Annotated in this window: 90 protein-coding genes and 1 pseudogene (2 of these 91 only partly in view); 74 read left to right on the top strand and 17 right to left on the bottom strand. The window is 49.6% G+C overall.

Annotation, left to right across the window (positions count from 1 at the left end; genetic code table 11):
• From ACTJKB_RS02700 to ACTJKB_RS02540, 33 genes are all read left to right on the top strand, one after another.
• On the top strand, positions 1–417 hold the final stretch of the coding sequence (locus ACTJKB_RS02700) for a polysaccharide deacetylase family protein (protein WP_440831695.1). 570 nt of this gene lie to the left of the window's left edge; 417 of the gene's 987 nt are visible here — the last part of the coding sequence; the start codon falls outside the window, past its left edge; its stop codon occupies positions 415–417.
• Positions 418–495: 78 nt separating this feature from the next.
• A complete protein-coding gene (locus ACTJKB_RS02695) occupies positions 496–1761 on the top strand; it encodes a M16 family metallopeptidase (protein ID WP_440831694.1) in 1266 nt (421 codons plus the stop codon).
• A complete protein-coding gene (dut, locus tag ACTJKB_RS02690) occupies positions 1739–2185 on the top strand; it encodes a dUTP diphosphatase (RefSeq protein WP_379151468.1) in 447 nt (148 codons plus the stop codon). Before ACTJKB_RS02695 ends, dut begins: the two co-directional genes overlap by 23 nt.
• A 278-nt stretch (positions 2186–2463) precedes the next feature.
• On the top strand, positions 2464–3360 hold the full coding sequence (dpsA, locus tag ACTJKB_RS02685) for a dipicolinate synthase subunit DpsA (RefSeq protein WP_440831693.1): 897 nt from the start codon (positions 2464–2466) through the stop codon (positions 3358–3360).
• Entirely contained in the window at positions 3361–3957 is a 597-nt protein-coding gene (locus ACTJKB_RS02680) for a dipicolinate synthase subunit B (protein WP_440831692.1), read from the top strand.
• 188 nt (positions 3958–4145) lie between these two features.
• Entirely contained in the window at positions 4146–5366 is a 1221-nt protein-coding gene (gene dapG / locus ACTJKB_RS02675) for an aspartate kinase (RefSeq protein ID WP_440831691.1), read from the top strand.
• On the top strand, positions 5341–6258 hold the full coding sequence (gene dapA, locus ACTJKB_RS02670) for a 4-hydroxy-tetrahydrodipicolinate synthase (protein ID WP_440831690.1): 918 nt from the start codon (positions 5341–5343) through the stop codon (positions 6256–6258). Before dapG ends, dapA (ACTJKB_RS02670) begins: the two co-directional genes overlap by 26 nt.
• Before the next feature lie 344 nt (positions 6259–6602).
• Positions 6603–6788 (top strand): hypothetical protein, encoded by a 186-nt coding sequence (locus tag ACTJKB_RS02665; protein WP_440831689.1) that lies wholly within the window; start codon positions 6603–6605, stop codon positions 6786–6788.
• 61 nt (positions 6789–6849) lie between these two features.
• Positions 6850–8529, top strand: a complete 1680-nt coding sequence (locus ACTJKB_RS02660) for a ribonuclease J (protein WP_074110547.1) — start codon at positions 6850–6852, stop codon at positions 8527–8529.
• A gap of 333 nt (positions 8530–8862) precedes the next feature.
• Positions 8863–9639, top strand: a complete 777-nt coding sequence (locus tag ACTJKB_RS02655; RefSeq protein ID WP_440831688.1) for a ClpP family protease — start codon at positions 8863–8865, stop codon at positions 9637–9639.
• Positions 9636–9851, top strand: a complete 216-nt coding sequence (locus ACTJKB_RS02650) for a YlzJ-like family protein (protein ID WP_440831687.1) — start codon at positions 9636–9638, stop codon at positions 9849–9851. The genes ACTJKB_RS02655 and ACTJKB_RS02650 overlap by 4 nt, the downstream gene beginning before the upstream one ends.
• Before the next feature lie 127 nt (positions 9852–9978).
• A complete protein-coding gene (locus ACTJKB_RS02645; protein WP_440831686.1) occupies positions 9979–12636 on the top strand; it encodes a DNA translocase FtsK 4TM domain-containing protein in 2658 nt (885 codons plus the stop codon).
• 192 nt (positions 12637–12828) lie between these two features.
• Positions 12829–13692 (top strand): spore cortex-lytic enzyme, encoded by an 864-nt coding sequence (gene sleB / locus ACTJKB_RS02640; RefSeq protein WP_440831685.1) that lies wholly within the window; start codon positions 12829–12831, stop codon positions 13690–13692.
• A gap of 157 nt (positions 13693–13849) precedes the next feature.
• A complete protein-coding gene (gene yfmF / locus ACTJKB_RS02635) occupies positions 13850–15127 on the top strand; it encodes an EF-P 5-aminopentanol modification-associated protein YfmF (protein ID WP_440831684.1) in 1278 nt (425 codons plus the stop codon).
• A 2-nt stretch (positions 15128–15129) separates the two neighbouring features.
• Positions 15130–16410: an EF-P 5-aminopentanol modification-associated protein YfmH gene (yfmH, locus tag ACTJKB_RS02630; RefSeq protein WP_440831683.1), complete on the top strand. Its 1281-nt coding sequence runs from the start codon at positions 15130–15132 to the stop codon at positions 16408–16410.
• Positions 16410–17177, top strand: coding sequence for an elongation factor P 5-aminopentanone reductase (gene ymfI / locus ACTJKB_RS02625; protein WP_440831682.1), 768 nt, complete (start codon positions 16410–16412; stop codon positions 17175–17177). Before yfmH ends, ymfI begins: the two co-directional genes overlap by 1 nt.
• A 119-nt stretch (positions 17178–17296) precedes the next feature.
• Positions 17297–17557, top strand: a complete 261-nt coding sequence (locus tag ACTJKB_RS02620; RefSeq protein WP_440831681.1) for a DUF3243 domain-containing protein — start codon at positions 17297–17299, stop codon at positions 17555–17557.
• A gap of 179 nt (positions 17558–17736) precedes the next feature.
• Positions 17737–18504, top strand: a complete 768-nt coding sequence (locus ACTJKB_RS02615; RefSeq protein WP_074088204.1) for a DUF3388 domain-containing protein — start codon at positions 17737–17739, stop codon at positions 18502–18504.
• A gap of 26 nt (positions 18505–18530) precedes the next feature.
• Positions 18531–19541 carry a RodZ domain-containing protein gene (locus tag ACTJKB_RS02610; RefSeq protein ID WP_440831680.1) on the top strand — a complete coding sequence of 337 codons (1011 nt, stop codon included), beginning with the start codon at positions 18531–18533 and terminating at the stop codon, positions 19539–19541.
• Between the two features lie 83 nt (positions 19542–19624).
• A complete protein-coding gene (locus tag ACTJKB_RS02605; RefSeq protein WP_440831679.1) occupies positions 19625–19789 on the top strand; it encodes a hypothetical protein in 165 nt (54 codons plus the stop codon).
• A 182-nt stretch (positions 19790–19971) separates the two neighbouring features.
• The gene (locus tag ACTJKB_RS02600) at positions 19972–20463 is read left to right on the top strand and encodes a YajQ family cyclic di-GMP-binding protein (protein ID WP_379151524.1); all 492 of its coding nucleotides are present in this window, start codon (positions 19972–19974) and stop codon (positions 20461–20463) included.
• Between the two features lie 152 nt (positions 20464–20615).
• Positions 20616–21203: a CDP-diacylglycerol--glycerol-3-phosphate 3-phosphatidyltransferase gene (gene pgsA / locus ACTJKB_RS02595; RefSeq protein ID WP_379151528.1), complete on the top strand. Its 588-nt coding sequence runs from the start codon at positions 20616–20618 to the stop codon at positions 21201–21203.
• Positions 21204–21256: 53 nt separating this feature from the next.
• Complete coding sequence (locus ACTJKB_RS02590) at positions 21257–22546, top strand: competence/damage-inducible protein A (RefSeq protein ID WP_440831678.1); 1290 nt, start codon at positions 21257–21259, stop codon at positions 22544–22546.
• 298 nt (positions 22547–22844) lie between these two features.
• Entirely contained in the window at positions 22845–23909 is a 1065-nt protein-coding gene (gene recA / locus ACTJKB_RS02585) for a recombinase RecA (protein WP_440831677.1), read from the top strand.
• A 125-nt stretch (positions 23910–24034) separates the two neighbouring features.
• On the top strand, positions 24035–24769 hold the full coding sequence (locus tag ACTJKB_RS02580) for a regulatory protein RecX (RefSeq protein ID WP_440831676.1): 735 nt from the start codon (positions 24035–24037) through the stop codon (positions 24767–24769).
• 308 nt (positions 24770–25077) lie between these two features.
• Positions 25078–26619: a ribonuclease Y gene (gene rny, locus ACTJKB_RS02575; protein WP_074088215.1), complete on the top strand. Its 1542-nt coding sequence runs from the start codon at positions 25078–25080 to the stop codon at positions 26617–26619.
• A 53-nt stretch (positions 26620–26672) separates the two neighbouring features.
• The gene (locus ACTJKB_RS02570; RefSeq protein ID WP_074088234.1) at positions 26673–27467 is read left to right on the top strand and encodes a TIGR00282 family metallophosphoesterase; all 795 of its coding nucleotides are present in this window, start codon (positions 26673–26675) and stop codon (positions 27465–27467) included.
• A gap of 200 nt (positions 27468–27667) precedes the next feature.
• Positions 27668–27928, top strand: coding sequence for a stage V sporulation protein S (locus ACTJKB_RS02565; RefSeq protein WP_019910496.1), 261 nt, complete (start codon positions 27668–27670; stop codon positions 27926–27928).
• A 194-nt stretch (positions 27929–28122) separates the two neighbouring features.
• Positions 28123–29073, top strand: coding sequence for a dipeptidase (locus ACTJKB_RS02560; protein WP_440831675.1), 951 nt, complete (start codon positions 28123–28125; stop codon positions 29071–29073).
• Between the two features lie 174 nt (positions 29074–29247).
• Positions 29248–29820, top strand: coding sequence for a phosphate propanoyltransferase (gene pduL / locus ACTJKB_RS02555; RefSeq protein ID WP_440831674.1), 573 nt, complete (start codon positions 29248–29250; stop codon positions 29818–29820).
• Between the two features lie 537 nt (positions 29821–30357).
• Positions 30358–35895 (top strand): SGNH/GDSL hydrolase family protein, encoded by a 5538-nt coding sequence (locus ACTJKB_RS02550; RefSeq protein ID WP_440831673.1) that lies wholly within the window; start codon positions 30358–30360, stop codon positions 35893–35895.
• A gap of 313 nt (positions 35896–36208) precedes the next feature.
• Entirely contained in the window at positions 36209–36739 is a 531-nt protein-coding gene (locus ACTJKB_RS02545) for a lysostaphin resistance A-like protein (RefSeq protein ID WP_440831672.1), read from the top strand.
• A gap of 193 nt (positions 36740–36932) precedes the next feature.
• A complete protein-coding gene (locus ACTJKB_RS02540; RefSeq protein ID WP_440831671.1) occupies positions 36933–38444 on the top strand; it encodes a DEAD/DEAH box helicase in 1512 nt (503 codons plus the stop codon).
• 136 nt (positions 38445–38580) lie between these two features.
• On the opposite strand, the gene dapA (ACTJKB_RS02535) is transcribed toward ACTJKB_RS02540, so the two are convergent.
• Entirely contained in the window at positions 38581–39456 is an 876-nt protein-coding gene (dapA, locus tag ACTJKB_RS02535; protein WP_440831670.1) for a 4-hydroxy-tetrahydrodipicolinate synthase, read from the bottom strand.
• 119 nt (positions 39457–39575) lie between these two features.
• On the opposite strand from dapA (ACTJKB_RS02535), the gene ACTJKB_RS02530 reads away from it, so the two are divergent.
• Entirely contained in the window at positions 39576–40472 is an 897-nt protein-coding gene (locus ACTJKB_RS02530; protein WP_440831669.1) for a LysR family transcriptional regulator, read from the top strand.
• Between the two features lie 99 nt (positions 40473–40571).
• Here the strand turns inward: ACTJKB_RS02530 and ACTJKB_RS02525 are convergent, their stop codons facing one another.
• Positions 40572–41450 (bottom strand): glycosyltransferase family 2 protein, encoded by an 879-nt coding sequence (locus ACTJKB_RS02525; protein WP_440831668.1) that lies wholly within the window; start codon positions 41448–41450, stop codon positions 40572–40574.
• A 159-nt stretch (positions 41451–41609) separates the two neighbouring features.
• Between ACTJKB_RS02525 and ACTJKB_RS02520 the strand changes: the two genes are divergently transcribed.
• Positions 41610–42239 (top strand): DUF1796 family putative cysteine peptidase, encoded by a 630-nt coding sequence (locus tag ACTJKB_RS02520; protein WP_440831667.1) that lies wholly within the window; start codon positions 41610–41612, stop codon positions 42237–42239.
• 137 nt (positions 42240–42376) lie between these two features.
• Entirely contained in the window at positions 42377–44257 is a 1881-nt protein-coding gene (gene htpG / locus ACTJKB_RS02515; protein WP_440831666.1) for a molecular chaperone HtpG, read from the top strand.
• Positions 44258–44367: 110 nt separating this feature from the next.
• Here htpG and ACTJKB_RS02510 read toward each other — a convergent pair whose 3' ends face one another.
• The gene (locus ACTJKB_RS02510; protein WP_440831665.1) at positions 44368–45234 is read right to left on the bottom strand and encodes a LysR family transcriptional regulator; all 867 of its coding nucleotides are present in this window, start codon (positions 45232–45234) and stop codon (positions 44368–44370) included.
• Between the two features lie 158 nt (positions 45235–45392).
• On the opposite strand from ACTJKB_RS02510, the gene ACTJKB_RS02505 reads away from it, so the two are divergent.
• Both ACTJKB_RS02505 and ACTJKB_RS02500 read left to right on the top strand, forming a co-directional pair.
• Complete coding sequence (locus ACTJKB_RS02505) at positions 45393–47129, top strand: ABC transporter ATP-binding protein (RefSeq protein WP_440831664.1); 1737 nt, start codon at positions 45393–45395, stop codon at positions 47127–47129.
• Positions 47129–48868 carry an ABC transporter ATP-binding protein gene (locus ACTJKB_RS02500; protein ID WP_440831663.1) on the top strand — a complete coding sequence of 580 codons (1740 nt, stop codon included), beginning with the start codon at positions 47129–47131 and terminating at the stop codon, positions 48866–48868. The genes ACTJKB_RS02505 and ACTJKB_RS02500 overlap by 1 nt, the downstream gene beginning before the upstream one ends.
• 8 nt (positions 48869–48876) lie before the next feature.
• On the opposite strand, the gene ACTJKB_RS02495 is transcribed toward ACTJKB_RS02500, so the two are convergent.
• Complete coding sequence (locus ACTJKB_RS02495) at positions 48877–50838, bottom strand: Na+/H+ antiporter (RefSeq protein WP_440832694.1); 1962 nt, start codon at positions 50836–50838, stop codon at positions 48877–48879.
• A gap of 95 nt (positions 50839–50933) precedes the next feature.
• Positions 50934–51794, bottom strand: a complete 861-nt coding sequence (locus ACTJKB_RS02490; protein ID WP_440831662.1) for a helix-turn-helix domain-containing protein — start codon at positions 51792–51794, stop codon at positions 50934–50936.
• A gap of 187 nt (positions 51795–51981) precedes the next feature.
• On the opposite strand from ACTJKB_RS02490, the gene ACTJKB_RS02485 reads away from it, so the two are divergent.
• Positions 51982–54051 (top strand): beta-galactosidase, encoded by a 2070-nt coding sequence (locus tag ACTJKB_RS02485; protein ID WP_440831661.1) that lies wholly within the window; start codon positions 51982–51984, stop codon positions 54049–54051.
• Between the two features lie 93 nt (positions 54052–54144).
• Here the strand turns inward: ACTJKB_RS02485 and ACTJKB_RS02480 are convergent, their stop codons facing one another.
• Complete coding sequence (locus ACTJKB_RS02480) at positions 54145–54768, bottom strand: NUDIX hydrolase (protein ID WP_440831660.1); 624 nt, start codon at positions 54766–54768, stop codon at positions 54145–54147.
• 216 nt (positions 54769–54984) lie between these two features.
• Between ACTJKB_RS02480 and ACTJKB_RS02475 the strand changes: the two genes are divergently transcribed.
• Positions 54985–55287, top strand: a complete 303-nt coding sequence (locus ACTJKB_RS02475; protein WP_440832692.1) for an ArsR/SmtB family transcription factor — start codon at positions 54985–54987, stop codon at positions 55285–55287.
• Between the two features lie 141 nt (positions 55288–55428).
• On the top strand, positions 55429–55986 hold the full coding sequence (locus ACTJKB_RS02470; RefSeq protein WP_440831659.1) for an NAD(P)H-dependent oxidoreductase: 558 nt from the start codon (positions 55429–55431) through the stop codon (positions 55984–55986).
• Between the two features lie 222 nt (positions 55987–56208).
• On the opposite strand, the gene kduD is transcribed toward ACTJKB_RS02470, so the two are convergent.
• The 3 genes from kduD to kduI form a co-directional block, all read right to left on the bottom strand.
• Positions 56209–56964: a 2-dehydro-3-deoxy-D-gluconate 5-dehydrogenase KduD gene (gene kduD / locus ACTJKB_RS02465; RefSeq protein WP_440831658.1), complete on the bottom strand. Its 756-nt coding sequence runs from the start codon at positions 56962–56964 to the stop codon at positions 56209–56211.
• A 66-nt stretch (positions 56965–57030) separates the two neighbouring features.
• Positions 57031–57786, bottom strand: a complete 756-nt coding sequence (locus tag ACTJKB_RS02460; protein ID WP_074086156.1) for a DeoR/GlpR family DNA-binding transcription regulator — start codon at positions 57784–57786, stop codon at positions 57031–57033.
• Between the two features lie 34 nt (positions 57787–57820).
• Positions 57821–58654: a 5-dehydro-4-deoxy-D-glucuronate isomerase gene (gene kduI / locus ACTJKB_RS02455; RefSeq protein ID WP_440831657.1), complete on the bottom strand. Its 834-nt coding sequence runs from the start codon at positions 58652–58654 to the stop codon at positions 57821–57823.
• A 381-nt stretch (positions 58655–59035) separates the two neighbouring features.
• Here kduI and ACTJKB_RS02450 point away from each other — a divergent pair, with 381 nt between their 5' ends.
• Positions 59036–60712, top strand: a complete 1677-nt coding sequence (locus ACTJKB_RS02450) for a hypothetical protein (RefSeq protein ID WP_440831656.1) — start codon at positions 59036–59038, stop codon at positions 60710–60712.
• 92 nt (positions 60713–60804) lie between these two features.
• Here the strand turns inward: ACTJKB_RS02450 and ACTJKB_RS02445 are convergent, their stop codons facing one another.
• Complete coding sequence (locus ACTJKB_RS02445) at positions 60805–61245, bottom strand: DUF4362 domain-containing protein (RefSeq protein WP_440831655.1); 441 nt, start codon at positions 61243–61245, stop codon at positions 60805–60807.
• Between the two features lie 134 nt (positions 61246–61379).
• Between ACTJKB_RS02445 and ACTJKB_RS02440 the strand changes: the two genes are divergently transcribed.
• The 4 genes and pseudogenes from ACTJKB_RS02440 (at position 61380) to ACTJKB_RS02425 (ending at position 65343) form a co-directional block, all read left to right on the top strand.
• On the top strand, positions 61380–61928 hold the full coding sequence (locus tag ACTJKB_RS02440; RefSeq protein WP_440831654.1) for an SRPBCC family protein: 549 nt from the start codon (positions 61380–61382) through the stop codon (positions 61926–61928).
• Between the two features lie 357 nt (positions 61929–62285).
• Positions 62286–62497: pseudogene (locus ACTJKB_RS02435) on the top strand (YmaF family protein); the annotation flags it as partial.
• 921 nt (positions 62498–63418) lie between these two features.
• Complete coding sequence (locus ACTJKB_RS02430) at positions 63419–63787, top strand: hypothetical protein (RefSeq protein ID WP_440831653.1); 369 nt, start codon at positions 63419–63421, stop codon at positions 63785–63787.
• Entirely contained in the window at positions 63784–65343 is a 1560-nt protein-coding gene (locus ACTJKB_RS02425) for a metallophosphoesterase (RefSeq protein ID WP_440831652.1), read from the top strand. The genes ACTJKB_RS02430 and ACTJKB_RS02425 overlap by 4 nt, the downstream gene beginning before the upstream one ends.
• 104 nt (positions 65344–65447) lie before the next feature.
• Here ACTJKB_RS02425 and ACTJKB_RS02420 read toward each other — a convergent pair whose 3' ends face one another.
• Entirely contained in the window at positions 65448–68903 is a 3456-nt protein-coding gene (locus ACTJKB_RS02420) for a GMC family oxidoreductase N-terminal domain-containing protein (protein ID WP_440831651.1), read from the bottom strand.
• A 653-nt stretch (positions 68904–69556) separates the two neighbouring features.
• Here ACTJKB_RS02420 and ACTJKB_RS02415 point away from each other — a divergent pair.
• The gene (locus ACTJKB_RS02415) at positions 69557–69808 is read left to right on the top strand and encodes a YolD-like family protein (protein WP_074086161.1); all 252 of its coding nucleotides are present in this window, start codon (positions 69557–69559) and stop codon (positions 69806–69808) included.
• A 41-nt stretch (positions 69809–69849) separates the two neighbouring features.
• A complete protein-coding gene (gene ybaK / locus ACTJKB_RS02410; protein WP_440831650.1) occupies positions 69850–70323 on the top strand; it encodes a Cys-tRNA(Pro) deacylase in 474 nt (157 codons plus the stop codon).
• Positions 70324–70419: 96 nt separating this feature from the next.
• Here ybaK and ACTJKB_RS02405 read toward each other — a convergent pair whose 3' ends face one another.
• On the bottom strand, positions 70420–71166 hold the full coding sequence (locus tag ACTJKB_RS02405; RefSeq protein ID WP_440831649.1) for a YdcF family protein: 747 nt from the start codon (positions 71164–71166) through the stop codon (positions 70420–70422).
• A 317-nt stretch (positions 71167–71483) separates the two neighbouring features.
• Here ACTJKB_RS02405 and ACTJKB_RS02400 point away from each other — a divergent pair, with 317 nt between their 5' ends.
• The 6 genes from ACTJKB_RS02400 to ACTJKB_RS02375 all read left to right on the top strand — a co-directional run bounded on the left by ACTJKB_RS02400 (position 71484) and on the right by ACTJKB_RS02375 (position 79762).
• Positions 71484–73082 carry a response regulator gene (locus tag ACTJKB_RS02400; protein ID WP_440831648.1) on the top strand — a complete coding sequence of 533 codons (1599 nt, stop codon included), beginning with the start codon at positions 71484–71486 and terminating at the stop codon, positions 73080–73082.
• A gap of 30 nt (positions 73083–73112) precedes the next feature.
• Positions 73113–74867 (top strand): cache domain-containing sensor histidine kinase, encoded by a 1755-nt coding sequence (locus tag ACTJKB_RS02395; protein ID WP_440831647.1) that lies wholly within the window; start codon positions 73113–73115, stop codon positions 74865–74867.
• 76 nt (positions 74868–74943) lie between these two features.
• Positions 74944–76269, top strand: a complete 1326-nt coding sequence (locus ACTJKB_RS02390) for an ABC transporter substrate-binding protein (protein ID WP_440831646.1) — start codon at positions 74944–74946, stop codon at positions 76267–76269.
• Between the two features lie 294 nt (positions 76270–76563).
• A complete protein-coding gene (locus ACTJKB_RS02385) occupies positions 76564–77910 on the top strand; it encodes an ABC transporter substrate-binding protein (RefSeq protein WP_440831645.1) in 1347 nt (448 codons plus the stop codon).
• An 81-nt stretch (positions 77911–77991) separates the two neighbouring features.
• A complete protein-coding gene (locus ACTJKB_RS02380) occupies positions 77992–78924 on the top strand; it encodes a carbohydrate ABC transporter permease (RefSeq protein WP_440831644.1) in 933 nt (310 codons plus the stop codon).
• A gap of 1 nt (position 78925) precedes the next feature.
• Positions 78926–79762, top strand: a complete 837-nt coding sequence (locus ACTJKB_RS02375; RefSeq protein ID WP_440831643.1) for a carbohydrate ABC transporter permease — start codon at positions 78926–78928, stop codon at positions 79760–79762.
• Positions 79763–80056: 294 nt separating this feature from the next.
• Here ACTJKB_RS02375 and ACTJKB_RS02370 read toward each other — a convergent pair whose 3' ends face one another.
• Both ACTJKB_RS02370 and ACTJKB_RS02365 read right to left on the bottom strand, forming a co-directional pair.
• Complete coding sequence (locus ACTJKB_RS02370; protein ID WP_440831642.1) at positions 80057–80410, bottom strand: cupin domain-containing protein; 354 nt, start codon at positions 80408–80410, stop codon at positions 80057–80059.
• 32 nt (positions 80411–80442) lie between these two features.
• On the bottom strand, positions 80443–81360 hold the full coding sequence (locus ACTJKB_RS02365; RefSeq protein WP_440831641.1) for an AraC family transcriptional regulator: 918 nt from the start codon (positions 81358–81360) through the stop codon (positions 80443–80445).
• Positions 81361–81534: 174 nt separating this feature from the next.
• On the opposite strand from ACTJKB_RS02365, the gene ACTJKB_RS02360 reads away from it, so the two are divergent.
• On the top strand, positions 81535–83646 hold the full coding sequence (locus tag ACTJKB_RS02360; protein ID WP_440831640.1) for a glycoside hydrolase family 52 protein: 2112 nt from the start codon (positions 81535–81537) through the stop codon (positions 83644–83646).
• A gap of 206 nt (positions 83647–83852) precedes the next feature.
• Here the strand turns inward: ACTJKB_RS02360 and ACTJKB_RS02355 are convergent, their stop codons facing one another.
• Entirely contained in the window at positions 83853–84959 is a 1107-nt protein-coding gene (locus tag ACTJKB_RS02355; protein WP_440831639.1) for a glycoside hydrolase family 88 protein, read from the bottom strand.
• Positions 84960–85208: 249 nt separating this feature from the next.
• Here ACTJKB_RS02355 and ACTJKB_RS02350 point away from each other — a divergent pair, with 249 nt between their 5' ends.
• On the top strand, positions 85209–86660 hold the full coding sequence (locus ACTJKB_RS02350; RefSeq protein ID WP_440831638.1) for a glycosyl hydrolase family 28 protein: 1452 nt from the start codon (positions 85209–85211) through the stop codon (positions 86658–86660).
• Here ACTJKB_RS02350 and ACTJKB_RS02345 read toward each other — a convergent pair.
• A complete protein-coding gene (locus ACTJKB_RS02345; RefSeq protein WP_440831637.1) occupies positions 86657–87514 on the bottom strand; it encodes a helix-turn-helix domain-containing protein in 858 nt (285 codons plus the stop codon). The genes ACTJKB_RS02350 and ACTJKB_RS02345 overlap by 4 nt on opposite strands.
• A 138-nt stretch (positions 87515–87652) precedes the next feature.
• On the opposite strand from ACTJKB_RS02345, the gene ACTJKB_RS02340 reads away from it, so the two are divergent.
• The 3 genes from ACTJKB_RS02340 to ACTJKB_RS02330 all read left to right on the top strand — a co-directional run bounded on the left by ACTJKB_RS02340 (position 87653) and on the right by ACTJKB_RS02330 (position 96028).
• The gene (locus ACTJKB_RS02340) at positions 87653–89236 is read left to right on the top strand and encodes a glycoside hydrolase family 43 protein (RefSeq protein WP_440831636.1); all 1584 of its coding nucleotides are present in this window, start codon (positions 87653–87655) and stop codon (positions 89234–89236) included.
• 417 nt (positions 89237–89653) lie between these two features.
• Positions 89654–94441, top strand: a complete 4788-nt coding sequence (locus ACTJKB_RS02335) for a LamG-like jellyroll fold domain-containing protein (protein ID WP_440831635.1) — start codon at positions 89654–89656, stop codon at positions 94439–94441.
• Positions 94442–94738: 297 nt separating this feature from the next.
• Positions 94739–96028, top strand: coding sequence for an L-cysteine desulfidase family protein (locus ACTJKB_RS02330; RefSeq protein WP_440831634.1), 1290 nt, complete (start codon positions 94739–94741; stop codon positions 96026–96028).
• Positions 96029–96139: 111 nt separating this feature from the next.
• Here ACTJKB_RS02330 and ACTJKB_RS02325 read toward each other — a convergent pair whose 3' ends face one another.
• Positions 96140–96895 carry a DeoR/GlpR family DNA-binding transcription regulator gene (locus ACTJKB_RS02325; protein WP_074086178.1) on the bottom strand — a complete coding sequence of 252 codons (756 nt, stop codon included), beginning with the start codon at positions 96893–96895 and terminating at the stop codon, positions 96140–96142.
• Positions 96896–97258: 363 nt separating this feature from the next.
• On the opposite strand from ACTJKB_RS02325, the gene ACTJKB_RS02320 reads away from it, so the two are divergent.
• The 15 genes from ACTJKB_RS02320 to ACTJKB_RS02250 form a co-directional block, all read left to right on the top strand.
• Positions 97259–98410: an iron-containing alcohol dehydrogenase gene (locus ACTJKB_RS02320; RefSeq protein WP_440831633.1), complete on the top strand. Its 1152-nt coding sequence runs from the start codon at positions 97259–97261 to the stop codon at positions 98408–98410.
• A 26-nt stretch (positions 98411–98436) separates the two neighbouring features.
• Entirely contained in the window at positions 98437–99900 is a 1464-nt protein-coding gene (gene rhaB, locus ACTJKB_RS02315) for a rhamnulokinase (protein ID WP_440831632.1), read from the top strand.
• A gap of 96 nt (positions 99901–99996) precedes the next feature.
• On the top strand, positions 99997–101253 hold the full coding sequence (rhaA, locus tag ACTJKB_RS02310) for an L-rhamnose isomerase (protein ID WP_440831631.1): 1257 nt from the start codon (positions 99997–99999) through the stop codon (positions 101251–101253).
• Between the two features lie 57 nt (positions 101254–101310).
• Positions 101311–102156 carry a rhamnulose-1-phosphate aldolase gene (gene rhaD, locus ACTJKB_RS02305; protein ID WP_440831630.1) on the top strand — a complete coding sequence of 282 codons (846 nt, stop codon included), beginning with the start codon at positions 101311–101313 and terminating at the stop codon, positions 102154–102156.
• Positions 102157–102339: 183 nt separating this feature from the next.
• On the top strand, positions 102340–103434 hold the full coding sequence (locus ACTJKB_RS02300; RefSeq protein WP_440831629.1) for an NADH:flavin oxidoreductase: 1095 nt from the start codon (positions 102340–102342) through the stop codon (positions 103432–103434).
• Positions 103435–103697: 263 nt separating this feature from the next.
• Positions 103698–105305 (top strand): tRNA (N6-isopentenyl adenosine(37)-C2)-methylthiotransferase MiaB, encoded by a 1608-nt coding sequence (gene miaB, locus ACTJKB_RS02295; protein ID WP_440832691.1) that lies wholly within the window; start codon positions 103698–103700, stop codon positions 105303–105305.
• Between the two features lie 24 nt (positions 105306–105329).
• Positions 105330–105782: a RicAFT regulatory complex protein RicA family protein gene (locus tag ACTJKB_RS02290; protein ID WP_440831628.1), complete on the top strand. Its 453-nt coding sequence runs from the start codon at positions 105330–105332 to the stop codon at positions 105780–105782.
• 50 nt (positions 105783–105832) lie between these two features.
• Positions 105833–106603, top strand: a complete 771-nt coding sequence (locus ACTJKB_RS02285; RefSeq protein WP_440831627.1) for an NUDIX domain-containing protein — start codon at positions 105833–105835, stop codon at positions 106601–106603.
• Between the two features lie 12 nt (positions 106604–106615).
• Complete coding sequence (locus ACTJKB_RS02280; protein ID WP_440831626.1) at positions 106616–107158, top strand: cysteine hydrolase family protein; 543 nt, start codon at positions 106616–106618, stop codon at positions 107156–107158.
• A 45-nt stretch (positions 107159–107203) separates the two neighbouring features.
• The gene (locus tag ACTJKB_RS02275) at positions 107204–108676 is read left to right on the top strand and encodes a nicotinate phosphoribosyltransferase (RefSeq protein WP_440831625.1); all 1473 of its coding nucleotides are present in this window, start codon (positions 107204–107206) and stop codon (positions 108674–108676) included.
• 423 nt (positions 108677–109099) lie between these two features.
• Complete coding sequence (locus ACTJKB_RS02270) at positions 109100–110329, top strand: glycosyl hydrolase family 8 (RefSeq protein WP_440831624.1); 1230 nt, start codon at positions 109100–109102, stop codon at positions 110327–110329.
• A 425-nt stretch (positions 110330–110754) separates the two neighbouring features.
• Complete coding sequence (locus ACTJKB_RS02265; protein ID WP_440831623.1) at positions 110755–111765, top strand: 2-oxoacid:acceptor oxidoreductase family protein; 1011 nt, start codon at positions 110755–110757, stop codon at positions 111763–111765.
• 26 nt (positions 111766–111791) lie between these two features.
• Positions 111792–114098: a thiamine pyrophosphate-dependent enzyme gene (locus tag ACTJKB_RS02260; RefSeq protein ID WP_440831622.1), complete on the top strand. Its 2307-nt coding sequence runs from the start codon at positions 111792–111794 to the stop codon at positions 114096–114098.
• Positions 114099–114241: 143 nt separating this feature from the next.
• Positions 114242–115270: an ROK family protein gene (locus tag ACTJKB_RS02255; RefSeq protein WP_440831621.1), complete on the top strand. Its 1029-nt coding sequence runs from the start codon at positions 114242–114244 to the stop codon at positions 115268–115270.
• Positions 115271–115283: 13 nt separating this feature from the next.
• On the top strand, positions 115284–115343 hold the 5' end (the start) of the coding sequence (locus tag ACTJKB_RS02250; RefSeq protein ID WP_440831620.1) for an MFS transporter. The gene runs 1146 nt beyond the window's last position; only the first 60 of its 1206 coding nucleotides appear in the window; its start codon is at positions 115284–115286; its stop codon lies off the right edge, out of view.

The raw sequence follows: 115343 nt of genomic DNA, 5'->3' as shown, positions 1-115343 counted from the left end.
GAAAATCACGCATATACCCATCCCAATATGAGCACTTTGAGCAGGGCCAGGGCCACAGCTGAAATTCAGAAAACGCAGAATCTGTTAAAGGAAAGTCTCGGTGTGACGAATACTTGGTTTGCACCCCCATCCGGTGATTTTGACCAGGAAACCGTAGAGATTGCCGCCTCACTTGGCCTCAAAACAGTACTGTGGACGCTCGACACGGTGGATTGGCGCAATCCTTCACCGGATTCGATCATAACCAAAATCAGCAGCAAGGCGGAGCCGGGAACCCTGATTCTAATGCATCCAACAGCTTCCTCATCTCAGGCATTGAAAGGCATGATCCGTGGAATTAAGGCTAAAGGGCTGCAGCTGGGAACAGTAAGCCAAACGTTATCTTCAGAGCGTGTGCTGCCTGCCGATGTTGAGTGAGCCGTATAATTCTGGTAGGATAAAAGGCGCGTATACCAAATACAGATAGAACCAGGGCTATGCCAGGAGGATTTAGAAGTGGAAAAAATAGTGTTATCAAACGGCCTCAGGGTGGTAACGGAAAAAATCCCCACCGGCCGATCCGTTTCCTTTGGAATCTGGGTCAAAACAGGCTCCCGCAATGAGACTCCGCAGAACAACGGGATTTCTCATTTTATTGAGCATATGCTGTTCAAAGGCACCGAACGCTACAGTGCAAAGGATATTGCCGAACAGTTCGATGCGATTGGCGGTAACGTCAATGCATTTACCTCTAAGGAATATACATGCTACTATGCCAAAGTTTTGGATGAACATCTGCCCATTGCTGTAGATGTGCTGGCTGATATGTTCTTTCGTTCACGTATGGATGCCGAAGAGCTGGCCAAGGAAAAAAACGTCATTCTGGAGGAAATCGCCATGTGTGAGGACACCCCGGATGATCTGGTTCATGATCTGATGTGTGCCGCAGCCTACGGTGAACACCCACTGGCGTATTCGATTCTGGGCCTCAAAGAACGGCTTCAGGAAATGACTCCCGATGATCTCCGGGCTTATATGAAGGCTCAGTATACAATTGAGAATACGGTCATCAGCGTAGCTGGCAACATTAATGATGGATTGGCAGAGCTGCTGGAGAAACACTTTGGATCTTTTCAGAATCATGGCGAATCCCCAGCGTTGACTGTGCCTGATTTCCATGGCGAGCTGTTGTTCCACCGCAAAAAAACAGAGCAAAACCATATTTGCCTCTCTTTACCTGGTGTGCAAAGCGGCGGTCCCCTGCAATATCCGATGGTGCTGCTGAATAATGCGATCGGCGGCGGTATGAGTTCACGTATGTTTCAGGAGATCCGCGAGAAGCGCGGCTTGGCCTATTCAGTATACTCCTATCACAGCTCTCAGGCGGATAGCGGGATGTTCACTGTATACGCAGGAACTGCGCCGAAGCAGACCAAAGAGGTCACAGAACTGATCAAAGAAATGATGGTTGAGCTTGCCAGCCATGGACTTAGCGAAGATGAATTGAGGAAGGGCAAGGAGCAGCTTAAAGGGAGCCTGATTCTTAGCCTTGAAAGCACGAGCAGCCGGATGAACCGTATCGGTAAAAACGAGCTGATGCTTGGAAGACACGATACACTGGATGATATGATCGCCAAAATCCAGCAGGTGACGATGGATGATGTTAATCACTTGCTGGATCATATGTTCGCGGAGCCGCTCGCGCTAGCGATGGTGGGCTCAACAGACAAAGCTATTGCCAATGTTAGGAGAGATGATCTTGTCGTATTACGTTCAAATTAATAAGCTTCCCGGGAATGAGGATGTAGAGCTTCCCCGTAAAATGTCCGAACAGGCCTCGGGTTATGACCTGTATGCCGCCGTGGGAGAGGCTGTTGTGCTTGCTCCGGGCGGGCGGGCACTTATCCCCACTGGAATATCACTAGCCATGCCAGACGGCCTGGAGGCACAGATCCGGCCGCGTAGCGGGCTGGCGCTGAAACATGGTATTACCTGCCTGAATACACCGGGAACCATTGATGCCGATTACCGCGGTGAAATCAAAGTGCTGCTCATCAACCTGGGACAGGAACCTTTTGCCATCGCCCGTAATGAGCGGATTGCCCAAATGGTCTTTCAGGCTGTGCCGTCTGTGACACTGGTCGAAGTGGAAGAACTGTCAGAGACAGAGCGCGGAGCCGGAGGCTTTGGACATACTGGTAAATAAGATGTTCTATTATTTACAATAATCACTAGCTCAAGCTAAGCAGTGCCAATGCACACCGGATTGAAGTCGGTAAGTATTGGATGCTTAGCTTTTTTATGTTTATCAACTGATATTGAAACGCTGCTTACGGTACATACCTGAGGCGGCTTATTTGTATTTTAAAGTCGTTTTCGATGGTGCATGCGGTTCAATTCTTCTCCGCTATTCACCCATCCGCCCACCCCGGCATAAGATGCTCTATAGTCGATAGTGTGTAAGTGGAAAGGAGCGTCATCCCTATGCTTACTGGCATCAGGATCGTGTTCCTGGGCGGGGACGCGAGACAGATTGAAGTGATTCGGAAATGTGTGGAAATGGATGCGACGGTAAGCGCTGCCGGGTTCGACAAGTGGGATACCCCAGGCCCAGGGGTAAGCCTTGAACAAATGTCGGTAGAGCTGCTGAGCCGTGCGGATGTATTGGTGCTGCCTACGGTAGGCTGTGATGATGAAGGGAATATCAGTGCCCTTTTTTCCACAGAACGCCTGCAACTGCTGGAGGAACACGCTGCAGCGCTGCCATCCGGCTGTACGGTATATACCGGTATGGCCAAAAGCTATTTGCGTGGCCTGTGCGCCAGGCATTCACTGAAGCTGGTGGAGCTGCTGAGCCGGGACGATGTGGCGATTTACAACTCCATCCCTACAGCGGAGGGAGCGCTGGTTATGGCTATTCAGAATACGGATTTTACAATCCATGGCTCGACCTCAATGGTCCTGGGCATGGGCAGAACCGGGTTCACCATGGCCAGGGCGCTGCAGGGCTTGGGTTCAGTTGTAAAGGTGGGAGTAAGAAAACAAGAACATTACGCACGGGCCGAGGAGATGGGCTGGAAGCCCTTTATGACTGGAGAGCTGCTGGTACATGCGCCGGAAGTTGATCTTATTTTCAATACCATACCAAGTATGATTATTACCGCGCAGGTGCTGTCGCGTCTCCCCAAACACTGTGTAATTATCGATCTGGCTTCCGCCCCGGGCGGATGCGATTTCCGCTATGCGGAAAAACGCGGGATCAAGGCCATGCTGGCACCGGGACTACCCGGAATCGTTGCTCCCAAAAGCGCCGGAATTATTATGGCAGGTGCGCTGGTACAGTCGATATCGGACGAGACTTTTAACAGGGGGGACGAATAAATGGATTGGCATGGAAAAACAGTAGGTTATGCTATTACCGGTTCACACTGTACGTTTGCCGAGGTGATGCCGCAGATTCAACGGTTTATGGATAGCGGCGCCAAAGTGGTGCCAATTGTTTCAGCATCTGTGCTGAATACAGACACTCGCTTTGGCACATCGGAAAATTGGTTAAAACAGTTGAAAGATATAACAGGGAATGATATCATTTCTACAATTGTTGAAGCGGAACCGCTGGGTCCTTCCAAGCTGTTGGATGTACTGACCATCGCGCCCTGCACCGGGAATACGACGAGTAAGTTGGCTAATGCCATGACTGACAGCCCCGTGCTGATGGCCGCCAAATCGCAAATGCGCAATGGCCGGCCGCTGGTGCTGGCGATCTCCACTAATGATGGACTCGGGCTGAATGCATCGAATATCGCGAAGCTTTTGGTGACGAAGAATATTTATTTCGTTCCGTTCGGCCAGGATAACCCTCAGGGCAAGCCAAACTCGCTTGTGGCGCAGATGGATCTCATTCCAGAGGCCTGCTATGCGGCACTGCAGGGCAATCAGCTGCAGCCGATGATTATCGAACGGTTTCATTCAGCATAGATAACGTTTCATGCAGGCATTCTGACCATAAGGTATACATCTGCCGTCCTCATTTTGAGGGCGGTTCAACACTTTATTCAGCTATCTGAATAGTGACCCCGTAGTAGGCGGATTCTTTCCACCTATGGAATGGACGGTGTATATACGTATTAGTGTGCTTGCCTAGAGAAGCAATGGAGGAATTATACATGGGTATTTTGGTGCAAAAATTCGGCGGAACCTCACTCTCCACACCAGCGGCCAGAGAACACGTGATCCGTCATGTCAAACGGGAGCTGGCCGGCGGCTTCAGCCTGGTAGTCGTAGTGTCGGCTATGGGCCGCAAGGGTGAGCCTTATGCGACCGATACACTGCTGGACTGGGCGGTGCAGAACGGGGATGCCCTGCCGAGCCGGGAGAAAGATCTGCTGATGTGCTGCGGGGAGATCATTTCCGCTACCACCTTGTGCGGTCTGCTGGAGCATGAGGGTATCCCCTCAACCGTGCTGACAGGAGCGCAGGCTGGTTTTCTGACGGATAACAACTATGGAAACGCCAGAATTCTGGATGTGCGGACTGAACGTATTCTGCGCGAGTTACGCGAGCATAAAGTAGTTATTGTAACCGGGTTTCAGGGTCAGACCGAAGCCGGTGATTTCACAACCCTTGGACGCGGAGGCAGTGATACCTCGGCTACTGCTCTTGGTGCTGCTCTACGTGCGGATATGGTTGATATTTATACAGATGTGGATGGTATTCTGACGGCGGACCCGCGGATTGTCGAAGATGCGAAACAACTGACCTATGTCAGCTATACGGAAATCTGCAACATGGCATATCAGGGGGCCAAGGTGATACATCCCCGCGCTGTGGAAATTGCAATGCAGGCCCAGATTCCGGTCCGTGTTCGCTCTACCTTCTCCGAGGCTGAAGGTACACTTGTAACACATCCTGAAGGGTTCAGTGATGTTTCGCACGGAGTGGTAGACCGCTATGTTACAGGGATCGCTTATGTCAGCAACATTACCCAGATTTCAGTGGAATGCCCCAATGGCAACGGAACCGGTGTGCAATTGCAGATATTCAAAAGCATGGCCGACAACGGCATCAGTGTTGATTTTATCAATGTAACACCAAGTGAAGCACTATATACGGTGAACGATGACAAGTCTGAACAGGCGATTGCTGCCCTTCAGGAGCTGGGACTGCGTCCTTCAAGCCTGTCCGGCTGCGCCAAGGTTTCAGTCATCGGGGGCGGGATCAACGGGGTTCCAGGCATCATGGCCCGCATCGTTGAAGCGCTCAGCTCTCAGAATATTCAGATTCTGCAATCAGCGGATTCCAATACAACCATTTGGGTTCTGGTAAAAAAGGAAGATATGGTGCAGTCACTGCGCGCTTTGCATGCCAAGTTTGAATTACACCGCTGACAAGGAGGAATTCAAAGTGGACTTCGGAAGATTAATAACCGCTATGGTAACCCCCTTTGACGGGGCCGGAGAGATCAATTGGGAAGCCACCTCACGGCTGGTCGACTATCTCATTGAGGAGAAGAAATCCGAAGCGCTTGTGGTCTGCGGAACAACTGGAGAATCGCCAACCCTTAGTGATGAAGAGAAGCTGGAATTATTCGCCTATGTACTGAAAAAAGCTGCAGGCCGTTGTAAAATCATCGCCGGTACAGGCAGTAACAGCACTAGGCATTCCATACATCTGACAAAGGAAGCGGAGAAAATCGGTGTGGATGGCGTGCTGCTGGTTGTTCCTTATTACAACAAACCGAATCAAGAAGGACTATATCAGCATTTTGCTGCCATAGCAGGGGAGACGTCACTTCCTGTAATTCTCTATAATGTTCCTAGCCGTACCAGCGTCAGCATGAGTACAGCCACGACACTCAGGCTTGCCGCTATTCCGAACATCGTAGCAACGAAGGAATGTCTGTCGGTAGATCAAATTACACAGATAGCTTCTGCTTGTCCGGCTGATTTCCGTGTATATTCGGGAGATGATTCTGCAGGACTTGCTGCGCTTGCAGTGGGGGGGCATGGCATTATCAGTGTAGCCAGCCATGTCGTTGGTGAGCAGATGGCAGAGATGATCGAAGCGTACGTCTCGGGCGATGTACAGCGGGCAGGAGCGCTTCACCGCAAGCTGTTCCCTGTGTTTAAAGGTCTGTTCGAATGTCCGCAGCCGCTTCCAAACCCCTCAGCAGTGAAGTATGCACTTGGTCTGCGCGGTGTGGATGTTGGTACGGTACGGTTACCGCTAGTATCACCAAGTGAAGAAGAGGCTGCATTTATTGCAGCACTTCTGAAGTAGAGAGTGGATTTACAGTAGCTGGAATCTTAAGCTGGTATTCCTTCCAAGGAGTGCCGGCTTTTGTTTGTATTGTGTCAAAAATATAAACGCAGTATTAAGTTTAAATCTCCTGCAAAACCCGTAAGCCCAAGATGGTGAAACGTTTTCGTATGCTTTTTTCTCAAATAAACGAATGAAATCAAGGAAAGAATAGGGTAACGGAGCCGATGACTTGTCTTTTGCCAAAAAAATCATGTATAATGTTCTTAAGTGACTGGGTGCGGTAAAAATTAAATATGCGGTAATCTTCCGTCAATGTATTTTACATTGTGAGACAGGATAGGTCCTTGAATAAGTCTGCGCTAATGGAGCCGGATTTTCGCGCAAGGGGCGCGACAGTGAATTTTGACGGTGTTTTTCCGCTCAAGAATGATTTCACTTGCCCGATTCAGGAATTTTCGCAGTGCGAAATTATGCAGACTTATGGAATTTCCTTGTTAATCGTGGGAGCTATCAGCAATTTGAAGATGTGTTCAGCGCCGCTGAAATAATGAAGCTTAATGTTTACAAATAAAAGTATGACGTCCAACATCATAGGAGGGTTAGATTCATTTGTCCAAAAAAAACAACAACGATAAATTGACGATTTTCGCTTTGGGCGGAGTCGGAGAGATCGGAAAAAACATGTATGTGGTTCAATACGGGAACGACATTGTAGTCGTGGATGCGGGACTTAAATTCCCGGAAGAGGATATGCTCGGTATTGACATTGTTATTCCGGATATCTCGTACCTAACAGAGAACCGTGACAAAGTTAGAGGTATTGTTCTTACCCACGGACACGAGGATCACATCGGCGGATTGTCTTATGTACTCAAGAACTTGAATGTTCCGGTATACGGAACAAGACTTACTCTGGGGCTTGTAGAGAATAAGCTGAAGGAAGCGAACCTTCTTGGAGAAACCAAGCGCATTCTAATTAATGAGGACTCAGAGATCGAACTTGGAACCTCACTCAAAGTAACGTTCTTCAGAACGAACCACAGTATTCCCGACTCGGTCGGCGTATGCATCGAAACACCTGAAGGTAATGTTGTTCACACAGGTGACTTCAAATTTGACCATACTCCTGTCAATGGTCAGTTTGCTAATTTACACCGGATGGCTGAAATCGGTCAAAAAGGCGTACTAGCACTAATGTCAGACAGCACAAATGCCGAGAAGCCTGGCTTCACTCCATCTGAGAAGAATGTCGGAATTGTTCTTGAGGATATTTTCCGCAAAGCTGAACAGCGAGTGGTGGTAGCAACCTTCGCTTCCAACGTGCACCGCATTCAGCAGGTGGTGAACGCCGCGGAATCAACAGGACGCAAGATTACCGTCATTGGCCGCAGTATGGTTAATGTGGTATCCATCGCTTCCGAGCTTGGGTATCTGAATGTTCCGGATGGCATGCTGATTGAACCGGAAGAAATGAACAGAATGGCTGGGAACCGTGTAGTAGTACTGTGCACAGGTAGCCAAGGAGAACCTATGTCGGCGCTTACCCGCATGGCACGCTCCAGTCACCGTAAAGTGGACATCCTGCCGGGCGATACCGTAATTATTGCAGCAACACCGGTACCTGGCAATGAGAAGTATGTCGGACGCACCATCGATGAGCTATTCAGACTGGGAGCCAACGTCATTTACAGCGGTTCCAACTCCGGCGTTCACGTATCCGGTCACGGAAGCCAGGAAGAACTGAAGCTTATGCTTAATTTGATGAAACCAAAATATTTCATTCCTATTCACGGAGAATTCCGGATGCAGCGCAGACATGCATTGCTGGCGGAATCCGTAGGTGTAGAACCAAGCAACATTTTCATCACTGAACTGGGTGAAGTGATTGAAATTTCCGGAGGTGCCGCTCGCAGAGCCGGTAAGGTAACTGCAGGCAACGTGCTGATTGACGGTCTTGGCGTAGGTGATGTTGGTAACATTGTACTCCGTGACCGCAAACTGCTGTCTCAGGACGGTATTCTTGTAGTGGTTGTGACGCTTAGCAAGCAGAACGGTGCTATCGTATCTGGACCTGATATTATTTCCCGTGGCTTTGTCTATGTTCGGGAATCCGAAGGACTCCTGGATGAAGCGAACCGGATTGTATCCGGAACACTGCAGCGCTTGATGAGTGAGAAGGTCAATGAATGGGCATCACTCAAAACAAGCGTCAAAGATTCACTCGGCCGTTTCCTCTATGAGCAAACCCGCCGCAGACCGATGATCCTACCGATTATCATGGAAGTATAATTAAGAATTAACCAGGCAGAAATGGTTACGTCCTTTTATAAAGGACGGCATTCGTGACGTTTGGAAATATAAGGATTGATGTTATACACTTCAATCCTTATCTAAATAAATAAGCAGGGCTAAAAGCCCCTTCTCCCCGGAAATATTGGACGGTTTCCAGGGGAGGAGGGGTTTTTGCTGTAGCGAGATCTTCCTGGACTGGACCGGAAATGGAGCACGGGTTATTTTATGGAGTACTTGTGTATAACGAAGTCCCCTGTAACATCATACTAATCAAAGTTATTATGGCTGCAGTCTATGTGTGCTGCAAGCAAGAAGGGAGTGCTGCGAACAATGGACATAACCGATGGAAGTGTTGGCACTAATGAGGAGATCCTCCCGGATGTGGTGAAACCGCAGACCAGTGAGCCCATGCCTCCAGGGACAGCAGGAGTGGTGAAGGAACTGGGCCAGACTGTGGTTCCAACCGGCGAACCGGATATCTTTTGCTTGACAATTATCGGGCAGATTGAAGGACATTTTGTACTGCCTCCGCATAACAAGACCACTAAGTATGAACATATCATTCCGCAGCTGGTGGCCGCCGAACAGAGCAAAACAGTGAAGGGACTGCTGATTATTCTCAACACAGTCGGCGGCGATGTAGAGGCAGGACTTGCGATTGCAGAGATGATAGCTTCTTTGTCGAAACCTACGGTGACAGTGGTCATTGGCGGAGGTCACAGTATTGGGGTTCCAATTGCAGTAGCCTCCAGTTATTCTCTTATAGCTGAGAGCGCCACGATGACGATCCATCCTATCCGTATGAACGGGCTGGTGATCGGAGTGCCGCAGACCTTTGAGTATATGGAGCGGATGCAGGAGAGAATGGTGAGATTTGTAACCTCCCATTCAAGAATTTCCGAGCAGCAGTTCAAGGATCTGATGTTTAAAACCGGTGAACTGAACCGGGATATCGGTACTGCAGTCGGCGGATATGATGCGGTCAAGTATGGACTGATGGATGAGGTGGGGGGAATCGGTGCGGCGTTGTCCCGCTTGAACGGGATGATCGCCGGAGATATTGCACAGTCGCCTGTACAAATCATGCAAGGAGGGTTGACGCAATGACCCTGTATACGGTAATTCCGATAGAGCAGGTGTACGAAGGCGCAGTTAGCTTTGTACAGCCGCTGGAGGAAGTCAGCATAAAAGGCATGCTGATGCAGGTGGAGCCTATGGAACGCGGGCAGGCGCGTATCGTAAGACTGCTTGATTGCCCCCTTGATAAGTATCTGGACCCGGCATTTTCGCCGGGAGCTATTATCCGCTGGAATCCATAAGATTCTGTTTCCCTGACTCTATAGAAGGTAATGCGAACACTCTACCGAAAGATGCATTTTCTGACAAAAGAGAACATAGGTACGCCACGCCATTATATGGTATAATATTGTACCGGGGGTGGCTGGTGTGGCTAAACGAAGAAAGAAAAAGAAAAAAGCACTGCTCGGCAGTGTTTTAAAATATGAAATCTACGGGATCATGCTGATTACAATATCCGTCATTGCATTATCCGGTGAGGCGGCAGTGGGACGCTCACTCTCCAATATGGCAGGGTATTTATTCGGGAGGTTCTATTTTGTGTTGCCGCTTGTCGGTATTTTTTATGGATTGATGGTAATGATTCACAGAAAGTGGCCTTCTACGTGGAACAGCCGTCATTCCGGCGTACTTCTGCTGGTACTTTCCATGTGTCTGATGAGTACGATTTCGGCAATGGAACAGAAATTGGGTCCATTATCAATGCTGCATCCTGGAAATGTGCTGGCACAGATTCAGAACGATTTGTCGGGTTCGCTCTCATCTGGTGTAGGCGGTAGCGATGTGTACATGCTGGGCAAGGACATTAGCGGGGGATATCTTGGAGCACTGGAGTACGCAGCATTACTGTGGTTATTCGGCAATCTGGGAGCAAAGCTGCTGATGATTGTCATGATGGCAATCAGCTTCATGCTGATTACGAATCTCTCTTATGTTGAACTGTTCACGCTTCTGCGAGTACGTATAGTGAGGCTGGTGGAAGACATCCGGCAGAGAGCGGCTAACCGCCCGGCAGCGGTACCTGTGATTGCCAGACCGGACAGAACAAGGAGGAATGCTGCTCCTCAGCCTGTCGAGGATGAAGATGAGGAAGAGGACGAACCTCAGCTCCCTAACCGAAGCCAGCCGCAATTCCTCAGAAGAATCGGAGGCTGGTTCAGTGGTGGACCAAGAACTGGACCTTTACCCGACGAAGGGCAGTCTGAGAATTCTAACAACGGAGATGTGGTGCTGAATGGTGCATATACGGATCCCATTCTGTCGGGCTTGCCTGTAGGAGATGTATCCTATCTGGACGACGACGATGATTATTTGGGTGATGATATTGAGCCGGCAACGCCAATTATTCGTGATTTCTTTGAACATATCCGCGCTGAAGGATTGAATGCGGAGGATCGTGAAGAGTGGAGTGAGTTCTCGCCGGCAGCGCGCAGCGGAACGGTCAAGGAGGCCAATGCGTATTCACCTCCCCATGCCCAAAGTAGTGGTATACCTGCGGAGGGTGGCCTTCCCGCAGAAGAACTGGTACCGGTTGAGCTGAATGGTCTACTGGATTCTTCAGAGGGCGGGGAGCCCATTCCGGTGCCGCTCCCGCCGCCTCCGAAGCCTTACAAGTTGCCTCCATTCCGGCTTTTGGCCAAACCTAACAACGGAGCCAAGGCGGGTGACCAGAACGATTACATGCAGACGGCCCGCAAGCTGGAAGCTACATTGGAGAGCTTTGGCGTAAGAGCGAAGGTGCTTGAGGTCGTTAGAGGACCAGCAGTTACACGGTATGAGATTCAACCGGATATCGGGGTCAAGGTTAGCCGTATTGTTAATCTGACCGATGATATTGCTCTTGCGCTGGCTGCAAAAGATATCCGCATGGAAGCACCAATTCCCGGCAAGTCAGCCATTGGGATCGAGGTACCTAACCCGGAAGTATCGATAGTAACGATGCGTGAGGTCATGGAAACCCAGATTTTCCAGGATGCTGAATCCAGATTGTCGATCGCCTTCGGACGTGATATTTCGGGCCAGACGATTGTAGGCAATTTAGCTAAGATGCCCCATTTGCTGGTAGCGGGAGCAACAGGTTCAGGGAAATCGGTCTGTATTAATGGTATTATCACCAGTATTCTGTATAAGGCTAAACCGAATGAAGTTAAATTTCTGATGGTTGACCCTAAGATGGTTGAGCTAAATGTATATAATGGGATTCCTCATCTGCTCGCTCCTGTGGTCACAGATCCCAAACGTGCAAGTCTGGCCTTGAAAAAGATTGTAGTCGAAATGGAAAAAAGATATGAGTTGTTCTCCAAGTCGGGTACACGCAATGTGGAAGGCTACAATAATCTGATGAAGGATAACCCTGCAGCGATATTGCCATACATTGTAGTGATTGTGGACGAGCTTGCGGATCTCATGATGGTCGCGGCGAACGATGTGGAAGATGCAATCTGCCGACTGGCGCAAATGGCACGTGCAGCGGGGATTCACTTGATCATTGCCACTCAGCGTCCATCGGTAGATGTCATTACAGGGCTTATCAAAGCAAACATTCCTTCCCGTATTGCGTTTGGTGTCTCTTCCAACGTGGATTCTCGGACCATTCTAGACATGCCGGGAGCAGAGAAGCTGCTGGGCCGGGGAGATATGCTTTTCCTGCCAATGGGGGCATCCAAGCCGATCCGCGTTCAAGGTGCTTTTATGAGTGACCAGGAAGTGGAGACTATTGTCCAGTATGTCAGAAGTCAGGGAGAAGCCAATTACGATGAATCCATTGTCCCTGAGGTAGATGATACAGTGATGGGAGAGGATGAGCCGCAGGATGAATTGTACGAGCAGGCTGTTCAGATTGTGCTCGAGGCGAAGCAAGCCTCGGTATCACTGCTTCAGCGGCGCATGCGTGTCGGCTATACACGGGCAGCACGATTAATTGATGCCATGGAAGCCCGGAGTGTAATCGGGCCTTACGAGGGCAGCAAGCCCCGTGAGGTATTGATGTCACTGGAACAGTATCAGCACAACCGGATTAGTTCTTAGAGCTAGTAAATGGATTTCCGGGATGAAGCCTCTTCCTTAAATGGAAGGGGCTTGTTTTTATTTTCTTTTCTGTGAGAATCCAAAGGAGTCTTTATTGAAAGATCTTTCTTAATGCATAGGATGTCCTGCCAGTCGTCATAATAACTTTAGCCATCCATGCAGAACTTACAAGAGAAAGGTAGAGCGATCCCAATGAAAAAGCATAAGCAGTGGATATTTGCCGTACTAACCCTTGCATTGGCAGCTTCTCCGTTCACAGGTTTACTTTTAAAAACAAATGGAGCAGTCTACGCTAATCAGAATAATAACGCATCTGTTATGATGGAAAGCACTTTGCCAGAGGAAGAGGCATTACCGGCATTCGGAACAGTACCGCTCAAAGTGGGCTCTTCTGGCCAGGATGTCTATGAACTGCAGGGAAGGCTGAAGCATCTCGGATATTATGCGGGAGCCATAGATAGTGAGTTCGGGACAAAAACCAAGAACGCAGTAACCTGGTTCCAATGGAAATTTGGCATAAAGGCAGATGGCATAGTCGGTGCTAAAACAAAGCTGAAGCTGTATAACGCCACCAAAGCCTGGAAGCCAACAGAAGCGTCAACGAGTACTGCCAAAAAGACCGGAAGCAGTGGAAATACCGGAACTTCGAATTCGGCTAACTCCAATACAGTCGAGTTGACCTCAGGGGATGCAATGGGCCTCTCGGAGAATGATCTCAAAATTATGGCGAACGCTGTATATGGAGAATCGCGTGGCGAACCCTTTGAAGGCCAGGTGGCCGTTGCTGCAGTCATCCTGAACCGTGTGAAATCACCAAACTTTCCGAAGACGCCTTCTGGTGTGATTTTTCAGCCGGGAGCCTTCACGGCGGTTGCGGATGGACAGATTTATCTTGAGCCCAATGAACAGGCGCGCAAAGCCGTTCAGCAGGCACTCAACGGATGGGACCCCTCGGGTGGCTGTATTTATTACTTCAATCCGAAAACAGCTACTTCCAAATGGATTTGGTCCCGTCCACAGGTAAAGACGATCGGCCAGCATATTTTCTGCATGTAGCCGTTAGGCTGCATAATGTATAAAACGGACTCATGAGCAACCGGTAACCTGCTTCCGGTTGCTTCCTTACTTTGGAATGGTTTAGAATGGATAATACTTCATAAACTTGTTGTTCAGCTTATATAGCTGTTATTCCCGCCGCAAAGGAGTTTTGGACTTGACAAATACTGGATTTCAACATGGCAGCGCCGGAGGCATGCGTATTCACGTGCTTCCGACCAAGGCGTTCAAGACATTCGCCATCTCGCTTTATGCCGGCATTCCGCTTGACGAAAGTACAGTAACCCCGACGGCGCTGATACCTTTTGTGCTCCGAAGAGGTACTGCGAATTATCCTGAAACCACTCAGTTCCGTGAACGTCTGGAGGAGCTGTACGGTGCCGGATTTGGCTTCGATATTTATAAAAGAGGGGATTATCAGATCGTCCAGTTTCGTATGGATACAATCAATGATTCCTTCGTCCAAAGCAAGGAAAGCCTGCTGGGAGAATCGTTTGCGTTTCTCGGAGACGTGCTGACGAAGCCGCTGCTGGAGGATGGGAGCTTCCGTGCTTCTTATGTAGCCACTGAACGCGAAACTGTTCGCAAGAAACTGGAAGCCATCGTCAACGATAAAATCAGGTATGCAGCTGAGCGCTGTATTGAGGAAATGTGCCGCAAGGAGCCCTACCGGCTTCACCCGCTGGGTCAAAGAGCTGATCTGGACAGCATTAACCCTGAATCTTTATATCAGTCTTATAATTCCTGGCTGGAGGGAGCCATTCTTGATCTGTATGTGGTAGGCGACACTACTCCAGAAGAAGTGGAAAAGCTGGTCAATCGGTATTTCGGACGTGCTCATGGAGCTTCGGCAGCGTATTCCTCCAACTTTACACCGGTATCGGTGACAGAGGTCCGCACTGTGGAAGAGCAGCTCGATGTCAATCAGGGCAAACTGAATATGGGTCTTCGCACCTCGATTACTTACAAGGACGACCGTTATGCTTCTGCACTTATGTACAACGGAATCCTGGGAGGATACCCTCACTCCAAGCTGTTTGTGAATGTGCGTGAGAAAGAGAGCCTAGCTTATTATGCATCCTCACGCTATGACGGGCACAAGGGCATTGGCACCATTCAGTCGGGGATAGAGACACAAAACTACGGCAAAGCCGTGGAGATCATCCGTAAACAGCTGGATGAACTGAAGGCTGGAAATATCAGTGATCTGGAGCTGAGCCAGACCAAAGCTATGATCCGCAATTTGCTCTCTGAAATTCAAGATTCAGCATTTGAGATGATTTCTTTTGACTTCAACCGCCAATTATCCGGAAAAGACCGCTCAGCCCAGGAACTGATGGCGCAGGTGGACAATACAGGATTGGAAGATGTTAAGGCTGCGGCAGGTACCTTTGAGCTGGATACGATTTATTTCCTGACAGGGAAGGAGGTATAGTGGTGGAAAAGATCCATTATGAGAAACTTCAAGAAACGCTGTATCACGAGGTTATGGATAACGGACTGCAGGTGTATGTGCTGCCGAAGCCTGCTTTTCTCAAAACCTATGCCACCTTTGCAACTAAATATGGTTCCGTGGACAATCATTTTAAAGTAGCCGGAGGAGAAGAAACTACTGTTCCTGACGGCATAGCTCACTTTTTGGAGCACAAAATGTTTGAGGAGCCGGAAGGGGATATTTTCGCCACTTTTGCCTCCAATGGAGCTTCAGCGAATGCATTTACAAGCTTTGACCAGACAGTCTACTTGTTCTCTGCAACGGAAAATATTGAGACGAACCTCTGTACGCTTGTGGACTTCGTGCAGCACCCGTATTTCACTGATGAGAACGTGGAAAAGGAAAAAGGCATTATTGGGCAGGAAATCAACATGTATGCGGATAATCCGGACTGGCGTGTTTATTTCGGATTGATCGAAGCGATGTACGCTAAACATCCGGTCCATATTGATATCGCCGGCACCATCGAATCCATTGGCACCATTACCAAAGAAACACTATACACCTGCTACAATTCCTTTTACCACCCCAGTAATATGCTGTTATTTGTAGTGGGCGGTGTTGATCCGGAGAAGGTATTTGAGCTGATCCGTACCAACCAGAGTAGCAAAGATTACGGCAAGCAAGGAGAGATCGAACGCATCTTCGAGGAAGAGCCGGCTCAGGTAGCTACAAAAGTGAAGGAAAGCAAGCTCGCGGTGTCCATGCCGAAGGTGATGTTTGGCTTCAAGGAGAAGGTGGGAGGCTTGACAGGGGAAGAGGCGGTGCGCCGTGATCTGACGACCAAGCTGATGCTGGACCTGCTGCTGGGCAGCAGTACAGGGCTCTACCAGAAGTTGTATGACGAGGAGCTCATCTCTGACAGCTTCGGGCATGAATTCAACAGTTCCCCGCAATATGCATTTTCAGCCATCGGCGGAGATACCAAGGACCCCGATCTGCTGCTCCAGCGAATAAAGGATGAAATCAACCAGGTTCTGGAGTCTGGGTTTGCAGAGAAGGATTTCGAACGGGCCCGAAAAAAGAAAATCGGAGGCTATCTTCGTATGCTGAATTCGCCGGAAAGCATTGCTCACGAATTCACACGTTATCAATTCCGCGGAGGAGATTTGTTTGAAGTGCTCCCGCTTTATGAATCGATCTCGCTTGAAGAAGTCAACGCCCGTCTGCGCTCGCATGTAGATTGGGAACAGCTCGCTGTGTCGCTTGTGGTAAGCCCTTAATGGCACTTTCGGGAGAGAATAGCAAGCCAATAGGGGAAATGACGGTACTCATTACAGGAGGCAGCGGGGGAATCGGCGGTGCAATTGCCGAACGTTTTGCATCTGTGGGCATGAACATTGTCATCCATTACATGAATTCGCATGAAGCGGCAAATGATGTGGCCCGGCGCTGTATGGCGCATGGAGCCAAGGTATTGACAGTGGCTGCGGATATGAAAGACCGCAGCCAGTTGGTGCGCATGGCAGAAAGGCTGGAGAACAGTGGCCTGCAGCCGGATATCCTCGTGAATAATGCCGGTAAGGCGCATTACGGGATGCTGGCAGACGTCACAGAGGAAGAATGGGATGAAATTATGGCGGTCAATCTGAAGGGCACCTTTCTGTGCAGTCAGATTTTTATGCCGTACATGGTGTCCCAACGATATGGGCGGATTATTAATGTATCCTCTATCTGGGGGATTTCCGGTGCTTCCTGTGAAGTGGCTTACTCCGCCAGCAAAGGCGGGGTGAATGCTTTTACCAAAGCGCTTGCGAAGGAGCTGGCCCCTTCTGGAGTAACAGTCAACGCTGTAGCCCCAGGAGCTGTTCATACGGCAATGCTTTCCAATTTACAGGAGGAAGAGGTGCGTATGCTGGAAGAGGAAATTCCTGCGGGCCGGCTTGCTTCGCCGGAAGAAATCTCCTCTTTGGTTTATTTTCTGGCACTTCCTGAATCCGGGTATATCACGGGGCAGATCATCAGTCCGAACGGCGGCTGGATTACCTGAAGTCTGATCATGAGGCTGCTTGGAGAAATGCTCCAGCATAAGAACATCCCCGCGGAGACATATTATAGCTGTTGCTTTTAAATCTCACGTAACCCACAACATTTTGAGGAGGATTTAAGATGTCAACAGACTCCGTAGTGAAAAACTTTGATACCTGGAAAAGCTTTCTGGGAGATCGGGTCATTCAGGCTGAAAAAATGGGGATGAGTGACGAAACCATTTCCAAGCTGGCTTTTGAAATTGGGGAATTCCTCGATAAAAAAGTCGATCCCGGCAACTACTCCAACCGGGCGATCAAAGAGCTGTGGGATGTCGGCACCGAGGATGAGAAGCATACCATTGCTTCCCTTATGGTCAAGCTGGCGAAGAAAAACGCATAGCTCGCGGAACAAGCTCCCCTCGCGGGAGCTTTTCTGTAATTATTACAGCAGTGACCTTGCCTTTCAATTTTATTTTATATATCATTAACATGACCCGTGTTCAGAACACTTTGCCGAAGCCGGCTTTTTTTGACGTATAGCGCAAAGTTAAGGGAAAAGGAATCTATGAGGTGTAACAAGTGGAATATAAACAATGGTACATGGAGTATAAGATACATAAGAACAGACCTGGTCTGCTTGGTGATATCGCTTCAATGCTCGGAATGCTGGAGGTCAACATTCTGACCATAAACGGGGTCGAAGGCAAGACCCGTGGTATGCTGCTGGAAACAAGTGACGATGAAAAAATCATGCTGATGGGCGAAATGCTCAAAAAAGTGGATAATATAACGGTTACGGCTCTGCGTTCCCCGCGGCTTGTAGACAAGCTGGCGGTGCGGCACGGACGCTATATTGACCGCGATTCCGATGACCGCAAGACGTTCCGTTTCACAAGGGATGAGCTCGGGCTGCTAGTTGATTTTCTCGGGGAACTGTTTAAAAGGGAAGGGAATCAGGTTATAGGTCTTCGGGGCATGCCGCGTGTCGGCAAGACAGAATCGATCATCGCCGGCAGTGTTTGCGCCATGAAGCGCTGGACGTTTGTCTCTTCTACACTTTTACGGCAGACAGTACGGAGCCAGCTTGCTGAGGACGAAATGAATCCCCATAACGTCTTCATCATTGACGGCATCGTCAGCACGATCCGCTCCAACGAGAAGCACTATAGTTTGCTGCAGAATGTGATGAGCATGCCGAGCACGAAGGTAATCGAGCACCCGGATATTTTTGTACGGGAATCTGAATACAGCTATGATGATTTTGATATTATTATCGAGCTGCGCAATAATCCGAATGAAGAGATATTGTACGACTCGTTCACGACGAGCTACAGTGATGATCTATAAACACACATAATTTAGGAGGTGATGGTATGTCGGAACTGGGCCGGCATTTGAAGGAGGCGCGCCTGCAAAAAGGGATGAGCCTCGATGATGTCCAGGAAGTAACGAAAATTCGCAAAAAATATTTAGAAGCCATCGAAGCGGAGGATTACAAGGTGCTCCCGGGAAGCTTTTATGTCCGGGCATTCATCAAAACCTATGCGGAGGCCGTTGGCGTGAACCCTGACGAGCTTATGGAGGAACATGGGAATGTACCTGCCGCTCCGGTAGATACCACAATGGAGACGGTCATTCAGAAACGCAGCCGCAGACCTGAAACGGAACGGAATGCAAAGTGGCTGCCTACGGTCTTGATGTGGACCTTTCCCGTGATTATTATTGTGGTGATATATCTGTACGCATCTTCTAATATGAATAACAAATCAGATTCCGAGAAGACCGAGCCTGCCAATATAACCAATGCAACACAAGATCCTTCGAAGGTTGAGCCTTCACCGACAGCTGCTGGGGGAGGGGCGGTCATTCCTTCTGCATCGGCAGGAACTGATACCGGTACAGCGACTCCAGAGGCTACAATGGCTCCTTCGGCTACTCCGCTTCCATCGCCATCCTCTCAGGAGGTTACGGTCACACAGGACAGAAAATCCGGCAAAACAACGGTGTATAAGGTTTCTGCCCCTGCCGGAAGTGCGGTTCAGGTACAGATCGCAGCGACCGGGGTGAGCTGGCTTGAAGTATACAAGGGCGAGAATTCCAAAGGAGAAAAGCTGAGCTTCGGCAATACTGCTGCTGGCGACAATATGAGCTTCACCCTTGACAGTGAAGGGATATATATCAAATCCGGCTACTCTCCTGCAACAGAAATCACAGTTAACGGACAGGTAATTACGGATGGCAAAACTTCATCCCGGCTTCTTCTGGAGCTGGATGATGGTTCGGCTGCAGGCACTACCGAAGCACCGGATACGGGTACTACGAACACCGGTTCTACGGAAAGCCCGGCTACTACTGCTAATCAAGAGGGTACGACTACGGAATAAAACGGTCTGGGTATAGACTTTGGCTTTTTGGAGAACCTAAGACTGATTTACAGTTCTTACGCCAAAGTGAGGTGTATTCTCTCATGACCGTTAGCTGGATCGTAACAGGGCTGGGCGTTATCGTCAGTCTCCTCGGATACTATCTGACACCGAGTGCCTGGGGTTATGGAATTCTGGGCTTTGGGCTGGCACATGTTCTGCTGGGGATTCTGGATATGTTCCGGGCTCCCTCACGCAGCAGACAGTAGCCCGCAAGCATCGTCTCCCGAACCCTTAGATGCGGGGGAGTATTTTCTGTTTATACAAGAATGGCTCCACTACGTGGGGCTGTTTTGTATGTCGGGTCCTTTCAGGCTTCCCATAATTAGACTTAAGAGTTCCTTTCTCATATAATAGGAAAAGAATATTTGTAAACAAAGGAAGTGGATTTATGAGTTCGGAAAGTTCATTTGATATCGTATCCAAGATGGATATGCAGGAGTTGACCAATGCCGTTCATCAGACGGAGAAGGAGATTGATAACCGCTTTGACTTCAAAAACAGCAAAAGCAGTCTAAAGCTGGAAAAGGATGCGCTTATCATCGCTTCAGAGGATGAATACAAGCTGAATGCCGTCATTGATATTTTACAGTCGAAGATGGTCAAACGCGGAATTACACTCAAGAATCTGGATTTCGGCAAAATTGAGCCCGCCTCGCTGGGAACTGTACGGCAGCGTCTGGGACTCAAACAGGGAATTGATCAGGAGAACGCCAAAAAAATCAACATTCTGATCCGTGATTCCAAATTGAAGGTGAAAAGCCAGATTCAAGGGGACCAAATCCGCGTAACCGGCAAAAGCCGTGATGATCTGCAGCAGATTATCCAGCTTCTGCGCAAAGCAGATTTACCGCTGGATCTGCAGTTCAACAACTTAAAGTAAGATTTCGTACCCCGCACTGCTTGCGCTTATCTCGCCTGCGGGGTGCTTTGTGTTTTTTTTGACACCTACATAGGGCTATAATATACTTGCCTAAGCAGTTTTTAAGAAAATAGTGGATTATCGGATTCGTATGGATCAAGGGAGGAACTTCTGTGAATTTGCCTAACCGCATTACGCTTGCCCGTATTTGCCTCATCCCGATTATGATGTTTTTTTTGCTGGTGAATTTCAGCTTTTATCCGGAACCGATTCATTGGGGCTCGTTCCAGCTCTCCATTAATCATCTGATCGCGGCAGTGATTTTTCTGCTTGCAGCCAGTACGGATGGCATAGACGGCTACATTGCCCGGAAATACAACATGGTCACCAATCTGGGCAAGCTGCTCGATCCTCTTGCGGACAAGCTGCTGGTCTCGGCTGTACTGATTTCTCTGGTAGAACTGGGCAGATGTGACTCTTGGATTGCTATCGTCATTATCAGCCGTGAGTTCGCTGTAACGGGACTGCGTCAGGTAGCACTGCTCGAAGGTAAAGTGGTTGCTGCCAGCAAATGGGGCAAGATTAAAACTGTGATTCAGATTGTCGCCATTTCACTTCTGCTGCTTAACAATTTTCCGTTTCAATTTGTCAGCATTCCTGTAGATGATATTGCGATCTGGGCGGCTGCACTTGTTACCATCTATTCAGGTATTGACTATTTCGTGAAGAACAAAGATTTACTGCAGCTCCACAACGCTTAATTGAACAGCTCAGAGTCATTCAATATTTTACATCCAGGAGGAGAAAGCCAGCGATGAAAGCGGAAATTATTGCCGTCGGCACAGAACTTTTGCTCGGACAGATTGTAAACAGCAATGCGCAGTTTCTTTCAATAGAGCTGGCGGCACTCGGAATTGATGTTTATTTTCAGACCGTTGTTGGAGACAACAGCAGCCGTTTGCAGCAAGCCATCGAAATTGCCCGCAGTCGTGCGGATGTTATTCTGTTCACCGGCGGGATTGGTCCGACCGAAGATGATCTTACCAAAGACGCGTTAGCAGCATCCGTAGGCCGCAGTCTGCATATAGACCAGCTTGCCATGGACCATGTTCAGCGATTTTTCGATGAACGTAAAATCGTTATGACCGAAAACAACCAGAAACAGGCACTGATTATCGATGGAACAACGCCACTCCCGAATGAAACGGGGCTGGCTGTCGGGCTTGCTTTTTCTGATGGTGGAAAGTTTTACATTGTGCTTCCAGGACCTCCGCGCGAGATGAAGCCTATGTTCACAGACCAGGCCAAGCCTTGGCTGCAGCAGCATGTCCTGACGGATGAAATGCCGATATACTCCAAAATGCTGAAGTTTGCCGGTATCGGGGAATCGCTCCTTGAGGATAAACTGATTGATCTAATCCGGGGCCAGAGCGATCCGACCATTGCTCCATATGCCAAGGAGGGTGAAGTAACGGTGCGCATCTCCACCAAAGCCCCTTCGGAACGGGAAGCTATGAAGAAGCTGGAGGGACTTGAAAAGACCATTCAGGAGATTCTGCCGGAGCACATGTATGCCAATATTGATGTGCCGCTCGAGCAGCTGATTGTGGATTGGATGGCAGATGCCGGCCTGACTTTGAGTGCAGCGGAGAGCTGTACAGGCGGCCTTCTAATGGAGAGCATTACTAATATTCCGGGCAGCGCTTCTATGTTCCTCGGAGGGATCGTATGCTATTCCAATGATATGAAGAAGAAGCTGCTGAACGTGCCTGCAGCCCTGCTGGAAGGTCCTGAAGCCCCGGGAGCTGTCAGCCGGGAGGTGGCTGAGGTGCTTGCGGATCAGGTGAGAATGACCGCCGACAGTGACTTTGGATTGTCGGTTACCGGTGTAGCAGGTCCGGGATATTCCGAGCGCAAGCCGGTAGGGTTAGTATTTATCGGACTGGCTGAACGCGGCCGGCCTACGGAAGTCTATGAACTTAATCTTAAAGGCACTCGCGAAAATATCCGTCTGCGAACCGTCAAGGCGCTTTTATACCGTCTCTGGCGCAGGCTGGAGGAGCGTAAGGTAGCTACACCGCTTGAAGGGTCAGCCTTGCAATAACCTTCCTGTCCGGTATATAATTTGTTCATACGGAAGAACCGTGGCACTGAGATATCCTTGCTGCGGTTTTTTGTTTTATTCTTATGTAATGAACTGCAGCCTGTCCCTGTAAGAAGGTACTGTCCGACATCCGGTGAATGAATAATCTGGCCCAGCGCCAGATCCGGAAGGAGGCTTACAATAAAAGGGAGTAAACCTCCTTGGGACAAAAAAAACGAATGTATGTTCGAAAAAAAGCTTGGCAAGACCTCCAAAACACGTTATTATAATACTATAAACAGTGAAGGAAGTGGTCTGATTGTCAGATCGTCGTGCGGCGCTTGATATGGCGCTTCGTCAAATAGAAAAACAATTCGGTAAAGGTTCGATCATGAAATTGGGAGAATCCACTCACATGAAAGTGGAAGTCGTACCTAGCGGATCTTTGGCACTTGATATTGCATTAGGTATAGGCGGACTTCCTAAGGGACGTATTATTGAAGTATATGGACCGGAGTCTTCCGGTAAGACAACTGTTGCCCTGCACGCTATTGCAGAAGTGCAGAAGGCAGGCGGACAAGCTGCATTTATCGATGCCGAGCATGCGCTTGATCCTAAATACGCCAAAGCGCTTGGTGTAAATATCGATGAACTGCTGTTATCCCAGCCTGATACTGGTGAGCAAGCCCTTGAAATCGCTGAAGCACTTGTGCGCAGTGGCGCAGTTGATATCATCGTAGTAGACTCGGTGGCAGCACTGGTTCCAAAAGCGGAAATTGAAGGCGACATGGGGGATTCCCATGTAGGCTTGCAAGCACGTCTGATGTCCCAGGCTTTGCGGAAACTGTCGGGGGCAATCAACAAATCCAATACCATTGCTATCTTCATCAACCAGCTTCGTGAGAAGATCGGCGTGATGTTTGGTAACCCGGAAACGACACCTGGCGGCCGGGCACTGAAATTCTACTCTTCCGTACGCCTGGATGTGCGCCGCGTAGAGAGCATCAAAATGGGCAATGATGTTGTGGGTAACCGTACCAAGATTAAAGTCGTGAAGAACAAGGTGGCTCCTCCATTCAAACAGGCGGATGTGGATATTATGTACGGTGAAGGCATTTCCCGTGAAGGTAGCCTTGTAGATATCGGAACAGAGATGGATATCGTGAACAAGAGCGGTGCTTGGTATTCCTATGAAGGTGAACGTCTTGGACAAGGCCGTGAGAATTCCAAGCAGTTCCTTAAGGAGCATCAGGATATTGCCTTGCTAATTGAGAATAAGATTCGTGAAGCGAGCAATTTGTCAACGCTTGTGGCTGCGCCAAGTGAAACTGAGGTAGCTGCCGAGCAAGAGGAAGAAGAAAAACTCCTGCTTGAAATCGAATAACTTGATATTCAATCATTTGTAATTGAATACTAGGTAAGAGTTCAGGCGCCCTGTGAATAATCATAGCAGGGCGCTTTTTCGCAAATGAATAAGACTTACATCAGCAATGAGGTGATAGGGCAGCCATGGTTATCCAATTAAATCCTGAACCTGAAGAGCAGGACGAGCAAATCTTAGCTGATTTTCCTGAGGATGAGCTACTCGAAATTACACGTGTGGAGCGTCAGAAGAAGTCAGACCACCGTTATATTATACATTTTGGCGCATATCAGCTGGCCGTTCATGAAGATGTCATGATTAAATACCGGATGATTACGGGAAATTCCTTCCTGAAGGCCGATCTGGAGGAAATCGTTGTAGCTGATGAGCGGCAGCGGGCTTATGTGGAGGGTTTGCGCTATTTGGAGCGCAAACCGCGAACGTCCCAGGAAATGGCCCGCCGTTTACGGGAGAAGGAAATAGGGGAGACTATTATTGCTGAAGTCCTGCTGCGTCTGCAGCAGGAGCGTCTGCTTGATGATCCCTTATACGCCAAGCAATGGGCGGAGCAGCGTATGACGAATCAACGCAAAGGCAAGCTCTGGATCCGCCAGGAACTGCGTGAGAAAGGCATCGATAAGTCGCTGATTTCCGAGGCATTGGAGAATATTACTCCCGAACAGGAGCTGGAAAGCGCTCTGCAGACGGGACGAAAAAAATGGAATTTGATCCGCGGAGATGTGAATGACAAGCGGAGGAAGACCGGAGCATTTCTCATGCGGAGGGGATTTTCCGGGGATATGGTACGCCAGGTGCTGAATATTTTGCGTCAGGAAGAGGATTTTGAGGGCGAAGAAGAGGATATTTACTTCCCTGACTGATTGTCTTGACTTTAATGCAGTTATCGACTCTCTTGACAATGTCTTTTTATAAATAATAAAATATAACATGAATCGGCATAAATAAGATATCCTTTTTCCTTCCCAAAAAGCAGACTCTTATGAAGCGGTTCGCGTACAACTCATATGAAATGTAATCGCCGGATAAGGCGGGCAGTGTGCATGTGCAGCATGTGCAGTATGGCAATCGGTGTATTACCGGTTTTTTGTATGGTGATGAACGGATTAGTTTAACAACTGCACAAATTCCCAAGCCTAGTTCTTGGAGGAACCAACGAGGAGGTGAACAGATGCAAACTGCGATCTGGGTCATAATCGTTCTCGTTGTAGCTGCATTATTCTTTGGATTCGGTTATTTTATTCGTAAATCCCTTGCAGAAGCTAAGATTTCCAGTGCTGAGAAAGAAGCCGTAGTCATCGTGGAGAATGCGAAGAAAGAGGCAGAAGCGCTGAAGAAGGAAACGGTACTTGAAGCTAAGGACGAAGTCCATAGAATCCGTACCGAAGCTGAGAAAGAAACTCGTGAACGTCGGAATGAAATCCAACGGCAAGAGAGACGTTTGCTGCAAAAGGAAGAATCGCTGGATAAAAAAATGGAATCGCTCGAACGAAAAGAAGAACAAGTAGCTAACAAAGAGAAACGAATTGACGAAACACAACAGCAAATTGACGTTATTTACAAGAATCAAGTCACTGAATTGGAACGCATCTCCAATCTGAGCATCGATGATGCCAGAAGTATCATTCTCAGTAATGTTGAGCAGGAAGTTCGCCACGAAACCGCTCAGATGATCAAGGAAATTGAACAGCAGGCCAAAGAAGAAGCGGATAAGAAAGCCCGTGAAATCATTACCTTGGCGATCCAACGCTGTGCAGCTGATCATGTAGCGGAAACAACCGTGTCTGTCGTAACACTGCCAAATGAAGAGATGAAAGGCCGGATTATCGGCCGTGAAGGCCGCAACATTCGTGCACTGGAAACCCTCACTGGTATTGATCTCATCATTGATGATACTCCGGAAGCGGTTATTCTGTCAGGCTTTGATCCGATTCGCCGAGAAGTGGCCCGTACGGCACTTGAGAAGCTTGTAGCTGATGGACGTATCCATCCGGCTCGGATCGAGGAAATGGTAGAGAAGTCCCGTAAGGAAGTGGATGAACGGATTCGCGAATACGGTGAACAAGCTACCTTCGAGGTTGGCGTTCACGGATTGCATCCAGATCTAATCAAAATCCTGGGCCGTCTGAAATTCCGTACGAGCTATGGTCAAAATGTACTCAAGCACTCTATGGAGGTTGCTTATTTGACTGGACTGATGGCCGGTGAGCTTGGGGAAGACATCGTGCTTGCAAAACGCGCCGGACTGCTGCATGATATCGGCAAAGCGCTGGATCACGAAGTGGAAGGTTCGCACGTGGAAATTGGCGTCGAGCTGGCGAAGAAATACAAGGAACATCCAGTGGTTATCAACAGTATCGCATCCCATCACGGCGACTGCGAAGCTACTTCGGTTATCGCCATGCTGGTTGGAGCAGCTGATGCTTTGTCGGCCGCACGCCCTGGCGCACGCCGCGAAACCCTGGAAACGTATATCAAGCGTCTGGAAAAGCTGGAGGAGATCTCCGAATCCTTCGAGGGTGTGGAGAAATCCTACGCCATTCAAGCGGGCCGCGAGGTACGCGTGATGGTGCAGCCTGAGAAGATCGACGATGCAGAAGCTTTCCGTCTGGCACGTGACATTACGAAGATGATCGAGAGTGAGCTGGATTATCCGGGTCATATCAAGGTTACCGTAATCCGCGAGACACGGGCAGTAGAATACGCAAAATAACCAAGGAAATCGGCCCCTCTGTGGGGCCTTTTTTCTTTCAGGAGGAGAATATCATTAAAGTTCTATTTATTGGAGACATTTGCGGGAATACAGGCAGAAAAGCGCTTCGCGAAATGCTGCCTTCCCTGAAGGATAAATATCAGCCGCATATTATCATCGTCAACGGTGAGAACGCCGCTGCCGGCCGGGGAATTACATCAGCCATTGCCAATGAATTCTTCAATTGGGGAGTACATGGCATTACGATGGGTAATCATACTTGGGACAACAAGGATATATTTGAATTTATAGATGACGAACCGCGGCTCATCCGTCCGGCTAATTTTCCTCCGGGAACGCCAGGCCGCGGGTATACGGTGATCAAAGCAAACGGCAAACAGCTCGCAATTGTCAATCTGCAGGGACGTACATTTTTGCCGGCCATTGATGATCCGTTCCGTATTGGGGAAGAGATTGTGGAGGAACTTCGGCAGAAGCACAAATGCATTCTTGTCGATTTTCATGCTGAAGCAACGTCCGAGAAAATAGCGATGGGTTATTTCATGGATGGACTGGCTTCTATTGTGGTTGGAACGCACACCCATGTACAGAGCAATGACGAGGTCATCCTGCCGGGAGGAACTGCATACTTGACGGATGCCGGGATGGTTGGTTCAAGAGAAGGAATTTTGGGTATGGAAAAGGATGCGGTGCTGTATAAATTTACTACACAGCTTCCGGCAAGGTTTGTGGTGGATGAAGGCAAATGGATGCTGCATGGATTGTTCGCCGACCTTGACGAAGCTACAGGTAAAGCCACTCGTGTGGAGAAGATCCGGCTGCGCGAAGGCGAATGGGTAATGAGTTAAGCTGAATTACAATTAAATAGGGTTTTCGGGAAAAATCGTTGGTTTTGGGTAAAGTGTGATATTTATTATATCGAAAAAGAGTATCTTTTGTCCTAATTTCTCCGGAATGGTCCGCAAAAAGAAGGAATTAATTCTTCTAGCGCGAATAACATCTACAGTAGTGGAAGAACACCATCATTTTCCCAGGGGAGGTACTTACTATGGATGTATTAAAAGTATCAGCTAAATCCAATCCAAATTCCGTCGCCGGCGCGTTAGCGGGTGTTCTTCGTGAACGAGGATCGGCCGAGCTGCAAGCCATTGGAGCCGGAGCACTGAACCAAGCCGTCAAAGCAGTTGCCATTGCCCGGGGATTTGTTGCACCTAGCGGTGTAGATTTAATCTGCATCCCAGCTTTTACAGACATAGTGATTGATGGAGAGGATCGGACCGCGATTAAACTGATTGTAGAACCCAGATAATAAATAGTCTTAAGGGATGAAATCATCCTCGTAAAACTTTGGAATGAACCTGTTTACTTCGGTAAGCAGGTTTTTTGCTGCATATCATTAATTTAGGATTCCAAGTCGGAGGATGGATTGTTGCAGCATATGCTTTGTAATAGACCTATAGCCAAAGCGAAAGCGAGGTTCATACGAGGATGGGGAACAGGAAAATGAAAGTGGCGGATTTTCACTGTGATGTGCTAAGCAAGCTGCAGGCATTTCCGGATATCGACTTCACGAAGGACAGCCGGCTGGATGTAACTTTGGAGCGTTTGCAGGCGGGTGGTGTCGAACTGCAGATTTTTGCAATCTATTTGTCTGCGCTGCGGGAAAAAGCGAGCTTTGAACGGATTCTGGGACAAATTGAATCGTTCCGGGCACAAGTGGCCACTCCAGGCGGCCTGCAGTGGCTTCGCTGGAAGGAGGAGACAACGGAAGTGACCGATGGACCCAGAGGATGGGGAATGCTCTCTCTGGAAGGCGTGGACGGTCTGGAGGGCAACCTGTTCTATGCCCAGTTATGCTTTGAGCTGGGTGTGCGTTTTATGGGCCTAACCTGGAATTATGCAAATTGGGCGGCGGACGGCGTACTGGAGCAGCGGAATGGCGGTTTTACGGAACAGGGGCGCAGGCTGATTGAGTGGTGCAATAAAAGCGGCATGCTACTGGATGTGTCGCATCTCGCGCCAGCTGGTTTCTGGGAGCTTGCGGAGCGGAGTGCACGCCCCTTTATTGCCTCGCATTCCAACGCTGCTGCCGTATGTGGACACCCGCGCAATTTGAGCGACGAGCAGATTCAGGCTCTGGTGGCTATGGACGGGCGGATCGGGCTGACTTTTGTTCCTTGGTTTGTCCGGGATGGAGGGGGAGCGAAGGCGGAGGATGTGCTGCGTCATATCGAGCATGTCTGTTCTCTTGGCGGTTCGAGGCAAATTATGTTCGGGTCGGATTTTGACGGCATTGATGCCTGGGTAGAAGGTCTTGAACATCCGGGAAAATATGCAGAATTCGCCGAGTTGCTGCTGGCACATTATCCCGAGGAAGACGTGCGGGGGTGGCTGCACGGGAATGCACTGACATTTCTTGCAACAAATCTGCCGTCGAAACAAAGCCAGCCTTGAGCTGTAAGATTCAGCCGGTAAGTGGCGATTTCTTGACAATCCTGTTCCAATATCGCAAAATGTCGAAAAAAGATCCCGCTTTGTGAAGTGGATCTTTTTATTTTCAAAGAAATAGATGTATAATGTTCAGTGGCTTGTACAGATATTAGAGAAAATACAAGGAGTGACATTACAATGAGCAAGACTGTACCCGTAGGTGTGTCGGCCCGACATATTCACCTTACGCAGGAGCACGTAGAAGCATTATTTGGCCCAGGATATCAATTGACTGAGTTCAAACCGCTTTCCCAAACCGGACAATTTGCAGCAAACGAGCAAGTAGCTGTGATCGGAACCAAAGGGAAATTTGACAAAGTCAGAATTCTTGGCCCTGTCCGTCCAGCATCGCAGCTGGAAGTTTCCCGCACAGACGCATTCAGCCTTGGCGTGAAAGCCCCGGTCCGCGAATCCGGCCACATTGAAGGCACCCCAGGAATTACGATCAAAGGACCTGCCGGCGAAGTTGAGCTGGAAACAGGCGTAATCGTGGCAGCACGCCACATCCACTTCCATACTTCCGAAGCTGAAGCTTGGGGCATTGCCGACAAGCAATTGCTGAAGGTACGCCTTGGCGGCGAACGTGGTCTGGTACTTGAGAACGTGCTTGCACGCGTATCCGACAACTTCAAGCTTGACATGCATATCGACACCGACGAAGCTAATGCTGCAGGTGCCAACAATGGCGATACTGCTGAAATCGTAGACTAGTCTTAAACTTTCATAAGAGTGAAGAAGCGGGGGAGAAATCCTCCGCTTTTTTTTGTACAGCCGCACCGCTTGAAAATGGGTGAAACCAATGGCCTAAGTCTGTGTTTAACGCTGAGCCAAACGTCCTGAGCGGCTGCAAACAGATCGGTTTAGTGTATGAAAAGATCGGATTTTTAAATGTTCAGTGGTACCGGCAAATGATAGTATCAGATTTGAAGCTGTAACATTTTGGAAAACAATTCAGAGCTCGGATTAGCTGGATCTCGAAGGGAGCTGGTGCAGCGGGGAGTGTAGGCAGTAGGGATTTCGTAGCTGGAGTAGCAAAAGAAGAAGCAACTGGTTTGTTTTTGGAAAGCGGTTACATTACGAGAGAGTGATCCAAAGGCTTTTTATAAATTGAAAGCGGGTGAATCACAGAAGATGTGTAGAAATCGTAAAGGCAAACATATGGCAATGCTTCTTTTATCGTGGGTTATGATATGTTCCTCCTTATTTCCGGCTTTTGTGTATGGGGCTGAGCAGAGGGGGAGCGCGTCGGTGCAGTCTTCGCAGCTGGAGCTGCGGTATGATTTTGGCATGGCATCAAGTCCGGTTATGGAAGGATACACTGCTGTCCATGAAGCTTTGCTGTATACCGGCGAGCTGGGATATGGTCTAGACCAGGCTGTGGCCTCCAGAAACCGTTCGGGGGGAGACGGGCTAAGCAATGATTTTGTGTTGGGCACGTCCTACTCTTTTCTGGTAGATGTGCCGAACGGAGAGTATGATGTCACTGTCTATTCCGGGGATATGCTTACGGGTACCAGCACTACCCAAACCACGTTTACCCTGGAAGGAGCCACTGCCGGAACGATTGCCAGTAAGCAGCAGGTGAATCAGGCGACCTACTATACCACAGTGCTCGATGGGCAATTGACCTTAGGGGTGTCAGGAACGGGGGCTGGCGGGTATTTGAACGGTCTTATCATTCAAAAGGCGATGGCTCCGCCCCCTTCGGCACCGGAAGGTCTTACGGTTACTGCTTCGGACGCATCAGGTGTTTCGCTTCACTGGAACACTGTTACGAATGCGGTCTATTACGAGGTTTATCGAAGCAGGGAGACAGGCAGTGCCGTTCTGCACCTGGGATCAACGGCGGATACGAATTATACGGACAAACAAGTCGTTGAAGGTGGTCAGTACTCCTATTTTGTATCCGCTGTCAATGATAAAGGTGTGGAGTCGGACCTTAGTGGTCCGGTCATTGTGGAGAGCACGAATGACACACCGCCTGCCCCGCTGCCGGAAGGAAACGAATATGCCCTCGATTTCGGGCCGGGTGCCGCAGTAGACGGATATTTGAAGGTCGGGGCCGGGACTGCCTACTCCGAGGACAGCAAATATGGATTCACTGATACGTCTAAAGTAAGCGGAGCTGACAGAGGCACGGCGGATGCCTTAAGAACGGATTTTGTAGTCGTTAAGGACGCAGGGTTCAATATCGATTTGCCGAATGGTGATTATACGGTATCTCTAATCGCGGGTGACAGCAGCGGCGATACGAATGTGGCTATCCGTGTAGAAAGCATGCAGAAGGTACAGCTTACCAGCAAGAGTGCGGGAGAATATTTGGAAATGAGCTTCGATATTGCGCTGGTCGACGGACAGATGAATTTCGTATTTACCGGAACGAGACCCGTACTGAATGCGCTCGTGATCAAAAAACAGCCTGAACGCACAGCCGGTGAGAAGCCTATGGTATACATTGCCGGGGATTCTACTGTACAGACCTATGATCCGTATTGGAAGCCACAGGCGGGCTGGGGTCAGATGCTCGGCAAATTTTTTACCACAGCGGTTGAGTTCAATAATCATGCCATTGGGGGGCGCAGCTCGAAGTCCTTCATTGTGGAAGGCAGGCTGGATGAGATTCTCCGGGAGATTAAGCCGGGTGACTATTTTCTCGTACAGTTTGGACATAACGATGCCACGATTAGCGTGCCTGAACGTTATGCTTCACCAGCTGATTACAAAAATTATCTAAAAACCTACGTTCAAGGCACCAGGCAGCGCGGAGCCACGCCGATTCTGGTGACGCCAATGGGCCGCCGGGATTATAACGCCGAGACTGGTAAGTTCAATGTCAGCTTTCCTGAATACGTGCAGGCGATGAAAGAGGTCGCCACTGAGCTTAAAGTAGAGCTGGTAGATCTAAGCTCGCGAAGTGTGGCTTATTACAACTCAATCGGATTTGAAGCAACGCGGGCTGTATTCCTATATACGGACCCGGGTGTTTATGCGGCCTTTCCGGCTGGATCAAGTGACAATACCCATTTTCAGGAATATGGGGCCATTCAGATGGCCCGCCTGATTGCCGGAGGCATCGCGGCTCTGGACATCCCATTGTCTGGAGAGGTCCGGGAGAGTGAACCCCCTGCTGCAGTTCCGGAGAAGCCCACAGGCCTGGCGGCCGGCAGTGTCAGCAATGCAGGTGCCGTATTAAAATGGAATGCAGTAGAAGGGGCAGATATCTACAAAATCTACCGCAAACTGGCTTCAGCCGATGAATCTGCTTATGCCATGATTGGCTCTGCCACAGTTGCATCGATTTCAGTAGGCAGAATGGCTGAAGGCCAGAGCTATACAGTGAGGGTGACAGCAGTCAACGGGCGCGGGGAATCGGAACCTTCCGAGCCGCTGACACTTACTACGAAGCAGTCTCAGTACCGTTATGATTTTGGACCTGCCGGTTCACCAGTCGCTGCAGGTTACACAGAAGTGAACCGAAGCGTACTTTATACGCCTGAGCTGGGTTATGGCCTGACTTCAAGCGCCGGGATGAGCGACCGTGACCGTGGGGACGGGACGGATGCACTGCGCCGGGATTTCGTCATTTATTTTGGCGGGTCCTATGAATTCAAGGTAGATATGCCGAATGGTTATTACTCCGTCAAGACATATACAGGTGACTGGACCGGATCTACCAAAACAAACGTATCGATTGAAGGGAAAGATTATGGAACCATTTCTTCCGGCAAAGGGAGTATAGCTGAGAAGGAGTACAGCCAGATTTCCATCAAAGACGGTCAGATGAATCTGGTGTTCAGTGGTACGACCGCTCATCTTAACGGAGTAGAGATTACACCACTGATGCTGGCACCGGCGAATCTCAAGCTGGATCAGCTGGATCTTCACCATGATCCGGTAACAACAACCCTTTCCTGGGCGAGTATCGACGGGGCCGCTAAGTATAGGGTGTACCGGAAGGCCACAGTAGCTGAGAGTGCAGAGCTTCTGGGGGAAACAGCCAGTCTGACCTTTACAGACTCTACAGCCGATATTGGGATGGATTACCAGTATTCAGTTACTGCAATAGACAGCACCGGGCTGGAGTCGGTGGCTTCCAACCTTCTGCTAGTGTCTATGATTGATCCATCCGTAGCAAAAGCTGCTGTTCCAAGCGGTCTGGAGCTGCAGGCTATACACAAAAATGATGTTAGTTTCCGTTGGAACGAAGATGCGGACGCCAAAATGTTCAATGTGTACCGGTCAAAATCCGCTGGCGGCGAGTACGTCCTGATTGGCAAGACGAAGATGACGTCCTATACAGACATTACCATTCTAAGTACGATTCCCTATTATTATAAAGTTGCCTCCGTCAATGCGGGTGGAATTTCTGGGCTGTCCGCTATGCTGGAGACCCCGATTGTGACCACGCTCTTCCGCAACATGGAAAACCTGGACCGTGCGCCAGTTGCGGTCAAGACGAATGAAGGAATGTATCTGAGCTGGCGGATGCTGGGGCTTGATCCCGATTCGATAGCTTTTAATGTGTACCGTGATGGAAAAAAAGTAAATGTCAAACCGCTGACAGGCAGTACAAATTTGCTTGATGCCGAGGGAACAGTGGACTCCAAATATACTCTAAAAGTCGTAATAAATGGTGCAGAGCCATCCGCTTTGGAAACATTCGGTGTATGGAAGGAGCAGTATCTGTCTGTGGCGCTGCAGAAGCCTGCAGATGATTATACGAAGGACGGCCAGCCTTACACGTACAATGCCGGAGACGCGAGTGTAGGGGATCTGGATGGTGACGGGAAATATGAGATTGTCATGCTGTGGTCACCTTCGAACAGCAAGGACAACTCTCAGGCAGGCTACACAGGCACTGTCTATATGGATGCCTACAGAATGGATGGAACCCGTCTCTGGCGGATTAGTCTTGGACGGAATATCCGTGCAGGTGCCCATTATTCCCCATTCATGGTTTATGATCTGGACAGTGACGGCCGTGCAGAGGTCATGCTCAAAACTGCAGACGGCACGATCGATGGCCAAGGTACAGTGATCGGCGATGCCGCGGCGGATTACCGCAACAGCAGCGGTTACGTGCTGCTCGGGAATGAATATCTGACCGTATTCGACGGGATGACAGGCCGGGCAGTAGATACGGTGGAGTACGACCCTCCACGCGGCGACGTGAGCGGATGGGGCGACGCGTATGGCAACCGTGTGGACCGGTTTCTGGCGGCGGTGGCCTATCTGGACGGTGAGCACCCCAGTGTGATTTTTAGCCGTGGCTATTATACGCGGACGGTGCTGGCTGCCTATAATTACAAGGATGGCAAGCTGAGCAAGGTATGGCGGTTTGATTCTAGTGACGAAGGGAATGGGGAATACACGGGCCAGGGCAACCATAACTTATCCATAGGTGATGTGGACCGGGACGGCAAGGATGAAATTACGTTCGGGGCCATGGCGATTGATGATGACGGCCAGCCGCTGTATAACACGAAGCTCGGTCATGGCGATGCCATTCACTTCGGGGATCTGGATCCGGCAAGACCGGGACTGGAGGTCTTTGATGTTCATGAGCATGTAGATTCCAAATATGGCATGGAAATGCGTGACGCGGCAACCGGCGAAACGCTGTGGGGTGTGTATACAGGCATTGATACAGGACGGGGGATGTCGGCAGACATTGATCCGAATCATTTGGGAGAAGAGGTCTGGGCGGCAACCATTACAAATGGGCAGCAAATTCCGGTCACCGGATTATACAGCGCCAAGGGGGAACTGATTAGCAATACTCTGCCTTCTTCAACGAACTTCGGGGTATGGTGGGATGGCGATCTTTTGCGGGAATTGATGGATGACAACCGGGTGGATAAATGGGATTATGCGAATCAGACGACAGGCAATCTGTTAAAAGCGGCAGGAGCGGCCTCGAACAACGGGACAAAAGCCAATCCCAGCCTGCAAGCAGACCTGTATGGCGACTGGCGCGAGGAAGTGATGTGGCGTTCCGCCGACAGCACGGAGCTGCGGATATACACCACCACCATGCTTACCGATTCCCGGATCCGCACGCTGATGCAAGATCCTGTCTACCGCCTGGCGGTGGCCTGGCAGAACGTAGGGTATAATCAGCCGCCGCATCCAAGCTTCTATCTGGGGACAGGAATGGAGGCGCCACCGGCACCGGCTATTCAGATCGTAGGCGGTCCGCAGAAGGCGACTGGTGTACCCGGGAAGCTGGTGTTGTCCAGCAACAGCGGTTATGATACCGGACTGCATGATGGCGATTACCAAATCACAATGAATCTGTGGTGGGGCAACAACGGAACCAGCTATAAGCTGTATGAGAACGGAAAGCTGATAGACAGCAAGGCTTTTGCCGATCACTCTCCGGAGGCGCAAACTGCGGTGACCAATCTGACTGGAAAAGCAAACGGGACTTATACCTACACTGCGGAGCTTATCAATTCTTGGGGAACAACGGTTTCGAGTCCGCTTGTTGTAACGGTGAAAGACGCGGCTCCCGCCATTCCGGTGTTATCAAATGATAATTGGGATGGTGACGGGAATTATAAAGTGATAATGAATCTATGGTGGGGAATGAATGCGGCAACTTACCGTCTTTATGAAAATGGTGTCTTGGTCGATACGCAGACTTTAAGCGCAAATACGCCAAATGCCCAGTCAGCCGTGACATCTGTCTTGAACCGCACAGCAGGCGTGTATGAATATCGTGCTGAACTGGTCAACAGTTCCGGCACAAGCGAGAGTGTAATTATGAAGATTACGGTCAAATAGAAGGATTAATAGGATTGCTTGAATAGGCGGAAATTAGGATAAATGAACCTCCAGCATCGATAGGATGCGGAGGTTCTTTTAGTGACAGAATACGTTAAATGAGTCTGTTGTTGGTTGAAATGCAAGAATGCACATTTTATAATGGTGTGAAATAGATATTCTGGAGAACCATCCCAATGAAGATAGTGGATCTGTTGCGTATTCTGTGATGTGAAAAAGTGTCATCTTGTTCGGTAAGTTACTATGAATATGGATTTATAGGGGGAAGTCAGAGATAAAACGCATTTTACCAGTCTACGGTTCCTTAGTCTTGATGTTGGGAATTATTATTTTCGCATTAATCATCAATGATACTTTCGACGCTGAACAGTTTTTTTTCCTATCCCTTGGCAGAACCCTTGTAACCGTTCTATTGGGTTCGATTTTGTTAATTGTTTATGGAATCGTATTATCGTTCTTAACACCAGCAGAACAAATAGATGAAATGAATCAAAGTTATCAAAATGAATCCGTATCCTTGATTCTATTATTTATGTTAGCAGCTGTCTTATTTGAAGAATTATTGTTTAGAGGGATAATTCAGAATTCTATTGTACATTTCATATCAAACGAATGGATAGCGATCATTTTAACAACTGGGCTATTTATTTTGTTTCATGTACAATATTTCAAAAAACCTTTAATGCTCTTAAATATCACACTTCCCAGTTTCGTATTTTGCTGGGCTTATTCATTTACTGATAATATTTTTGTACCTGTAATAATTCATTTTCTTATGAATAGTGTCATTACGTTATTATTTAAATTTCAGATAATAAACATAAAAGATTCATCCCTAAAATGATTGATATAACACAAAAGTGACTCTAAATCAGCTCCAATTCCATAACCTCAATGGGCGGGGTTATTTTATATGCGGAAATGTGGTATCATTATGTGTTATGACTTACAACTGCGCTATGTGGAGACGCAGGAATAAGCTGAATACTGTTCGTTCATGAACTGAAAATATATGTATTGATAATTAAGGAGACAACATGACTTTTAATGATTTGAATTTGATCCCCGCGATCCTCAAGGCTTTGAGCCAGGAAAATTATACATCCCCCACCCCAATCCAGGAGGAGTCCATCCCTGCGGCATTGGCCGGCAGAGACGTCCTTGGCTGTGCGCAAACCGGAACAGGCAAAACAGCCGCGTTCTCGTTGCCGATTATCCAGCTGTTAAGCCAGCAGCCTTCTGTAACTGGCGGCAAACGCCGGATCCGTTCGCTGATTCTCACACCTACCAGAGAGCTTGCCTTGCAAATCTCAGAAAATATTCAGGCCTACAGTAAATTCACGAGTATCCGTTCAACAGCTATTGTCGGCGGTGTATCGCAAAAAGCGCAGGAGCGCGCATTAAGCCAGGGTGCAGATATTCTGATTGCGACCCCGGGCCGGCTGATCGATCTGATCAACCAGAAGCATGTCGATCTGCAGTATGTGCAGATTCTTGTACTGGACGAAGCGGACCGCATGCTCGACATGGGCTTCATTCATGATGTGAAGCGGATTATTGCCAAAATGCCAGCCAAAAAACAAACCTTGTTCTTCTCGGCTACGATGCCGACGGAAATTTCTAATTTGATCAAAACACTGCTGGTGAACCCGGTGAAAATCGAAATTACCCCGGTTTCCTCCACTGTGGACAGAATTGAGCAGTCGATCTATCTACTGGAAAACGGCAATAAGCAGAATCAGTTGAACCGTCTGCTGCAGGACAAATCGATTGTATCTGCACTGGTCTTCACACGCACGAAACGCGGAGCTGACCGGGTGACCCGCGATTTAACCCGAATTAACATTACCGCCCAAGCGATTCACGGCAACAAGTCCCAGAATGACCGCCAGAATGCGCTGCGCAACTTCAAAAGCGGGGCTACACGCGTACTTGTTGCTACGGACATTGCCGCCCGCGGGATTGACATTGATGAGCTGTCGCATGTTATCAACTTCAATCTGCCGAACATTCCGGAAACCTATGTTCACCGTATCGGCCGCACCGGCCGTGCCGGTATGAGCGGAATAGCCATTTCTCTATGTGAGGCGGAAGAAATCCCGTACCTTAAGGATATCCAGAAGCTGATCGGCAAGACAATTCCGGAAGTGAAGGACCATGCGTATCCGATGTCCAAAAGTGCTCAGGCATTGCTGAATGAACGTCCGGCCAAAGCCCCGGCGAAGCCGGCTGCCAAGCCGAAGACCAATCCTGCGCGCAAGCCGAAGTCGGAGTGGTTCACACAAGGTAACCGTCCGGGCAGCAGTTCGGGTGGAAGCAAGAGCAGTGCGGGCAGCAGACCAAGCGGGGAAGCGGGCCGCAAATCAGCAGCAGGAGCAAGACCTGGAAGTGCTGCCGCCAGTGGAGCTGGTTATAGCGGCAGACCGGGCGAGCGGAACGGCTCCGGTCTGAGTAGCAGACCTGCAGCCAGTCAGGCTGGCAGATCAGGCAACAACCACGGCAACCGTCCAAGCAGCAGACCTGCTGCCAAAGCAGGCAGATCGCAATAAACTGCGGCCTTAGGAATACAATATAAGCCTCTCCTAACGGGAGGCGCATATAATAACAAGAACCGCCAGGGTGCAGTCAAAGACTGTCCTTGGCGGTTATTTTGTACAGCATATTATATCATTCATCGAACAGGTGCTACCCGGCCAGATAAATACTCAATTCCTCACGCAGCTCGGAGCTGATTGGGGTCATTGGCAGACGGAGTGTATCCGAGGAGATTTCTCCATAGGCATTAAGCAGCCATTTGATCGGAGCGGGATTGGATTCCTTGAAGAGAAGCTTCATGAGCGGGATGAGCCGGTCAAATTCTGCTCTGGCCTCTTCAATCTTTCCATTTCGGAACTGCTCGTAGATCCCCAGGTACTTCGCAGTATGGACATTGGCCGAGGCCAGCATACCACCGGCGGCTCCACAGCCCAGCATTTCGAAGAAATGGAGGTCATCGCCGCACAGCACCGGCTTCGAGCCCAGGCGGGACAGCTCAGAGACGAGCAGCGGTGAACCAGAGCAATCTTTTAATCCGACAACATTCTTCATTTCTAGGATCGTTCGTGCCGTATCGATGGTCATGCCGACTCCGGCGCGGCCCGGAATATCATAAGCCATAACAGGTATACCTACCTCGGCAGCTTTGCGGAAATGCTCAATAATGCCTTGCTGGGAAGGGCGGCTGTAATAAGGTACTACAACCAGTACAGCATCAGCGCCGGAGTTTGCGGCCATTTCGGTGCGGGCTACCGTGGATGCGGTGTCATTTGTCCCTGTGCCAATAACCAATGGAATAGAGCTGGATTTCAATAGCTCCCTTGAAGTGTTCACGAGGGTCTGTAGCTCCTGTATGTTGACTGTCGGCGATTCTCCAGTGGTTCCATTGACGACCAGACCATGAATACTGTTCTTGATGATGTTGTTCACATAGCGCTGATACGATTCCAGATCGATCTCTCCAGCAGTATTGAACGGGGTTACCACGGGAACATAGATTCCATAAATCTGTTCTTCTGTTAACATGAATATCGGCCTCCAAAATGTTGAAATCCTTTTATCTTACTGTAGCATGGAATATTCCATCGGCGTTAGCTATAATAAATGATGTGGGTTATCAATAATATTGATGTTGGGGTGAATTTATGGATTTAACATATATGCGGACCTTTCGTGAGGTCGCAAAACGGCAAAGCTTTACCCGGGCGGCTGAAGAGCTGGGTTACGCACAGTCCAGTGTGACCATGCAGATCCAGAAGATTGAGAAGGAATACGGGGTCCCGCTGATGGAGCGACATGGGCGGGTACTACGCCTGACCCCACCTGGAGAAGAGCTGCTCAAGCTGTTTGTGGAGATTCTGGATTTATATGACCGCTCCAAAGAAACGATCGCCCAGCAGATCGGAGGAACCTTGACGATTGGGACGATAGATTCATTGGCCGCCTTTTACCTGCCGCCTTTTTTGCAGCAGCTTCGGACAACGTTTCCGGGGCTGAACATTCATCTGCAAACTGAGCAGGAGGCCAATCTGGTAGCCAAAATTAGAGATGGTGAGGTGGATATCGGTTTGATGCTAGACCGCAGCACAGCAGATACGCAGCTCGAGCGTATGATCATCAGGGATGAGCCGCTGGTGCTGGTGGCACCAAAGGGTCACCGACTGGCAAGACTGGACCAAGTGACACTGCAGGATTTGAACAAATGCGAGCTGATCGTCTCAGAGGAGAGCTGTATCTACCGCAGTCTGTTCGAGAATCTGCTACGGGAGCATGGAATAAACTTCCGTATCGGCTTTGAGCTGTCTAATCTGGAGGCCATTAAGCGCTGCGTTCGCAATGGGCTGGGTATTGCCCTGCTTCCGAGAATCGTAGCTGAAGAAGAGATTGAACGCGGTACGCTGGCCGAGCTGCCGTTTGTGCATCCGGAAATCCATTTCGATCTGCAGCTGCTTATCCATCCGAAGAAGTGGAAATCGCTGCCGCTGCAATCCCTGATACAGATGCTGCTGGCGGATGCGGAGGCGAAGGCTGTAGTGTTGTGAAATCGTGGGTAGGTAAGTGAAGATCATTTGACTCGGGTATATCAATAAAAGGTTGGTGAAGACTCATGAGTCTTCCCAACCTTTTTTGTCTTCGCTGGCTTAATATCTGGATAGACTGAAACATTGCGATAATACCGAATTAAGGGTTTCATGGTCATACCTTTGCTTGCGAATATTACCCTCCAGGATCTTGTGAGCCCATGCCAAGCATGTATAGTAATGAGCAGGCTCATGCACCCGTATTCTAAAATGGCAAAAATCCAAGTGAGTCTGGTACTCCTCAGCGGTGGGTTCAATGTCGAGCAGACGTAATTGATCTCTGCGGATACGTTCTGATTCTATGACTTGCACTTGTTGATGAACATTGGATATCTGATTGGAATGTTGTCTGTACATGAGCAACACTTCAGGGAGATTAACCACCTGTGTAACTGCTGATAATCGGTTCCATATTTCATAGTCCTCGGCATGAACAAAATTCAGATACATGATCCCATGGTCCTTTAGTACGGATTTGCGGATCATAACCGTTGGATGCACAATCGTACAGTGGAATAACTGCCAGCATCTGATCTCCTCATGATGTAACGGTTTCGTGGTAACAGTATCTCTACCTAATAAATAAACTTGAGAACCGCAAACACCGCAGTCCTGATGGGCGTCCATGAAATTCACTTGGCGTTCAAAGCGGTGAGGCAATGCGATATCATCACCATCCATGCGGGCAATGTACTCACCTGTACATAAATCGATGCCTTGATTTAACGTCTCGATTAATCCAACATTGCTTGAATGTGTAATCAATTTAATTCTACGGTCATCAAATTTTCTAATAATATCTAAGGTTCCATCCGTAGACCCGTCATCAATAATTAGTAATTCGAAATCTGTATACGTTTGGGTTAATATACTGCAAATAGATTCTTCAATATAGGGGGCCATATTAAAAACTGGCATAAGAACGGATATTTTGGTCAATATCTACACCGCCCATCTTCTTTTCTAAAATTATTGTATGTGAGATTTGTGGTGCATGACCTGCATATCTGACTAATTCGCCTGAATATAGGCCCGACAGTCCAAACCCTTTTCTCACTGCGTAATTAAATATAGTAAATGATGCAGGGGGGATTGGACATGAACTTTTATCAGATCAAAGGGTCTTACGATGTCATTTTTAGTTTAGGGGCGAATTGCTTACCAGCGGACCAATTATCGCGGCATATGCTGAGAAAGGTCGGGGGCGTCCTGGACTGGGTGGAGTCACCGGCACTGTCAGGGGTAAGCCATCTTTTACGGAACCGGTTTTTGAATTTTATGGAATTATCGAATTTGGCGATTACGGGTATCAATGACAAGGCTGGGTGTTATATTGTGCGGGATGCTGCATACTATATCTTCTCTCACCATGACTTTCCACTGAATCAGAATACACCCGTTCAACTGGTGACCTACCCGGAGCTTAGAGAGAAAGTTAGCCGGCGTGTGCCACGGTTTCTGGATACCCTTAAGAACGCTAACCGTATTTTATTTATCCGTACTGAAGGAACGATACATGAAACGGCGGAACTGCTGGATGTTCTACAACAGTTGGTCCCTGGTGAATTCAACTTGCTAGTGATTAATCATGCTCCGGTAGACTATATGGTTGAAACTCCATGGCCTTTTCCTAACGTGTGTGCTCTGCAAATCCCTAAGGTACCTGATGAGTTTCACGATAATGATGGTCTCTGGAAAAATATATTGGACGGATTTTCGGTCCGTTAGCTAAGTATTTGCAGCAATATATTGACATCAAAAACGGGAATATGGTATATAAAAGGAAGTGTTAGCACTCCTCGCAATGGAGTGCTAATCATCCGGACACTATATGAGGTTATTTTTGAAAGGAGATTTACTTATTCATGGCTAAAAAAGAGTTTAAAGCTGAATCCAAAAGATTGCTGGAAATGATGATTAACTCCATCTATACGCAGCGCGAGATTTTTCTGCGGGAACTGATTTCGAATGCAAGCGATGCCATTGACAAAATCTATTACAAAGCATTGGCCGACGAAGGTCTGGTGTTTAATAAAGAGGATTATTACATTAAAGTGACTGCGGACAAGGAGAGCCGTACACTAACAATCTCCGATACAGGCATCGGGATGACCCAGGAAGAGCTGGAGAACAACCTGGGGATTATCGCGAACAGCGGGTCGTTTGCTTTTAAGAAGGATAATGAAGCAAAGGACGGCCACAACATCATCGGACAGTTCGGGGTTGGCTTCTATTCCGCTTTTATGGTGGCAGACGATGTGACTGTAATCAGTAAGGCGCTGGGCAGCGAGCAGGCCTTCAAGTGGGAGTCCCAGGGAGCTGACGGCTATACCATTGAGACTGCGGAGAAGGACTCGGTGGGAACCGAAATTACGCTCAAGATCAAAGCAAATACAGAGGAAGACAACTACGACGAGTTCCTGGAAGAATACCGCCTGAAATCAATCATCAAAAAATATTCTGACTTCATTCGTTTCCCGATTAAGATGGACATCACCGGCAGCAAGCCGAAGGAAGGCAGCGAAGGGGAGTTTGAGGAAACGAAGGAAGAGCAAACCGTCAACAGCATGGTGCCGATCTGGCGCAAGAACAAAAATGAGCTGACCGACGAGGATTACAATAACTTTTACACAGAGAAACGCTACGGCTTCGACAAGCCGCTCAAGCATATCCATATCAGTGCCGACGGCGCGGTGGTCTATAATGCAATCCTGTTCATTCCGGAGAACACACCGTTCGACTATTACACCAAGGAATACGAAAAAGGCTTGGAGCTCTATTCCAACGGCGTGCTGATCATGAACAAATGTGCAGATTTGCTGCCGGATTATTTCAGCTTCGTCAAAGGGATGGTAGATTCTGAGGATCTGTCACTGAACATCTCCCGCGAGATGCTGCAGCATGACCGTCAACTGACGCTGATTGCCAAGAACATTAAGAGCAAGATCAAGAGCCAGCTTCTGAGCCTGCTGAAGGATGAGAGAGAGCAATATGAGAAGTTCTACACTTCGTTTGGCAGACAGCTGAAGTTCGGGGTCTACAATGACTATGGCATGGAAAAAGAAACCCTCCAGGACCTGCTGATGTTCTACTCTTCCAAAGAGAAGAAACAGGTTACACTGGCCGAATATGTGGAAAGAATGCCTGAAGACCAGAAGTATATCTACTATGCCTCCGGGGAATCGGTGGAACGGATCGAGAAGCTGCCGCAGACTGAGATGGTATCGGACAAGGGTTACGAAATCCTCTACTTCACCGACGATATTGATGAATTCGCGATCAAGATGATCATGTCCTATAAGGAAAAGGAATTTAAAAACGTATCCAGCGGCGACTTGGGTATTGAAGAGAATGCAGAGGACAAGCCATCCGAAGCAGAAGAGAATGAGAACAAGGAACTGTTCGAAGCAATGCAGGGCATTCTGTCCGGCAAAGTGAAGGCAGTTAAAGCGTCCAAACGGCTGAAATCCCATCCGGTCTGCCTGTCCACAGAGGGCGAGCTCACGATTGAGATGGAGAAAATCCTCAAAGCCATGCCGAACGGCCAGGAAGTACAGGCTGATAAGGTGCTGGAGATCAACATTCATCATGATGTCTTCAAATCCCTGAAAGCTGCCGCAGAAGGGGACAAGGAGAAGCTGGGCTTGTACACGAATCTGCTATACAACCAGGCGCTGCTGATCGAAGGCCTCCAAGTGAACGATCCCGTGCAATTCACCAACGATATTTGCAAAATCATGGTATAATCCGCAGCGGCTCCGCCCTGCCATATAAAATTCAACCCGCTTCCGGTCCGACCGGGGCGGGTTTTTGTTGATCTCTACAATAGATAGTTCTGCCTGTGTTATCAATGCTTTTACTTCTGAAAGTTCTCAATAAACTTCACAGCCAGGGAAGACAGGTACTTGTCTTTCATCCAGACTGCGGCCACCCGGGTATTCAGTGAATCGCTGCGAATGACCTTGGACAGTACATTGCTGTTGTTGGCAAGGATAAAAGCGGACCTTGGAATGATACCGATGCCGAGCCCTGCATTGGCCCAGAGCAGGGTCGTGCGAGCATCATCGTTCATACAGAAGACCTGGGGCTCGAACCCATTTTCCAGGCAGGTCTCGCGGATCAGCTGTTCAAAGCGGCGGTAAATAATGAGCGGCTGCTCACGGAGCTCCCCAATCTCAATTTCGGGCTCTCCACCTGTCCAGTCATATTCAGGTGCCATCACGGCAATCATTGGTTCTGATGAGGTGTATACACACTCAAGGCCTGCTGAGTTGAACGGGGTGCGGACGATGCCGACTTCGACGATACCCTTGTTCAGCAGATCAAGAACGCGATAGGTATTGCCTTCGTGAATCTCGAATTTCACCCCGGCGTAGACCTGATGGAACTCGAGCAGCCGCTCCTGAAGCAGGGTTGCCGCAGAAGAAGAGACGGTGCCGATGGACAGGGTACCCGATATACCTTTGACAAAATCCTTCAGCTCCCGGGTAGTGGAATCGGTCAATTCAAGAATTTGCTGTGCCCGGTCCCGCAGAATGATTCCGGCTTCGGTAAGCTGGATACTGCGCGGCCCGCGTTCTACCAGCTTCACCCCAAGCTCCTCCTCCAGCAGTTTCAGCTGCTGGCTGAGCGGCGGCTGGGCCATTTGCAGCTTTCTCGCCGCAGAAGTAATTTGTCCTTCTTCGGCAATAGCCAGGAAATATTTCAGTTGGCGGATATCCATAAGTTAACCTCCGAGTTGTACTTACTGCCATATGCAGATCGTATCGCATGGATACGAAACCAATATTACTAATATGTAAATAGATGTGCCATAATCATAACGGGTCTTATTCCATTTTACTAGCTGTAACATACTACATAGGTTAGGTGAGGATTACTGTGTTCAAAATTGCTGTATTTCTTAAACCCTATAGGAAAGAAGTGACACTGGGGCCGATCTTCAAGCTGCTGGAGGCCATTCTTGAACTCTTGCTGCCCACCATTGTTGCACTGATCGTCAACAATGGGATCGGCCGCCATGACAGCGCCTATGTGTACCGGATGGGAGGGCTGATGGTGCTGATGTCATTACTCGGCTTCGGCTGTTCCATGGTTTGCCAATATTATGCCGCCCGGGCTTCGCAAGGCTTCGGTACTTCACTTCGCAACAAGATGTTCAAACATATTTCGGCCCTCTCCTATGCCGAGCTGGATACCTTCGGCACACCTTCGCTGATCAACCGGATCACGAATGATGTGAACCAGCTGCAGCTCGCTGTTGCGATGCTGATCCGTCTGGTTATTCGCGCTCCATTCATCTGCATCGGAGCCATTATCATGTCTATGATTCTCGACTTCCGGCTCTCACTGATTCTGCTCACTGCGACTCCGGTATTTGGCGTGATTCTGTATTTCATCATCACGCGTAGCTCGCCGCTCTACCGCAAATACCAGCTGAAGCTGGATCATCTGGCTCTGGTGCTCAGTGAGAATCTGTCCGGCATCCGGGTGATCCGCGCATTTGCCAAGAGCCGCAGTGAAAAGCAGCGTTTTAACGCTGCTTCGGAGGATCTGACAGCGACAGCTATCCGCGTCGCCCGCATCTCTGCGTGGTTGGGGCCCATGACAACGCTGGTGGTGAATGCAGCGATTATCGCCATATTGTGGGCAGGCGGCATCCACATTGACGCCGGACGGCTGTCACAGGGGGAGATTATCGCTTTTATCAACTATGTGACCCAGATCCTGCTGGCACTGATCGTAGTCTCAAATCTGGTGATTCTTTTCACCAAGGCTTCATCATCGGCAAACCGTGTGAATGAAGTGCTGGATACCGTGGCTTCTGTTGCGGATATAGGGAATCAGGGCCTTCCACCGGCAGAGAAGCAGGCCCCTGCGATTGCCTTCGAGCATGTCTCATTTGGATACAACACCACAGGTGAGCTGGCATTGCACGATATTTCAGTGACCATTCAACGTGGAGAAACCGTGGGACTGATTGGCAGTACCGGCTCCGGCAAGTCAACTTTTGTGAACCTGATCCCGCGTTTCTATGACGCTATAGAGGGGGAAATCCGGGTCGACGGGGTAAGTGTCAGAAATTATGGACTGGAGGAGCTGCGAAGCAAGATCGGCATCGTGCCACAGAAGGCAACGCTGTTCAGCGGTACCATAGCTGACAATATCCGCTGGGGCAGGCAGAATGCCTCATACGAAGAGTTAATGGCCGCTGCTTCTGTAGCCCAGGCCGAGGAGTTCATCCAAAAGCTGCCTGAAGGGTTGGCTACTCCAGTCGCCCGCGGTGGTCTGAACTTGTCCGGCGGGCAAAAACAGCGGCTGGCCATCGCCCGTGCAGTGGTGATGCGTCCGCAGATCCTGATTCTGGATGATTCGGCAAGTGCACTTGATTTTGCCACGGATGCAGCACTTCGACGTGCGCTGAAGGAGAGCAGCGAAGAAACTACTGTGCTGCTTGTCTCCCAGCGGGTGAGCACAGTCCGTCAGGCGGATCAGATTATCGTCTTCGACGAAGGACGGATTGCAGGTGTTGGCACACATGAAGCATTATTACAGACCTGTGGAGTGTACCAGGAAATTTGTCAATCCCAGCTTTCAAGTGAGGAGGTAGGTGCGTGATGAGCTCCAGAGCAACCTGGAAAAGAATGTTTAACTATACCAAACAGCATAGAGGCATCGCCATTGTAGCCGTTTGCTGCGCCATATTGAGTGTTATTGCCAGCCTGATCGGCCCACTGCTGATCGGACGGACTGTTGACCAGATGGTGGGTCCTGGACAAGTGGACTTTGACCAGATCCTCCGGCTGCTGCTGATCTTGGCTGTGGTTTACATTATCGGCAGCTTTTTTGGCTGGCTGCTGACTTACTATACCAACCGGATCGCCTACCGGACGGTCTATGATATGCGGCGAGAGCTGTTCGATAAGCTGAACGTGCTGCCGCTGAAGTTCCATGATAATCATCCCCAGGGGGATAGCATCAGCCGGTTCGTTAACGATATGGATGCTATCTCGGATGGATTGCTGCAGGGCTTCTCTACGCTGCTGACCGGAGTGGTCACTATTGCGGGAGCCATTGGACTAATGCTCTACATCAGTCCGGTGATGACACTTGTTGTGCTGCTCTCGGCACCGGCAACCTTTTATGTCGCACGTTTCATTACGACCCGTTCCCAGAAGCTGTTCCGGGAGCAGGCCAAAATTCTCGGCGGACTGAACGGGTATGTGGAAGAAGTCATAGGCGGCCAGAAGGTGGTGCAGGCATTCCGTTACGAAGACCACAGCTTCGCCCGTTTCTCTGAACGGAATAACGAGCTGTACCATACTGGCATCAAATCGCAGTTCTACGGCTCGCTGTCCAATCCAAGCACCCGTCTGGTGAACAACATTACATTCTCTGTGATTGCGATGATCGGCAGCGCACTGGTAATCGGCGGCCATTTCTCGGTGGGGGATCTATCCAGTTTTCTAATCTATTCGAATCTGTTCGCCAAGCCGTTCAATGAAATAACCGGTGTGATCACTCAGCTTCAATCAGCCACGGCTTCGGCGCAGCGGATCTTTGACATTCTTGACCTGCCGCCGGAAACTCAGGATGCCAAGAACGCACTTGTTATGGGTGTGAGCCAAGGTACGATCGCTTTTGATAAGGTAAGCTTCGCATATACACCGGAACGTCCGCTAATTAAGAGCTTCAGTCTGGAAGTGGAGCCGGGCACGCGGGTAGCCATTGTCGGGCAGACCGGAGCAGGCAAAACAACACTGGTCAACCTGCTGATGCGCTTCTATGACGTGGACAGCGGCAGCATCAGGATTGACGGCACAGATATCCGGGCGATCACCCGCGACAGCCTGCGCCGCAATTTCGGGATGGTGCTGCAGGATACCTGGCTGTATGGCGGATCAATCCGCGATAATATTGCTTACGGCAAGCCGGAGGCGACAGAAGATGAAGTCATAGCTGCCGCCAAGGCCGCCAACGCACACAGTTTCATTAAGCGGCTGCCCGAGGGCTATGCGACAAAGATTTCCGGATCAGGGGATAATCTGTCCCAGGGACAGAAGCAGCTGCTCACCATCGCCCGTGTCATGCTTGCAGATCCGCCGATGCTGATTCTGGACGAAGCTACCAGCAGTATCGACACACTGACGGAGGCCCGTATCCAGAAGGCTTTTCTCACAATGATCTCCGGCCGTACCAGCTTCGTGATTGCCCACCGGCTGTCCACCATCCGTGAGGCGGATGTCATTCTATACATGAAAGACGGCGATATCGTCGAGAGCGGCACGCATGAAGAATTGCTTCAACGGGGTAGCCATTACGCTGGGCTGTACAACAGCCAGTTTGCGGCGGTGTAGCCAGCGGATCAAATGGTCAATTCCCTGAGGTCATGCTCCATCAGCATAAGATTACTTTTCATTTCCTTCATTCCGGCCCGCGACAGCTGGCCCGATTCGAACTTAAGCTGAATCTGGTCCCTTTCCAGTTGGATGCCTACCCGTGCCAGTTCATCCAGAGCCGTATCGAAGTCCTCCTTGGAAGAGGCAGAGGTTTCGCTTCTGGTATATCTGCTGAGCATTCGCTCATAACGCAGAATTGAAGAGCTGACGTCCTCAATCTCTCTGCCAGCTGTAGGCAGCATGGCACTCAATTTCTCAATAACATACTTGATATTGCGCACTCTGAAGGCATCCAGGGCCTCCCGTCTTTCCTGGAAGCTTAGAGTAGCCTGGTGAAGCATGCCAGACACCTCCATCCATTGCCGGAGTGCCCGCAGGTCTGTTTTGTATTGTTCATCCCTGGTGAACCGGAACAGTGTTCTGTTGAGCCTATGTAGAGTGCGGTAAGCTATAAAAGGGTTCACTTCTTTGTTCTTGATCGCCAGCAGAGTGCTCTCTCTTTGCCATTTGAGCGTGTCGATAAGCAATGGCCGCTGCAGTCTTTCGGCCGCTTCGTCTTTTTTTAGCTTGCGGATTCTTGAATGGTACGTATTGATAATTCTGCCGATAGCGGCTCTATTGTCGTCATTGGTCTGTTCACTTAAGGCAATCACTACATTGCGCAGAATTTCCATTTCAATAGGAGTCTCATCGTTGACCAGAGCGGCTTCCACATCATCTCCAATTAGAAGAGGCAACAGGTAGTTGGACGCCAGCAAGGTCCACAGAATGACACCTGCCGCTAAAAAGATGATCAGATCCCGCTCCGGGAACGGATTTCCGTTATCCAGGAAAAAGGGCAGCGACAAGGTACTTGCCAGCGTGATCGTTCCCCGCACCCCGGATAGGGTGAGGATGAGCGCGTTTTTGATGGTATGCCCCCGGGCTGGCTTTTGATCACCGGTACCGGGAAGCTTCATCACAAGAACCCAGATAAAGCGCAGGGTCAGCACAGCAAGTGTCAACACGAGTGTATAGAAAATTACCTGAACATGGCTCAGACTGGAACTGCTCCAGATGGTTCGGATAATCTCCGGGAGCTGTGTACCGAGAAGCAGGAAAACCAATCCATTCAATACATATATAATTACAGACCAGGTGCTTTTTGAAACGATATTCAGTCGGGCGATCTCGGGATTTAATTTTTTATATCCAAAGGAGTGGGCAATACCCGCGCTGACTGCGGCCAGAATTCCGTTGACCCCAAGTTCCTCGGCCATCAGAAAAACAGCAAATGGAGTTAACACCTCGATCAGCATGTGCAGCGTAACATTTTCCATCCCCAGTCTCCGCAGCCACTTTACAAATACATATTTCACCAAAGTCATTATAAGTCCCAGCAGAATACCGCCGAGGGAGATCGCCGCAAAGCTGAGGCTGGCCGACCGCAAGGAGAAAGCGCCGGTTACCATTGCAGCTGCGGCAAATTGAAAGGATACCAGCCCGGAAGCATCATTGATGAGTGATTCTCCCTCCAGGATTTTCATCGTTTGGTGGGGGATTTTGATCTTTTCCTCCAGCGCTCCGACCGCTACAGCATCTGTAGGAGCCAGTGCCGCGGCAAGAGCAAAAGCAGCAGCGAGCGGAATGACGGGAAGCAGCCAATTCAGAAAGAAGCCCAGGATGGCTACAGTCATGAATACCAACCCAAGTGCCAATAAAAGTATCGGTTTCTTTAATCGCCAAAGGGCCTCCTTGTCCGATTGCCGCCCATCATTAAATAGCAGGGGGGCAATGAATAACAGTAAAAATAGCTCAGGATTGAGCTTTAACTCGAAATGAAGAGGCAGGTAGGTAATTACGACTCCGAGTATAATTTGAATAATGGGGACAGATATAGAAGGAATAAATCTGTTGACCAGATTGGATAATGCGATTGCCGCCAGCATCAGTAAAATGAACTCAAAGATTTCCAAAAGCATTAACCACCTTATTTGTGTATTGGATTGCAATGTACCGTTCCCGTGAGGTAGGGTGCTGGTTCTTAGGATTCATGCAGCCGCTTGCGCATCATCCCCGGCGTACAGCCGTAAGTATTCCGGAAGACACGGATGAAATAATTGGTCTCCATGCCCAGTTGAAGGGCGATATCCTGTACCGGTGTATCAGCATTCTCCCGGATAAGCTGCAGTGCACGTTCGAGTCGCAGGTTCTGCAAATATTTATGTGGTGTGATCCCATACTCCTGCAGGAACAGCCGTTGAAAATGCTGCACTGAGTAGCCTACCGCGGCTGCGAGATTAGAGACCAGCAACGGTTCGGTAAAATGCTCATTAATCAGGCTGACTGCCTTCTGCAATGCCTCGTTGCGAACGCTCTCCAGCTCAAGACGGCCTGCGGGTCCTGAATCAGAGGCATTGCGGCGGAGTAAAAGAAGGAGCCGGTAGAGGGCGACGGAGAGCTCTTGCATCACATGCTCATCCTGGCGGCTTGCTTGCTGATTCACCGCATGCCAGATGCTGCCGACCTGTTCCCAGCATTCCTCAAAATGCTCGGGACGAAGCGGCGGGGCACCTGGCAGAATGCCAATTCCTTCGAGCAGGCCCGGTGACAACTCTCCATGAAAACCGATGAAGCCTACATGCCAAGGTGTAAGAGACAACGGGTAATACTCATGGCCCCTGTCGGGCGGATAGGCGAAGGCCATACCGGGTTCCAAAATCGTTTCTTCGCCGTTCTCCAGGTCCCGGAACAGGCCTCTTCCACTGCGGATCAGAAAAATTTGGTATACGGGGAAGCCGCCTGGACGAACATGATGATACTGGATATGGCGGCCGACCGAATAGGGATACAAGGGGAAACGGTTCAGGTCGCGCGGCATTTCAATTAGGGAGAAGGGTAGCATGATGGTCACCTCGTATTCATTTTGTACTAGTAAAGCGAGTGTATATTCCTACTGCCTGAATGGATTTATCCTATATGATATACAGTATAAAGAATGATTCATGAAATGGACAGGACTTAATCTCAGAATGTATCAGAGAATAATCCCATCTGGACATGGACCACATACCGAAAGGATGAACCCACCCATGAATATGAAATTGCCCCCAGTCAGCAGCAAGATTCCAGTCATGCTGCATGGAGCCGACTATAATCCCGAACAATGGTTGAAGTACCCTGAGGTGCTGCAAGAAGATATCCGTATGATGAAGCTTGCCAATTGCAATGTAATGTCTGTTGGGATCTTTTCCTGGGTATCCCTGGAGCCTGAAGAAGGCGTATTCACCTTCGGCTGGCTGGACAGCATCCTGGACACCTTTGCCGAGAACGGGATATATGCATTCCTGGCTACCCCAAGCGGAGCGCGCCCGGCCTGGATGTCGGAGAAATATCCTGAAGTACTGCGGGTAGAAGGAAACCGCGTGCGCAATTTGCATGGCGTCCGGCACAATCATTGCTATACTTCACCCGTGTACCGTCAGAAGACGGCATTGCTGAATGGCAAGCTGGCAGAGCGCTATGCGCATCATCCGGCTGTTATCGGATGGCATATCTCGAATGAATACGGCGGCGAATGCCACTGTGATCTGTGTCAGGCTAGCTTCAGAGAATGGTTGAAGGTGAAGTACGACAACAGCCTGGATGAATTGAACCATGCTTGGTGGGCTACGTTCTGGAGCCATACTTACACCTCATGGGATCAAGTGGAGTCTCCGGCCCCGCATGGGGAGACGCAGGTTCACGGCTTGAACCTGGATTGGCGCCGTTTCGTAAGCGAAGCGACCATTGATTTCTGTCAGCATGAGATTGATTCTGTGCGTGATTATAACCCTGAGCTGCCGGTAACGACCAATATGCACAATATTGACGGAGTGGATTACCGTAAGCTGGCCAAGATTCTTGACGTGGTCTCCTGGGATTCCTATCCGTCCTGGGGCTACTCGGATGAAGATGACGACGCTCGTCTGGCCGCTTGGGCAGCAATGCACCACGATATGTACCGAACCTTCAAGCATAAGCCGTTCTTGCTGATGGAGAGCACACCATCGCTGCTGAACTGGCAGAGTGTCAGCAAGCTGAAGCGGCCGGGCATGCACAAGCTGTCCTCGCTGCAGGCGGTTGCCCACGGCTCGGACTCCGTGCAATATTTCCAGTGGCGCAAAAGCCGCGGCTCCAGCGAGAAGTTCCACGGTGCTGTGATCGACCACAGCGGCCATGCGGAAACCCGCGTCTTCCGCGATGTTGCCGAAGTGGGCCGGACGCTCTCGGAGCTGCAAGCGGTAGTAGGCACTACTACACCTGTACAGACTGCAATTATTTATGATTGGGACAACCGATGGGCGATTAAGGATGCGCAGGGTATCCGCAACTCCGGTCTGAAATATGAAGAAACCGTGCTTCAGCATTACCAGGCACTCTGGGAGCTGGGGATTCCGGTTGATATTATCGGTTCGGAGGAGGATTTCTCCGCCTACAAACTGGTGATCGCACCTATGCTGTACCTGATCAGCGAAGATAACGGCAAACGGATTGAGAAGTATGTCGAACAGGGGGGAACCTTCCTGGGGACTTACTGGTCAGGTATAGTCGGAGAGACGGATCTCTGCCATTTGGGGGGATTCCCGGGTCCACTCCGCCGGACGCTGGGGATCTGGGCGGAAGAGACAGAAGGCCTGCACAGCCGGGATCTGAACGGTCTGGTGATGAATTCCGGCAATGCGCTGTGTATTGATGGAGACTATGATGCGCATGAAATTGCCGAGCTGATCCACCTCGAAGGAGCAGAGGTGCTGGGTACGTACCGCACGGACTTCTATGCGGGACGACCTGCACTGACGCTGAACCGTCTGGGTGAAGGCCGGGCATACCATCTTGCTACACGCGTGAAGGATGCCGGATTCTATGTGGAGCTATATGCAGCAATTGCCAAGAAAGCGGGAATTATCCGCACACTGGATACCGAGCTGCCGGCAGGCGTCACCGCTCAACTGCGGACCGACGGAGACAGTGATTATGTATTTGTGCAGAATTTCAGCGGTGTGGAGCAGTCCATAGAGATGGACGGCAGAACGTACACTGTGTTAGAATCCGGCGAGCCAGTTCCAGCGGTACTTACGCTTCCGGTTCATGGCCTGGTTATTCTGAAACGGGCACACTAATTCATCAGCCAAGCCAATATTTAAAAGGCAGGACCCGGTAGTGCTGGGTCCTGCCTTTTTTGCCTGAGATCATACATCGAAACGGTTAGCTGCTTAGCGGAATGCCGCTTCGATTCCTGCGATAATCTGCAGATAATAGTCCTTGTCATGCGGTACAAAATGACTGATGTCTACCCTCTCTTGGACGTCAATCCATTCACCGCAGTCCGTGATACGAAAACCAGAGACATCAATCTGCTGCAGATCTCCCTGCCAGAATTTGCAGAAGGAGGCAAATTCTGCGGTGATGATTCCGGCAACTTCTTCCGGCTGCAGACGAAATTGGTCCAAGGGGAAATGATTGTCATACAGGAAGACATTTGCTCTCTCTCTATCGATCATCCCTTCCTTGACCATGGAATAGGGGATGATTCCTAGTGGGATGAGCTCGTCAAAAGCAAGCTGCAGCCCCAGCTCCTCCTCCACCTCACGGATGCCGTCCATGGCCGTCTCGCCCGCCAGTAAATGCCCGGCAGCAGTAATATCAAGCAAGCCGGCATAGTCCCGCTTGTCCTTGCTCCGCAGCTGAAGATAGATATAGAGCGAATCTGCCCGCTGTTCTACGAACCAGCAGTGAAAGGTCTCATGCCAAAGTCCATCCCGGTGTACTTCATCGCGCGGGGCGGTGCCCGTCACCTGGCCTTGTGCATCATATGTAGTAAGAATTTCGTCTGACATGTGGATTCTCCTCATTTGCCCAGTTCCTAATAACACTATCACAAAAAATAGGATAATGCTCGGCAGTCATTGTTCAGAAAGGTATAATATGGCATAGGAGGGGAAGAGCATGCACGTGGCGGTTCATTAGATGATTGGTGGGGTTTTGCAAAGAAGCGGCAAGATTTAATGAGTTGACATATCGGGAAATGTCGATATAATGATGGCATGAAACCAATTAGCCCGATTGATGTATTTAAGGCACTTTCCAATGAAGCACGACTTCAAATTTTGGAGTGGTTAAAAGATCCTGCAGCTTATTTTGGACCCCAGGGAGGGGTTGATCTTATCGAAATCGGGGTATGCGTAAGCCAGATTACAGCTAAGCTGAATATGACCCAATCCACCACCTCTCAATACTTGTCTGTTCTGCAGCGGGCAGGGCTTGTGCATGCAACCCGGCTGGGAAAATGGACATATTACAAAAGAGATGAAGCTGCATTATCCCAAATAGCCGCTTACATTCAGAAGGATCTCTAGAGAATAAAGACTGAATTCAAACATGTGAATTCAGTTTTTAAATACAAAACAAATCGATAATTCGTGATATGTAAATTATTTAATTTTGCTCTATACATCGACATATTACGAATTGTATGATTACAAAAGGATCTTTTCCATATGACCACTCCATCCAAACCTTCTGCTAGCCACGCAACCCTCGTTATCGTTGCCCATCCACATTTGGAGACATCCCGGATTAACAAGCGGTTGGCGGCCGAGATTGACGGAATAGGTAATGTTACCGTTCACCGGTTGTACGAGTGTTATCCGGACGAAAAAATCGACATAGCTCATGAGCAGGCACTGTTAACAGCTCATGAGCGTATCGTGCTTCAATTTCCATTCTTTTGGTATAGCTCGCCTGCCTTACTGAAGAAATGGATGGATGAAGTATTCGAGCATGGCTGGGCTCACGGCAAAGGGGGAGACAAACTAAATGGCAAGGAGCTTCTGATAGCGATCTCTTCCGGAGGCGCTCAAAGTATGTACCAGGCAGGGGGCCTTCATAATTACTCTTACAGCGAGCTGTTGCGGCCGTTTCAGCAATCCGCTAATCTGACCGGGATGATCTACCGCCAACCTTTTGTAGTGAGCGGAATCCGTGAAGTAAATGATGAACAGCTGGAGAACTATGCCGCAGATTATGGTGTCTATGTGTCAGGTGTGATAGCTTGATTCGTGAAACGGGTTCCCGGAGCTATTCACCGGGAAATGCAAAAAAAACTGGACCGTCCTTTGTTAGGATGGTCCAGCTTTTTGGGTTGTGATGTGGATAGCAGCAGCTGCTGGCAGAGTAAGCCGATATCCTATCTAACGCGCCAGCAGCCCATTTGTATGTGTATGTCTATTTATAATAAGCTTGCTAACCATAACATTTAGGAAGAGAATGGCCAGGTATTATCTAGCCAACCATCCGCCATCCACATTCAGAATGTGGCCGTTCAGGTAGTCGGAAGCAGCGGATGCCAGGAACACAGCAGGTCCTTTAACATCTTCAGCGGTTCCCCAGCGTCCGGCAGGAATGCGGTCAAGGATGGAATCGGAACGGTTCTGGTCGGCACGGATCGGAGCTGTATTCTCCGTAGCCATGTATCCAGGAGCGATTGCGTTGATGTTCAGACCGGAGCCAGCCCATTCATTGGCAAAAGCTTTTGTCAGACCAGCTACGGCGTGCTTGCTTGCCGTGTAGCCCGGTACATTGATGCCGCCCTGGTAAGAGAGCATGGAGCAGATGTTGATGATTTTACCGTTGCCTCTTTCCAGGAAGTGGCGGCCGGCGATCTGCGACAGCAGGAAGACCGTATTCTGGTTGAGGTTGATGACATCGAACCAGTCTTTTTCGCTGTGGTCTTTGGCAGGTGTACGGCGGATCATACCTGCGCAGTTGACAAGAATATCAACTTTGCCTGTGAAGGCAACGGCTTCGTCGAACATGCCTTGAAGCTTGGAGTGGTCGCTCAGGTCGCAAGCGATGCTGAGTGCTTTTACACCAAAGGCTTCAGCAGCTGCTACAGTTTCATCACTGGCATTGAGGGAAGCGGAGATAACGTCTGCGCCTGCTTCGGCAAATGCAAGAGCAATCCCTTGACCAAGACCTTGGGCCGCACCTGTTACGATAGCTGTTTTACCTGCCAAACTGAATAAAGATGACATTTGATTATTCTCTCCTTTTAAAAAACGTTGATGAGTATCTTGATAGGGCTTAAATGTGTATTTAAACTACCCGCATTCGATGTTGATGCCTGCGTTTCGGAACTGGCTTACGGCTTCGGCGGCAAGTCCGCTATCTGTCAGCAGCACGTCAACTTCCTGCAGTGAAGCGAACGTGCGCAGTGCGGTATGTCCGAATTTGTGATGATCGCAGACGGCGAATACCGTGCGGGCTGTGGATACTAAGGCTTGTTTGAAATCGATGAAATCACCGGTGTAAATCGACAGCCCGTGTTCAATATGAACGGCTGTAGCCGACAGAAAAGCTTTTTCTATATTAAGCTTTTGGACATAAGAGACCGCTTCAGGACCGGCCAGCATATTGCGGACCCGGTAACCTCCCGGAACGACAAGACGGATGTTGTCTTTCTGAACCAGCTCGCTGATGATGTACACATCATTGGTGATGACCGTCAGCGGAATATTCTCCAGCCTCCGGGCAATTTCAAGCGTGGTACTGCCGCCATCCAGCGCAATAATATCATCCTCTGCGATGTGGGCCAGCGCCAGCTGAGCAATCTCCGTTTTTTCATCGGAGTATTTATCCAGCGGATTCCTCAAGGGCAGGATGCCGAACTGATCGCTTTGAGCCAAAACGGCTCCGCCGTGGACACGCATAATCAGTCCTTGTTCCTCCAGCTTGCTTAAATCCTCGCGGATTGTTTTACCCGTGACCTGGAGCTTATCGCTCAGTTCGTTCACTGTTACATCCTTCTGGTTCAGCATAACTTCCATAATCATCTCGTGTCGCCGTATCGGGTTCATCCGCCTGCCTCGTCTTTCCGTAGTTGTTTTTGTTCTATTGTAATTCTTTCATGCCTACGGGGTCCATATCATCATAACGCTTGTTGTCTCCGGCCATGCTCCAGATGAAGGTATAGTTGTGTGTGCCTACGCCGCTGTGGATCGACCAGCTTGGAGAAATTACCGCCTGTTCATTGTGCATTACGATGTGACGGGTCTGTGTAGGCTCGCCCATGAGGTGGAACACAATGGAATCATCTGGAAGATCGAAGTAGAAGTAAGCTTCCATCCGGCGCGGGTGAGTGTGGGAAGGCATAGTATTCCACATGCTGCCCGGTTTCAGCTGGGTCATACCCATAACGAGCTGAGCGCTCTGCACACCATTAGTGTGAATGAAGCGGTGAATGGTACGTTCATTGGAGTTTTCCAGACCGCCCATTGCGCCGGATTCGGATTCAGCCAGCGTAGTTTTGGTTGTAGGGTAAGATTGATGTGCAGGTGCAGAGTTCAGGTAGAACTTCGCAGGCTTTGCGCTGTCAGCGCTTTTGAAAATAACATCTTTGGCGCCTTGTCCAACGTACAGACACTCCTTGAAATCTATTTCATATTCTGTTCCGTCTACAACAACTGAACCCTTGCCTCCGACATTGATAACACCCAGTTCGCGGCGTTCGAGGAAGTAAGTAACTCCAAGCTCTTTCAGGTCAGTAGTGAGCACGACATCTTTATTTACGGGATTAGCACCGCCGACGATCATGCGGTCTTCGTGGGTCAGGACAAGCTTCAGTTCATCCGGAGCAAAAATGACAGGAATGTGGAACTCCTTGCGCAAGCGCTCAGTGTCAAATTGCTTAACTTCATTAGGATGGGATGCGAAACGTCTTTCCATTGAATATTCAATCTCCTTCGCAAACATATTTTCGTTCGTATAGGTACAATTTAATCCATATAAGTTCATTTGGCAAGTGATAATCTTTTTTAGTGCGTTTATTTTAGTTTGTTTATTGTGTTTAGGCGTTGCCATATGAACTGAAAGCGTGCACAATAGAACTGAAATGTGGCTGGATTCCCAGTTTGAGGATTCTGTCGCAGCGGATCTGACGAGAACAGAGAGGAACCCACACGCATGAGGTTTATACAGGTGGTAAACGCAGTTCCGGGAATGGATACAGCGACATACTGTAATACGCTACGATCTCAGGAGGTATGGACTTTCCAGCCGCGTGCAATAACATATTAAAATACAAGAAATGCTGGAGGGAGAACGAAAGTGGGAGAACTTAAATCTGCACTGGGTCCATATCAGGCCCGCCAAAAGGAAATCATCTATAATATTGCTATCCAGGCTGAACAGCGCCCGTTAATGGACAGCGGGCTGTGGTTCCATGATGATGTCCGCAATAACTTTTATTTTGCATCTTACCTTTTTGCTGCGGCGGTGGATCCTGGATTGGAGCTGCCATTTGAGCGGGAAGAGGCCAAACGCAAAGCGGAGGCCGTGATGCTCGAAACCGTGCTGCTGCAGAACCGGCAACCTGGCACCCAATTATACGGCCATTGGCCGCTGGGTCTGCATCCTCTGCCGCGTGAGGCAGCGCCTCATGAACTGCCGGTGGAGATCATGGGCAGCTTATTGGTCTGGTTCTTCAAGCATTACGGGAGCAGACTGAATGCCGGGCTGCGGATTGCTTTTCACACGGCAATCGGGCATATCTACCGTAGCGGCTTCTACCGTAAGCCGGTGGTTCACTATGGACATCATGAGGCCAAATATACGGCGGCGAAGCTGATCTTCGGCAAGCTGTTCGATGATGATGAGCTGTTGGCAGACGGGCGGCAGAGTCTGGAGTATACATTGGCGTATATCCGGGAGAAGGGAATGCCGGAGTACGGCAGTCTGCCCTGGTTCTGGCACTGGGTGCAGGCATTCACCTGTGCCTGGGCACTGGAAGAAGACGGCGGGGTTAAGGACAAGCTTGGAGAAATGCTGGATTACCTGTGGAATGAACGGGGACAATTCTATCTGCAGGGAGCCTGGGCAGGTGCGCATTCCCGGGGCTGGCCGCATGATGTTCCGGCGGATGGCAACGTACTCCACGACTATGTGCAATTTGGGGATTTCCAGCTGCCGCAGGGCATGCCGCGTACGGAGTATGCCGGGTTCCTGTTCTATGAAGCTCCGGCTCAGGTACGGACAGCTGTACTGAACCGACAGACTCCGGTGGAAGTCACCAAAGTGACGCAAAAAGTCATTCCCGAAGATCCGAACCCGCAGCCGCTGATTCATTCTTATGCGTATATTACCGGGAGCTTCGCCGCAGGAGGCCTATGGGAGCGGGTAGAGGAGTTCGACAACGAGCAGCTCCGTTGGGCCTTTTCGCTGCCAGTGTCTGCTGAGTATGCCGTGAACCGGCTCTACTTCTTCCATCCCGGCCAAGGCTATCACGAGGGTGATCCCCGCCATCAGAGCCGATATATGGAGGTGCTGTATCACCGGAGCACCATCCTCTCTTTGTTCCCGGTGCCGGAGGGAGAAGAAGACACGATGATTGGTGTACTGCCCAAAGGCGAGTGGGTGAAGGAGTCCTCAGCACTGTTCGGCAAGGTGGGTGATGTCTATTTTGCCGTATACCTTTCGCATGGTTACCAGCTTATTGAACGGGAGGCTTATCTCGAAGTGTCAGCCCAAGGGATGCCGGGCGGGGTAGTTGTCGAGGCTATCAGTGTCAAGGAGGCGGCGGATCGGGGGATCGGCGATCTTATGTTGTTTGCAGCAGAACGGGCAGCACATGCACCCTTTTTTGAGACAGGAGCCACCTTGTCCGTTCAATATGACAATATTGAAGGAGAGCAGTTGCAATTAAGCACAGGCGAACAAATGACAACGCAAGCTCTTCTGAACGGCAGCCCGATCTCATTGGAGCGCTATACCGTTAGCGGCAATTAATCGGATATTCTGTTATTGCAAAAGAACCCGCAGGCAGTATGTGAGCCTTTGCGGGTTCTTTTTGGGTTATCCCCTCATGTTGCAGGGGCTCTTTATTTGTCTGTACGCACCAGAAAATAACTTATTTCTGGATCATTCTCGTTGCAGCCGCTGAGGGTGTAGAAAATTTCACCTCCGCTACCTTCCTCTCGCACAATCTCAGAGCAGGTATCTCTCCGTATACCCTTATCCTTTCCGCCGTAAGCGTCATTGGAATTGTCAACACGGTATGAAATCTTGTCACCGTCATACTGAAGGTCTTTGAAAATAGGATCGCCTTCATCTGTGTACGCCGTAATTCGAATGCTATCCGCTCTTCGGCTATCAAGATTATTTAGAAATTTCTGGAATCTGGTAAAGTTATAAGCTTTGTTCATCAAGACAACATCGCCTTTTTCAATGGCTTCCTGAGAAGTATAAGCGGTCTTTGATCCGCAGCCTCCAATGCTAAAGGCGAGTAAAACCGCTGCTGCAGCAAAAATAGTCCGTTTCATAATTCTACCTCCATTTGCCTAAAAACTGGTTATCCTTTACAGTTAATTAACGATGTCTTTCTGCACAAGGTTGCGGATCACCGGGACAGGTGATGCCGGCATGAACCATCATTCAATACAGGGAGGTTTATCAATTGATTGCTACACTTCAAGCAGCCCCACGAGGGATAACTGCAACGTTTGAACGACATTACAAGCATCCGGTGGACAAGCTATGGGCGATGCTGACGGATAATGCACTGCTGGCTAAGTGGTTTCCCGAGCTAAAAGCCCAGGACTTGTCGGCAGGAGGAAGCATGATATTCGACATGAGGGACGGCAGCTCTGTAGTCATGGAAATTATGGATATGATGGTGAATTCCGTCCTGGAGTATACCTGGGGAAATGACAGGGTACGTTTTGAATTAAGTCCCGATACAGACGGCACCCGCCTGCTGCTGATCGAGAGCATGACTGAAATCACCAGCCATACGGCCAAAGATCTCTCCGGCTGGCATGTCTGTCTGGATGTAATAGAGGCACTTCTTGACGGTGAGGAGCTGCAAAACCGTAAGAAGGTATGGGAGCAATGGTTCGTAGAGTATACCCGGCTGGTGGAGATTTCAACCGATAACAACGGTATGAAATCAAGAAAATTGCAGATGGGCGGCGGCCGAAAATCCAAACACTCACCGCAGTCCTGACCTGAACTTAGAAATTCTGGAATTACAAGTCCAATGTATCTAGGCGAGTGAGGCGAAACATCCCATGATTGGGTTAAGGTTCAATGAAATGGGTGTCTATGATACGAATTGAGAGCATTCATGAAGCTGTTCTCTTCGTCTCCCGCTGAGTGTCTGCCTACTCAAAGATGCAAACCAACTCAATAAAAAAAGTCCTTTTTCACAAATATTTAGGTATTAATGCCAATATTCCATTTATCCGTTTACTTGAACATTTACACTATCTCTTTCATAGTATATCGCAATTGATGAAGAGAGGTGGCCAATGATGGAAATACCTGTAACAGGTTTTGTTGTACATTCGGGTGATTCCGATTTGGTGATCCACATGTTCATAATTATTATGTAGAAACATCATTTAACGATCAACATATGCATTTAATTAGAGGAACAACAGGACCAGCAATTCACTTGGCAGGTGGTGGCCATTACCATCGTTTCGAAGGGTATACACCACAGTAAACGGCAGAATCCCTCACACTCATGGGTACATTGGAAATACTGGAGATGAGGAGGGATTCCGAACATAGGCTTCATGAATACAATGGTCTGTAGGGATGAACAATTTAATTCATTTTTTATTATGGCGGGCTACTATTGGCTCGTCTTTTCTTATAGGAGGATCTAACGACAGCACTCCATTCCCTGGAGAGTATTAAGATAGCCGGTGGCCGATTTATCCACGAACGATTTAAATTTAGAGTATACAAAAAATAACCTGCCAGTCTGCCTGACGGGTTCTGTGATCTTTCACCTATTTCTTTCCCGATAGATTAAGGGCCGAACTCAAAATAAAGGGGACTGTTTGCCATTAACTCAGGTGTTGAAGTTGGGAATATCATTCCGAATATGCCTACACCATCGTAGTAGGAGTAATCGGTCATATAGTAGTCTCAAACTGAGACCCCTACACATCAAGTAACTTATTTGCATGTGTACCGAGCAAAAAAAGGAGATAATTCGTCTCCTCCTTCCTTAAAGTAAGTTGGTTTTGGATGGATAAAGTACTCCTTAACCTTAAGTGGTTGGCGGGTTTAACTAGAAACATTCTCCCCTGCCTCGGGGTATTACGTGGTTTAAGGAAGGGTACAATTGTAAACAATACTTAAAAAGTTTTGTTAGTATATTGTGGGGTTCTATCAGGAGATACGATATCTTGTGTCTTCTTGAATCCTGGGCAAATAAAATTAAAATATAGAATGTGATCGAAGAGGTGCTGCTGGTCAAGCAAGTCCGCGAGAAGTTCGTCTCGTATGTGAAACATGATTTATCTTGCCTTGTAAGCTTGAATGGCCTATTGGCGCAGGCACACGTTATATGGAAGCCAACCTTTTATATGCGAAGCCTTGTTTGGGTGTAAAGGTTGAGCATGATGATGCGAAGAAAAGCGATACGGAAATAGAGACGACTAGGGGCTCCCCCCTCTCTGAAGAAAGGAGAATTCTGCTGAGGTGAACGAAAAAGAGGAAACGAGTTCTGCTGAGATGAACGAAAAAGAGGAAGCGAGTTGCACTAATTCCCGACATCTTCCACCTCTTGCGGCAGATATGATAAGAAACCTCCAAGCCCGTTGCGGCATGGTTGAATGGTATAATCCCAAGCAATTAATTGTGACAGGTATTAAAACCATACTTTCAACTATCTTCGGACTTTATTCCGATTATCGCCTGTTGGAAGCGTACGGGCGCGGCTCCAGAGAATATGCGGATTTCTCTAAGGCTTTCAAGCAGAACGAAACGGGGGCTACTCAACCGATAAACAGGGCTTCTACTGCGCAGATGCAGAGCGTGATCGCGAAGAAATCTGGATCGATTACGTGAGCGATCTGGGTGATGGCTTCAATTCTACATACACCATTGCCTATTACCTCTCCCGTCCCCGCTTGCACATCGAGGATTTCGAATCGAATACCAGTTATTCAACCTTAAGAGGAGATATTCTGATTTTCGGTGGAGATCAGGTGTATCCAACGGCCAATCGGAAGGAATACAACCATCGGTTGATTACGCCATACCATCTTGCCATGGGGTGTTCCATGGACCCTCATCCGCAGCTGTTTGCCATTCCGGGAAATCATGACTGGTATGATGGTCTTGTCTCCTTCACACGGCTGTTTTGCTCGCGTAAATGGTTCAACGGCTGGCAGTCACCCCAACAGAAAAGCTATTTCGGGATAAAGCTCCCCCACAATTGGTGGTTGCTCGGAACAGATGTTCAGTTAAATTCGGACATCGATGGACCGCAGGTGCAATATTTTGAAAGACTCGCCGAACACATGAGGGAAGGCGATCGCGTCATTCTGTGCAATGCCGAACCTTATTGGGTCTCCTCCAATAAATACGGGGCGTATGACTCGACCTACAACGAAAACAATTTGTGCTTTCTCGATAAGCTCTTGAAAAAACGCATACAAATTTACATAGCGGGAGACCAGCACCATTATCGCCGTTTTGAATTCATTCCCAATGATCTGGACGGACAACCGGACCACAGCCGAAAGGTAGAGAAAATAACTGCCGGCGGAGGGGGCGCTTTTTTGCACCCGACTCACGACCTGAGCGAACGGTTGCTTGAAGAGCGCGTTACAGAGGACATTTATGGGAAGGAAGAGCGCTTGTTCGAGCGAAAGAAAGATTTTCCCGACGAAAAGACATCAAGGCAGCTTTGCAGGGGCAACCTCCGGTTTTTGCAAAAAAACAAAACTTTCGGCATCGTAACAGCGATTCTGTATCTGTTTATGACTTTATTCGTAATGGGCAACCCTGTACCGACTGCGATAAAGGGAACCTTCAGCGAAATGCTCGTATCGTTGCTATCCGGAATTGTTCATTCTTCAAGGTCCATGTTTTGGATTTTGATTGTAGTCGGAGGGTTCTGGCTGTTTACGGACACTCATTCACGCAGGTACAAATGGATTGCGGGAAGCCTTCATGGACTTTGCCATGTTGCGGCTGCCTTCCTGATCAGGTGCGGAGTCATGTTTACAATAGGTGTCGGGCCGGATGCAGATTGGGGGTTCGGTGACCATATGCTGGCCGTGTTGCTGATCGGAATCGGTGGATGGGTTGTCGGCTCATGCTTGATGGGTTTTTATTTATACCTATCGTTGAATGTGTTCGGCCGTCACAGCAACGAAGCGTTCTCCGCTTTAAAGATCGAAGACTGGAAAAACTTTATGCGCATTCATATCGACAAGGAAGGGGGATTGACGATATACCCGATTGGCGTAGAAAAAATCGTAAGGCGATGGAAGGCTGTTCCGATAACGGCAGCGGGGCCTTTGTTGGAACCGGATTTACGCGAAAATGAGCAAAAGAAGGCTGCGCCCAGACTGATCGAATCCCCTATCGTGATCCAACCGCTTTCCCGCCCCTAGACCAAATAGAACCCTTCGGTACGTGGCAGCTTCAAACGGCCGAAGGGTTCTATTTGAAATTCCGCTGACGCCAATTGTATTGTGGGGAGCGAGCGCATCCACTTTCACCGAGAAACTAAATCTGTGCTGGATGTGGCTATAACATTTTCCAGATGCTCTGCAATCAGCGGGTACACGTCACGAACAGCATGTTTGCCAAAGAGGCAATCGATGTGACCATAATTCGCTATGACGTGATACTTGTAGAGCGAGGGGTCATTATGTTCACTCAATTGGTCGTAAGTCAGCCTGGTACCCTCGGGTGTATTCACTTGATTAGCCTCTCCGTGAATAAAGGTGATGGGAACTGCCAACCGATCCAAGTGCTTCATATACACATCCGCTCCGTCGTGCCGTAGCAGCTTTCCTTCACGAAAGACGAGGGCCAAATGATCGAAGGCTGTAATATTGGCCCCTCCGAACATTTCGTAGAGGCATTCATGGGTCAAATCGTTCAATTGCTCGTGTTCGAATAGAAGCCCGTACATGAAGGTTGCGCGGCGGCAAACCGGACTGTGGCACCTTTCCTCAATGGGAAGAGGATACAGCTTCAAAACTTGGTTATACAAGTGATCGGTCCAGTCGTCCTGAGCGTCCGTATAAGCCTGCAAAGAATCGATACCGAGCGCTTTCAAAATGGTCGGAGTATATAATCCTACCTTTAGCCGGTTTAACAGCGGAGGCTTGAAGTGAGCCCCGATTTGCGTAAGAATGATAGAACGTATGCCTTGAAGCCCGCTAAGCATTGACATGGTGAAAGTGGCCGCACCGACGCAATGGGCAAGAACATCGATGGTAGCGGCTCCCGTTACCTTTTGAATCGTGGAGACGGCAGCGGGATAGTCGAAATTCGCTACATCGTCCAGTGTAAATTGCCCGTGATGGTAAGGCAGTTCTATGCTGGCACGCCAGTCAAGCAACCAAACGTCATAACCATAGGCGTATAAGTATTCTAATAAGTTGGTTTCAATCGTATCCAACGAAAAAATATTACTCGAAACGCCAAATCCGTGAGAGAGCATAATAGGACCTTTGTCGCCCCCCCGGTATCGGATAAGACGAAGCTCGATCCCATCTCCGGCTGAAAAATAATGCAACTCGGGGGTTCCCGTGCGTAAAGGGCGTTTTTTGCGTGGAGGAGCCGTGGGGTTGTACACATGCTCTTTGGCAAAGATACTACCGTAGGTTTCATAAAGAGAGCCTGCAAAGAAGGTTCCGAAACGGGCGATCGCTTTCATTTTCTCAATAGGGCCTGACTCATTCAAAATGCGAATCGTTGAAAGCTGCCTCATGAAGTCTTCTTTTTCAATGAACAGAATACCTTTGCCCAGTAAAGGAGCTTCGGTATTCCCGCCGTCGTAAACCGAAATATAGAGTGTCGTCGTGTCGGCCCAAAGATCAAGCTTGGTGTCGTGTTTGATACGTTTAAATCCCTCCATTACATAGGCCCGTCCTTCGACGGAGGAAAGTTGTAATCGGTACCGCATTTCCTTGGCTTCTGGCAGATCCGGATTTCCTCTGAGTAGATGAAATTCGCCTCGATGGACGGATATTGGCTTATCCGATAGAGTGGGTGCTTCAACGATACCGGTAATTGCCGCTCGATGCTCCGGGTTTTCAAGCATGTCCTCCAAATTGTCGGTGTGCACGGTAAGAGTGAAGCTGAATCGGGAAAGGTTTCTCAGGCCAATTTCATAGGCTTCTTGAAAATTCTCGGTTGATTGTGCAGTGAAATAACCTTTCATTGTTTCTATGAATGACAGACCGAGCCCGTTAGGTGTTGAATCCTCTTTTGAGGGACGGGAGGGAAGTTGGTAGTCGATCTGCAAATTACGGTCTTGTGCAAGGAGATAACAACTGCGCTCAGCTAAAGAAGCGATCGTCAGCAGCGGATTGACGCCAAGAGAACGGGGGATGATCGAACCATCGCATACATATAAACCTTCGTGCACGCTTTCACCCTCCGGACCGGAAAACACTTGCCCTTTATGATTCACAGCGCCTTCCTCCGACTTTTCAGCCATGATGCAACCTCCCAGGGGATGAACAGTAACCAGATGTTTATCGAAATACCTGCTCCATAGCGGGTTCTTGAGATGCTGCCCACTACCCAGAGCTTCGCTTGCCCTTTTAAGGTTTTTATTGACAGTATCAAAAATGGCTTGTTCGCCTACGTCCTTCCAGCTGATCCGCAATCTATCATGTTTGTTATGTAAATACAATTGGCCGTCCGAGTTGTCATGCGACATGACCAAGTACGTTTGTGTGTTGTGTACTGCTCCGGTGCGGGCTCCTTGAACTAAGCTTTCAAGCTCTCTCTGCTCCTCTTCGATGCGATCCTTCATGGATGGGTGTAGTGGTTCACCGAAGATTCTGGAGGCCAAGGCCAGCTTGGCAGGCAGAATATTGGACAGTATGGAAGGAAAATTGCCTTCCTCGATAACCATGCCATCGTTCAGAGTAGGCTGGTTTCGTAGATCGATCATACTTGTAATGCAAGGCCCCACGGAGTCCATCGAATTCGGATCCAAAAAACCGAAGCCTACGCCGTTCACTTCCGTTTCTGTATTGTAGCCAAAAGCCAGAACGTCACCATTACCTGAAAAGTGTCGTCCGATTTGCCCCGAGAGAGGCAGTCCGCTAGCTTTGGACCGAAGTAGGATTTCCGTACTCCCAAGGGAGCCTGCCGATAGAATGACCAGTTCGGCAGTGACGAACAAGGTATCCAGTGCAGGCAGTAGCTCACGGCCTTCTTGCAACAAATTATAATGTACCAGGTATCGACCGTTCTTCTTCTCGATATGCGAAACGCTGACTTGCGTAAAAATTTCCGCACCGAAATGGCGGGCATCCGGCAAATAATTCATTGCGAGCGTATTTTTGGCGGCATAATTGCATCCCGATACGCAATCTCCGCAGCAGACGCAAGGCTGCTGCTTGACACCTACATGGTTCATTCCGTCTTTCCAATCATGGAAGGTAACCGCAATGTTGGGCTTGGAGAAGGGATGGCCCATATGCGTTGCCGATTTCTCCAACGCTTTGGATTTGGGTAGAGCAGGATAATGACCGGGGTAAGGAGTCGGCCTCAGCATCTCATTTGCCCTGTCGTAACCGTCTTCGATCAAGGTATGGATATCATGTCGGATTTCTTTGGGCCAGCAAGCATCTTCGAATACCCTGGACTCGGCTTTGATCACGACATTGGCGTTAATTAAGGAGGTGCCTCCCAAGCCGCAGCCTGTAAGCACGTTGATGTCATCGTCAATATGAAAGTGATATAATCCAGTAGTGGAGCCAATGGAATGGTCCGATAGCCGGAACGTTAACTCCCTTGTGGCTTCGAGTTCCGTATTGGGAAACTCCCCAGGAAGAAACTCCTTTCCACGCTCGAAGAGGCCGACCTGCAAACCCGCCCGGGACAATCGGGAGGCTGCGATGCTTCCGCCGTACCCCGAACCAACTACGATGGCTTGGTAATGCGGTCTGATTTGATCGGGAGATAAGGATAGGCGTCTCATACGAAATTTCTCCTCCTGTCATCGTGTTCTGGAATATCTCGTTAAGGTCCGACTTTCTGTATAGTAGTTTGACTTGGAAAGTTATATTTATGCATTTTCGTAATTGAGATATATTGCCATTCCGAAGCTTTGGGGCCTACATTCTAAGTTCCATAGTGATGCTGTATATGATAATCTTAAAAACAATAAAAACATAACCTACTCTTCAAACGATACGGAGTTCCTTAAATTTGATCGAATACATACAAACAAGAAGTTATCTCGATATAAAGATATTAAGGGTAACTTTGGAACTTGGGGACTCACTATGAATCCAGAGGGGGTTGACTTAGCCTACGAATTGCAAAATAAACAGCCGTAATCGGATCAGTGTTTTATTGCAAATAGCGTAGACGAATATACAGAGTTCATATCCCCGATTTCAATCTATCCTCATATCTTTAGATTGAGTCCATACTGGTGATTGTTTTACATGACCATACTTGGCAGCTTGATTTGAATCGGGGCTGGGATAGCTGAGGTTGACGGGAAGGTTCCGAAGATTTAACCTATATATTAGAATCAAAACTAAAAAGATTTTGGTTGTGTGGATTGATAACATCTATTACACGGGATAACACATGGAAACATTCTTAACTTTATGGAGGAGTAGCGTGGCAAAAGCGAAGGTGGCCAAACGGCCGACAAGAGATGAATTTGTGCTGGAGGAAATTGGCAATCAACTGACAGAAGCCATGCAGGAGGTCTCCGAGATTTTATTGACCGTCTGGGGCAAAGAGGAGCAGGTCCGTGGAACGATCGTTGGCATGGATTCGCGTACCGGCAAAGTGCATGTAAGCTTTAATGAGGAACTGTTCAAGGTTCCATTTATGGACATTATGGCCTTGGATTACCCGAGAGATTAGCAGGTAAGCAGATAGAGAGCAGCCGGAAAGGTCGATGAATGATGCAAATCACCAAAACGAATGCAATGCGGATTCTCGATACCCGTAAAATCGCCTATGAGGTTCATCAGTACGACAATGAGGATGGCCAGATTCATGGAACTGCAGTAGCTGAGAAAGTGGGTCTGCCGCCTGAAACGGTCTTTAAAACGCTTGTCGCACATAACGGACCGAACCTGTACGTGTTTGTCATTCCGGTGGCTGATGAGCTTGATTTGAAAAAAGCCGCCAAGGCGGCTGGCGAAAAGAAGATTGAGATGCTTCCGGTGAAGGATCTGCTGAAATGGACTGGCTACGTACGTGGTGGCTGTTCTCCGGTAGGAATGAAAAAGCTCTATCCAACCTTTATTCACAGCAGTGCCGAGGCACTGGCAACTATTGCGGTCAGCGGCGGTAAAATCGGGATGCAGATGGAGCTGGCACCAGGGCAGCTCGCCGGAGTTACAGGCGCAAAATTCAGCGAGCTGATTAAATAATGCTCCGTAAAAAAGTCTCCATACCAAAAGCAGTGGCCGATGAAAGAATTCATCCGGTCCACTGCTTTTTGCTGTTCAGGCGGGTTGCCCCGCGAATCAGAAACGGGCGGCTAGGCAGCCCAAATATTCTTTTAGTGCCGTCCCGGTATTATTGATTGCACTTGGGGATGGAGAGAATTTGGCGGTATAGAGGCGCCCTTCCAGACTAACAGTATAATCCGTCGGATACGCCAGCGGCAAAAGCCCGCTATCCTTGAAATAGAGCATGGCCCGGGGCATGTGGAATGCCGAAGTAACCAGAATCGGGTGGCTGAGTCCCTTGCTCTTCATCAAGGCCGCTGTATTGGTTGCGTTCTGTTCCGTATTCAGAGACCGGTTCTCGGTCAGAATATCGGTCTCCGGGACACCGAGGCCCATTAGCTGCCGCTTGGCGATATTCGCTTCGTTGCCGCTGTCGGGGAATACTTGGCCGCCGGAGAAGAGGATCGGCAGTCCGGTCTGGCGGTACAGCCGCACTGCGGTCAGCAGCCGGTTCGCCGCCGAACCGTACATGTTACCTTCCCCGTCGATGTCAGGGGTCCCGGAGGTGGCTCCACCGCCCAGTACGACGATTACATCACCTTGGATCAGCTCAGGCTTATCATACTGCCGCTCCAGGCCAGCCATCAGCAGATTACCGATCAGGGGAGTCATGGAGAGGTAGAGCAGGAAGGTAATGCCGAGCAGGACCAGAGCCGGGCGGCGGCTGCTCCGCCACAGCCAGATTGTCATACCCAGGAGCAGCACAACGAAGAGGCCTGGCGGCAGCACGAAGCTGTATACGAATTTTATGAAATAGATCAACGAACTCACCTCATTATGTATGATTGCTGTGTACATTGTACCATGTGCAGAGGAAACAGGCCTAGCGGCCATAGATGCATTTGCTGGATTGTACAGGATTCTAAAAAAACTGCTATTTTACATTAAAAAGCTTCACTCTTGTTCCGGGTCTGACATGCTACAGTAATGTAGGAAAGCGCTGTTCATCAAAGAGGCAATGGCAAATCTTGAGTAATGGGAATGCAGTACACAAAGGTGAGGCAAGGTTTGGTATGATAGTGATACGGGCAAAAGCCTCCTTTTAAACAGATAAATGACGGACTTGTGGAGGGATAGCGGTGAACAGGAATATACGGGTGCTGCTGGCAGATGACGAACCGGTTATTCTGCGTGGACTGAAGAAGCTGATTTCCTGGGATACACTTGGCCTGGATATTGTAGGAGAAGCGCGGGACGGGATCGAATTGAAGGCATTGATCGACACCTGCACTCCGGATCTGGTCATCAGCGATATCAGCATGCCGGGATTCAGCGGTATTGATATTATCCGGGATATTCATGAGTCGGGCCGCCCGATCAAGGTTGTTTTTATAAGCGCTTACCAGGAATTTTCGTACGCCCGGCAGGCTATACAATATGGGGCGCTTGACTATATCGTCAAACCCGTGAACACAGGCCAGCTGGAGCAGGTGGTAGAGAGAGCCGTGGCAGTGATCCGCCAGGAATCTCAAGAAGAGCGCAACAAGGAAATGCTCAAATCCTATGAACGCAAAAATCATTCCATAACTATAGAGGAACTCTTACAGCTCTTAACCGATGGCAACAGAGGAGCAGCGTCGGCATTGGCCCGTATGGGAAATATAGCAATTACCCGTTATGCGAGCGTATGTGTGATCGAAACGGATGAATATAGCGGCCAGGCTTCACGCTGGGAAGAGCGTGAACGCAAGCTGGTGGAATTTGCCTTGTCCAATATTATCAAAGAAACCGTGGATGCCGTAGGCAATGGCTATGTTTTCCGCAAAGGGGAACGTTTCGCAGTTCTGCTGCAGCATGAACAGGAAACTGGGCCGGAGCAAATTATGCAGGATCTCCATCACAAAATCAACAGCTACCTGAAGCTGCAGGTCTCAATAGGCATTGGGCGGCCGGTAACCGGGATGGAAGAGGCTGATGAATCCTACCGCAACGCTTTGAAAGCGCTCAAAACCAGGTATTTTGCCGGACTCAACCAAGTACTTGCAGACCGTGAGGATGATCAGGAGGTTCCTGTAGCAGTATCCGAATGGACAGCGGCTCAAGCTTCCCTAACAGAAGCGCTTAAATCACTGGACAAGGAACAACTGCCTATCCTGGCTGGAAGACTGCTGGAAACCGTTCAGCTTCTGTCCGGAGACAGCAGGAGTCAGGCAGTATCTCATGTGTATAACTCCATCATTCAGCTGGAACAGGAGCTCACCGGTATTGGTATAGGTGGCGGGCTGGTAGACCCGGATGAGAAGCCCTTGCTGGAAAAGCTGGCGGATGCCCCGACTTTTGCCGCATTGAAGCAGCAGTTTCAAGACGTGCTGAAGAGACTGGCCGATCAGCTGGCTTGTAAAATGAATGGAAGAGAATTGCCTCAGCTACTGCAGGTGAAGGCTTTTGTCGAAGCGCATTATGCGGAGAATATTACCCTGGAGTCGATGGCGGCCCTGGTCTATATGAATCCCTACTATTTCAGCAGCTTTTTTAAGAAGCATACGGGACAGAATTTCAAAAATTATATCACGGAGGTCAGAATGGGGCATGCGCTGCGGCTACTGCTTCATAGCGATCTAATGGTCTACGAGATTGCGGAATGTGTCGGCTACAATAACGCCCGGCATTTCAGTGATATGTTCAAGAAGCAATTCGGCAAGCTGCCCCAGGAGTATAAACAATCGCTCAAGAATTAACATTCAAGTTCTTATTCAGAGAAAAGAGGGATGCTCTTGCTGATCTGGGGGAGAAGATCCAAAAGTATTTTCGTCAAATTCTCCGCATCATTCCTGCTGGTCGGACTGATTCCCCTGCTGGCGCTCAGTTTCTTCTCAGTGAAGACCTTCTCCAGCTATGTAGAGCGGTATACCACCAGTAATCTGCAGCAGATGGTGCTGTATATGAGCTATAATCTGAACTCCGCGTTCAACCAGTACAATGAAATCTCCAAGCTGATGTATACCGGACGTTACGAAGGTTTCATTGACAGCTATAAGCAGGACCAGACCACCAATGTCAATGAGCTGGAGCAGATTAACACCATTCCGATAGACTCTTATTTGAAGACGGTGCTATTCAGTGATCCGTATATCTCAAGCGCCGTGTTTGTCCGCCAATCCGATGGCAAAATGTATGCCCAGGAAAAGGAAAACCGGTCGCTGGATAATAATTCTTTTCCTGCAGCCGAATGGCTGAAGACGATGGCTCCCAATCCGTCAGAGGTAGCTATTTTCCCCACACATTCGGATCCATATTTCTTCCGCTCCAGCAGAAAGGTGTTTACGGTTGGCCGCAGCCTGATTGATACTTCGGGAAAAGTGACTCGAGAACCCAAGGTGGTTGGCACGTTATTTCTGGATATTGATACTTCAATGTTTGAACAATTCTTCAGGGAACTGAGCCTGGGCGCCAAGGACGAGCTATACCTTCTGGATGGAGGGGGTAAAGTGTACTTCAGCAATCAGAACCTTCCTGCGGGAAGCATTGTGGAAGCCCTTAAAAGGGACAGCGAAATGATCGAGCTCAGTGAGGATATCCCTTTTTTGAATGGTAAGGTGATTGCGCGGATTCACCGCGGCAGCCTGTTCGAGCAGCTGTTATCGGCCAGAGCCACCGTCTACATAGCCATTTTGATCTGCGCTTTGGTCATGATTGTGATGGGGGCGTGGTTCTCCAGGCGTCTTGCGGCTCCAATCCGCGAATTAATTAAGCAGATGACCATAGTGGAATCCGGCAACCTGGATACTCAACTGTCTGTGAACACAAATGATGAAATGGGCAGGCTCGCCCATGGTTTCAACCGGATGGTGGAGCGGCTTCAGATCTATATCAATGAGGCGTATGTGGCCCAGATCAAGCAGAAGCAGACGGAACTGAATGCCCTGAAAAGCCAGATCCGGCCCCATTATTTGTATAACACCCTGGAAGTGATCCGGATGAACGCCGTGGATAAGGAAGCTGGTGAGGTCGCAGATATGATTCTTGCCCTGTCCAACGAATTGAAATATGTGATCGACTATGGAGAAGACCGGGTAAGTATTCGCAGCGAGCTGGAGCATCTGCAGAACTATTTCTACATTATCTCCGTACGCTTCGAGAACCGGTTCGAGCTTCAGCTGGATATTGCCCCGGAGGTTCATTTGGATTGGCCGATTCTGAAGCTCTCGCTCCAGCCGATCGTAGAAAATGCTGTTCAGCATGGACTTCGTCGTAAGGGAAAGGGAACAGTGGGGATTACCATGGAACAGAAGGACCGGATGCTTGCGATCACCATTTATGATGATGGCGTAGGGATGAGCCGGGAAGATTTGGCGAGGATCTTTCAAACACTTGAAGATCCCAATGCACCCAGCAAGAATGTGGGTCTGAAAAATGTGCATGAGCGGATACGTTCGACTTTTGGAGAAGAATACGGGCTGTCCATCAACAGCCGGGAGCATGTCGGAACCTCGGTAACGCTGCTGTTTCCGATTACAGACTGAATCCGTGAACTTTAAGTGGAGAAAGAGGCCTTGTCCAGTGTCACATCACAAGATTTGCAGGAGATGACCGCTACAAATGCAGAAGAAAAAATGGATGCGGCAGCGGACTGTGCTTCTGGGCGCTATACTCCTCCTGACTGCTTGCAGGAACAACGATACAGGTATTTCTGCCGGTACGCAGGCGCAGGACGGAGCAACTGGCAGCAAGAAAGAAGTGCATTTCACCATCGCTTATGCTACGGGTGACCCGGCGACCAAGCAGGCCATCGCGGCCACCATCAAAGCCTTCATGAAAGCCCGTCCGAATATCATAATTCAAGATACCAGCGAGCTGTCCTCCAACGGTTACCTGGATTGGCTGAAGATCAAGGACGCGGTGGGCGAGTTCCCGGACCTGGTGGAAATCCGGGATACCGATGCTTTTGCAAGTGCCGGTAAAATTGTGGAGCTGCCCTCTGACCTGCTGGAATTGTTCGACAACCTTCCGCAGGTGAATGGAAAAGTATGGAATGCCCCTCTGTTCGTAAGTGCGCCTCAAGGCATCATATACAGTAAACAAGCGTACGCCCACGCAGGAATCACCCGGCTGCCGCAAACCTACGGCGAATTCCTGGACATCCAGAAAAAGCTGAGAGCTGGCGGGATGACTCCGCTGGTCGTCGGCGGGAAGGATATTTTCCATATCGGCTTCTGGGTGAACAAGTTCCTGATTGATGAAGTTTATGCCAAAGATCCGAATTGGAACGCCAAACGTACGGCCAGGGAGGTCAGTTTTACCGATGAACCTGTGGTTCAGGCCATGACTGATTTCAAGGAGCTGTTTCAAACGGATATTAATGAAGGCTGGCTGAGTACCAGTGATAACCAAACGGCTTCTATGCTTGTATCCGGCAAAGCTGCCCAGCTCTATTCGGGAACCTGGATGTTCTCACAGATCGAGGAAGCTGACCCCGGATTTGAATATGGCTTCTATGCGCTGCCTGATCGTGAGGGTAATCGGAACGTAGTGGGTCTGCCCTCGCCAGCCGGGTGGTCGCTGTCAGCAGAAACCGCCGAAGATCCGGATAAAACGGAAGCGATTAAAGAGTTCATCCGTTTCTTTTTTGACCCTGAACCCTACTCGAAATTCTTGGCCAGCATCAATGGTCTTCCGTCCACGAAGGAGAAGGTAACCTATGAAACGGGGGAGCAGATGCAAACAGCCTTGAGTCTGATGGCAGATCCTGACGTAACCAAGTCGCTGATGATCAACAACTGGTGGGGGGATAATCTGATTCCGCCGGATTTCCGCAACTGGTTCTACAAGCTGCTGGAGGAGATGATCATCAGGAATGGGGATGTTACCGAGTATATGAAACGGGCAGACCGGGAGTATGACAGGCAGGTGCAGGACAATCAGTAGTAGCTCTGAAGACTTAGGAAGTGCCAATTAACAATAACTGCATAACATAGTAACTCAAACGGGGGACCCATGGTCCCTCGTTTTTTTTGTCGCCTGTGGAATCATTCCTCTTCAATTCACCGCACATGGCCCTTAAAAAAGTTCATTCTAACGCTAGTTTAGGAATGCTATTCTTGTAGCAAGGAAACGCTTTCGAACGATGATGCGCACATCGAGACCTGGTTTCCGACCCATTTTTACAAGGCTAAGCTAACCACACATTCGAACTGAAACTTATAGGGGGTTACTCTTCATATGCAAAAGAAAACGATAACGAAGCTGTCGGTCCTGCTGCTGGCGACCACGACGATCTTGTCGGCTTGCGGCAGCAACAACAATAACAGTAATACTGGCGGAAATTCGGCTGCCTCGCAATCACCGGGTACCACTGCAGCAGATGGTAAAAAAGAAGTGACCTTCTCCATCGGTTATGCATCCGGCGACCCTGCCACCAAACAGGCCATCGCGGCTACGGTAAAAGCGTTCATGGAGGCTAATCCAAATGTGAAGATCAAGGATATCAGCGAAACCAGCTCATCGGCTTATCTGGATTGGCTGAAGACCAAGGATGCGGTAGGCGAATTCCCGGATCTTGTGGAAATGCGTGATACTGAGGTTTTTGCCGATGCCGGAAAAATTGTTGAGCTGCCTAGTGATCTGCTGGATCTTTTCAATGATCCACCGCAGGTTCAAGGCAAGGTGTGGAATGCTCCATTGTCCGTAAACGTGCCTCAGGGCATTATCTACAGCAAGAAGGCGTATGCGGATGCAGGCATTACCAAGCTTCCCAAAACCTATGATGAATTCCTGACTATTCAGGAAAAACTCAAAGCAAGTGGAGTCACGCCGCTCGTGGTCGGAGGTAAGGATATTTTCCACATGGGCTTCTGGGTGAACAAGTTCCTGATTGATGATGTCTATTCCAAAGATCAGGACTGGAACTCTAAGCGTACGGCTAAGACTGTCAGCTTCACCGATCCTAATGTCATTCAAGCCATGACCGATTTCAAGGATCTGTTCATCAAATATGTCGATAAGGGCTGGCTCAGCACGGGAGACAACCAGACTGCCTCTATCCTCGTATCCGGTAAAGCGGCTCAACTGTTCTCCGGAACCTGGATGTTCTCGCAAATCAAGGAAATCGACCCTAGCTTTGAATTTGGCTTCTATGCCATACCTGACCGTGAAGGCAAAGTCAATGTTGTTGGTCTGCCGTCTCCAGCCGGATGGTCACTGTCTGCTGAGGCAGCCAAGGATGCCGATAAAACACAGGCGATTAAAGATTTCATCCGTTTCTTCTTTGCACCTGAGCAATACGCCACTTACTTGGCAAGCATCAATGCCATTCCGTCCACAAAAGAAAAAGTGACCTATGAAACCGGAGAGCAAATGAAAGTGGCTCTGGGCCTGATTGCCGACCCTAATGTAACTAAGTCCCTGGCGATCAATAACTGGTGGGGAGAGAACCAGATTCCGCCGCAATTCCGCAATTGGTATTACAAGCTGCTGCAGGATCTGGTTGTTAAGAACGGGGACGTTGCCGACTACATGAAGCAGGCGGATACTGAATATGATGCCCAAGTAAAAGCCAACGCACAGTAAACAGAAAAGGGTCCGGCGGGGAGCGGCTGTGCATGAACGCGCAGGCTCCTCTACCGGAACAGCACAGGAGGGAGAGCAACCATGGCTACAGCAATAGAAAGAGCAGACAAGCTGCTAACGGCAGCCATACCGAAGAAAAAGAAGAAATGGCAGTCCTATGCACTGTTGTTTATTTTACCTTCATTTTTAATCTATACCCTGTTTGTAATCGTTCCTACGGTAGGCAGCATCTATTTGAGCTTTACCTCATGGGACGGCATTAGTGAAGATGTGCGGTATATCGGCTTCGCCAATTTTGTAGAGATTTTGCATAGTCCCCGGGTTCATAATGCCTTGAAGAACACGATGGTCATGACGATAAGCCTCGTGCTTCTGGAAAATATTGCTGCGATTGTGCTGGCTATGCTTGTCGATAAGGTCCGCTGGTTCCGGAAGTTGTTCAGAAGTATTTTTTATTTCCCAACGCTCCTCAGCGGCATAGTCATGGGGTTCGTCTGGGCCATGATTCTGAATTACAACTTCGGCGTGTTCAATCAGATTCTGGATTCCATCGGGTTGGGTAGCTGGGTGGTGGATTGGCTCGGAAATCCGGAGTATGCCATGCTTTCGATCATTTTGTCTACGGTTTGGAAAGGCGCGGGTTATTACATGATCATCTATCTGGCAGGACTGCAGGGCATTCCAGCAGAGCTGAATGAAGCGGCGAGCATCGACGGAGCCAACGGATTCCAGCAATTCCGCCATATAACCTTCCCGCTGCTTGCCGGTTCAATGACCGTATGTCTAGTGCTCTCTATGATTAGCGCGCTGAAGATTTTTGATCAGATTGCCGTTATGACCGATGGGGGGCCGGGCTTTGAGACCGAGACATTAACTTATATTATTTACAAGGTAGGCTTTGGCGAACTGCGGCAGGGCTTTGGTACGGCACTCGCCATGGTTCTGTTCCTGATCATTATGTTCATTACCGTCATCCAAGTGAAATTCCTCCGGAAACGGGAGGTGCAGATGTAATATGACACTACAAGCCAAGAAAAGATGGGGAGAAATTGCCCTGCTTACGCTAACGGTTCTGCTGGCTATTCTGTTCTTTTTTCCGATTTTCTTCAACCTGATGTCAGCCTTCAAGAGCAATGCGGAAATTATGAAGGATGCCATCGCATTTCCGAAGGGATTGTATTTGGACAGTTTCAAATATCTGCTGACAGAAACAGAATTCCCCCGGGCCATTGTGAACAGTCTCATTCTGACACTGGTGTCCATTGTGGCACAGGTGCTGATCATTCCAATGGCCGGGTATGCGATAGAACGCAGGGATAGCCGGTGGACGAAGATGGTATTCCTGTATTTCCTGGCAGGGATGATGATTCCTTTTCAGGCGTACATGATTCCATTATTCAAAGAACTGAGAGTGTTCGGTTTATATGGAAGTCTAGTCGGCCCAATTCTCGTCTATGTTGCCGGTGCGGTTGGTTTCGGATGTCTGCTCTATACAAGCTTTGTCAAAGGAATTCCGAAGGAAATTGAGGAGGCGGCGGAGATTGACGGCTGCAGCCGGTACGGGATCTTCTGGAAAATCGTCTTCCCGCTGCTGGGACCGGTTACGGCAAGTATGGTTGTACTGAACGGTCTGGGCATCTGGAATGACTTCCTGATGCCGATGCTGGTACTGCCTTCGGGCGAGCCGAAGACGATGGTCGTGGAAATCTACCGGTACATCGGTGAATTCTCCTCACGCTGGGATATGATTTTTGCCGGAACAGCCATGTCGGTGATACCGGTGCTGATCGTGTTCATTTTCCTGCAGAAGTATTTTGTCAAAGGAATTGCTTCAGGCGCAACCAAGGGGTAAGCTCTTGTTTTTGGAGTTAGATAGATGGTTGCACTTGGTGAGACGCTCCGCGAACGAAACGTTGTTCCAATCGCTTTTGTGACCAGAATTTTTTCATTCCCGTTAGCGGTGAAAATCCGGAGACAAAGGCGAACGCTAACGCTTTTCCGTGTGTCAAGGGACGGGACGAAAAAAAGAAACCACTCTTTGGAAAATGGGGTTGCCAACCACACAACCATTTCAAAGGGGAGGTTTCTTTTGTACATTGATTGAACCATGGACCAACTAAATTCTACTTAAGGGCCACTTCCTTATTTATATTGAAGACATATAGGCAGCCGGATTCAGTTCTACACTTTCAATGACAATGGCTGTCATTCCCGTCTCGCTCCTGGTTTCATGCCATTCTCCTTCTTCCCAGAACACGGCATCGCCTGCTTGTACCTTGATGAAATTCGTATCTCTGCCCCTGACGAGACCTTCACCGGACATCATCAGAAGCAGTTGAGGTCCAGCTGCCTGGTGGTATCCGATGATCCCATTCTCTTCCAGATACATGCACCCTATACTAGCAGACTTCTCTGTCCGGATAATTCGGGACATGATGAAATTGGAATGATAGGCAGTTATGTTCTTTCCGGTTTCTTTGACGAAGCGGTAAATCTTCATGGCATGCCCCCCTGAGTCATTATCACTTATTACTATCTGGATTCTGCGGTGAGCTGGCGGTAGCCCATAGGCGGCAGGCCGGTCCAGCGTTTGAACTGCTTGCTGAAATGAGAGACATCGCGGTATCCGAGCCGGTGGGCGATGGCCTCGACGGACAGGCTGTTGTCCAGCAGCATCAGCTTCGCGTGGCGGATGATCAGATCGGACAGGTATTGTCTTGGCGACATGCCATATATTTGCCGGAATGCCCGGTTGCAGTGATTCGGGCTGTAGCCCAGCCGTGCGGCAATATCCTCAATGCCACCGCCTCTGCTGCCCGTAGCTGCGGCTGTAAAGACGGATTCCTGCAGCAGCCCTTCGACCGCATTCGCGAGGGCGACGGTATTCTCTGTAACTCCGGGCTGGGTGCTATGCGTGGCTGCCGGCGTTTCAGCCAGCACCCAGCCGCTAAGGGCGGTGAACAGCTGCAGGGAGGCATTCAGCGTAACCAGCCGGTTCCGCTGGGCGTCGCCTGCTTCGGGGAGAATAGCCGTGGAGATCATCACATCCAGCGCCGAGCGGATCGCACGCTGTACCGGTGAGTCGCCGCTTAGACTGACGGTATCCATCGTCAGCAGCGCGCGCCGCAGCGACAGATCGTCGATATCAAAATGCAGGCAATAATAGGTCATCTCTCCTTCGGAGTCAGCGCCAAGGCTGGAATGTCTGATTCCGGGACGGATGAACAGGATATCCCCGCTTTCCTGCGTGCAGGATTGTCCGCCTACCGTCATTTGCTGCCTTCCCTGCAGCACTAGGTTGATCTCAAACATCGGATGGGTATGTTCCGGGTACTGCCACCGTGTATCCACTTTGCGCCAATGGGCGGCGTAGATGTGAAAGGCGGCCTGAAGATCCGGAGACATGCGGCCGTCCAGAGAATGCTCAATGCCGGGAATATTCACGTTCATGGGGTTCCTCTTTTTCACTGGAATAGTTGGGTTTATTATAGCATAGCCGACTCTATCCGTTCGATTTGCCCAAATAAAAGGCGGCTTTGAACCTGTCGCAGCGGCAATAGGATAGCTAACATAGAGATAGAGTCCGGCAGCGCCGGTAAATAGCTGGAGGGAGTGCTTTTAGTTATGCCTAAGAATCAATTCTACAATGCCCATCATTCACCAATCGGTGCGTTTGCGAGCTTTACACTGGGCTTCAAAGGGGCCGCAGGCGGCTTCGATCTGGAGGCCGGCAAGCCGCCCAGACAAAATATATTCATCGGACTTGAGCGTAAGGATGGCAGTGGCTACGACACGTTGCCGTTTCATGAACAAGGCGGGGACGATGAGAGCAAGCGTTACGATATCGAGAATCCTGATCCCAATCCCAATAAGCCGCGGATTCTTCATCCTTTTGCGGACGAAGAGATTGTCCGTAAATTCAATCTCACCACAGACAGCTGGTCGGCCGGGGATCTTACTTTCCGTATTTACTCACCGGTAAGGCCGGTACCCGATCCGGCAACTGCCACAGAGGAGGAGCTGAAGCAGGTTCTGCTCCCGGCTCTGCTGGTGGAGCTGGAAGTGGACAATACCACAGGTCAATCGGCAAGAAGAGCCTTTTTCGGCTACCAGGGCAACGATCCCTACAGCGCTATGAGACGACTGGATGAGAGTGACAGCGGGCTGACAGGAATTGGACAGGGCAGATTTCTGGCTATTGCCGCAGAGCAGGGGAGCGTCAAATCAGCATTGCACTTCACGATGGAGGATATCCTACTGGCAGAGCTGGAGGAGAACTGGACCTTTGGACTGGGCCAGGTAGGTGCACAAATCATTGATGTGCCGGCGGGTGAGCGGCAGTGCTTCCGTTTCGCTGTCTGCTTCCACCGCTCCGGCTATGTGACCTCAGGAATGGATGCTTCCTATTACTACAACCGCTACTTCAGCAATGTGGAGTCTGTCGCGGAATATGCAATGGCCCACTTTGAGGAGATTAAGCAGCAGGCGGAACAGGGTAATGCCATGCTGGATGGTTCAGGGCTCAGTGATGACCAGACCTTTATGCTGGCTCATGCTATCCGCAGCTACTATGGGTCTACCCAATTGCTTGATTATAAGGACAAGCCGTTCTGGATTGTGAACGAAGGCGAATACCGTATGATGAATACATTCGATCTTACGGTCGATCAGCTGTTCTATGAGCTGCGGATGAATCCGTGGACGGTGCGCAATGAGCTGGATATGTTTGTGGACCGGTTTAGCTATACGGATACTGTCCGCTTTCCGGGAGACAAGACGGAATATCCGGGCGGAATCAGCTTTACTCACGACATGGGAGTGGCCAACGCCGTATCTCGTCCAGGTTATTCCTCTTATGAGCTGTATGGCATTGATGGCTGTTTCTCGCATATGACCCACGAACAGCTCGTTAACTGGGTGCTCAGTGCGGGGGTGTACCTGGAGTATACCGGGGACAGTTCCTGGATGGAGCAGAATCTTGGAGTACTGGAAGAGTGCCTTACCAGTATGATCAACCGTGACCACCCGGAACCCGGACAGCGGAACGGTGTGATGGGTCTGGACAGCTCGCGCACGATGGGCGGGGCGGAGATCACCACCTATGACAGCCTGGATGTATCGCTGGGACAGGCGCGGAACAATATTTACCTCGCCGGGAAATGCTGGGCGGCTTACCTCGCGATGGAAAAGATTTTCCGCGAGGCAGGGAAGCTGGAGGTGTCGATTACCGCAGGCGATCAAGCCGAACGCTGCGCTGCAACCATTGTCGCAAGCGTAACGGAGGACGGCTATATTCCGGCGGTAATCGGTGAAGGCAACGATTCCAAGATTATTCCGGCGATTGAAGGCCTGGTATTTCCTTACTATACGGGCTGCAGGGAAGCACTGGAGCGGGAGGGGCGTTTCGCTGAATATATTCAAGCACTGGAGCAGCATTTGCAGGCCGTACTAGTCAAGGGAGTTTGCCTGTTCGCAGACGGAGGCTGGAAAATCTCCTCCACCAGCAACAACAGTTGGCTGAGCAAAATCTATCTCTCCCAGTTCATCGCGCGCCAAATCCTGGGTCTGGAATGGACGGAAGGCGGCCGTGAAGCAGATCATGCACATGTGGAATGGCTTACACATCCGGAGCTGTCGATCTGGAGCTGGAGTGACCAGATTATCTCCGGCCGAATTACCGGCAGCAAATATTATCCGCGCGGGGTAACAGCTATTCTGTGGCTGGATGAGCACTGAGGGCATCAATCAGTCTGTGCCTCCGCTGCAGTAAAGAACTAATAATACAGATAAAAGCAGCCTGTTGGATCTTTTATAAGATCCGGCAGACTGCTTTTTTGCAAATATAAGAATTTATATGTTTTACGCTATAAATTATCCTTCTATTTCTCGCTGAAACGGATACCGTCCTTAAAAGGACGGTATCCGCTTTCACTTGTCTGCAACTAGAAAATCCGGTGCTTCCATCCGTTCAGCTTGGAGACCGCTTCAATATAGTAGTAGTCTGCATAGATCAGCGAGACTTCGATGAAGGAATCCCCGCTGCCAGTACCTTTGGTAAGGATCGCTTCATGCTCCGGCTGGTTCCAGGTGGCATAATTCTCTGTTAAAGAGCGGAGAATCCGTTCCGCTGCATTTGCATATAGGCTCTGTTCACCCAGTGGAACCAGATCGGCAAGCTCCAGCAGGCCGGAAGCGGCGATGGCTGCAGCCGAGCTGTCCCTATATTTGCGTTCGTCATTTCCGGTGCGGAAATCCCAGTACGGGACCTGATCCTCCGGCAGCGCCGCGATGAAATAATGGGCAATCCGCTTGGCAGTATTGAGAAAGCGCACATCTCCGGTATGCCGGTACGTATTGATGAATCCGTAGAGGCCCCAAGAGGCTCCGCGGCTCCAGCAGGACTCTGGCGAATATCCCTGTCCGCCGAAGTTCTCAATATACGCGCCGGTCTCGGCATCAAAGGAGAGGATATGCTTGGTGGAACCATCCTCCCGAATCCCGTACTGCATCGTTGTTTCCGCATGGCTGATTGCAATGTGCTTGTAACGGGGATCACCGGTAACCTTGCTGGCCCAGAACAGGAGCGAGATGTTCAGCATGCAGTCGATGATAACCCAGCCGTATTTGTCCGCATTCCAGGCACGGATGAACCTGCCGGCAGGATTATAGCGGGCGGCCAGAAAGTTGGCGGCCTCGATTCCTCTACGCAGACCATCCTCATCGCCGGTCAATGTATGCTTGATGACAGCAGTAGGCAGGAACTGGAAGCCCACATCATGATGCAATTCCTCAGTCGGCTTGACGAACCATTCCTCCAGGGTCGTGTCCCAATTCCAGGCGGCCTCCTTATATAAGTCTTTTCCGGTCATATCGTGCATGATCCAGAGAAGTCCCGGCCAGAAGCCTGAAGTCCACCAGTCCGATCCGATATCGTCGAATTTGCCGTCTTCACCGGCATAATGCGGACATTTCCCGCCGATTTGTTCGATCATACTCGTAACCTTTGTATCCAGTTTGTCCATAACTTCCTGCCAATAGGCTGTGCTCATTGCGGATGCCTCCAATATATAAGAATGTGTCCTGAGTATATCGTGAAGAAGCTTAAGGAAGTTGCAATTTTATATCCCAAAATATCGGAATATTGTCATGTTCCTCAGGAAGATTTCCAACCTTCATAGTTTATGTTTGCGCTTTTATTGCGACAAAATACCAACATTTCTGTGTAACCCAGCCAAACTATAAATAGAAGAAGAACGGTATGCTTGAGACATTGAACATCCCAGGGAGGTTATTGGACAATGAATCAGCTGCAAGTGTATGAAGCCCCTAAGAATATTCCGGGCCGGCAGGATTACCAGGTGAAGGTGCGGAAGCCGGGTGAAGCGTGGCAAACGCTTTTTATTTATGAGGTCAAAGTAGACATGCATGAGGTCCGTCCGGCGTCAATGGCATTTTTTGATTTTGAGGGAGAAGCGGACGTAGAGATTACCTGCCTGTATACAAGGATAGAAAGTGTGAATATTTCCCCGGCTGCACGCAAAGTAGACTGTGCCCATGACGGGCACAAGATTAGCTTCAAGCTGAACGGTCCGCAAAAGCTATCGATCGAGATTAACGGTGACCGTTTCCGTAATCTGCACCTTTTTGCCAATCCCTTGGAGGTTTGTGCGCCCCGGCCGGATGGTGCGGGTGTCCATCTGATTCAGCCGGGGATACATCGTTCGCCGGATCTTCTGGCCTTGTTAAAGTCAACGGAAGTGCAGATGAACGGGCAGCCGCAGACACTCTATTTTGCCCCCGGAACCCATTACATAGAAGAAACTGTATTTGCGGTTCCGTCCGGAACAGTCATCTATTTAGCTGGCGGTGCGGCGTTTGTCGGCTCTTTCGTCTGCGAGGGTGTGGAGGACGTTGTGATTCGAGGCCGGGGCGTAGTATACTTGGCGGATTTTCACCGATTTTCAGCTTTTCGCGGAGTGCGGATCGTCTTTTCGCGCCGGGTGCGCATTGAAGGGATTACGGTGATGGATCCGCCGCACTATAGTGTTTTTATCGGCCAGTCGGCAGACATTGCTATCACGAATTTCAAAGCATTCAGCACGCGCGGCTGGAGTGACGGCATTGACATCATGTCCAGCAGCGGGATAGAGATCCGGGATGTGTTCATGCGCAATTCAGATGACTGCATCGCCATTTATGGCTCCAGATGGGATTTCTACGGGGACAGCCGCAACATCAGTGTGCGTGACGCTGTTCTGTGGGCGGATGTGGCCCATCCACTCATGATTGGCACACACGGCGATCACCGGTGCAGCGGGGATACGATTGAAAATATCGTGTACGAAAACATTGATATCCTGGAGCATCACGAGCCGCAGGAGAACTATTGGGGAGCGCTTTCAATTAATGCGGGGGACCGCAACCTGGTGCGAAATGTGCTGTACAGTGACATACGGGTGGAGCGGATTGAGCAAGGACAGCTGTTTGATCTGCGGGTAGTGATGAACAAGGATTACAACCCCGAGCCTGGTACTGGTATTGAAAATATAACGTTTCGCAATGTCCGCTATGATGGGGGTGAGGCACAGCCTTCGCGCATTTACGGGTATGATGAAGAACGGGGTGTGAACGGAGTGGAGTTCATCAACCTGCAGATCAATGGGGAAAAGGTAGACGGAACGCGCACAGATCTCATCCAGGTGAATGCCCATGCGCAGAATGTAACGTTTACAATCGAAGAAGCTCTTTAATTGCTTTTTCTATACTTCAGGGGTGTGGTACCCAAGACTCTTTTGAAGAGTTGGTTAAAGTAGGAGGCGTTCGGAAAACCGACAGTGATGCCAATCTGCTCCACCGGCATATCGGTAGTGGCGAGCAGACGGCAGGCCTGCTTGATCCGCCGGGCTGTCAGATAATCTACCAGACGTCCGCCCGTTTCCTGATGGAATACCCTGGAGACATAGGACTTGGACAAATGGGTCTCAGCGGCAAGCTGCGCCAGATTCACTTCTTCCTGGTAATGCTCCTCAATCCAGTTCATGATCTGTTCGGAATAACGGAGATTCCTTCGCTCCTCCGGTTGAATGAGGGAGTTCTCACCGGTTCCGAGACAGCTCAGCAGCTGGAGAAGCATCATCGTGATGTCTTCAGGGTCTTCCTCCATGGCGCTGTTACGGCACAGGTTGTAATTCTTGTAGTTCCATTCCACAGCTTCGGCGCTGCCGCCGAGATCGAAGCCGCAGTAGGAGTTTTTGCCCTGCCAAAGAGCGGAGAAGATGGCCTTGCGTTTGGCGAAGCCCTGCAGCAGATTCTCGGCGGTATGCGGATCTATATAGAAAATTGTGCGCATAAAAGGACACTCAGGAGAGACTTCTGAATAGATCCGGTGCAGCTGGTAGGGCTGGAAAAAGAACAGCATGCCAGAGCGGATATCGTACATCTGCTGATTAACGACAACATTGCCTTGGCCGCTGTGGACAAACATGACTTCACAGCATTGATGCCAGTGGTAATACCCCTTGTAATAATCGTCAGTATAGATCTGATAGTCCCAAATCAGTGACTTGTGGTCCGCAAAAATGACAGGTTCGAACAGCTGCTTCATAGCTCCTCCATCATGACAAAATATAAACATTTTCTTAAAACTCATTATAACTTTTAACAGCTGTGACCGCTACAATAAAAGGTAGGAATTTCGCACAAATTGTATATTTGGTTAACTAATTATAGGAGGGTAAAATCCATGGCTTCAACGATTCTGAATCCGGTTCTGACTGGCTTTCATCCCGATCCGTCGTTTCTCCGTGTCGGGAATGACTACTATATTGCCACTTCCACCTTCGAATGGTTTCCAGGTGTAGAAATCCACCATTCCCGTGATTTAGTGCATTGGCACTCGCTAACCCGGGTTCTGACGGAGGCGTCACAAGTGGATCTGCGTGGTAACGGGAGCTCCGGCTCGATCTGGGCGCCGGCACTTTCATACGATAACGGGATCTATTATCTGCTTTTTACCGATGTGAAATCACGCAAAAGCGTCTACAAGGATCTGCATAATTATCTCATCACTGCTACAGATATCACAGGACCCTGGAGCGAGCCGGTACGGCTGAATGGCAGCGGCTTCGATCCGTTCCTGTTCCATGACAATGACGGCACCAAATGGCTGCTCAATATGCGCTGGGATTTCCGTAAACAGCACAGCAATTTCTCAGGCATCGTCATGCAGCAGTATGATCCTGAGAGCCGAAGTCTGACGGGGCCTGTCCACGAATTATACAAAGGTACCCCCATAGGTGTAACGGAAGGCCCGCAGCTCTATCATAGAAACGGCTATTACTATCTGCTTGTGGCCGAAGGCGGGACTGGCATTAATCATATGGTCACACTGGCCCGCAGCCGCAGCCGGACAGGACCCTTTGAAACGGATCCGGATTATCCGATCATGACTACGGCGCATGATTTGACCTTTGCGTTCCAGCAGGCGGGTCATGGCTCATTGGTGGAGACACAAGCGGGTGAGTGGTATATGGCCCATCTCTGCACCCGGCCAATTACGGGAACCGGGAAGATGAATCCGCTGGGCCGGGAGACGGCCATCCAGCGTGTTGTCTGGACAGATGACGGGTGGCTGCGACTGGCCCATGGCGGCAAGCTGCCTGCGCTGACGGTTGAAGCACCGGAGCTGCCGCCGCACCCGTTTCCGGAACTGCCGGAGCGGGATGATTTCGATGAGGAGACGCTGGGCTATCCATACCAGAGTCTGCGTGTTCCTTTTGATCCTTCCTGGGTGAGCCTGACAGAGCGCCCTGGGTTTCTGCGGCTGAGGGGGAGGGAATCGCTGGCCTCGCTGCATGACCAGAGTCTGATAGGGCGTCCAATTCAGCATTTTACCTGCACGGTGTCCACCTGCATGGAGTTCAAACCGGATACCTACATGCAAATGGCTGGACTGGTCCTTTATTATGACGACGTTGACTACTACTATCTGCGGGTCACCGCTGATGAGATTAGAGGGGTAAGCCTTGGTGTTGTGATGTGCAGAGCGGGGGTATATGACGAAGTCTCCTCGATGCAGATATCGGTGAAGGACTGGGACCGCTATTACCTGAAGGCGGAGATCGAAGACCGCGATATTCTATTTTACGCCTCCCCGGACGGAGCAGAGTGGACCGCGATGTGCACACCACTTGATTTCGGCACGTTGTCCGATGAATACGGCGGCAAGCTGGGCTTCACGGGCGCCTATGCCGGAATCTGCGCTCAGGATCTGGATCAGCAGGCGAAAGCAGCGTATTTTGACTATTTCGAGTATAGAGCGGAATAGTACGGCAAAAGGAATTCTATAGCCCACTACTAAAGGCTCCTCGTTTTCTGGATTTCAGCAGAAAGCCCGGAGCTTTTTTGTGTTGTGCCGATGATCATAATGTTATGCGAATTATAATCAACATAATCATGAAACATTTTAGATGATTTAAAATTTCTAATTGACTAATTGCTGTCAGGACACTTAGAATATAACCGTCAAAGACATCTTTACATAAATTGATTTATATATATTTAAAATGAAATCAAATTTATTAAGGATTGTCTTTTCAAAAAAAAGAAGATGTAAGCGTTTTATATGGATTTCAACAAGAAAGGAGGACGGGGTTTTATCATATCGTATGTTTATTTAAGGGATCATTATGATTCGTGCAAACTAATCTTTTATCCAAATGGAGGATGATGATCTGTGGTGAGAATGACAGGCAAGCTATCTGCAGCGCTTCTAGCGCTGGTTCTGCTAGTGCCTTCGCCGCTGACAATGGCAGCAAGCGGCGAAACTATAGCACAGACGGATGGTGTAACAGAGCATAAGCAGGTCACAGACTATATAGGCCACTGGGCACAGAGGGACTTTCAGACATGGGCAGACAAAGGTCTGATTACGGGATACGGAAAAGGGAGCTTCAAGCCCGATCAGGCGATTACCCGGGCAGAATGGGTGACCCTGATCAACCGGGTTTTCAATTTGCAGGCAGAAAATGAAAGCGGATTCTCAGATGTTGCGGAGTCCAGCCCGTATTACACGGACATCCAAAGGGCGGCAGCGGCCGGATATGTATCGGGCTACAGCGACGGCACATTCCGTCCGAACCAGGCGGTAAGCCGGCAGGAAGCCGCCGTCATGCTGTTCCGGCTATTCCGGCTTGATGCTTCGGCTGATACAGCTGCGCCTAAGGATGCCGCGGATTTGCCGGCGTGGAGCCGGGATGCCGTAGTCACGCTGCTTGGAGAGGGTTATTTGGGCGGGTATGAGGATGGCAGCTTCAAGGGGGCCCGCCCGGTTACAAGAGCAGAAGCGTTGCGGATGATTGGTAAGCTGACAGGTGAAAGCATTCTGCAAGCAGGTACGTATTCGGAGATTGCTACCCGGAATATGGTCATCAGTCATCCGGGTATTGAATTGAAGAATTCCAGTATCAGCGGTAATCTGTATCTCACTGAGGGTATTGCTGAAGGGAATGTCACACTGGATAACATTAAAGTTACAGGCAAAATATACGTGTCCGGCGGAGGCGTGAACAGTGTCACATTAAATAATGTTAACGCTTCCGAAATCGTAGTGAATAAGAAGAATGGCCAGTTGCGTATTTTGGCTCAAGGAAATAGCGCCGTTCCCTTGGTCCGGGTGCAATCCGGAGTCAAGCTGGAGGAAGATAGCACCGTTCCCGGAGCCGGTTTCAACCGGATCATCATCGAGAAATCACTGCCGGAGAATTCAATGATTCAGCTTGGCGGAGTCTTCGATTCAGTAGATGTGCAAGCGCTTGGCAACCCTCTGCTGTATTTATCCCGGGGAAGCATCAATCAATTGACCTTGAACCAAAAGGCCGGGCTGCGCGTAGATTCCCAAGCGGAGATCGGCAATCTGGTCCTCGGAGTTAACGAGCAGATTCTGATTCAGGGCACTGGTAAAGTTTCTTTTGACAGCAAATTCAGCGGGAATATCAGATTCGAGACACTGCAGGCAACAGCTACTGCTGCGGCTAACCCTGTCTCTAGTGGAAACGGAGGTGGAAACGCGACATCCGCGCCAACAGCCACTCCACCAACCGCAACATCCACGCCAATAGCCACCCCAACAGCCACACCAATAGCAACACCGGCACCAACTGCTGCAGCTTCGGCTGATCCCGGAACTTCACCGGAAGCCACAGCGCCGGTTTTCTCTAACGTATCGGTACATGACCCTTCGGTAGTGAAGAAAGGAGGAACCTATTATGTCTTTGGTTCCCACATTGAAGCGGCCAAGTCGGAAGATCTGATGAACTGGTCCACCTTCACGAACGGATATACTACACCGGATAATGCGCTCTACGGCGATCTTTCGGCGAATTTGGCGGGTTCCTTTGCCTGGGCGGGCGAGAATGACTTGGACAGCAAAGGCGGCTTCTCGGTATGGGCACCTTTTGTATTCTGGAATGGAGATTATGTGAATACAGATGGAACCAAAGGTGCATTCATGATCTATTACTGTACTTCTTCCACATATATCCGGTCGGCAATCGGCTTTGCTGTATCCCAGAATATCGAAGGACCTTATGTCTATGCGGATACAATCGTATACTCCGGGTTTACCAAGGATGAGCAGTATGATACGAACAGTACTATCAACAAAAAATGGACAAATACTAATATTCAGGCGCTCATCGATGATGGCATATTGGATGGGGTAAACCCAAGCTGGTTCAACGCAGACGGCTCTTATATGAACAAAGTATACACGAACGCGATTGACCCTAACCTGTTCTATGACAAGAACGGTAAGCTATGGATTACATATGGTTCGTGGTCAGGCGGTATCTTCACCCTGGAAATCGATCCTGTTACCGGAGAGCCGAAGTTCCCTGGCAAGGATGGTACGACTCCCGACGGCCGGCTTATTGACCGCTACTTCGGAACGAAGATTTCGGGCGGCAACTATAAATCGGGTGAAGGTCCCTATGTTGTCTATGACAAGAATACCGATTATTACTATTTATATGTGACCTATGGCGGGCTTGCCTCGGATGGCGGCTATAACATGCGGCTGTTCCGCTCGGCCAACCCGGATGGCCCTTACAAGGATGCAGCGGGTCAAAATGCCGTGCTGGCCACCGATGGAGACCACTCGGCCATTGGGAACAAGCTGCTTGGCAACTTCATGTTCAGTAATCTGAACGGTGATGCTGATTTCCATGCCTATGGATATGTATCCTCAGGCCACAACTCGGTTTATTACGATGAGGATGAAGGTAAGCTCTTCAATTTCTTCCATACCCGCTTCCCGGCACGGGGAGAAACCCATGAACTGCGGGTACATCAAATGTTCATGAACGAGGACGCCTGGCCAGTTGTTGCACCTCACCGCTATTCAGGTGAAACGCTTGAAAAGGTGGAGCGCAGCGAGGTTGCCGGAGCCTATCAGTTTGTCAATCACGGCAAGGATACTTCAGCTAAGATAAAATCTACAGTTGATGTACAACTGCTTGAAGACGGTACGATTGCCGGCTCAGTAACTGGCACCTGGGAGCTGAAGGATGATTATTACGTTCATCTGCTTCTTGACGAAACAGATAATGGCAGTGCGGTTCAAAGACTGTACAAAGGCGTATTCGTGAAGCAGTGGGACTCTTCCCGAAATGCCAGTGTGATGGCGTTTACAGCCATGTCGGATCAAGGGGTGATGGTCTGGGGCAGCGCGATTGAGCAGCTAAGTGACGAACAGCTGGTGGCCAATGCAGCTAGTGGCCTCACTCTCGGTGATACAAGCAAGGTCTATAAAGATATTGAACTTCCAACAGCGGGAGTACACGGCTCGGCAATTACTTGGATTTCTTCTAATGAAGCTGTGGTTGGAGCGAACGGCAAGGTAACCCGTCCGGAAGCGGGGACGGGAAATACAACCGTCGAGCTGACAGCGACAGTTACGCTTGGCGCAGCTAAGACCACCAAAACTTTTACGATTGTGGTGGTTGAACTAAGCGGCAAACTGCTGGAGGACGGATTGACTGCAGCCTATGATTTTGAAGGGAACCTTACCGAGAGCGGAGAACGATTTGCTGCAGGACAGGTAACCGGCAAATTCATCAACACCACAGATGGAACCGTAACCTATGAGGAGGGTGAGGATGGCCAAGCGGTTAAGCTGAACGGCAGCTCCGGCATCCGCCTGCCTGACGGTCTGATCAACGGCAAAGCATATACGATTAGCTTATGGCTGAAGCCAGAGCAACTCACAGCCTATACGCCTGCATTCTTCGGTGCCAAAACCGGAACCAACTGGGTAAGCCTGCTGCCTTATGGCAATGCGGGAGCTACTACACGGATGTGGTTCGGCAGCGAAACCTGGCTTGATGCAGACGCAGGCGTGCAGATTCCAACCGGTCAGTGGTCGCATGTGGCCTTCACGTACGATGCCGGCACAGCCAAATTGTATATTAACGGCGTACTGAAATACACCGGTAAGTCGTTTACCGATGTATTCCAAGGAACAGATAGCGTATTCGCTCTTGGCGTTAATTACTGGGATGTCCCTTACAAAGGGATGATTGACAAGTTCCGGGTCTACGAGAAGGCAGTGACTCCTGAAGTGGTCGGCTGGCTGGTGAACGGCGAGCCGGATACCGGGGTCAAGGTTAGTTCCATTTCTTTCACCGATGCAGTAAAGAGCATAGCATTAGGAAATATGTATACACCACAGACCACGATTCTGCCGGCCAACGCAGGCCACCGGGGGCTAGTCTGGAGCTCAAGCGCCCCTGAAGTGGCAGCAGTTGATGCGGTTACCGGTGTAGTGACTGCCAAGGCTATGGGCGGAGCAGTGATTACCGCAACAGCTGCTGACGGCAGCGGTGTAAGTGCTAGCTATACAGTAACGGTAACGGATGGAAAAGTGGCCTACTACGCTTTTGACGGCGATTTGAAGGATTCGCTTCTGCTGGCTGGGGAGGGCCGGGCTACAGGCATGCTGATTACCAGCGCTACTGTGGGCAGCGTCACATACGGCGATGGCGTTTCCGGCCAGGCAGCGCTGTTCGACGGTGCATCAGGGATACGCCTGCCGGATGGGCTGATTAACACGGACACCTACTCTGTATCCATGTGGCTGAATCCAGATCAGCTTACGAATTTTACGACAGCCTTCTTCGGAGCCAGAACGAACAGCAACTGGATCAGCCTGGTTCCACAGAGTCCTTCGGACCAGACGATGTTATGGTCCAACGCGGCATATGAAGCGGATACGGGGATGAAAATTCCGGTCCATCAGTGGACTTATGTTGTTTTTACCGTTAATAACGGGACGGTTAAGGTCTATATCAATGGAGAGGAGAAATTTTCCGGTATAGGCTTCCCGAGCATTTTTACAAATAATAATGGAGTATTCTCACTGGGTGTGAATTATTGGGATACGCCTTATAAGGGACTTATTGACGAGCTTAAGATATTCAGCAATGTGCTTACTCTGGAAGATGTTGGGGCAGAGTATAGTCTGGCCGGAAGGTAAACCTGCTACAAGGTAGGGGAGCGAGCAGCGGACGGCAATATACAGTGGGGCGGGATCGTAATCCCGTCCCCTTTTTGCATATGTTTACAACGACATAGTTCCCCCGCAAAATCTTGGTTAATAGGGAAACTGCCCGACTCCAGCCAGAATAATGATTCCCGCAGTTACTAACCCTACGATAATAAAAACTCTGTAGACAAGGGGTTCCCCTGGAGCCTCCCGCTGATATACTATAGTAGAAATGAGCTTTTGGAATAGAGAGAACGCAGAGAGAATAGAGAGTAGGAGATTCCATACATGTCCAGCTTATTAGAGATTTTGCACAAGGAAGTTGTCCCGGCTGAAGGGTGTACTGAGCCGATTGCGGTTGCATATGCCGTTTCATTGGCGGCAGAGCTTCTGGAGGAAGAAATCACGGCAATCCGGCTGAAACTCAGCGGAAATATCATTAAGAACGCAATGGGTGTGGGCATTCCCGGTACAGGTCAGACCGGACTCCCTATCGCAGCAGCACTTGGAGCGGTGGTCGGCCGTTCCCACAAAGAGCTGGAAATCCTGTCAGGCTTGACTCCAGCCGAATTGAAGCTGGCAAATGATCTGTTAGAACGGGGCCTTCTTGAAGTAGAACTGAAGGATACACCTGAGAAATTGTATATAGAAGCCCAGGTATACTCGCAGAACCATATAGCAACTGCCATAATTGCTGGGGAACACACTCATATAGATTCCCTGGCACTCGATGGGGAGAAAATCACACCTCCCAAGTCCAAAGCGGATTGCGGTAAACCCGGACGGTCGGGTTCCGAGACGTATGCGGGTTCTGTTGAAGGCATTTTTGAGTTTGTATGCACCGTTCCTTTCCAGGATATCTGTTTTCTTCTCGAAGGGGCCAAGATGAATAAAGCTATATCTGATGAAGGATTACGCGGGGATTACGGCTTGCAGGTGGGCAAGAAAATGAGCCAGCCATCTGCGGTGAACTTGTTCGGCAATGATGTGGCAAGCAAAATCATCGCTGCGACAGCTGCCGCCTCTGATGCGAGAATGGACGGCAGTGCAATGCCGGTAATGACTACGGCAGGCAGCGGCAACCAGGGCATCGCCTGCACGCTTCCCGTGATTGCCTTGGCGGAGCTGCTCGGCAAGGATGAGGAAATGCTGGCCCGGGCGCTTGCGCTGAGCAATCTGGTTACTGTACACATTAAGCATTACATCGGACGGCTCTCACCGTTATGCGGTTCAGGGATTGCTGGCGGAGTAGGAGCGAACAGCGGAATTCTCTATCTTATGGGCGGAAGCCTTGCCCAGATTAAGTTTGGGATACAGAATACCATTGCGTCCCTTTCAGGCATGATCTGCGACGGGGCAAAATCAACCTGTGCGCTCAAAATCTCCACCTCTACCAATGCAGCTATTCAGGCAGCTACGCTGGCAATGAACAACATTGGGCCTACTACGAAGGATGGCGTGATCTTTGAAGAGGTGGAAGACACGATCCGCAACATGGAGCGTCTGGTTCAGGAAGGCCTGGCGGATACCGATGCTACAATCTTGAACATCATGCTCTCCAAAGGTGGAATGCTGTAGTCATATTATTTCAAATTCCGCACCGTCCTTGAACGAAACGTAGGTTTTCATATTTTTATACAAAACCGCCCGGTTCCCTGCGCAGCAAACGCAGGAGAGCGGGCGGTCTTTTTAATACAATACTTCAATATTCTCTTCGGCAAGGCGTTTCAGCCAGGGGTCTGCAGGTCTGCGGTCCGTAATCAGCACATCTATGCTGCCAAGTGCAACCAGCCTTGTAAAGGCGGTTTTGTCAAACTTGGTATGGTCAGCAAGCAGCACAACCCTTTCCGCCTGACGGAGCATGTGCTTCTTCAACTCACACTCCGGTTCATTGGAATCGGTAATCCCCCGCTCCATATCAATGCCTTTGCAGCTAATAACCGCAGTATCCACATTATAGCGCTGGATGGTATCATGGGCGACCGGCCCGACCAGCGACAGTGAACGGTGGCGCAGTGAACCGCCGGAGGAAATGATGTTCAGGCCGGAATTTGCGAACTCATGCAGAATATTAATAGAATTGGTGATGATCGTTAGATTGTTTTTGTTGCCCAGCAGCTTCAGAAATTCAAAAGAGGTAGAGCTGGGGTCTACCATCAATGTATCCCCATCATTAATCAGGTCCAGCGCTTTAAGCGCAATGTTTCGTTTGATATCGGTGTTGAGCGCATTGCGCGTCACAAAGGGCAGATCCTCATTCGTATGCCTATTCAGCATTGCCCCGCCATAAGTCCGGCTTAGAATGCCGTCTTTCTCCAGCTTCTCCAGGTCCCTGCGGATCGTTTCTTCGGTTACCTCGAACATCCGGCTGAGATCGGAGACGAGGACCCGTTTATCCTGATGTACAAGATCTATGATTTTCTTGCGTCTTTCGGCTGCCAGCATATGTATCACCTTTCCGGAACGATATGGTCTAACTATAGACTTAAATATCTGTGTTTTGCAAGAAAATAAACGAAAACCACAGGTGTTATATACATATTTCTTCGCAAAACAGACACTAAACAAATAAAAACAACATTAAATATATTTTATTTGTTGACAACAAAGATTTATGAAGATACGATGAGGATGTTAATGCTCTGACTGTAAGCGATACCTTTTTGAGAGGCGCCAGTGCCGGTCGGCTGATATGCTCAGAGACCAGCCTGAGGTGCCGAAGACGGCATAAAGCTTGAGGCTTGCGTAGAAGAACATTAATCCGAATAACACCGTTTATAACAAATTGCCTGGGAGGCTGGTCAATCAATGAGTACTCATGTCTATTATGTTCCGTCCACCAACATTATGGGTAAAGGCTGTCTGAAGGAAATGGGTCCTTACATTCAGGAATTGAATTTGAAGAAGGCGCTTGTGGTCACCGACAAATTTCTGGTCAAGAGCGGCATTGCCGGCAAATTGCTGGCTGTACTGGATGAAGCGGGGATTCAATATGCCCTCTATGATGAAGTCAAACCTAATCCAACGTGTAAAAATGTCCATGACGGTGTGGATTTTCTGAATTCGCAGGGCTGTGATTATCTGATCTCCATCGGCGGCGGCTCACCGCAGGATACAGCCAAGGCTATTGGAATTATCGCCACCAATGGCGGGCATATCAAGGAATATGAAGGTGTGCATAAATCCAAACATAAATCTCTGCCGATCGTTGCAGTCAACACAACCGCCGGTACTTCTGCCGAAGTCACTATTAATTATGTAATTACCGATGAAGAACGGAAAGTGAAGATGGTTATGGTCGACAAAAACAGCATCGCTACCATTTCAGTGAATGATCCCGAGCTGATGATCGACAAACCGGCCGCGCTTACCGCCGCAACAGGAATGGATGCGCTCACCCATGCCATCGAAGCGCTGGTTACACCTGGAGCCTATCCGGTAACCGATGCTACAGCACTGGCTGCGGTGGAGCTGATCTTTGCCAATCTGGCGCGGACCGTGAAGAACGGGCATGATATTGAAGCGAGGGAGCAAATGGTCTATGCCATTTTCCTGGGCGGTCTGGCCTTCAACAATGCTGGTCTCGGCTACGTGCATGCGATGGCGCATCAGCTGGGCGGCGTATATGATCTGCCCCACGGTGTATGCAATGCAATGCTGCTGCCATATGTGGAAGAAGAAAACGCAAAACATGTACCCGAGAAATTCAGAAGTATTGCCAAAGCCATTGGACTGCAGGTTGAAGGCAAAACCGATCAGGAATGTGCGGCATTCGTTATTGAATCCATCAAGGAACTGTCCAGGGAAGTGGGCATCCCGTCCAAATTGTCTGAGCTTGGCGTAGATGAAGTTGATCTGGATCTGCTCGCTGAGAACTCAATGAAGGACGCCTGCGCACCTGGTAATCCTTTCATACCTACCAAAGATGAAGTAATTACCCTGTTCCGCAAAATTCTCTAGAACAACATTTAGTAAGGAGAGCTTCTATGAACAAACATATCGCCGTCGATATCGGCGCCTCCAGCGGCCGGCTTGTACTTGGGACCCTCAGGGACGGTATCCTGACTCTGGAAGAGCTCCACCGGTTCAGTAATGGATTCACCGAGCATGAAGGCTCCTGCTTCTGGGACATTGATTATTTATTCGACCAGATTATTACGGGTCTACAGAAAGCCACCGCACACGGCATTAAAGAGTGCACGTTAGGCATCGATACCTGGGCAGTGGATTATGTGCTCCTGGACGCGGAAGGCAACCGCATCCAGGAGGTGTATGCGTACCGGGATTGCCGAACGGAAGGAATGATGGAGGAAGTGGCTGCGCTCATTCCGCCGGAGACGGTGTATGCCAAAACCGGGATTCAGCAATTAACCTTTAATACGCTATATCAGCTGTATGCCCATGACCCGATTGAATTGGTCAAAGCAGAACAAATTCTGCTGGTGCCGGATTATCTCTACTATAGATTAGGCGGCCGGAAGATCAATGAGGCTACCAATGCCTCGACCACTCAATTGCTAAATTTGCAGACTGGTGATTTTGACTCTGAACTGCTGTCTCTTTTACATTTGCGAAGAGAGCAGTTTGCTGTACTGACAGCTCCGGGTGAGAGCCTTGGATATATTCAGGAGCAGCTTGTAAGCCGGTATGATCTGCCCCGGTGTCAACTGATTTGTGCAGCTACCCATGACACCGCATCTGCAGTGCTTGGTGTACCCGTGCAAAAAGGCCGATCTTCAGCTTACATTAGCAGCGGTACCTGGTCGCTGCTGGGCGTGGAGCTTGACCAGCCGATTAATAATCCGCAAGCGATGGCAGCCAATTACACCAACGAATGGGGAGCCTTCGGCACCTACCGGTTCCTTAAGAACATCATGGGACTGTGGCTGATCCAGGAGGTGCGCAGATTGGACGGCGAACGCTACAGCTTCGCCGAGCTGGCCCGGCTGGCCGGGGAAGCCGAAGGCTTCCGCAGTCTGATACCCTGCAACGATTCGCGGTTCCTGAATCCGGATAATATGATTGAGGAAATCCGTGCTGCTTGTGTGGAGAGTGGTCAGCCTGAGCCGCAGACACCGGGACAGCTTGCCCGCTGTATATTTGACAGCCTGGCCTTGTCTTACCGGAGTTATCTGCAGGAGCTTGAAGCTCTGACAGGAACGGCGGTTGAGGTGCTGCAAATCGTAGGCGGCGGTGCGAATAACGGACTGCTGTGCCAGCTGACCGCCAACGTTATCGGCAGGGAAGTGCTGGCGGGACCGACCGAGTCGACAGCACTGGGAAATCTCGCGGTTCAGCTGATTCATGAGGGCAGTGTGGCCAATATAGCTGAAGCCAGAGAGATCATCGGGAACTCTTTTCCTATTGTATCTTATACCCCTCAACCGGTCCCTGAGCTGCAACATCTGCTGGAGCGCTGGGAGGCCCTTCACGCACCGGATATCCATTAGGCAGCGTAAAATACACACCATATGACCGGTTAAAGTTCATTTTATATGAAGTGAAATTAGGGAGCGGATGCTCACAAAACATTAGGAGGTTTCAGCATGGATCAGAGCATCATTAACAGTTATCACGAAGCCCAAAAATTATATGCAGCCCATGGAATCAACGTGGATGAGGTTTTGGAGAAGCTTGCACAGATCAAAATTTCACTCCACTGCTGGCAAGGGGACGACGTCAAAGGATTTCTTTTCAAAGACAAGGAGCTGAGCGGGGGGATTGCTGTAACCGGCAGTTACCCTGGCCGTGCCGGTACACCGGGTGAGCTGCGTAAGGATTTGGAAAAGGCCTTGTCGCTGATTCCGGGCAAACACAAGGTGAATCTGCATGCCATCTATGCTGACACGGATGAACAAGTGGATCTGGATGAGCTGGAACCGCGCCATTTTGCACCTTGGGTCGACTGGGCAAAGGAACAGGGACTGGGTCTGGATTTCAATCCAACCTGCTTCTCCCATCCCAAAGCTGCAGACGGCTTCACCTTAAGCCACGCGGATGAGGGAATCCGTAGTTTTTGGATCAAGCACTGCAAGGCTTCGCGCAAGATTTCGGAATATTTTGGCCGTGAGCTGGGCCAGCCTTGTGTAACGAATTTCTGGGTGCCGGACGGCTACAAGGATACTCCGGTAGACCGTCTGTCCCCGCGCATTCGGCTGAAGGAATCACTCGATGAGGTGTTCAGTGAAAAAATCGATCCGAAGTACAACATTGATGCGGTGGAGAGCAAGCTGTTCGGAATCGGTTCGGAGAGCTATGTGGTTGGATCTCATGAATTCTATATGGGCTATGGCTTGACCCGGGGCAAGGCGATTTGCCTGGACGCCGGACATTTCCATCCGACAGAAGTGATCTCCAATAAATTGTCCTCCATTCTGATGTTCAGCGAACAACTGCTGCTTCATGTCAGCCGCCCGGTCCGCTGGGACAGCGACCATGTAGTCACTATGGATGATGAGCTGCTTGAAATTGCACGCGAGCTCGTTCGCGGAGATTTGCTGGGCCGCACGAATATCGGTCTGGATTTCTTTGACGGCAGCATCAATCATATCGCTGCATGGGTTATCGGCACACGCAATACCATCAAGGCGCTGCTGCGCGCCATGCTTGAGCCGGTTGCAGAACTGAAGGCTATTGAGCTGGCTGGGGACTATACTTCCCGTCTGGCCTTGGTCGAAGAATTCAAGTCCTATCCATTTGGTGCCGTCTGGGATTATTACTGCGCTTCGCAGAATACACCTGTACGCGAACAGTGGCTGGCTGAAGTGAAGAGCTACGAGCAGGAAGTGCTGTCCGCTAGATAAAGGTTGATGTGAACTTTAGTAGTACGACCAGTAACGCATACAAAGGAGAGAAAACATATGAGTACATCCGTAATTGAATCCAAAGGCTATATTGCCGGTACTGAAGCGCCATTTATCCAGGAAATGTCGGAAATTACCCATCACATGTGGTCGCTTGGCTGGGATGAGTTGAACGGCGGCAACGTGAGCTACTTGCTGGATGAGGAAGAGGTAGCGAAATATATCAACATCCGTGAGTCTTTGCGGACGATTAAGCTGACTTTTCCGGTACAGGAGCTGTCTGGAAAATATTTTATCGTTACCGGTTCGGGCAAATACTTCCGCAATGTGATCAAGGATCCGGAAGCGAATCTCGGCGTCCTGCGTGTCAGTGATAGTGGAGAGAGTGTTGAAGTCCTGTGGGGTCTTCGAGACGGCGCAGTACCGACAAGTGAGCTGGCTTCTCATTTCATGAGCCATATTGAACGTCTGAAGGTCGATCCTGCGCACCGCATTGTGCTGCATACTCATGCTACGAATGTCATCGCCATGACCTTCACCCATGATCTGGATGAGCTGAAATTCACCAAAACCCTCTGGGAAATGTGCACTGAATGTCTGGTTGTCTTCCCGGATGGTGTCAGTGTCATTCCTTGGATCGTTCCTGGCAGCAGTGAGATCGGCCGGGCTACCGCCGACAAAATGAAAGAATATCGCGTAGTGATCTGGCCGCAGCACGGCATTTTTGTCACCGGTGCAACCATGGATGCTACCTTCGGTCTCGTCGAAACGATCGAAAAAGCGGCAATTGTCTACAATCTGATTGGCGGCAGAGAAATCAAACAGAAGATCACTGACCGGCAGTTGGCTGATTTGGCCGCGGCCTTCCACGTAACGCCAAAAGCAGGGATATTGGAATTATAGAATTTTTTTGAATCAAGGAGCTGTCTACTTTATCTGAAACTTAATGCCGGTCACAAGCAGTTAACTGCTGTGTCTGGCTTTTTTTGTGTACGGAGTCCTATCGACGTCTCATTTGCTTTTAAGCATGACAAGAGGCATAATATGCTTACTTAAAGTAATTATATTAATTAACGGAGGCTGAAGATGAACACCGATAAATTGTTTGCTCCATTCCAGGCAGGAAGCCTGTCCCTCGCCAATCGTATCGTAATGGCACCTATGACCCGTGTGTATTCGCCTAATGGCGTTCCCGGTGAAGAGGTTGCTGCCTATTACCGCCGCCGTGCTGAGGGCGGAGTGGGCCTGATCATTACCGAAGGGACGGCGATCAACCATCCGTCAGCGGTCAGCCATCAGAATATCCCGAATTTTCATGGGGAAGCCTCTCTTAAAGGCTGGGCAAAAGTTGTGGAAGAGGTTCATGCCGCTGGCGGTAAAATCGTTCCACAACTCTGGCATGTCGGCATGGCCCGCTCTATCGGCCAGTTACCAAATGTAGATGCACTGCCGGTTGGCCCTTCCGGATTGGACCTGGCCGGTGAGCAGATTACGGAACCTATGACCAAGCAGGAAATTGACGGGATTGTCGCAGCCTTCGCCCGGGCTGCTGCTGATGCCAAAGCAGCAGGCTTTGACGGAATTGAGCTGCATGGTGCACACGGCTACCTGATCGACCAATTTTTCTGGGAAAAAACCAACAAACGGACGGATGAGTACGGCGGAGATCTGGAAGCACGGACGACATTTGCAGTTGAAATCATCGATGCCTGCCGCCGTGCGGTCGGTCCGGATTTTCCAATCATTCTCCGTTTTTCGCAGTGGAAAAGCGGGGACTATTCCGCCAAGCTGGCGCAGACACCGGAAGAACTTGCCCGTTTCCTCACTCCGCTCAGCAATGCCGGTGTGGATATTTTCCACTGCTCGACGCGCCGCTTCTGGCTGCCGGAATTTGAGGGCTCTGAGCTGAATCTGGCGGGCTGGACGAAGAAAATCACCGGAAAACCAACAATTACTGTTGGTTCTGTAGGTTTGAACAGTGAGTTCGTAACCGCAGTTACCGAAAAAAGTGAAGAAGATAATATCGAACGTCTGCTGGAAAAACTGGAAAAATCTGAGTTCGACCTAGTCGCTGTCGGCAGAGCTCTTATCAGTGATCCTGCCTGGCCTGCAAAGGTACAGAGCGGCAGAACAGACGAGATTATTGCTTTTACTTCCGAAGCGACGAAGACTCTATATTAAAGTGGTTAGGATATACTGAATTATAGCCGCCCTGGTCAGGGCGGTTTTTTCTTTTAAAAGATAAGAATTTATATGTTTCACGCTATAAATTATCCTTCTCTTTCTCGCTGAAACGGTGCCGTCCTTAAAAAAGGACGGCGAAGCCGTTTCCACTTGGCCCGCTGATTACCGGAATGGATGATTTATGCTATAATTTTTACTTGAGCATTACAATTTCAGCCTTGCAGATGCTGCAGAGCTTCATGAATAAAGGACGTGAAACCATGACAATGGAGAATAACTCACCGGACTTAAAATCCGGCAAGGGTGGTTCGAAGGATTACTCGAAATATTTTGACTTTTCTGATGCCAAAGTCATCAGTGAAGAAGAAGGCAAAACAACCTACCGGATCAAGGGCCGTACTGTTCAGATCAATTCCAACCCGGATTACAAGGAAGGCAAACGCCGGGGCAAGCAGGAAATTGAGGTCATTGACTTCGAAAACACGGAAACGAACCGGATAATGGAAGAATTCAGAGAGATCAACCGCCACAAGCAGCATTATTACTTCATAGCCACCTACGGCTGCCAGATGAATGAGCATGACACCGAAACGATGAAGGGGCTCTTGGAGCAGATGGGGTATCTGGGCACCGAGGACCGTAATATGGCCGATATCATTCTGCTGAACACCTGCGCCATCCGGGAGAATGCGGAAGATAAGGTATTCGGCGAGCTTGGACACCTGAAGAATCTGAAGCTGGAGAAACCGGGTCTTTTGCTTGGCGTCTGCGGCTGCATGTCGCAGGAGGAAGGTGTGGTCAACCGGATAATGTCCAAGCATGGATTTGTGGATATGATTTTCGGTACCCATAACATCCACCGCCTGCCGCAGCTTGTTAAGGAAGCGTACTTTAGCAAAGAACTCGTCGTAGAAGTCTGGTCCAAGGAAGGCGACATTATTGAGAACCTGCCCAAGAAGCGGGAGGGCATGCGCGCTTGGGTTAATATCATGTATGGCTGCGACAAGTTCTGTACCTATTGCATTGTACCGTTCACGCGGGGCAAGGAGCGCAGCCGCCGTCCTGAAGATGTAATCGCTGAAATGCGTGAGCTGGCTCGGCAAGGCTTTAAGGAAGTAACACTGCTGGGGCAGAATGTAAATGCCTACGGCAAGGATTTTACCGATATAGACTATACATTCGGGGATCTGATGGACGATATGCGGAAGATCGATATTCCGCGCATCCGCTTCATGACATCGCACCCCCGCGATTTTGACGATAAATTAATTGAAGTGCTCGGCAAAGGCGGGAATCTGACAGAGCATATCCATCTGCCGGTACAGTCGGGAAGTACCGCGGTGCTGAAGAAAATGAGCCGTAAATACAGCCGCGAAACGTATCTGGAGCTTGTGCGGAAAATCAAAGCCAGCGTGCCGAATGCCGTGCTGACTACGGATATTATTGTTGGCTTCCCTGGTGAAACCGAAGAGCAGTTCGGGGAAACACTGTCACTGGTGCGCGAAGTGGGCTATGATATGGCATATACTTTCATTTATTCTCCGCGGGAAGGAACACCGGCAGCTTCCATGGAGGACAATGTGTCGCTGGAGGTGAAGAGTGAACGCCTGCAGCGGTTGAATAATCTGATTAAGGAGCAGAGCCGGGACAGCAATGACCGGATGCTTGGCGAGATTGTAGAGGTGCTGGTGGAAGGCGAGAGCAAGAACAATTCGAATGTGCTGTCCGGACGCAGCCGCGCCAACAAACTGGTGCATTTTGAAGGGCCGAAGGAATGGATCGGAACCTTTGTTCACGTTAGAATTACCGATACCAAAACATGGTACATTAAAGGGGATTGTGTAGCTGAAGCTGCGGCAATTCTATAATCATAGAGGAATGGGGCGATAGAAATGAGCCAGGAAGAACCACGTGTGAACCAATACGGAATGAACACCTACAATACCCGTGACCTGATTGTGCGAGAGGATATTATGGGCAAAGCCAAGGAGCTTGCCTCGCTCATTTCCACCAGCGAAGAAGTGAAACATTTCCAGCAGGCTGAGCAGAAGATACAGAATCATGAACGGGTGCAAAGCCTCATCGCTACAATCAAGAAGAAGCAAAAAGAGATTGTGGCGTTCGAAAGCTTCAAGAACAAGGAAATGGTCACCAAAATCGAACGCGAAATTGAAGTCCTGCAGGATGAGATCGACGGAATTCCAGTCGTGAATGAGTTCCAGCAAAGCCAGAGCGACATTAACTATCTGCTGCAGCTCGTCATTTCTGTGATCCGGGACACCGTTTCGGAGAAAATCAATGTAGAAGCGGGTACCGAAGCTCCTCCTTCGACCTGTGGTGACTAAATCAAGAATAGACCACTTATTAAATAAGCTGCGGCAAAGGATGATTCATTGTGAGTGAGAACGGGGAACAAACCTATAACGTCAAAAAATACCGCACGCCGGACGGAGTTCCGGCCGATATTGTCATGTTTACCCTGACCAAACGCGAGCGGAAGACCGTGACCAAGACGCTTCCGCTGCGTGAATTGAAGGTCATGCTCGTGAAACGCAAAAAATGGCCGTGTGCCGGGATGTGGGCGCTGCCGGGCGGCTTTTGCCAGGAAGATGAGTCCATCTATGATGCCGCGACCCGTGAGCTGAAGGAAGAAACCGGTGTGGACGGCGGACATTTGGAATATCTGGGTGTTTACAGCAAGCCCGGACGCGATCCGCGCGGATGGATCATCAGCCATGCTTTCTTTGCGCTGGTGGAAGAATGGATGCTGGAGCATAGACAAGCTTCCGATGATGCGGATGAGGTTGGGCTGTTCACGCTGCAGGAAGCGCTTGAGGAGCTTGAGCTTGCTTTTGACCATCATGACATTATTTCGGATGCCTATTTGCGGATTCAGCAGCAAATGCTGCAGACGACGATTGCCAGGCAGTTTCTGCCCCATCATTTCACACTGAGTGAGCTGTATCAGGTGATTCAGACTGTCGTTCCAGAATTCAAGGAGCCCAATTTTATCCGCAAAATCACTTCAACCCGCAGCCGTCAGGGTATATTAAAGGAAGTACGGGATGAAGCCGGTAATCCGGTCAGCTCCAACCAGTATTCGCAGCGTCCGGCTCAGCTCTACATGTTCACGGATCATGAGCCTTTGTTATCAATCTATACCTAGGAGGGATAGGGAATGAGAGCCTTGATCGTAATTGACTTCACCAATGATTTTGTGGACGGCAGTCTGCCCGTGGGGCAGCCTGGTATGGATATCGCACCACGGATCAGTGAGCTTACACAGAGGTTCGTGGATAACGGGGATTACGTGGTGATGGCTGTCGATCTCCATGAGGAGAATGATCCCTATCATCCGGAGAGCAAGCTGTTTCCACCGCATAATCTGCGGGGTACCGGGGGGCGTGAGCTATACGGCAGTCTGAAAGACGTATACGATCAGAATCAGGATTTAATATACTGGATGGACAAAACGCGTTACAGTGCCTTTTGCGGTACGGATCTGGAACTGAAGCTGCGTGAACGGGGGATTACCGAATTGCACCTAATCGGAGTATGTACAGATATCTGTGTACTGCATACCGCAGTGGATGCCTATAACAAGGGCTTCAGTATTGTCGTTCACAAGGATGCGGTGGCCAGCTTTAATCCGGAAGGGCATGCCTGGGCGCTTGGACATTTCAGCGGAAGCCTCGGAGCGAACGTAGTTGCAGCAGAATAACCACTAGTTCACCATTTATAGAGAGCACCAGCGAAAAGCTAGGAGATGAGGATTTTGAGGAGAGAACTTGCTCTACATACAGACAAATATCAAATCAATATGATGTACGCCCATTGGGTGAACGGAAGTCATAAGCGCAGAGCCGTGTTTGAGGCCTACTTCCGCAAGCTTCCTTTTGGGAATGGCTTTGCCGTATTTGCCGGGCTGGAGCGTATAACCCAGTATATCGCCGAGTTGCGTTTTACGGAGGATGATATCCGCTATCTGTCGGAGCAGGAAGAGAATTATGCACCTGCTTTTCTCGAAGAGCTGCTGCAGTTCCATTTCCAGGGCAGCATACATTCCATGAAGGAGGGTGCCCTGGTTTTCCCGGATGAGCCGCTTATCCGCGTCGAGGGTACCATTATGGAGGCACAGCTGGTAGAGACAGCTATCCTGAATTTTATGAATTACCAGACACTGATTGCCACTAAGGCCTCGCGGATTAAGCAGGTGGCTCCAAAGGATACACTGCTGGAGTTCGGGACACGGCGGGCACAGGAAGCGGATGCAGCCGTATGGGGCGCACGGGCGGCTTATATCGGGGGCTTCCATGCAACCTCGAATATGCTGGCCGGCAAAAAGTTCGGCATTCCCACAAAGGGAACCCATGCCCATTCCTGGGTACAGAGCTTTGCCAGTGAGCAGGAGGCCTTCGACGCTTACGCCAAGGTGATGCCAGATGGAGTTACTTTGCTGGTGGATACATTCGATACGCTGCGCAGCGGTGTGCCGCATGCGATCAATACGGCTAAGAAGCTGGAAGCGGCAGGCAAGCGGATGAACGGCATCCGGCTGGACAGCGGTGACTTGGCTTATTTGTCCATCCAGGCGCGCAAAATGCTGGATGAAGCCGGACTGGACTACGTGAAGATCGTAGCCTCCAATGATCTGGATGAAAATACGATTATGAACCTGAAATCCCAGGGAGCGGCCATTGATACTTGGGGTGTCGGTACACAACTTATCACGGCTTCGGATCAGCCATCCTTGGGCGGTGTATACAAACTTGTCGAAATTGAATCACCTTCCGGTGAAATGGTCCCCACGATCAAGATTTCATCCAACCCGGAGAAAGTATCCACACCAGGCAAAAAGGATGTTTTCCGGATCATCGGGCCCAAAGGCAAAGCTCTCGCTGACTATATCAGCTTCCCCGGGGAGAAAGAGCCGCAGAGCGGTGCCCGCCTGAAGCTGTTCAACCCGCTGCATCCCTATCTGCAGAAGTATGTGGAGAAATATAAGGCTATGCCGATGCTCGAGCCGATCTTTGTGAACGGGTTCCAGGCCTATACTTTGCCAGATCTGGATGAAATCCGCCGCTATCATCAGGAACAGATTGATTTGTTCTGGCCGGAGTATCTCCGTAAGCTGAATCCCGAAGTATACCGCGTGAATCTCAGTGAGCAAGTATGGACCCGCAAGCAGCAGCTGATTGCGGAGCATTTGATGCCGGACCCGAATGATGAAATGAGCTAATATCCATGTGTGAGCGATGACGGCGAGGCCGTTCCTGCAGTGGAACTTCTGCTGTGGAACGGCCTTTTGTGTATGTAGACAAGCAGTTTCGCAGCAGATCAGCTATCCACACTTTACCTGGAAAATTTATTCCATAGGACAATCTGCCTATTTACATCAGGGGATTGGAATAATATATTAATTATGTTCTTATTTTCAAATTATCGAATGGATTAAGCTTTATTTTTTGCTACAAAAGTTAAAGCGCTTTAACTTTTGTGTCCCGTAAGCTGCTTTTTTCTAGGCTGCCAGGGAGGTGATGGTCTAGTCTGTATGGTATGTGGTCCGAAAAGTTTCTTACTCACGGGTATGCTTCCAAGGCGGGTTTTACACAAAGCTTATTGATGAAGCCGATGTCTACCAAACTTTGAGGAGTGATTGTTGATGAAAAATCAAGGGAAGCTCAGGTTGCACTGGAAATCGCTCGTATTATTATGTCTGGCCATATTTATTCTGCCTGCGGGCTCTGCTTTTGCAGCGGTCAACAAACCGTTTCCACAGCATACTACGTATACAAGCGGGACGATCAAACCGAATCATGTAACTCAAACCGTGATGGACGATGCCGTGAAGACCAAATGGGACGCATGGAAAGCAGCATACCTCAAGCCGGCCGGAACTGGCAAATATTATGTCAAATATAACTCGGACGGAGAAACAGTATCAGAGGCGCATGGTTATGGTATGCTGTTCACGGTGCTGATGGCCGGCTACGACAGCAACGCCCAGACATACTATAACGGGCTCTATAACTATTACACTGCGCATCCGAGTGCCATCAACCCCTATTTAATGTCCTGGAAACAAAACAGCAGCTTCCAGAATATTGAAGGCGAAGACTCCGCAACAGATGGTGATATGGACATTGCATTCTCACTTCTGCTCGCCCATAAGCAGTGGGGCAGCAGTGGCACGGTCAACTATCTGCAGGCGGCTAATCAGATTATTGGCGCCATTATGGATAACGAAATTAATCAGACCCAGTGGACGATCCGGCTTGGGGATTGGGCCAATAGCGGTACGTATAATACGGCCACACGTCCTTCGGACTTCATGCTGAATCATCTAAAAGCCTTCCAGGCCGCGACGGGAGATTCTCGTTGGCAGAACGTAACAGACAAAACCTATACCATTATTAATAGTCTTTACAATGGATACAGCCCCAGCACCGGTCTTTTGCCTGACTTCGTCGTGTATTCCGGGGGCGTCTACAAACCGGCGGCAGGGGGCTTCCTGGAAGATGCGAATGACGGGAATTACAATTATAACTCCTGCCGCACACCTTGGCGGATTACAACGGATTATCTGCTCACCGGAGATACCCGCGCCTTGAATCAATTAAACCAGCTCAACAGCTGGATCAAAACGAAGGTCAGCAGCACTCCGGGCAATATCAAGGACGGTTACAAGCTGAACGGGTCAACATTCGGAAGCTATAACAGCGGCGCTTTTTATGCTCCTTTTGGCGTAAGTGCAATGACCTCCTCGGCCAATCAGTCCTGGCTCAATTCTCTTTGGAGCCATACCTCTGGCAGCGCAGCAGAAGATTATTATGAAGACAGCATTAAGCTGTTCTCCATGATTGTGATGTCCGGTAACTGGTGGACCTACTAAACTATACTAGTCACAAATAAAGCATAGGCCTATCCGGCAACGGATGGGCTTTTTTGAATACTGTCAAATAGATTGGGCACGTATCTATCCTGTGATATTTATCATGTTTTATGTGACAAATTTAACATCTTAATTTTTAATTTTATTGCTAAATTAAGGGTGACATTTGTTCCACATTCGACTTGGGAAGTGTGGGTTAACACACAATATTCACATTTTGTCGTTTTTATGGCAGATTATCTTCTATTAAAGTAACACAGCACTGTCGCGTATAAAGAAATCGATTGAAATCCATAAATTATTGTGATTCCTGAGGCGTGGAAAATGCAAGATATGTCACTTCGCGACTTGCAAAATCAAGTTACAATCGTTGAAAAAGTCATAAGGATGTTATTCTACTTGACACTAAGAAAGGGGTTATGTCGGTGGTACAATTACCAATCGTTAACGATCTCGGATTTTTTGAGATTCGTCTGGAGTCCATTGGAGGCTTAGGTGCGAACCTGGCGGGCAAAATGCTCGCAGAAGCAGGGGTGGTCGGAGCGGGCCTTAATGGCGTCAGTTTCTCGTCTTACGGCTCGGAGAAGAAGGGGTCTGCTGTTAAGGCGCATATCCGTTTCTGCGATCTGAACACACCTATCCGCGATACCTCTCCTGTGGAACGTCCTCATGTTGTGGGTGTATTCCATGAAGCGCTGGCCAAGACAGTCAACGTGACTAGTGGTATTCATGAGCACAGCACCGTACTCGTGAATTCGGCCAAATCGCCGGAGGAGCTGAAAGAGCTGCTGAAGATGAAAGCCGGAACCATTGCCATGATTGATGCAACAAGTATTGCACTAAAAGAGAAGAATCGTGTGAATATGGCAATGTTGGGCGCGTTGTTCCGGCTCTGTCCATTTCTTGATACAGCAACGATGAAGGATGTTATTGAGAAGTCCCTTGGCAAAAAATATCCCCAGGCTGTCGAGTCAGCCCTCACAACGTTTGACCGCGGCTATAATGAAGTGAAGTTTATGCAATTTGAGCTGGCTGCAGGGGATAGCATGCCTGAATATGTCCGTTCCGATATTGGAGTTCTGGGATATGATACACAGCCGATTGGCGGCTCCATTATTAATCCGGGCAGCACTTTCCTGAAGAATTTGAGTATTTCTCGCTCCGGTATGATTCCCGCGTATGAGAACGAAGCATGCATCCACTGCGCTCAGTGCGATACGGTATGTCCGGATCAGTGCTTTGTATGGGAAGAACGGATTGACCGCAAGGGCCGCTCGCAAATGTTCCTGACGGGCATCGATTATCAATATTGCAAGGGTTGCCTGAAATGTGTCGATGCATGTCCGACTTCGGCGCTGTCAAGCCAGCGTGAGAAGGAAGGCTATGCGGACACCCACACGGTGCATCACCAATTTGATCTGATTACACAGGCTTAGTCCTCGGAAGAAAGGTGGAATGAATAATGGCAATTGATTATGAAAAAGAAGTAGGCTCCGCCAAAGTGGAGCAGAAATTCCTATATGAATCAGGTAACGAAATGGCTGCATATGCCGCTCACCAGATCAACTATCATGTGATGGGCTATTTCCCGATTTCGCCATCCACTGAAGTGGCCCAGTTCCTGGACACTATGAAAGCCAGCGGACAGCATGACATCATGCTTGTACCTTCCGATGGTGAGCATAGCTCTGCGGGGATCTGTTACGGCGCATCGACTGCAGGCGGACGCGTATTCAACGCAACCAGTGCCCAAGGCTATATGTTCATGCTGGAGCAATTGCCTGTACAAGCTGGTACGCGGATGCCTATGGTCATGAACCTGATCTGCCGCTCGATCTCCGGTCCCCTTAATATTCACGGTGACCACTCCGATCTATATTTTGCCCTCAATACCGGCTGGCCGATTCTGATGTGTCGTGATCCTCAGTCTGTCTATGACATGAATCTGATGGCCCTGAAGCTGGCTGAACACGCCAAGGTCCGACTTCCGGTAATGGTCGCATCTGATGGTTATTTCACATCGCACCAGAAGCGGCGTGTACAAGCCTTTGCCCATCGGGAGGATGTTCATAAGTTTGTTGGCGAGCAGCCCCCTGCGGGCTTCACAGATACCTTGGACCGCAATAATCCTGTCACTGTAGGTCCATACATGAACGAACCGGATTATATCAATAACCGTTACCAGCAATCCGTTGCCATGTACAATGCTGGTGAAGTGTTTGAGGAAATTGCCCAGGAATTCGCTGAACTGACCGGACGCCACTATCCGATGATCGAGCAGTACCGGATGGAAGATGCCGATGTTGCCGTATTCCTCATGAACTCCGCTTCGGAGATCATCAAGGATGTTGTGGACCAGCTTCGCCTGCAAGGGATCAAAGCCGGAGCCATCTCCCCGAATATGATTCGCCCTTTCCCGCAGAAGCAAATCGCTGAAGCGCTGAAGAATGTGAAGGCCATTACGGTCGGTGACCGTGCGGATTCTGTCGGCGGACATGGCGGTAATATGGTTAACGAGATCAAGGCAGCGCTGTTCACTTACGGAAATACCACCACCAAAGTAATCAGCCGGATTTATGGACTGGGAGGCAAGGACTTCTATGCCGAAGACGGACATCATTTCTTCCAATTGGCAATGGATGCAGTTGTTGCTGACCGTGTGGAAATTCCGTTTGATTACTATGGCCACAATCCAGGAACGCCGGACAAAGCGCCGAAGCGTCTGCTGAAGCCGATGAGTTTTGAATCACTGAAAACAGGTCTTATCACCGTGAAGCAGAACGAAGAGACAGGCAAGCTTAGTGTGAAGGTTCCGCCAATCCGCAGCCTGATGAAGAAACCGAGACGGTTATCACCGGGACACGGCGCATGTCCGGGCTGTGGTATTTTCTCCGGTCTGGAGCTGTTCTTCAAAGGAATTGAAGGAGATATTGTAGCCCTGTACCACACAGGCTGTGCAATGGTCACAACGACCGGTTATCCTTATTCAGCTCATAAATCGACGTTTATCCACAACCTCTTCCAGAACGGTGCAGCTACGTTGTCCGGTGTCGTGGAGATGTTCTGGGAACGTAAACGACGCGGAGAACTGGATGGACTGGGACTGCAGGAAGACTTTACCTTTGTCATGGTAACTGGTGACGGGGGAATGGATATCGGCATGGGTCCAGCCATCGGTGCTGCACTACGCGGTCACAAGATGATTATTGTTGAGTACGATAACGAGGGATATATGAATACAGGAGCCCAGCAGTCGTATTCCACACCACTCGGCCACCGGACTTCGACTTCAAGCATCGGCAAAACGCAGCAGGGTAAAGTAACCCAGCATAAGGATACCGCGCAGATTATGGCAGCCACCAACATCCCTTATGTATTTACCGGTTGTGAGGCTTATCCACAGGATCTGCTCAAGAAGGCCGCCAAAGCCCAGTGGTATGCCCAGAATGAGGGTCTGGTCTATGGCAAGATTCTTATTGCATGTCCGCTGAACTGGATGAGTGAAGACAAGGACGGTACGAATATTGTATCGCTGGCAGTGGAATCCTGCTTCTTCCCGCTCTATGAAGTAGAGCAGGGCACGACGACGATTACGTACAATCCGGAAGAGAAGGACAAGCGGGTGGAAGTTGCTGCATGGCTGAAGACAATGGGCAAAACGCGTCATCTTCTCAAGCCCGAAAACGAACCGGCACTGCGCGCCTTCGAGGGTGAAGTACAGCGCCGCTGGAACCGTCTCAAAGCCAAACACGAGCACCCGGATTTGTAGGACGATTAAAATCTGTACTCATAAATAAATAACACAGGCCTGGCAGAATTTATCTGCCGGGCTTTTTTGTGTCAGAACCTCACGGAAAAAACTATTTAATAAAACACTTTTATAAAGTATTATAATAAGCGAGGTGAACAGAAATGAAGAATATCGGAGGAAACGCTCTGGTTATTAAGGAAGTGAATATCAACCTGGTGCGGCGTGTCCTGAAGGAATGCAAACAAGCCACCAAACGGCAGATTGCCGAGGGAACAGGCCTGAGTATCGTTACAGTCGGTACAGTGCTTGAAATTTTAATCCAGCATACCGAGGTGGTGGAGGCGGGGCGAATTTCATCCAGTGGGGGAAGACCTGCTCAGCAGTACATATACAATGATGAGCATGCTTTGGCATTGATCCTGTTCCCATTTGAAGAGCTTGGAGGGATCAGTATCCGCTGCACCGTGGTTACGCTCTTTGGGCGTTGTCTGCATGAGGCGAGCATACCTGTGCAAAAGGTTGATCTGGCCTGCTTCGAAGACATCATTGATGAAGCGTTGAAGCTGTTTCCCGCTATAGGGGCGATTGGTTTTGGACTACCGGGTGCAGAAGCGGATGGCAGACTGGTGGTATCAGATTATGATACTCTGCGCGGCATCCCCGTAGCGGAGCATTTCAGACAGCGCTATCAGAAGCAGGTAATTATCGAGAATGATGTGAACGCTGCGGCAATCGGAAACTACAGCAGAACTGCGATGGAGATTGACGCTCCAGCAATCTATTTATACTTTCCTGACCGGTTTCCGCCAGGGGCTGGGATTATTATTAACGGCAGGCTTCAGAAAGGAAAAAGCGGTTTTGCCGGGGAAGTGGCCAATATCCCTTTGGGTATCGCTTGGGGCAGCAACGAATGGCAGTCCTCATCGGAGAAGCTGACTTACGCCATTGCCAGGCTGGTGTCTGCGGTTAGCAGTGTGCTAAACCCCGGGGCGGTCGTACTATACGGCAGCTTTTTACAAGAGGGACATCTGATTGGTATTACGGAACAATGTGCAGAGCTGCTGCCGCCCGGTGCGGTTCCTCATATTGTGCTCAGTATGGATTTCGCTGGGGATTATTTGCAAGGAATGATCGTTTCAACACTATCAACCCTGGAGACAGGGCTGCAATTGACCAAATCTGGAGTATAGGCGGTTGACATTCATGGCTACTATTTTTCTCATTATTATTTATTTGGCTTTTATCAGTCTTGGCTTGCCGGAT

This window comes from Paenibacillus sp. 22594 (assembly GCF_052044425.1).
Classification (GTDB): Bacteria; Bacillota; Bacilli; order Paenibacillales; family Paenibacillaceae; genus Paenibacillus_AQ.
This window is presented reverse-complemented; position numbering and strand designations above follow the sequence as displayed.

Coding starts and splice junctions, on each gene's coding strand:
- ACTJKB_RS02650 (WP_440831687.1), top strand. CDS start 9,636: ATGACCCTGTATACGGTAATTCCGATAGAGCAGGTGTACGAAGGCGCA.
- ACTJKB_RS02290 (WP_440831628.1), top strand. CDS start 105,330: ATGAGCCAGGAAGAACCACGTGTGAACCAATACGGAATGAACACCTAC.
- ACTJKB_RS02560 (WP_440831675.1), top strand. CDS start 28,123: ATGAAAGTGGCGGATTTTCACTGTGATGTGCTAAGCAAGCTGCAGGCA.
- ACTJKB_RS02530 (WP_440831669.1), top strand. CDS start 39,576: ATGGATTTAACATATATGCGGACCTTTCGTGAGGTCGCAAAACGGCAA.
- ACTJKB_RS02500 (WP_440831663.1), top strand. CDS start 47,129: ATGAGCTCCAGAGCAACCTGGAAAAGAATGTTTAACTATACCAAACAG.
- ACTJKB_RS02605 (WP_440831679.1), top strand. CDS start 19,625: ATGACCGTTAGCTGGATCGTAACAGGGCTGGGCGTTATCGTCAGTCTC.
- ACTJKB_RS02420 (WP_440831651.1), bottom strand. CDS start 68,903: ATGAGACGCCTATCCTTATCTCCCGATCAAATCAGACCGCATTACCAA.
- ymfI (WP_440831682.1), top strand. CDS start 16,410: ATGGCACTTTCGGGAGAGAATAGCAAGCCAATAGGGGAAATGACGGTA.
- ACTJKB_RS02275 (WP_440831625.1), top strand. CDS start 107,204: ATGAGGATTTTGAGGAGAGAACTTGCTCTACATACAGACAAATATCAA.
- rhaB (WP_440831632.1), top strand. CDS start 98,437: ATGAACAAACATATCGCCGTCGATATCGGCGCCTCCAGCGGCCGGCTT.
- ACTJKB_RS02445 (WP_440831655.1), bottom strand. CDS start 61,245: ATGAAACGGACTATTTTTGCTGCAGCAGCGGTTTTACTCGCCTTTAGC.
- ACTJKB_RS02520 (WP_440831667.1), top strand. CDS start 41,610: ATGAACTTTTATCAGATCAAAGGGTCTTACGATGTCATTTTTAGTTTA.
- ACTJKB_RS02495 (WP_440832694.1), bottom strand. CDS start 50,838: ATGCTGGCGGCAATCGCATTATCCAATCTGGTCAACAGATTTATTCCT.
- miaB (WP_440832691.1), top strand. CDS start 103,698: ATGACAATGGAGAATAACTCACCGGACTTAAAATCCGGCAAGGGTGGT.
- dapA (WP_440831670.1), bottom strand. CDS start 39,456: ATGTTAACAGAAGAACAGATTTATGGAATCTATGTTCCCGTGGTAACC.
- pduL (WP_440831674.1), top strand. CDS start 29,248: ATGAGCAAGACTGTACCCGTAGGTGTGTCGGCCCGACATATTCACCTT.
- ACTJKB_RS02545 (WP_440831672.1), top strand. CDS start 36,209: ATGTTGGGAATTATTATTTTCGCATTAATCATCAATGATACTTTCGAC.
- ACTJKB_RS02590 (WP_440831678.1), top strand. CDS start 21,257: ATGAAAGCGGAAATTATTGCCGTCGGCACAGAACTTTTGCTCGGACAG.
- ACTJKB_RS02255 (WP_440831621.1), top strand. CDS start 114,242: ATGAAGAATATCGGAGGAAACGCTCTGGTTATTAAGGAAGTGAATATC.
- ACTJKB_RS02510 (WP_440831665.1), bottom strand. CDS start 45,234: ATGGATATCCGCCAACTGAAATATTTCCTGGCTATTGCCGAAGAAGGA.
- ACTJKB_RS02360 (WP_440831640.1), top strand. CDS start 81,535: ATGCCTAAGAATCAATTCTACAATGCCCATCATTCACCAATCGGTGCG.
- ACTJKB_RS02375 (WP_440831643.1), top strand. CDS start 78,926: ATGACACTACAAGCCAAGAAAAGATGGGGAGAAATTGCCCTGCTTACG.
- ACTJKB_RS02390 (WP_440831646.1), top strand. CDS start 74,944: ATGCAGAAGAAAAAATGGATGCGGCAGCGGACTGTGCTTCTGGGCGCT.
- ACTJKB_RS02680 (WP_440831692.1), top strand. CDS start 3,361: ATGGATTGGCATGGAAAAACAGTAGGTTATGCTATTACCGGTTCACAC.
- ACTJKB_RS02365 (WP_440831641.1), bottom strand. CDS start 81,360: ATGAACGTGAATATTCCCGGCATTGAGCATTCTCTGGACGGCCGCATG.
- kduI (WP_440831657.1), bottom strand. CDS start 58,654: ATGGAAAGACGTTTCGCATCCCATCCTAATGAAGTTAAGCAATTTGAC.
- ACTJKB_RS02655 (WP_440831688.1), top strand. CDS start 8,863: ATGGACATAACCGATGGAAGTGTTGGCACTAATGAGGAGATCCTCCCG.
- rhaD (WP_440831630.1), top strand. CDS start 101,311: ATGAGTACATCCGTAATTGAATCCAAAGGCTATATTGCCGGTACTGAA.
- ACTJKB_RS02470 (WP_440831659.1), top strand. CDS start 55,429: ATGACCACTCCATCCAAACCTTCTGCTAGCCACGCAACCCTCGTTATC.
- ACTJKB_RS02270 (WP_440831624.1), top strand. CDS start 109,100: ATGAAAAATCAAGGGAAGCTCAGGTTGCACTGGAAATCGCTCGTATTA.
- ACTJKB_RS02385 (WP_440831645.1), top strand. CDS start 76,564: ATGCAAAAGAAAACGATAACGAAGCTGTCGGTCCTGCTGCTGGCGACC.
- kduD (WP_440831658.1), bottom strand. CDS start 56,964: ATGTCATCTTTATTCAGTTTGGCAGGTAAAACAGCTATCGTAACAGGT.
- ACTJKB_RS02320 (WP_440831633.1), top strand. CDS start 97,259: ATGAGTACTCATGTCTATTATGTTCCGTCCACCAACATTATGGGTAAA.
- ACTJKB_RS02485 (WP_440831661.1), top strand. CDS start 51,982: ATGAATATGAAATTGCCCCCAGTCAGCAGCAAGATTCCAGTCATGCTG.
- dapA (WP_440831690.1), top strand. CDS start 5,341: ATGCCAAGTTTGAATTACACCGCTGACAAGGAGGAATTCAAAGTGGAC.
- ybaK (WP_440831650.1), top strand. CDS start 69,850: ATGCAAATCACCAAAACGAATGCAATGCGGATTCTCGATACCCGTAAA.
- ACTJKB_RS02620 (WP_440831681.1), top strand. CDS start 17,297: ATGTCAACAGACTCCGTAGTGAAAAACTTTGATACCTGGAAAAGCTTT.
- ACTJKB_RS02540 (WP_440831671.1), top strand. CDS start 36,933: ATGACTTTTAATGATTTGAATTTGATCCCCGCGATCCTCAAGGCTTTG.
- ACTJKB_RS02300 (WP_440831629.1), top strand. CDS start 102,340: ATGAACACCGATAAATTGTTTGCTCCATTCCAGGCAGGAAGCCTGTCC.
- ACTJKB_RS02335 (WP_440831635.1), top strand. CDS start 89,654: ATGACAGGCAAGCTATCTGCAGCGCTTCTAGCGCTGGTTCTGCTAGTG.
- rny (WP_074088215.1), top strand. CDS start 25,078: ATGCAAACTGCGATCTGGGTCATAATCGTTCTCGTTGTAGCTGCATTA.
- ACTJKB_RS02380 (WP_440831644.1), top strand. CDS start 77,992: ATGGCTACAGCAATAGAAAGAGCAGACAAGCTGCTAACGGCAGCCATA.
- dpsA (WP_440831693.1), top strand. CDS start 2,464: ATGCTTACTGGCATCAGGATCGTGTTCCTGGGCGGGGACGCGAGACAG.
- ACTJKB_RS02600 (WP_379151524.1), top strand. CDS start 19,972: ATGAGTTCGGAAAGTTCATTTGATATCGTATCCAAGATGGATATGCAG.
- ACTJKB_RS02260 (WP_440831622.1), top strand. CDS start 111,792: ATGGCAATTGATTATGAAAAAGAAGTAGGCTCCGCCAAAGTGGAGCAG.
- dapG (WP_440831691.1), top strand. CDS start 4,146: ATGGGTATTTTGGTGCAAAAATTCGGCGGAACCTCACTCTCCACACCA.
- ACTJKB_RS02565 (WP_019910496.1), top strand. CDS start 27,668: ATGGATGTATTAAAAGTATCAGCTAAATCCAATCCAAATTCCGTCGCC.
- ACTJKB_RS02370 (WP_440831642.1), bottom strand. CDS start 80,410: ATGAAGATTTACCGCTTCGTCAAAGAAACCGGAAAGAACATAACTGCC.
- ACTJKB_RS02280 (WP_440831626.1), top strand. CDS start 106,616: ATGAGAGCCTTGATCGTAATTGACTTCACCAATGATTTTGTGGACGGC.
- ACTJKB_RS02580 (WP_440831676.1), top strand. CDS start 24,035: ATGGTTATCCAATTAAATCCTGAACCTGAAGAGCAGGACGAGCAAATC.
- ACTJKB_RS02490 (WP_440831662.1), bottom strand. CDS start 51,794: ATGCTACCCTTCTCCCTAATTGAAATGCCGCGCGACCTGAACCGTTTC.
- ACTJKB_RS02330 (WP_440831634.1), top strand. CDS start 94,739: ATGTCCAGCTTATTAGAGATTTTGCACAAGGAAGTTGTCCCGGCTGAA.
- ACTJKB_RS02355 (WP_440831639.1), bottom strand. CDS start 84,959: ATGAGCACAGCCTATTGGCAGGAAGTTATGGACAAACTGGATACAAAG.
- ACTJKB_RS02665 (WP_440831689.1), top strand. CDS start 6,603: ATGGAGCCGGATTTTCGCGCAAGGGGCGCGACAGTGAATTTTGACGGT.
- ACTJKB_RS02610 (WP_440831680.1), top strand. CDS start 18,531: ATGTCGGAACTGGGCCGGCATTTGAAGGAGGCGCGCCTGCAAAAAGGG.
- ACTJKB_RS02480 (WP_440831660.1), bottom strand. CDS start 54,768: ATGTCAGACGAAATTCTTACTACATATGATGCACAAGGCCAGGTGACG.
- ACTJKB_RS02325 (WP_074086178.1), bottom strand. CDS start 96,895: ATGCTGGCAGCCGAAAGACGCAAGAAAATCATAGATCTTGTACATCAG.
- ACTJKB_RS02460 (WP_074086156.1), bottom strand. CDS start 57,786: ATGAACCCGATACGGCGACACGAGATGATTATGGAAGTTATGCTGAAC.
- ACTJKB_RS02345 (WP_440831637.1), bottom strand. CDS start 87,514: ATGAAGCAGCTGTTCGAACCTGTCATTTTTGCGGACCACAAGTCACTG.
- rhaA (WP_440831631.1), top strand. CDS start 99,997: ATGGATCAGAGCATCATTAACAGTTATCACGAAGCCCAAAAATTATAT.
- sleB (WP_440831685.1), top strand. CDS start 12,829: ATGAAAAAGCATAAGCAGTGGATATTTGCCGTACTAACCCTTGCATTG.
- ACTJKB_RS02340 (WP_440831636.1), top strand. CDS start 87,653: ATGGCTTCAACGATTCTGAATCCGGTTCTGACTGGCTTTCATCCCGAT.
- ACTJKB_RS02350 (WP_440831638.1), top strand. CDS start 85,209: ATGAATCAGCTGCAAGTGTATGAAGCCCCTAAGAATATTCCGGGCCGG.
- ACTJKB_RS02395 (WP_440831647.1), top strand. CDS start 73,113: ATGCTCTTGCTGATCTGGGGGAGAAGATCCAAAAGTATTTTCGTCAAA.
- htpG (WP_440831666.1), top strand. CDS start 42,377: ATGGCTAAAAAAGAGTTTAAAGCTGAATCCAAAAGATTGCTGGAAATG.